This is a genomic window from Treponema sp. (assembly GCF_045641405.1).
In the GTDB taxonomy this organism is placed as follows: Bacteria; Spirochaetota; Spirochaetia; order Treponematales; family Treponemataceae; genus Treponema_D.
Window position 1 is genome coordinate 1 of the sequence record NZ_JAZUGX010000039.1, and the last position, 99,246, is coordinate 99,246.

Below are 99,246 nucleotides of genomic sequence, written 5' to 3' on the forward strand. Positions count from 1 at the left end.
GGGCGCACCCAGCAGGCTTTCCCTGGTTCCCTGCGGGAGCTATCTTTTCTTCTTAGTTCGCATTAACTAAGACTGGTCTTGCAAACATACTACAGCTATAAAAAGATAGCGGAGCAGGGGTTCAGGGGAAACTGCGACTTGCAACCCACTCTGAATCTGAGGGTGAAGCCCTCTGCTTTTCTTGTGGAAAGGGCGCACCCAGCAGGCTTTCCCTGGTTCCCTGCGGGAGCTATCTTTTTATATTTATTATATTTTGCAAGACCATGCTTTACATTCAGCAAGAACTTCTATTGACGATGCTTGCTGGAAGCATGATCCTGATGGCATTGTCATCCTGACCACAGGTATTGTTTACGATCATTTCCACGGCACGAGCGCCCATGTTTTTTTTCTGAACATTCATTGTCGTAAGCGGTGGATCTGTATATTCCGCAACTTCAATATTATCCATTCCGATTACCGCAACTGTATCAGGCACAGAAATTTTTCTTTTATTCAAAACTGAAAGAACACCAACTGCAACCTCATCAGAACCGCAAACAATTGCCCTTGGATATTTTCCGCCTTCAGGAATTTTTTCCATTGCCCTTGCACCACCCGGCATGGTGAAAGCTTCACAAAAGAAAAATTCTGCAGGATCTGATTTCAAATCATGGAGTGAAAGAATCTGACGAACTCCTTCAACGCGTTCATCATTCTGCCCTATGTAGATTATATCCTTGTAACCCTCGCGGTATAGGTATTCAGTTGCCTTGCTGGCTGTTTCACGGCGATCAAACATCACGCTACTTAGTCCTTCGTATTGCCATTCAACACAGACAATCTTATTCAGCCTTTTTTTTATTCTCTCGATTATTTTTTTATCATCCTCGATTTTGATGGCCTGATCCACAGCGACAAGAATGAGACCTCCAATTTCTTCTTCGTGAATAAGCGTGTTGAAAAGAACTGGATCACGAAGATCCTCAAAGAAGCGGATGAAGCTTATGTGATGATTGTGTTCATGAGCTGCTGTATGTATTCCACTTATGATTTCAGCATAGTATGGACGAAGAAAAACATCGGCGTTGCAAAGTATGACACCTATTTTATTTGATGCAAAAGCAACATCTCCCTGCTGAAGGGCCTGTGCTGCCTTGTTTGGTCTGTATCCAAGTTTTTCTATTGCATCAAGAATGCGCTGTCTTGTTTCTGGAGCTACCGATCTGTCGGAATTTCCGCTGATGACATAGCTTACCATGCTTCGTGTAACACCAGCTTCTCTTGCAACATCATTCTGCGTAACTTTGGACTTCATATTTTCCCCAATCAAAATCAGTCAAAATTTAGAAAAACATTTTATATGGTCAGAAGTTTAACATATAGAGCTTAAAAAAACAAATCGTGTTGATAAAATGTTGATGACTTGTAAATACGGATTAGAAAATAAAAAAACCGCTGCAAGAAAGTCTCACAGCGGCCTTTGATCTTTGTAAAGAAACTATCAGTCGATTGCAGACATATCTGCAACATCCTTTTCGTAGTCGATTCCTGCAATGTCGAAACCGTTGATTGCAAGGAAGTCGTGGCGGATAGCATCCATGTCAACAAGTTCGTTTACATTTTCTTCTGTAACCTGTGGCATGATCTTGTCTACTTCTGCCTGAACAGCAGGATCCATTTCCCAGTCGTCCATGCGGATTCTTCCGTCTGCATCAAGAGCAACATTCTTGTCTGCTGTGTAAAGACGTTCTGCAAAAAGGCGTTCCATCTGTTCGATACAGCCTTCGTGTGTTCCCTTAGCCTTCATGATCTTGAAGAGCACGCCGATGTACTGACAGATGATTGGGATAACAGAAGAAGAACGAGTGATGAGTGCCTTGTTTACAGAAACATAAGCAGCTCCACCGTTTGCCTTGAGGGCAGCATCGATGTTCTTTGCACGAGCTTCAAGATCCTTCTTTGCAGCACCGATTGTTCCGTCGCGGTAGATTGGATGAGAAAGTGAAGGTCCAATGTATGAGTAAGCAACTGTGCGACATCCTTCTGCAAGAACACCTGCTTCTGAAAGCTGCTTGATCCAGCGTTCCCAGTCTTCACCACCCATAACCTTTACTGTGTTAGGAATGTCATCGCCTTCTGCTGGCTGTGCTTCCATGTGACCGATCTTTCCTGTCATCATGTCGAGTGAAGGACCACCGTAAACCTTGTCTACAGGCTTGATTACAGACTTGTAGAGAACCTTTGTATCTGGGTCTGTGCGAACAGGGCTTGCAAGAGAGTAAACAACCAGGTCAAACTTTGTTCCCCACTTCTTTACTTCTTCGATAACTGTTGCACGGCATTCATCACTGAAAGCATCTGCGTTGAAAGTTACAGACTTAAGTCCGTCTGCAGCAGCTGCGCGGTCAAATGCCTTGTTGTTGTACCAACCTGGTGTTCCACCCTTTGTCTGTGTTGCTTCTTTTTCAAAAGAAACACCGATTGTATCTGCGCCATATTCAAAGGCAGCACTGATTCTTGAAGCAAGACCATAACCTGTAGAACAACCGAGAACAAGAACTGTCTTAGGTGCATAACCACCTTCCTTTGCAGTCTTTGTTCCACGCTTAGCCTTCTGAGACTTTACATAATTAATCTGATTTTCTGTTTCCTTTGCACATCCTGCTGGGTGAGCGTTGATACAGATATTCGAACGGATCATTGGTTTGATAACAGCCATTTCATTCTCCTAAAAAATAGATTCTAATTATTATATCAAGTTTATTCAAAATGACAAAATGTTTCAATATGTCAAACTAAAATCCAGACATAAATAAAAAAGGTGCCCTCTATAAGGACACCTCAAAAAAAAACTACATCTAACTATCTATAGATATCACCGTTAAAAAGCAGGATATCATCATATATGCTACGAAATACATTTACTTCCTCCAAATCATACCCCACATTACAAGGTATATACATTCTCTCATTACCTTCACAAACCGTTGCTGCATACTTCTCTGAATATTCAATTTCTTCATCGGTAAAGGCCGTTCCATCAATTTTAGAATATGTCCAAACAGCATCTTGAAAAAGGGATCCCATTTTGGCTTCCAGAACTGCCGAAGTTTCGCACAAAACCTTCATTGGCTCATCTGAGAAATAATCAACATACTTTTCTTTAATGCTATCATTAAAGGTATAGGCCCTCTTTATATCACTTAATTCAGAAATCTTTACATATTGCAATGATTCATCATCAGTAATCTTGGTGTAACCATCCAACTGACTATAAATGCCTTCTAGATACCTAACCCTATAAACTTCACTTTCAAAGAGATCGTATTTTTTCCAATATCTATTGATATACTTATTGCCATCTACATACTGGAAATGCCTAGACTCCTCAGGTGTAAAGTCCGATTTGTCTTCCTTGTAGCCTATTTCTTCTGATTCAGAGATAATGGTACCATCACCATTTATAGTAACATGATACACAGTTGTAGAAATCATGTTCAAATAAAACAAAGGTTCTCCTGGAAAGCCAAGAGTTACTTGACCTTCAAACTCATACGTATCCTTCCACTTGCCAAGCACATACCTGAAGTTTTCTGAAGAGAGTGGTTCTTCTTTTATAACCTCGGATCTTCCCTTTAGAGAATGGTTGCGCATCGGCTCAAGTTCATCGTCATTGTCAATTCTGTACCCCCACCTTTTTCCTTCATTGTCCGTATAGAAATAAACGATGTAAGGATCAACAAATCCCTTAGTATATCCTTTCCCATTGTTTTTATAGTCAGAAGGATCTTCAACATAAAGATTGCGGATAGAATCAAGTTCATCTTTGTTCATTCTGAAGTGGCTGTACCAGGCACCTGTTTCCCAATTGTCACCCCTTGCAAAATCAAAGACAACATTATAATCCACATTCTTGTTAAGACTTGGAGCCTTAGTAATTGATACAGTACCATTTTCGTCGGCGGTAAATTCTATTCCACTCGTAACATATACCTCTCCGAGACCCGTAGTTGGTGTCACCTTTATTTCATCATATCCATTAGGACGCACCTCTGTTCTGAACATGGTAACTTTATCAATGGTTTCCACTTCTTCCATAACAGAGATTGTAATTTCCTTTCCAGGTTCAACATAAGGGAAGTAGAAATCAGGTATTACTGTATCCTGATAAACGTTTTCACCATTTATCCTAATGTAAAGGAAACTTGCCATACAATCTCTATCTTCATAATAAAGCCTCTCATAAGGTGTTCCATCAGGATTAACTATATGGAGCATAATTCCAAGTTCACAAGGCTCCTGTACAATTTTAATTGTTTTAGGGATGATATTTATCTTTATCTGAGTGCTGTCGCTATAAGGAACATTGTTCTTCATTGCAATGACAGTAACGTCACTATAGTAATCTTCTTCAATATTCGTTGCATCATACACAGCTTCATGGTCAGTTGATTCAAGAACAACGCCATCAACAATCCATTTGTAACTGTCAAAGCCCTTTGTTGCCTTCAGGTAATAAAGGGATCCATCTCTTGTAACGGAAATCTTAACGTCTTCTTCCTCAGGCATGGTGACAGTAATATCTGCATTGTTAGGCTTGTTGAAATTACTAAGATAAGCTGTCTTAACAGTACTAAGACCGTTTTCAATATGAATTACTTCAGAATATGTATTCAAGACAATTGTCTTCTCAATATCTGCATAGAAAATAAAGTTGATGAAGTAATATCCGCTTGGCAAAGAGTTTTCATATTTCAAACCAAGGTAACCTCTTGGAGCAACCTGGAAATCCTTTTCCATGTCAAAGACATTTGTAAAGTCTTCCATAGATTTGCCATTTAAATCAGAAATCTCTGCAACAACCTGCTGAACAACATTGTTAACAGCGTAGTACATAGTATAACTAAGATTGCCGGATCCAGTATTGTCGTACTCTGACTGATACAAAACAAAATGGAGCGAATTGTTTCCAGAAACAATTGTTTTGGAAGTCGAGCCAGTGTAAACAGTATTTCCTTTTGATGCGATGAAAGTGAAAGTCCAGGAACCGCGCTTATCAATGGCAACCTTGTCACCAGTGAGTTTTTCAATGGAAGTCCATGACCTGATCTGTTTTTCTTCACCACCCTGGAAGCTTCCCTTGAGGGCAAAATACGTAAAATCTTCAAAATCGATGTTGGTGAGGGCAGTTCTTGTTTCAGCATCACCATCTTTTTCAAGAGTTATGCTTGCATAACTTGGTTCCTCTACACCTACATACACTGTTTCTACAGAAGGCGAACAGGACATAATGAAAGTTGCAAGACAAGACAACGCAACAGCCTTAATACATTTTTTAATTTCAAACATAGCTTAAATTACACTCCTTAATTTAAATATATTCCTTATACGTATTGTTGACAATACAAAATAAGACCCATTGCAAAAGTAACCCAGCCAAGGTAAATTTGTTTACATATATATGAACAGAGCAAAAACCATCTACGCAACAATTTATTTAATCTGCCTCATGGCTTTTACAGGATGCGCCTCAAAACTTTTGGTAAAACCTTTGGAAAACAACTGTGCCCAAATCAGTCTTGAACTGGAACTAGGGAAAATCCTTGAAAACACATTGGACACCGCTATGTCCGGACTAAATGAAATTGAGGGCACCAGGACACAGAACGAAATATTTGACCTTCCTTCAATAAAAAAATCAATTGAAAATGCCGGCTACAAAAATGTTGAAATATCATCGCCAGAAAGAACAAGACTCAACCTTTCTTTTGCAGGTAAATTTGATTTCATTGAAAGTGATACAGACAAAACGACTTTAATAGTTACACCGGAAGCCATGCAGAAATTTTCAAATTCTCTGGGAGAAGAATTCAAAAGCATCATGGACCTTTTTATGGCACCAGTACTTTCAGATGAAAACATGAGCAATGAAGAATATGCAGAACTGGTTGCAGTTGTTTACGGACAGCCCCTTGCAGAAGAAATGCTTAAAAGCAAAATGGAATTTTCCATTGCATCACCAAAGGGAAAAACAAAGGCCTACAAGATTCCTCTCGTAGACCTTCTTACACTTTCAGAAGAAAAAATTTTTACTTCCGAATAGAAGAGTTTGCGGCGGAAAGAATTTCCATGTTCACTTCAGAATATGGAAGTCTACTTTTTCTGCACAGCTCGCTTACACTTTTATATTCTGGGTAGATTCTTTCACTGCCATCAATTTCTACAATCTTGCATTCAGCAGAACCGAACTTTGTTTCCACAGTAATCTGACGGCGCTTTAATTTTGTCCGCTCCATTTCCTGCCTTCTGATTCCAATTGTACTTGTATGTCTGAAAATTATTTCTTCAAGCTTTATCCTTTCGCTTTCATTACAGACAACATAGAGAATGTATGCAGGTCTGTTTTTTTTCATTACGCATGGAACATAGTGGACATCGAGAGCTCCATTGGACATAAGTTCTTCCATTGTAAAAGCAAGCTGCTCACCGCTACAGTCATCGATGTTGGATTCAAGCTTTACAATCGTATCACTGAGGGGTGTCGTTTTTTCTTCTACAAGCATTGCACGCAGAAAGTTTGGTCTTTCGTAAGTTCTCTTTCCTGCCCCATAACCTGTTTTAAGCACCTTCAGTTTAGAAGGAAGACTGAAGTCCGTTGCAACCGCAGCAAGCAACGCAGCTCCAGTCGGAGTTACAAATTCCCCGTGGTCCTTTCCCATCTCCAGAGGAAGCCCTGCCTTTTCAACAATTGCCGCAACTGCAGGTACAGGAACTGGAAGGATTCCATGGGCACATCTGATGGTTCCGCATCCTTCGTAGATTGAATTTACATAGACCTTGCTGATGTTTAGATTGTCGAAACATACGGCAAAAGAAATTATATCAACGATTGAATCAACTGCGCCGACCTCATGAAAATGAACCTGATCGATTGTCGTGCCATGAGCCTTCGCCTCTGCTTCCGCAACAATATTGAAAATCTTCGAAGCAATTTTCTTTGCATTGTCCGTCATTTTTGTGCCATCGATTATCTTAAGAACGTCTGCAAGATTCCTGTGTTCATGATGATGGTGATGTACATGTTCCTCGTGATCGTGATGATGTTCTTCATGATGCTCGTGGTGATCATGGTGATGCTGCTCATGTTCATGCCCAAAAAGATATTCCATGTCATGGTCATGGTTTTCAATATCAAGGATTACGTTAAAGTCACAGCAGTCGATTCCTGTTTTCTTTACCCGCGTAATTTCCACCTTGAATCCAGAAGCTGGCACCGTGGCAAGCACAGTCTTCAGTACTTCTTCATCAGCTCCAAGGTCAAGGAGAGAAGCAACGGCCATATCTCCGCTGATTCCGCTTGAACATTCAAAATATAGTGACCTGGTTTCATTTTCATTCATTGTCATTTTACGCTTCCTTTTACTGCAAGTCTGTTGATCTGTGTCGCAATGTAGGCGGCACCATAACCGTTGTCTATGTTCACCACGCTTATTCCGTTGGCGCAGGAATTTATCATTGTAAGCAAGGCACTAAGCCCTTCAAAACTTGCACCGTAGCCAACACTTGTAGGGACTGCAATGACAGGCACGCTGCACAATCCGCCGATTACACTTGCAAGGGCACCTTCCATTCCAGCTATGGCAACAACGCAGTTGACCTTTCCAAGAACGTCGGTCTTGCTGAGGATTCTATGGATCCCGCTTACGCCTACATCGTAGACGCGCTCAACTTTTGTACCAAAGAATTCAGCGGCAACAGCACATTCTTCCGCAACCTTTATGTCCGCAGTTCCAGCTGTGCATACGGCTATGCTTCCAATCAGAGGTTCAGGCTTATCTGCAAGACGAATGATCCTTGAAACATTGTCATATGCAGCATTGGGGTACATGGCTTTTATGAGTTCCGCCTGATGCTCCGACGCACGGGTTGCCATTACACTACCGTTCTGCTCGTAAAGTTTTTTAAAAATCTTGCAGAGGAAATCGTCTTCCTTTCCCTGCGCAAAGATAACTTCTGCAAAACCAGTACGTTCCTTTCGGCTAAGGTCAGGCTTGGCAAAATTCATTTCAGTGTATATTTCATCGCTCATAATCATCTCCGTAAATTCAGTTCATGCTGCCAGACTTAAAGCCCTTGAGATCCACAGTAATGAAATCAAACCCTTGGCGTCTAAAAAAGTCAGAGATTTCATCCTTAAGCCTTGCGATTTCAATTATATCAGTTTCAGAAACTTCAATCCTTGCTATGCTCTTTGCACTTTTACTTTCATGGACACGAACCCTGTACTGTCTGAACCCTTTTTCTGCAAGGTACTTTTCACAGACTTCAACCTGACGAAGGAGTCTGGGAGTAAGTTTTGCGCCCGTCTCAAACCGAGTGGCAAGGCACGCAAAGCTTCCCCTGTCCCAACCTTTTATTCCAAGTTCCCTTGAAAGGATCCTGATTTCTTCTTTTGTAAATTTCAATTCCTTAAGGGGACTTTCGATGGTCAGCTCTTCAAGGGCTTTCATGCCGGGCCTGTATTCCTTTGTGTCGTCAAAGTTTGTTCCGTCTACAACATGACAGAAACCTAGGGATGTTGCCTGATTTTTCAATTTTGCAAAAAGTGATTTCTTGCATATGTAGCATCTGTCCTTTGGATTGTTCTCAAAGTTTTTGATGGCAAACTGATCGAATTCCACCACATGCAGTCCGATTCCCTTTGAAGCGCAGTAAGCCTTACATTCCTCAAGTTCCTTCTGCGTAAAGGTTGCAGTTGAAGCCGTGAAGGCTGCGGATTTATTTCCGAGCACGCAGAATGCAACTTCCATCAAAAACATGGAATCCACACCGCCAGAAAATGCAACCGCAACACTGCCCGCATCCATAAGCCATTGTTTTAATGAATTGAATTTTTCTTCAAGATGACTGTTCATTACTGCCATGGTCATTTCCTTTCCGTAAGGCTCAATGGAAGTTCAAGTCCATTGGCTTCAAGCAGATTCCTGTCGCGTAAAACTTCATCAGGAGTTCCGTCTGCAACGATTTTTCCGTCACACAATACAATAACGCGGTTGCAGGTATCCCAGATGAAATCCAGATCATGGCTTGTGATTATCTTAAGATGGTCAAAGCCATTAAGTATGTTGATGAGGTTCCTTCTGTTCCTTGGGTCAAGTGAAGCACTTGGTTCATCCATCAAAATGATGTCGATGTTCATGCTGAGGATCGTCGCAATGGAAGCAAGTTTTTTTTCACCGCCAGAAAGCTCATGGCTGTATTTATTTTTAAGATGGGTGATACCAACCTTTTCAAGGGAAGAGGCAACGCGGTTTTCAACTTCAGCTTTTCCAAGACCGTAGTTCACAGGACCAAAAGCAACGTCCTGTTCAACTGTTGTCATGAAAAGCTGGTTGTCCGCTTCCTGAAATACAAAGCCGATTTTTTCACGAACTTTGGAAAGTGTATTTTTTTCAAGGGGAATTTCTTCCACACGGATAGAACCTTCAAATCCAAGATCAAGACCAATCAAAAGTTTTAAAAGAGTTGATTTTCCGGCACCGTTTGCACCAATGATTCCTATTGAATCTTTTTCACGGGCATTGAGAGTAATTCTATCAAGAACTTTCTTATTCTCTCCGTAGGCAAAGGAAAGATCATTTATATCAATGTGAATGTGACTCATTAAAATGCCCCCATAAGTTTTTCAAACATCCTTCCTATAAATTCAAAAGCAGGAAAAAACCTCAGGATTATTATTATACCAGTCCATGACAAAAGAAACATTATGTCCCTAAAACCAAAACTATGTTTTTCAGAAAAAAAATATTCCATTGAGAAACCGCGAAGGTTCATAGCTTCATAGATTTCCTGAGCGCGATCAAAAGATCTTAGGATTATTCCTCCAGTCAAAGAGCCCCACGCCTTAAAATGAATTCCTTTCTGTCCCGGCGCCCTAAGACTGTAGGCCTGAAATGTTCTTCTGACTTCCTCAAGAAAAACATTTATGTATCTAAAAGCAAGCATCAGCTGAATCACCATCACTGACGGAACTCCAACTATAGCAATGGAAGAGCATATTTCATTCATGGAAGTAGTGGCAACAAGAATATAGATTGCAAAAACCGTGAGCACGCCTTTAACAATAAGGGACGCTGAATAAATCATCCCCCGTGTAATCGGCAGGTCAAAATTCAAAAACTTGAATTCAAAAACCGGAGTTCTGTCAAAGAAAGGATTGAGGAGAGCCATTATAAGAATAACCGGAAGAAAGAACAAAAAATTCCCAATGACTTTTTTGAAGCTGAGGGAAGATGAAATCAAAATAAAGACAGGGTAAATGGCCATCAGAAGAAGGGATGAAAATTGCATAGGCCTAAAACTTACGGTCATTGTAAGGAAGAGAAAAGTTACTGCTATTTTAACCAATGGATTCAAACGAGATAAATAGGAATCAACCTTCTGTCCCTTTTCAAGGCCATTGATACCATTTATCGCCCTGTCTATTCTATTCAATTTTTACTCAACTTTTTTTATTCTTATTGCGAACAATCATGGCAACACCTGCTGTAAATGCAAACACAATCAGACTTCCAAGAAGACCTGATGCACTTTTACCCGCAGCAGTTTCTTCCTTTCCAAGATTGTAGTCAGGCATTACGGAAGTCATATCCTGAATGTCAGCGGCCTTTTTAAGGACTAAACTTTCTGATTCAAGTTCAGATGTTCCTGCAATTTTTTCCATACTCCATTCAAGCCCATCAGGATGTTCGGAAGCAAGGAGAGAAATTCCTCCGCCCATAACCGCAGAACAAATTGCAAGAACTACCAATACAGAAGCAAGTGTCATGCGAGTTTTTTTTGAAGAATTTACTCCCCACAATAGTTCACTGCGGGTTTCGTAGATAAAACAAAGGACTGCACCTGTAATAAGCCCTTCAACAGCACCTATGGCTAAATGAATTGGCTGCATAGCTGCCACGAAAAATTTAAAGGGAAGTTCTGAGATTCCTGAAATCAAAGTTTCCAATGTTACACTGAAAGCACCCATCTGAAGAGTAAGGACACAGGCGATGATGCTTGCCGCCATAATTCTTGCCTTTGAAACTCTGGTTGAAATCATAGGTTTCCAAATAATAAAACTGCCCACAAAGCATCCATAGAAAGCCATGTTCCACACATTACAGCCCAAGGCAAGAAGACCGCCATCCGCAAAAAACAAAGCCTGTATTAACAGAACACTTATCATTGAAATAAAACCGCACCAGGGCCCAAGCAGTACACTCAATAGCATGCCACCGCAAAGATGTCCGCTTGATCCCGTCCCAGGAATAGTAAAGTTAAGCATCTGGGCTGCAAAAACAAAAGCACTCATTACGCCCATTAAGGGAATCTTTTTTGCAACTGATTCCTCTGGAGCCTGGGTATTCTCATTGTGGATTTTTCGGATGGAAACTCCTGCAGCTGCTGCCGAAAGCACAAACATTGTTCCAGCCACAGCAGGATTGATCAAAGCATCTGACATGTGCATTTTATTATCTCCTAATCTTCCATTATTATATCACATAGGGAAGTTTTATTTTATTCCTCCCAATTTCATGTAACATAAATTTATTAGTGCAATTGAACAAGTTTTGCAAAGACACTACTATCTTCTCATGTTCAGAAATATCATTGCCTTCATTAAAAAGGAAACGGTTTTAAGTGCAGCCTGGATTCTTGCACTCATTTCCGCATTCCTCGTTCCACCTTCAAAAGAATATTTGTCTTACATAGACTTCAATACCCTTTTTCTGCTTTTCTGCCTTATGGCTGTCATGGCATCCTTTAAGAAGCTCGGGGCATTTGAAAGCTGCTCGAAATTTCTTCTTGGAAAATTTAAGAGTAAATCGGGCATTCTTTCAGTTCTTGTTTTCATGCCGTTCTTCTTCAGCATGGTGATTACAAATGACGTTGCACTCATAGTTTTTGTTCCGCTTGCAATCATCACCCTTAGAATGTGCGGTCTTGAAAACCTTGTGCTCTTTACAGTCGTACTTCAGACTCTAGCCGCAAACCTTGGCAGCATGAGTTTACCTATGGGCAATCCACAGAATCTTTATCTTTATTCCATTTCAGGAATCAATATCGCAGGATTCATTTCAACAATGATTCCATACACGGCTGCAAGCTTCATTCTTCTTTTAATGAGCATTTTTATATTCCAGCTGAAGAACAAGGCGACAGCAGAATTGCAACCTGAAATAAAACCAGATGAAGATGATAAAAACAAAAGCTCCAAGGGGATTTGGATCGCAACAGTTGTGTGCTTTATACTCTGTCTTCTTTGCGTCGGAAAATTATTCCCTGCATGGATTCTTTTTCCTGTAATTTTCATTGCATATCTTATTGCAGACAGGAAAATCCTCAAGAATGTAGATTATTCCCTGCTGTTTACTTTCATCGGATTTTTCATTTTTACGGGAAACATAAAGAACATGGATGCAGCCAGAGAAGTCATCGCCACTGCAATCACAGGCCATGAAGTTGGATTCAGCATTGCAGCAAGCCAGGTGATATCAAATGTTCCGGCTGCCCTTTTGCTTTCATGTTTTACCGATAACTTCAAGGCACTTTTGATCGGAACAAATCTTGGAGGCCTTGGAACCCTGATTGCTTCAATGGCAAGCTTGATTTCCTTCAAGCAGATTGCAAAAAACTACCACGACAAGCGCGGAAAATATTTTATCCAGTTTACAGTGATGAATCTTGTGTTCCTTGCTCTTCTATTTGGCTTTCATCTGATTCTTGCCTAAGGTCGCATGGCTCGCAAAGAGCGTCCGATTCTTTTATTTCCTCTTCCAGCGGTATGAACCATACGTTCATGTCGCATGGCTTTTCAACGCCTTCAATTCTGCTTCCGCCTGAATACTGCCAGAAAGTAAACCTGTAAGGCGACGTCGGCTTTTTTGAATATTGGGCAAACCACATTTCATATTTATTCAGGATCTCAGGAGTAAAGACAAAGAACTTCCACATCAAATTTGCATATAGCATTGTCTTGAATCCCGCTTTTTCGATTTCATCAAAAAACAGTTCCGTATTTCGGCAAAAAACTTCTTCTGCAACTTCATCAGTTCGTGCTTCATCATAAAAGACAAATTCAGGATCATAGACGACCGGCAGATCAAGCATGTCAGGTGTAAGATTGTCTATTACGATTTTTGCTTCTTCCAAAGCTTCCTCGTCATTTATTGCCTGGCTGTAAACATACACGCCGATTTTAAAACCTGCATTTTTTGCATCTTCATAGTAGCGGTCAAAATTTTCATCCTTCACAAGATTTCCGCTTTCATATCCGTAGCGTCTGTAGGCAAGCCGAAGTATGACAAACTCGTAGCCGTTTTCCTTCAGCAGGTCAAAATCAACTTCCCCCTGATGGCGAGAAATATCCACACCGTTTACAACACGATATGGAGCACCTTTTTTTGTGTAATAGAATTCGCCTTTCTTTTTAAGCCATTTGGTATCAAAGGTATTTTTTGCAACATCAGGATGAGGATGAACATGCTGTCTTTCTATCTGTCGGTTGTAGATTTTAAGACAGTCTTTTTCAGGACACGAATTACAGGAGAAAAACAGAATGGAAAAAATAACTGCAGCCAAAGCCGATATAACTTTCATACATAAAGTATAGCATGAAAATTACAACCGAGGTATTTCCTTTTTCAAGATTTTTTCATAAACCGCATTATAATTTATGCATAACATAAATTATGACAGGGAAGTTTTTCATGAAGACACTACGCCTTTTTGTTATCGCATTCATAGCTTTTATATTTTTCTCATGCAACGGACTTAATCTGGAAAGCAACCGTGGTTCCATTGCCTTCCAGTTACCTTATAACGAATCACAGACAAGAGAACCCACAGCTCATACCTCACAGAATCTTGCTTATATCATTTCTATCTATGATCAAAACAATATGGAAATAGATAGAAAAGGTGGAAATTCTGGGGATACAGTTACCTTTGAGAACATCATTGAAGGACACTACATCGTTCGTTGCAATTGTTTTTTGAGAATAGATAACAGAGATATTCTTTACGCACATGCAGAAAAAACTGCGGAAGTAAAAGCTGGAGAAAGATCATCTGTTACACTCTATCTTCAACTGACGCATGAAAATATTCCTCCAACCGAACCTAAGCAGGAGGAGAACGTTCCGGATTACATAAAGAAATTTGAAGGAGCAGAAACCGTTGCCTGCACAACCTGGGATGAACTTGCAGATACGATAAATACTCTGGGAGAAAGCCAATCAATCGTATGTTCACTTTCAGGAACATATGATGCAACAAGTCAAATAATCATTAAATTCGGACATAAGGTTCTCCTTACTGCATCAGCTGACACTACAATTAACACCAACTGTACAAGCGGAGATCTATTTTTCATTAAAAATGGAGTTCTTATTGTTGCAGGAACAAAGGATGCAAACATTACTTTCACAGGTGAAATGCCTAATTCAATTTTCAATGTAAACGACTCCGATGCGGAACTGACAGTAATAGACAATGTAGATTTCGAGAATTTCACTTGTACTAATAAAGATGCAGGTGGTGCCGTCTACGTAGCACAAGGTGTATGCAGCATAAACGGAGGTGTTACTTTCACAAACTGCAAGGCAACAAAATCTAATGGCGGTGCAATCAATGCAGTTGGTGGTCAGTTGTATGTTACCGGAGAAACTTTAGAAAATCCTGTAATCTTCAATAACTGCAGTGCAAATAAAGATGGTGGTGCAATATACATAAATGTATCAGAACATAAAGATGGGTATTTTATGCAATTATCAGACATTATTTTTGGCTCTGAAGAAGGTAAAGAAAACATCTGCGGTACTGATTACTACAGCCGTGACATATACATTAATTCCATCGATACAGTTCCTGTCTACTTAACTGGAAACTTTAGGTCTATAGACAATAAAGTTGAAATATTCGCCGCCAGCTACTTCATTCTTGGCTCTGAAACAGAAACAACTGCTGACCTAAATATTACTTTTGATTCAAACTTCTTTGATGAGGCAATTAGTAACGATATGCAAATTATTTTTACAGATGATACATGCGATGAGGATTTACTTAACCACATCAAAGTAAGGTCTCTCAGTTCCCCTGACTGGAAAAGAATTGATGAGAATGGATATGTAATCACCGACTAAAAGTTACAGCGTTAAAAAAAAGGGGATGCCCAACAAGTATGATTTACGGTGGTTGAGCTAGTCGAAACCACCACTAATAGCGTAGCTGTCATTTCGACAAGCTCAATGAGCGCTACGCTGCATACTTTGGGGACATCCCCTTTTTTATTTCAGCCAATCAACAATGCAATTATATTCCATTGTAGTGGCTTCTAATCTTGTCAAGAACATAGTCCTTGAATTCCCCAAGAGCAAATGTTCTCTGTGGAATCTTTGAGCTGAAGCGGAAGCGGCATGTAACTGTGTTTTCTGCCTTTTCCTTTTCGCCTACAACAAGGATGTATGGTGTGCGGTGTGCAACAGAAATATCCTTGATCTTGTTCTTCATGTTCTCGTCTTCAAGATATGCGTTTACCTTGATTCCAGCTGCCTTAAGTTCTTCATAAACCTTCTGTGCATAGTCGTTGAAGTCTGGGCTTACCGGAACAACTGCAACCTGTTCAAAACAGAGCCATGCTGGGAATACACCTGCATAGTTTTCAATAAGGATACCCATGAAGCGTTCAAGGGAACCGAGAACTGCACGGTGGAGCATTACCGGATGGTGCTTCTGGTTGTCGGCACCGATGTACTGTGCGTTCAATCTTTCTGCTGAAGGAAGCTGGTAGTCAAGCTGGATTGTACCGCACTGCCACTGGCGGCCGAGGGCATCGATCAATGTGAATTCAAGCTTTGGACCGTAGAAGGCACCTTCACCAGGCTGGATTTCATAATCCATTCCGCTTGCCTTACATGCTGCTGCAAGTTTTGCTTCCGCCTGCTGCCATGTTTCAATTGTACCAACATGGTCTTCTGGCATTGTAGAAAGCTTAACAAGAAGGTTCTTGTCGAATCCAAAGTCCTTGTATACATCAAGCAAAAGCTTGCAGAACTTTGTTACTTCGCTTTCAATCTGTTCTTCCGTACAGATGATATGTGCATCATCCTGAACGAATCCACGCACGCGCATGATTCCGTGGAGTGTTCCGCTTGGTTCGTTGCGAACACAGTGTCCGAATTCTGCGATGCGCATTGGAAGATCTTTGTATGAACGTGAGCGGCTGTTGAAGATTTCAAGATGGCCAGGACAGTTCATAGGCTTGATTGCAAACTGCTTCTTTTCTGATTCAGTCGTGAACATGTTCTTCTGGTAGTGTGACCAGTGACCTGATTTTTCCCAGAGAACCTTTGGCATAACTGCAGGAGTATTTACTTCAAGGTAGCCGTCCTTTACGATCTTTTCGCGCATGTAGTCCTGAAGTGTTACATACATTGACCATCCGTTTGGATGCCAGAATACCTGGCCTGGATCTTCCGGTTCAAGGTGGAAGAGGTCGAGGGCTGTACCAAGCTTTCTGTGGTCGCGCTTTTCTGCTTCCTCAAGCATTGTGAGGTAGTCCTTGAGATCATTTGGCTTGTAGAAACAAACTGCGTAAACGCGTGTGAGCATTGTCTTTGTGTTGTCTCCACGCCAGTATGCACCTGCAACAGACATGAGCTTGAAAGCCTGCTGGTTGATTTCCTTTGTGCTTTCAACGTGTGGACCGCGGCAAAGGTCAAGGTAGCCGTCCTGTTCGTATGTTGAAATTGCCTCGCCATCAGGAAGATCATTGATGAGTTCAATCTTGTATGGCTGATCCTTGAAAAGTTCAAGTGCATCTGCCTTTGAAACTTCCTTGCGTACAAATTCGTGGTTGCCTGCAAGGATCTTGCGCATTTCCTTTTCTACTGCAGGAAAATCAGCTTCGGTGAATTTAGTGTCCGTTGGAAAATCAAAGTCATAGTAGAATCCGTTATCGATAGCAGGACCGATAGCGATCTTTGTTCCAGGGAAAAGCCTGAGTACAGCTTCTGCCATTACGTGGGCACAGCTGTGGCGTACTGTCTGCAATTTTTCATCAACTGCCATAAAATCACCTTCTGTTTTGAATGAATTTAAAATAGTAGGAATAGAATAATGCTTTTTGAGAATAAATTCAATTTATGACCATGGGGACAGACCCCTATGATCCCATTTAAGAAGTCTGTTGTTTTTTAGCCAACGGATTTGTTCGCGCCTACGGCACTCACGGTTTTGTCACGCGGATTTGAAAAACCTGACGGTTTTTCTGTTTTGTGTTTAAGAAACCAAGTGTGGATGACTGTAGGGACAGGAAACTATGGTTCGACCTCATGGACCTTTAGTATTTATCAATATTTTATAACCATATATTCTTTGTATGTTCCATCTAAAGAAGTCATATATTGACCATTTCCATCCTTAGTTGGCATTGTTGAAATACTGTCAGGGAAAACAACAAAAGTATACTTTGAATCCATATCGCCAACCGATGTAAATGTTCCATTGTTTTTTACAAACAAAGTGATTGACTCTGCTTCTGGCCAAGAACTCAATTTGATGTTTAATTTATTAGAAGAAAGTTCAATTCCATCAACATTAATTTCCGGATCACCACAAGATTCATTTGCAACATAAATTCCAATATCTGTTGTAACAGTTCCGCTCAGTGTAAGATTCGTATCCTCAGATCCCTTTGCTAGGTAAATGTCACCATATCCGCTGTTCTGGGTACTTTCATTTCCAGAGAATGTACAACTTTCAATGGTAGCTGTTCTTTCAGACATGACATGGATAGCACCATATGTTGAGGAAATACTACTAAAAGCACATCCTGTCAATTTTACGTCGTTAGCAAGAATTGCACCACAGGAAATATTTGTAAACACAGCATTATAGACAACAATATTTCCTTCTAATCCATACATATAATTCAATATGCAATCATTAACACTGTCTGTGAAAACAATTTTTTTATCAGAAGAAGATTCATTAATGTTTAGTGTAATTCCTGAACTGATTAATAAATATGCTTCTTTATCACCTCTGATTACCCTAAGATTATCTACCACCGATTTAATTGTGATATTCTTTGTTATTGGAAGTGCTCTTTTAAATTCCAAATCATAAGTCTGATTATCGGAGTTATAATCACCTTTAAGATATATGGTTCCATTTTCAGGAACGTTTACTATTGCAATGGTAAAATCATCAGGTGTTAAACACGGATTTTCTTTTGAAAGCCCAACAGTTAAATCAGGAACAACAGGTTCTTCAATCTGCTGATTTTTAACAACATAAAGATTTACAGTTGTTTCTATATTTCTTAGATTCAGACAGAGTGCAGGTGACTTTAAACTGATACAGAGTTCTTTCACCAGATACTATTACATCCTGGGGGGCGCCTGAACCACCAACAGCCATTGATTCTCCACGTGTCTGAACGTCCTGAGTCTGAGTTCTTTCTGCCGAAAATTTACTGCTGTCCGTTACTGTTTCAGTCCATCCGTTGGTAAAGACAACTTCTGCAGAAAGGAAATTCTTAAAGTTGCCGTTTACATAAGACATCATTTCATCTTCATTGGAAAATTCAGTTTTTCCTGTATATCTGATTGAACTTCGATTTACATCTATTTTATCAGGGCGGTTATATGACAGCACAAGATTTACAGGAATGACCTCACCGCCCTTTACTTCGGCACTGGCAGAACCTGCGGCAATTCCATCTCCCCCAGCATAGCAGATCCCTTTTACCACATAAGAGCCTTCCTGCAGCTCAGAAAAAGTTACGGATGAACCTTCAGTTGCAGACTTGGAATCAATGAAAGCTCCAGAAGATGAATAAAGAGAAATTATATAATTTATGTTTTCAAAACTGTTGACCGTCTGTCCATCCTCAACAATCTTTCTCGATGATGATGGAAGAGATACCTGAACTGCTCCAACTGGATTCTTAAGATTCAGCTGGGAACACGAGAAAATAAAAAATGCAGCGACTGTAAAAAACAAGTTTCTAAATATCTTCATAAATTCACTCCGAAGAAAACTCTAATGCATTCCAAGTCTTTTATCTATATTCACATTGAAATAATCGATTCCGTTACCAAAGCCTTGAACTGGGCTGAAACACGGGCGGCAACTTCTTTTACTTCTTCATGATTCAATGGTTGGTTTGTAATTCCTGCAGCCATATTTGTTATGCAGGAAATTCCACAAATTTTCATTCCCATATGACGGGCAACAATAGCTTCCACGGCAGTGCTCATACCCACAGCATCTGCACCAAGAGTTCTTGCCATCCTGATTTCAGCAGGAGTTTCATAGGCAGGACCTGTAAACTGAAGATAAACACCTTCCTTTAGATCAACATCAAGCTTTCTTGCAGCCTTCTTTATCTTATCACGAAGCTCTTCGGTATAGACTGTAGTCATGTCTGGAAATCTTGTTCCAAGTTCCTCAATGTTTTCACCAATAAGAGGAGAAGGAACAAAGGCGGAAATATGATCATTAAGAAGCATTAGTGTTCCAGGTTTATAGCTCAAGTTGACCCCACCCGCAGCATTTGTAAGGAAAAGGATTTCAGCACCCATCATTTTCATGAGACGGGAAGGAAGTACAACATCGCTCATGGCATAGCCTTCGTAATAGTGAACGCGTCCCTGCATGATTACAACAGGAACTTCGCCCACATGGCAGAATACAAAGCGTCCCTTATGTCCTGCCACAGTTGAAACAGGGAAACCTTCTATATCGTGATAGTCGATTTCACCTTCAACCTTAAATCCATCAGCATAATCACCAAGGCCACTGCCAAGAATCAAGGCAACCTTTGGCTTAAAGGGAATTTTATTTTTGATGCTTTCATAGCAGGCTGTCAATTTTTCATATACGGGATTCATTATTTTACTCCTGTTGCTTTTTGTATCATTTGTTTCTATTCAAGTTTAAGAATCAATTCAAGAATGCGTCTTGCGCTTGTCTTGACTTCTTCCATTGTTACTCTTCCGTCATCAAGGACTGCAAGAACCTGATCTGGATAACCGCATGCCATCTTAAGGTCATTGCCTGCCTTGATTTCACGCCACTGTTCCGCGCGTGTCCACCAGTCAGTCATTACAACACCCTTGTATCCCCATTCCTTGCGAAGAATGTTTGTAAGGAGATCTTTATTCTCGCTTGTGTGCCAGCCGTTGACTCCGTTGTAGCTGCTCATGATTGACCATGGGTCAGAGTTTTTAATCATGTATTCAAAAGATTTAAGGTAGATTTCGCGTGCTGCTCTTTCAGAAACAATGGAATCGCTGTGCTTGCGGTTTGTCTCCTTGTTGTTGAATGCAAAATGCTTTGGTGTCGCGGCAATTCCCTGGGACTGAATGCCCTTTACTGCCGCGCTTGCCATATGACCTGCCACAAGAGGATCTTCACTGTAATATTCAAAATTGCGTCCACAAAGAGGACTGCGGTGAATGTTCATTCCTGGTGCAAGATAAACTCCACAGTTGTTTTCCTTTACTTCCTTTGCAACTGCCTGTCCAATCTTTTCAACGGCTTCTTCGTTCCATGTGCATGCAAGGATTGTTGCGCATGGCCATGCTGTGGTGTACTGCTCGATGAAAGGCATGATGCGGATTCCGGCTGGACCATCTGCTGTCATTACATTTGGAATGTCATAGTCAAAGTTGTTTCCGATGCCGAATGTATTTGCAATGCCGGTATTGCTCTGACCGCCAAGAAGCCAAACGAGATCTTCCTTTGAAAGCTGGTCCATGAATTCTTCCATGGGAATTTTCCCGTCGGCGACGTCAGCAAGATGCTTGGTAGGATTCTTAAGACGCTTGACAAGACTTCCGTGAGGCTTTGCACGAACGCTTGGAATGTCACCTTCCAGAACTTCTGGATGATTGAATACTTCCGTACGTTCAATTTTTTCATAATCAGAAGTTTCCAAAGCCTTGTATGTTCCGTCTGCAAGAAGGCGTTTTGTAAGCTTGCGCGGCTTAAGCTGTTCCGTAAGCTGCTCCGTTACCTTTGTCTCCGTGACAACAAAAGGAATTTCCGTTTCCTTTACGCTGCGGATTGAATTTCCGTAGAAGAATTTGTATTCCCCCTTCTCAAGAATCCATGCGGACTTTGTTACGGCTCCTTCATCGTCATAGGAGGCCATATCCTTCTTTGCAACATCAATAGTCACAAAGCAGGATTCACCAGCCTTGAGTTCCTTTGTCTTTGCAAATCCAACAAGGACTTTGCTTGCCTTTGTAAGCTTGCCTTCAGGCTGTCCACAGTAAAGCTGAACAACTTCCTTTCCCGCAACGCCACCAGTATTCTTTACGCGGAATGTGAATACGATCCTGTCGTCCGCATCATTCTGACCAGCAAGGACGATGTCAAAAGTTGTATATGAAAGACCATAGCCAAATGGATATACAACGCAGTCCTTCTTTCCTGGAATTGTCTCAAAATACCTGTAGCCGACAAAGATGTCCTCGATGTATTCAACGGCGTCTGCCTTTTCGTGGAATGTTTCTGTTGAAGGATAATCTTCAAGACGCTTTGCAAAGGTGTCTACAAGTTTTCCGCTTGGACATTTTTCACCAAGGACGATTTCCGCTGCTGCAACGGCTCCTTCCATTCCGCCCTGTCCAATGAAAAGAACAGAGGAAATTTTTTTGTTGTCGGCAAACCAGCTTGTGTCAACGATTCCGCCTACATTGAGAAGGACGATGACATTTGCAAAATTTTTCTCTGCCTGAGCAACCAGGGCTTCTTCATCTGCAGTAAGATAGAAATCCCCCTTTGGGAAAATTTCCTTTGACATGGCACGGAATCCGTCCTCACCTCCCCATACATCAGGCTCAACATTTTCCATATGAAGTTCTTTACCAGGAATGTTGCAGGCACGATCCCAGCCTTCGCCAGAATATCTGTTGATGGTGACGATTGCAGTGTCTGCGAAATTTGCAGCCTCCTTTACCTGTGCATCAGAAAGAACTGCCTCAGGTGTCATGCCTGGTTCACGACCAATGGCACGCAATGGTTTAAGGTGATCCTGATAGAAATTATGAAGTCCGTCATAAAGGTCTGCACCACATTTTTTCTTGAAGGCATCATAAAGGCTTGTGCAGTATGCGCAGTAAACGTCTCCGCTGCCACCGCCTCCTTTGACATATTCTTCGCTTGCTTTTCCAAGGAGAACGAATTTTCTATCCTTCAGCGGAAGCAGATTCTTCTCGTTCTTGAGAAGCACGATGCCTTCTGCGGCTGTATTCTTTGAAAGGGCAACATGCTCTGGGCTGCCCGAAACTCTCATTCCATCTTCACCAAGTGGCTTTGCTGGTGTAAAAAAATGTCTTGTCCATCTCATATTTAAACCTCGCTAAAAAAAAGGGACTGCAAAAAGCAATCCCTCATATTATATACCGAAAATTCAATTTTCACATAAATCTTTTAATCAACATTGACCCGTTTTATATGACCACGACGCGTGCGATGCACGCTACCGAGTTTTCTGACGAAAACTCGCAGGTTGCCTAGTCAACGTTCACGCGTTTTATATGACCTCCAAGAGATTGCAATCTCTCTACCAGATGCTCGTAGCCACGCTCAATCTGATAGACGTTGCTAATGCGGCTTGTTCCACGGGCTGCCATGGCTGCAATAACCATTGCCATACCTGCACGAACATCGGGAGAAACAAGATGGTCTCCGTGGAGAGAACTTGGTCCCGTAACGACTGCTCGATGAGGATCACAGAGAGTGATTCTTGCACCCATGCTTATGAGCTTGTCCACAAAGAACATTCGGCTTTCAAACATCTTTTCAAAAATCAAAACGGTTCCTTCAACCTGAGTTGCAATGACCGTCATTATGGAAGTCAAATCAGGCGGGAATCCTGGCCACGGACTGTCATCGATTTTTGGAATCATTCCACCGAGATCCGTGTTGACCTTGAGATCCTGGTTTTCTGAGACTGTAAGTGTATCTCCTTCAATGTCCCATCTGATTCCAAGCTTGCTGTATGCTATGCGCAAAGGCCTCATATCCTTTTCCTTTACGCCAGTAATTGTGATTGAACCGTGAGTTGCGGCTGCAAGACCTATGTAGGAACCGATTTCCATGAAGTCAGGTCCAATCGTAAAGTCACATCCGCCAAGCTTTCCAACGCCTTCAATCTGAAGGATGTTTGATCCAACCCCAGAAATCTTTGCTCCCATCTGATTGAGCATGTTGCAAAGATCCTGAACATGAGGTTCACTTGCAGCATTGGTGATTTCCGTATGACCTTCAGCAAGAACCGCTGCCATGACGGCATTTTCAGTTGCAGTTACTGAAGTCTCATCAAGGAAGATTTCAGCCCCCTTAAGCTTGTTTGAAGTGAATTCAAATTTACGGTCAGCTGAAACACGTGCTCCCAGTTCTTCCAAAGCAAGAAAGTGCGTATCCAGACGACGACGACCGATAACATCACCACCAGGAGGAGGCATGATTGCTTTACCCGTACGGGCAACAAGAGGACCTGCAAAAAGAATCGATGCACGGATCTTCTTGCTGAGTTCCGCAGGAATATCACTGCGTGTAATATTGACAGCATCTATCTTCCATGCATTGGCCTCCAGTTTTTCAACCTTTGCACCGAATGCCTCAAGAATCTTGAGCATCACACCTGTATCTTCAATTTCAGGAACATTCCTTAAAATTACGCTTTGATCAGTAAGCAAAGCAGCGGCAATACAAGGAAGAGCTGCATTCTTGTTTCCGCTTGCCTTGATGGTTCCCTTTATCGGAAAACCACCTTCGATTTCATATTCGTACATGTAATTATTATAGAAGAAAAACCTATTATTCTCAATGCGGCGGAAATTCTACTATGCTCCCATCACAGCCTTTGCAAGCTGGTCTGCACAGCTTGTATTTTTTGCCCCGCAAAGATTTCCTGCAAGTTTTGCAGAGATTTCTTCTGCTTTCATACCTTCGCAAAGTTTAGAAACAGCCTTTAGATTTCCGTTGCATCCACCCTCAAAGCTGATGTTGTGGATTCTGTTTTCCTCATCCCTTTCAAATGTGATTGTCTTTGCACATGTTCCGATTGTCTTGTAAGTAATCTTTTCCATAATGTTTTCCCTTTACCTGTTGGTTTATTTTATGTTGATATATATCGGCAGGCATCGCTAAAATGTATTTTTAGAGATGCCCATATATTTTATCCATTGAATGAAGCCCGACACAAGCGTGAAGAGCAATTCTTACAGCACAAATCAGTCTACCCAAGGGTCGCTAATACCTTCAATGCGCTGGCCAATTTTTGGACAGATGATTTCAGTTGCGTTCACATCGACCTTAGTTGCATCCAAAATCAGCTGACCGATTTCGTCGCATTTGATTCTTCCGCCACAAGGATTCTTTACGCTGTCGATTTTTCCCTTAACTTCCGCATCGATGTTGGTGCAGTATTCAAAGCTAAGGTCGGTCTTGTTGAATGTGCAGTTTACAAGCTTAAGTCCGTCTATGTAACAGAATCCCTGGTTGCTTTCAATCTGGCAGTTTACAAAAGTAAGGTTCTTAGAATTCCATCCGATGTATTCACCGATGATTATGGAATCATAGACAACGACATTCTCGCAGTTCCAGAAGGAATCCTTGCTTACAAGCTTTGAATTGCGGACTTCTATGTTTTTTCCGCCATCAAAAAAGTAATTGCCCTCAAGATTGAAATTTTCACACTTCATGTTGCTTGAATTCATGGCAAAATAATCGCCCTTTGCAGTTACATTCTTAAGCTCAATTCCATCACAAGTCCACAAGGTTTCCTGGGCGTTCAGAAATTCAACATTCTCAAGCTTTACATTCTTACAGCGCCTGAATTCTTTTGGAGCATCAATCTGAACATTCTTCATGGAAATGTCATTGGTATACCAGATGCCGGATTTTCCAAGCTCGTAAAAGCGGGTGTCTTCTACGCGGACATTGCTTGAATACCAGAGAGGATATTTGTATTTAAAGGAAACATTTTTTACTTCTGAATCTTTGGACTGCTTGAGGGGTGATTCTCCAGGACCGTCAAAGGTTGAATCTGAAACCTTTACTCCCTTTGCATCAAACAGTGCTCTTTCCTGAGTGAATGATTTATTCTTGATTTCCATATTCTTTTCCCAAAATGAATTCCGCTCATCCTTTTACAAAGGATTTTAACCTTGCAAGGGCATCCTGAACAATAGCTCGTGAAGTTGCAAGGTTTATTCTAACAAAATTTTCTCCACCTTTTCCGTAATGGGTTCCGTCATTGATGAACAAACCTGTCTTTGCACGGAGTTTTTCACTGAAGTCACTGCCATTCATTCCACTTGCTGAAACATCTACCCACATGAGGTAGGTTGCATCGGATTTTATGGCCTTCAGCTCTGGAATTTCTTTTTTTATGAAATCTTCTGCAAGCCTTCTGTTTTCCCACACATAGTCTCTGAGTTCTTCAAGCCAAGGTTCACTTTTCGTATATGCTGCAACCGCAGACTGAACGGCAAACGCATTTGGCTCGCCGCATTCATCGGTGTTCAGCTGACGCCATACTTTATGCCTGAGGTTTTCATTTGGAACAACAACGGCAGAAGTTGAAAGCCCCGCAATATTGAAGGTTTTTGTTGGAGCCACAGCCATTACGCAATTGTTCCTGCAGGTTTCGTTTACGCTTGCAAAAGGAACATAGTGCTTTTCAGGTTCCGTTATGTCACAGTGGATTTCATCGCTAAAAACTACCACATTATACTTGGCACAAAGCTCGCCGATTTTGGCAAGAGTTTCCTTTGGCCAGATTTTTCCAACAGGATTCTGCGGATTGCACAAAATCATCATGGATGTCTGTCTGTCGCTGAGTTTATCTTCCAGATCTTTAAAATCGATTTCGTAATTTTCACCGTCATACTTCAACTGGCACTGAACAGGATTCCTTCCGTTGTTTACGATTGAATTGAAGAAGATGTTGTAAGTTGGCGTCAAGAGAAGGACATTTTCTCCTGGTGTCGTAAGTTTTCGAACGGAACTTGAAACTGCAGGAACAACGCCTGTAGAAAAAATCAGCCATTCCTTTTTGATTTCAAAGTCATAGCGTTTTTTCCACCAGCCGATGTAGGCATTGCGCCATTCATCATTTATATCTGCATAGCCCAGGGCTCCAAGATCTGCCCTTTCAAGAATTGCGGATTTAATTTCAGGTGCCGTGTCAAAATCCATGTCGGCAACCCAAAGGGGAATTTCATTTTCTGCGACATCCCATTTTATGGAATTGGTTTTTCTTCTGTCGGGAACAATGTCAAAATTATATTTCATTGCCTTAAATATACTAAAAAAAACCGAATATTTCCTACCCTTAACATAGGTTTATATTTCAATGGGGACAGACCCCGGGCGAAAGCATTGATTTCCTAGATGCCGATTACTGACTTAACTTTCGCCCCAAGAATTGCTCAGGCAATTCTTGAACAACGGGGACAGACCCATTGTATTTATAGGAAGTCACTAATTGAAAACATTAAAAAAATCGGTGTAATATAGTAGAAACAAACTCAAAAGGAGCTAAATAATGAAGAAAATCGCAGCTATCGTACTTGCTGTTTCGGCAGCATTTGCACTTGCAGGCTGTTCTAAGGCAGCATCAAAGAAGAACTTCATCCTTGCAACAGGTGGAACTTCTGGAACTTACTACCCATTCGGTGGTGCAATCGCAAACATCTGGAACACAAAGATTGAAGGAATGAACGTTACAGCACAGTCAACAGGTGCTTCAGCAGAAAACCTCCGCCTCATCAGCGCAGGAGATGCAGAGTTCGCTACAGTTCAGAACGATGTTATGGATTACGCATACAACGGAACAGACATGTTCGCAGGCAAGGCACTTCCAAACCTCGCAACCCTTGGAACAATGTATCCAGAAGTTGTTCAGATTGCAGCTTCAAAATCAAGCGGAATCAAGACAATCTACGACCTTAAGGGAAAGCGCGTTTCAGTAGGAGATGCAGGTTCTGGTGTTGAATTCAACGCAAAGCAGATTCTCGAAGGCTACGGACTTTCATTCGACGACATCAAGAAGTCAAACCTTTCTTTCAAGGAATCAGGTGAAGGACTCCAGAACGGAACTTTGGATGCATGTTTCATCACAGCAGGTGTTCCAAACGCAGCTCTTCAGGAACTTGCATTCACAAACGGTCTTGTCCTCATTCCTGTAAACGGTGCAGAAGCTGATGCAATCTGCGCAAAGTATGGATTCTACACAAAGACTACAATTCCTGGCGGAACATACAAGGGAACTGATGAAGATACAGAAGCACTTTCAATCAAGTGCACAATCGCAGTCAACGCAAACCTTGATGAAGACACAGTCTATAAGATGACAAAGGTTCTCTTTGAAAACCTTGAAGAACTTGGAAACGCACACGCAAAGGGAAAGGAAGTTACAGCTGCAAAGGCAGTTACAGGATGCTCTGTTCCATTCCACCCAGGCGCAAAGAAGTACTTCGAAGAAATCGGACTCGTTAAATAATCAGGAATTAGGAATTAAGAATTAGGAATTGGAAGAAAGAGGAAACTTTTCTTCTGATTCCTAATTATTTACAGCAATGAAGACAAAGGCATTTTTGATTTCAGTCATTTTCTTTTTAGCAGTGGCGTTTGTTTTCATCATTCCTCTTTTTCCTGTTCTTTCAATTTCAAACAGAAAGAATCCTTCAGAAAAAATTTATTTTATAGATGGAGCCCAAGGCTTTGTCGTTTCCTACACCCATTCGGTAAACAAAGGCAGAGTCCATGACTACTACAGGGCAGAAGGCAAGAACCTGATTCTGTACAGGACCGATTTTGTAAGCTACGGTGCAGGTATGCCTGAAATAGAAGAAACTCCAGGTGCAGTTTTTTATCAGGCAGACGAAACCTATACCATGGAATACGAAAGGAAAGTTGGAACAAGCTTTCTTCTTTCAGTCGGTGTAATTGCTGAACATTCCGTTACAGTCGCCAATAATGAATATTTTCTGAAAGATTTTTTTACTCCAAAGACAAGTCTTGTTTTTGAATGTATAAAAATTCCAGCAATCGAATTGCTGCGTCGTCATCACCAAATAGTTAGATGACAAAATATTTCTGTGTACAATTACAAGGAGGCCAATTTGAACAACAAAGAAAAAAACAACCAGACAGACGATCAGTTTGAAAATCAGATGGAAAGCCTGGGTCCTACTTCCAACGAGACAGAACTTAAGGAAATGATGAAGAATCTGGATCGCGAGCAGGCATATCGAGAGCACACCTGTTGGAGACAGTACATCACAGTCATTGTTTCCATCGCTTTTGTTATTTTCCAGTTATACTCAAGTCTTTCAGGCATGGTAACGGCACAGGTTCTCCGCGCTACCCACCTTGCTTTTGTACAGATGCTTGCATTCCTTCTTTTCCCTGCAACAAAGAAACTTTCCCGCAACCATCTTCCTTGGTACGATATCGTCCTTGCATTGATAGGGGCTGCATGCTGGTTCTACATCGTGGTAAATTTCCAGGAGCTTGCACGCCGTACAGGTGCCTTTACATTCCTTGACATCTTTGTTGCCTGCGTTGGAATTCTTGTACTTGCAGAAAGCTGCCGTCGCATCGTAGGACTTCCAATCCTCATAATCGCCAGCTGCTTTATTTTATATGCACTCTTCGGACGCTACATGCCAGGATTCCTTAACCACCGCGGTTACACAATCAAACGAGTTGCGGCACATCTTTTCTACAACACGGAAGGAATCATGGGTGTTCCAATAGGAGCATGTTCTACTTTTATCTTCCTTTTTATCCTCTTTGGTGCACTTCTTGAAAAAACAGGAATCGGACAGTTCTTCATCGACATATGTAATGCAATTGCCGGTGGTGCCTCTGGAGGTCCTGCAAAGGTTGCGGTTCTTACAAGCGCCCTTCTTGGAACAGTAAGCGGATCTTCAGTTTCAAACACAGTAGGAAGCGGAAGCTTTACTATTCCAATGATGAAGAAACTTGGTTACAAGAGTGAATTTGCAGGAGCCGTAGAAGCCGCAGCATCAACTGGAGGACAGCTTATGCCTCCAATCATGGGTGCCGCAGCATTCCTCATGGCAGAAAGCCTTGGCATGCCTTACATCAAGATCGTTAAGGCCGCAATCATTCCAGCACTCCTTTACTTTACAGGAATCTTCATCACAGTACATCTTGAAGCACACAAGCTTGGGCTCAAGGGACTTCCTCGCGAACAGCTTCCAAAGTTCCTTCCATTGTTTCTCCGTAAAGGCTACATGATTCTTCCTCTTGCTGTAATCGTTGTTTTCCTTTGCATGGGACGAACAGCCGTATACGCTGCCTTCATGGGAATCGCTTCCTGTCTTGCCATTGGACTAATCACTTCCTTCGTTGACGTGGCACAGGGTCGCAAGCCTACCTTCAACGCCAACGATATTGTTGAAGTAATGTGTGCCGCAGCAAGAAACATCATCAGCGTTGCAATTGCCTGTGCCATGGCAGGAATCATCATCGGTGTTGTTACCCTTACTGGAATCGGACTTAAATTTGGCGCAGGACTCATCTCCATTTCCCAGGGAATTGCAATCATCACTCTTTTGCTTACAATGGTTTCTTCGATCATCCTGGGCATGGGAGCACCGACAACTGCAAACTACCTCATCACGTCAACAATTACTGCAGGTGCAATCATCCAGCTTGGATACGAACCAATCGCAGCCCACATGTTTGCATTCTACTTTGGCATCATAGCAGACGTTACACCTCCAGTTGCCCTTGCAGCTCTTGCAGGTGCCGCCATCGCAAAGGGAAAGCCAATGAAGACGGCCTTGAACGCAACAAAGCTTGCCATCGGTGCCTTCATCATTCCGTACATTTTTGTATTCAATCCTGCGATGCTCATGATCAACACAGATTTTATGGGCGTTCTTTCAATCAGCATGTCTGCAATCATCGGTATGTTCGGCATAAGTGCTGCTCTTGAAGGCTATGTCTGCAGAAGAGAATCAATTGTAGAAAGGATATTGTTTGCAGCCGCAGGTTTCTGCTGTGTAATGCCTGGATTCACAACTGACGGAATCGGTTTCATCGTCATGGGATCCCTCATCGCATACCAGATCATCAGAAACAGAGCTGAAAAAGCTAAGGCTTAATGAACTGATGAAACCAAACAGATCCTGAAACAAATTCAGAATGATGAAAAAAATCCCCGAGACATGCAAAATGCCTTGGGGATTTCTGTTTTGATACGGACCTTACTGTTTGAATTCCGAGCAGATCCTCTCCAATGCTGTTTTCAATATTTTTCTTGGTGTAGCGCAGTTTATTCTCTGGAACTTTTCTCCTTCAGCACCGAACATTGTTCCATTATCAAGCCATACTTTTGCTTCCTGCAAGATGCGACGGTTGATTTCTTCATCAGTCAAATCAAAGCTGCCAAAATCCAGCCAAAGAAGATATGTACCTTCAGGAACCACTACCTTGATTTTCGGAACGTTTTTTTCTATGTAATCGCGGACAAAAACAATATTGTCCCAGATGTATTTTTTTGCTTCGTCAAACCATTCTCCACCTTCTGTATAGGCAGCAGTTGCCGCAACGATTCCCATAAGAGAAGGTTCGTCATAACCTGTCTTATCAATTTCTTTCTGAAACGATTTCCTCAATGTCGGATTTGCAACAAATATGTTTGAAAACTGAAGGCCAGCAAGATTGAAACTTTTGCTTGGCGATGTACAGATTATGGAATTATTCAATGCTTCCTTTGAAAGGTTGCCGTAAACCGTATGACGGCTATCTCCAAAGACAATGTCCGAATGTATTTCATCGCTTACAACAAGGACCTTATGCTTAAGGCAGATTTCCGAAATCTTTTTCAACTCTTCTATTTTCCAAACCCTGCCTCCAGGATTATGCGGAGAACACAAAATGAAAATCTTAACCCCTTCCGAAATTATCTTATTTTCAAAATCTTCAAAATCGATTTCATAGTGACCGTCAGCATAAACCAGAGAATTGTTTACAACTTTTCTTCCAAGGTTTTTGATTGTATTGAAAAACGGATAATAGACTGGTTTCTGTACAAGAACGGATTCACCTTCCTTTGAGAATGCCTTGATTGCTGTAGCAATGGCAAAAACTACGCCAGGTGTGTTTACAATCCATTCGCTTTCAACAGTGAAATCATGACGGTCTTTAAACCACTTCTTTATGGCAGAATAATATCTTTCGTCAGGTCTTGAATAACCGTATATTCCATGAAGTGCCTTTTTAGACAACACTTCCTGAATGCAGGGTGCAGTAGGAAAATCCATGTCGGCAACCCAAAGGCTCAGTGCATCCTCAGGTTTTCCGCGAGCTTTTGCAAGGTCATATTTTATTGCGTTTGTATTTTTTCTATCTGTAATTTCATCAAAATCAAATTTCATGCTTTCCTCCTGGCTTTTCAGTTAAGGCTACGTTCGGAAATTGTGTTGCTATACTGAATGCGGTGGTTGAGCCTGTCGAAACTACCGCATGTTTAGTTTGGACTGCTTGATTTCGACAAGCTCAATCGGCGCAGCAACACTTTCTACGGACATAGTCTTAGTTAAAGGCCTGTTCAAGATCTGCTATAAGGTCATCCACATTTTCAATTCCTACAGATAGACGCAAAGTCGCAGGTGTAATTCCGTTTTTAAGCCGAAGTTCTTCCGGCACATCTGCATGGGTCTGTGTAGTCGGATAGGTAATTAATGTTTCCACACCACCAAGGCTTTCCGCATACTGAATCAACTTAACCGAACCAAGAATCTTTTTTGCAAGAGCTTCATCCACCACATTGAAGGTTACCATTGCACCAAATCCTCGGGACTGCTTTTTCATGATTTCATATCCCGGATGTTCCTTAAGGCCAGGATAGATTACTTTTGTTATAGCTTTCTGTTCCAGGAGCCATCCAACAATCTTTGATGCATTTTTCTGAGCAGCCTCCATTCTTACAGCTAAAGTTTTAATTCCGCGAAGAACAAGCCAGCAGTCAAATGGCGCAAGTCCAGCTCCAGTTGTCTTTATAAGGAATCTGAGTTTTTCCTGAATGTCAGATCTGTTTGTAACTATGAAACCTGCAAGGGTATCGTTGTGACCGGCAAGATATTTTGTTCCGCTGTGAATCACAACATCTGCACCAAGGTTCAAAGGATTCTGAAAATATGGCGACAGGAATGTATTGTCTACAATCAGAAGAATTCCATGGCGTCTTGTAATTTCCGCAAGAGCCTGTATGTCCGCAACATTCATCATGGGATTTGTGGGAGTCTCAATGTAAACGGCCTTTGTGTTTGGTTTTATAAGTGATTCAACATCATCCGTGCTGCAGTTGGCACGGGTAAATTCCACGCCGTTCTTTGCAGTGACATGATCAAAAAGACGGATGGCACCACCATAAAGGTCCGAATCGATTATAAGATGATCGCCAGGCTTAAAGATTTCAAAAAGAAGGGAAATGGCAGCCATTCCAGTACTCAAGGCAAAGGCATCGATACCGCCTTCAAGCTGGGCAACAATTTTTTCTAACTGTGCCCTTGTTGGATTCTGCAGGCGGGAATAATCAAACCCTGTACTCTGTCCCACCGCAGGATGTGCATATGTTGCTGTCTGGTAAATCGGAAAACTTACAGCCCCATAATGAAGGCTTTTACATTCACCTTCCGCATTTTCTATTTTTTCTTCCAGATGAAGACATTTTGTTTCAATACTAACACTCATACCACGCTCCTGACAAAATCTTTATTTCATACCCGACTGTTTTAAGAATCCTTTTCAGTAACTGAATTTCTAAAAATTCTGTTTCCCCTTTCTTATTTCCCAAAAAGGATTTAAATTATTTTGTGGCTTTCCTTACCCATTTAAAACTCAGCCAGTCGATGTCAGCCTTGTTCTGGAAAATTACGCTCAATGCATGGAAAACCGCATCCTGATTTTTTGTGTGATTGACTTTATTGGCCGAAGAAAATCAGCCTAGCAGAGACGACAACAGAGGCACATGACACCATTGCGGAAATTTTCTCGAACAAGCTTTTCAAAGTAAAAAACCATCTCATGCCTCCTTTGTAAATATATTCCTATCTAAGTAATAGGTATTATACAGTTATAATTTTATTCTCCCACTATGTCAATAGGTTTATAAAAAAAATAAAGGCAGCAATGAAAAAACATTACTGCCTTAAAAGAAAATATTTTTCTGAACTGCCTTACTTAAACAGCTCAGTGGCGGTAGCAAGCTGGTTCCTGATGTCGATGTGCTGAGGGCAAGCCATTTCGCATTTGCCGCACTTGATGCACTTTTCAGAACGCTGCTTTCCAAGGTTGTCTACATTCCACTGAAGATGAACCTTTGCAGAAGACACATTGTTGAAAAGCTTGTACAGGTTAAGGCACTTGAAGGTTCCAGGAATTCCAATATCAACAGGACAAACCTTTGTACAGTAGTTGCAGTCCGTACAAGGAACAAGAGGAACCTTAAGAAGCTCTTCCTGAGCTTTTTCAATTACCTTTTTCTGCCCGTCATCAAAATGCTTGAAGTCCTTCATGTATGAAAGGTTGTCTTCCACCTGCTGCAGTGTGCTCATTCCGCTCAAGACTGTAATGATTCCTTCAAGATCAGCACAGAATCTTACTGCCCAGGAAGCAACAGAATTTTCAGGTTCTGCATCCTTGAAAACCTTTACGACATTTTCTGGTGGAGTTGCAAGGAATCCGCCTTTTACAGGTTCCATGACGATTACAGGCTTACCGTGAGCGCGGCAGATCTCATAGCACCTGCGGGAAGCAATGTCCTTGTTTTCCCAGTCAGCATAGTTTATCTGAAGCTGAACGAATTCTGCTTCAGGATGCTTTGTAAGGATATCTTCCAGTTCTTCTGGTCCGCCGTGGAAAGAAAAACCTACATGCTTTATTTTGCCTGCGGTCTTCTGTTCAAAAGCCCAATTCCACAAATCATATTCTTCATAAAAATGTGTGCGCTGTGGTCCAAGGTTATGAAGAAGATAGTAGTCAAAATAATCCGTTCCAAGCTGCTTCAATGAAGTTTCAAACTGCTTGTAGCAATCTTCCTTTGAATTGCAGTTGAGCCATGCAGAAAGTTTTGTTGCAAGCTGAAATGATTCGCGTGGGTAGCGTTCAACAAGAGCCTGCCTTGTTGCATCTTCGCTTCCGCCATAACAGAATGCAGTGTCAAAATATGTAAAGCCAGCCTTCATGTAAAGGTCAACCATCTTCTTTGTTTCCTCAACATCGATCTTTCCATCTTTCTGAGGAAGCCTCATCATGCCAAATCCGAGTTTCTTAATTTCTTCTCCAAGAAATGCCATTCTATTCTCCAATTGTTTTTGTGTGTTACTTACAGTATGAAACAAATTGACTTAAGTAACAAATAATTTTTTGATATTAAATGCGCCAGTTGATATAATTGAAACCATGAAAGGAATGATTCTTGAAGGCGGTGCAATGCGCGGAATGTTTACCTGCGGCATCACCGATGTTTTTATGGAAAACGGAATTGACTTCGATGGCATTATCGGAGTAAGCGCTGGTGCAACTTTTGGATGCAACTATAAGTCAAAACAACCTGGAAGAGCCATAAGGTACAATACAAATTACAGCCGCGACAGCCACTATGGAACTTTCCGCAACCTCTTACGGAACGGCGATCTTTACGATGCAAAATTCTGCTACGAGGACATCCCCTTCAAGCTAGATCTTTTTGATGTTAAAACCTACGCGGAAAATCCATTGAGGTTTTATGTTGTGGTTTCCGACCTTGAATCTGGCAAACCAATCGTCCACGAAATTCCATATGGCAACACAGAAGATCTTCTGTGGATGAGGGCAAGCGCCAGCCTTCCCTTGGTTTCAACTCCAGTTGTAATCGACGGCAAAAGATATCTTGACGGCGGAATCACAAGTTCAATTCCATTAAAGCAGTTCATGGAAATGGGCTATGACAAGAACATCGTAATCCTTACCCGCACAAGGGAATATGTAAAAAAACCATCCTCATTTGCAATGCTGATGAAGTTCATCCTAAGGAAATATCCAAAGCTTGTTGAAGCTATGACACGCCGCCACATCATGTACGACGAGGAAAAACAATTTGTCTTTGAACAGGAAAAACTTGGCAACTGCTATGTAATCGCTCCTGAAGTTGATGTTGGAATCAGCAGAACTGAACATGATCCAAATGAACTCCGCAGGGTTTACGAAATGGGAAGACAAGCAGGACTCAAGCATCTTGAAGCCGTAAAGGAATACCTTAAATAATTTCTTTCTGATATACTTTTTCCCATGATTAAAGAGATTTCAATTCAGATCAGTCCAGACCAGGAAAAAGATTCAGAATTTATTAAGACAAAAATTTTCAGCGAACTCAAAAAGAATTCCATTTCATTTAAGCCCTCTGAAGTTGAAACTGTATTCGTAAAAAAATCCATCGATGCCCGCCATAAGAACGTAAAGCTTTTCATGCGTTACAAGGTTTACATCGGAGAAAAACCAGGGGAAGAATTTACAAAGCTCCCGGAATGGAAAAATGCGGATGGAAAGAAATCTGTCATCATCGTAGGTTCGGGACCTGCAGGCCTCTTTGGTGCCTTCAAGCTTCTTGAATACGGAATCAAGCCAGTCATCGTTGAACGCGGAAGCGACACAAGCACAAGAAAACGCGACATTGCTGCCATAAGTACAAAAGGAACTGTTGACGGAAATTCCAACTACTGCTTTGGCGAGGGTGGGGCTGGAACTTTTTCCGACGGAAAGCTTTACACAAGAAGCAACAAACGCGGCGACATTTCAAGCGTCCTTAAAATCTTTGCAAACTTTGGAGCAGACAAAAAAATCCTTACGGATGCACATCCCCACATCGGAACTGACAGACTTCCAGCTATCATTAATTCCATGAGGGAATTCATAATTTCCAAAGGCGGAGAATTTCACTTTGACACAAAATGCATTGACCTCATAAAAGAAGGAAATGCAGTTCTTGGAATCAGAACGGAAAACACAAAGACAAAGGAAGCAAAAGAATTCCGCGGTGATGCAGTTGTTCTTGCAACCGGCCACAGTGCTCCAGACATTTACAAAATGATTGCAAAAATCTCACCTGAATCTCTGGAAGCAAAAACCTTTGCAGTAGGTGTCCGCGCAGAGCATCCACGCACACTCATAGATGCCATCCGCTTTCACGGAAAACCAGACGCTTCTTTGGGAGCCGCCGAATACAGGTTTACGACCCAGCAGAAGGACCGAGGTGTCTACAGCTTCTGCATGTGCCCAGGTGGATTTGTAGTTCCAAGCCAGAGCGGACCAGACCAGATAGTAGTAAACGGCATGTCTGCAAGCGGAAGAAACAGCCGCTGGAGCAATGCCGCCGTTGTAGTTGAAACAAGACCAGAAGACATTCCAGGCGAATACGCAAAACGGGCCAAGGAACTTGGATGCCCTGCCCTTGCGGGACTTTTGTGGCGAGACCATCTGGAAAAGCTTGCCGCAGACAATGGAAAAGGACAGAAGGCTCCGGCCCAGAGAATCCGCGACTTTGTAGACGGCAAGGAAAGCACAGACCTTCCCGAAACCAGCTACACGCCTGGAATAGTTTCAAGCCGCCTTGACCAATGGATTCCAAGGCAGATTTCTGAACGCCTTGCCATGTGCTTTAAATACATAAACCGCGATACAATGAAGGGATTCATTTGCGACGATGGACTATTAATTGCATTGGAGACAAGAACTTCAACTCCAGTCCGAATTGCCCGCAATAAGGAAAACTTTGAATGTGTTGGTCTTGGAAACCTTTACCCTTGTGGAGAAGGTTCAGGCTATTCAGGCGGAATCGTAAGCAGCGCCATGGACGGCGAAAATGCCTGCGTAAAGATCGCTGAAAAGTTCGGCTTCTAAGTCATGTCCGAAAAGATAATCCTTGCAGGCGCATCAAGCGTAATTGGCCACGAAAAAATCATTGAGGCTTTCTCTTCCATAGGAATGGAAGCAACTTTTATAGAAGCACCCTTTGTAAAAAAATATTTTAAGGACATTTCCAACAAATTTAACTACACGGAAATTCTTCCGCCAGATGCCATTGCAATTCCACTGTCCGAATACTGGATAAGCCAGTGCATAAAGACAAGGCAGTGCGCCATAAGCGAAAAAGCCCTTAAGGCAAGCAGATCAAAAAAATATCTTTATGAAATTCTTTCAGTCAATGGAAACAAGGTTCCAGAAATTTTTGACTGCATTGCCGATGCCCGCAATTTCATTTTGAACACCAATGGAAAAGTAATCGTAAAACCAGAAGGGCTTTTCAGCGGCTATGCGGTAAAAACTGTAGGCAAAGAAAACCTGAATGATATTGAGCAGCTTGTCCTTAAGGCAAGTGATGTTCACAACAACGCCATAAAGCTTTTTGAAATTAAAAGCAAGGGAGCTCTTGTTACTGAACTGATCTCAGGTGACGAATACAGTGCAGACCTTTTTTTCTGCAAAGGCAAGCTTACCCTTGTCCGCCTTAGCAAAAAAGTTGTGGTGGAAATTCACGGCACGCCTTGTACGGTGATATGCCAGCTGGTACCCTGCAGCGAAAGTTTTTTTGAGCAGATGAGCAAGTGGTGTAATGTGCTTTTTGACGACGGCGATATTTCTTTTGTGCAGTTTGATTTCATCGAGCGAAGCTGTGGCGGAGCGGACGGCGCGGGATGTCTTGTTCCCATAGATTTTGCGTGCCGTGTAGGTGGCGGCATGGCTGAACTTTTTGGTGAATGTGACTCCAATGTGTATGCCGACGCCGTTGTGGGCAAGCAATACCAGGTGCGGGCAAGCAATGGGTACCTTACCCAGTTAAACTATGTTCCAACAAAAAGCGGAATAATAGAAAGGGACGACTACAACCTTGCGGAAGGAAAGCAGTTCATCTACAAGCACAAGGGAGACTTTGTCCCAGAATCTCCTTCAAGCGTTGCAAGCAGAATTGCGGTGGTAATAAAAGAAGCTCCCCTTGCAACCGTCAAGGATGCAGAAGAGCTTCTCATTGGTGAAGGAAGAATCAGGTTCTGGAAGAAGAAATAATTCTTTTCCAAACTTCATTTCAGAATATTTTCAAAACTTTCTTTTTTGCAGAGAGCCGTAACATAAGGACGGCCAAGAAGAATGTTTGTCACTCCGTAGCTCTGGGCTTTTTCAAAATCAGCATTTGTTCTTATTCCGCCGTCAACCCAGATTTCACCGCAGCTGTTTCCTATTTCATCTGCATGAGCGGCAAGGAATTCTGCAACGCTTCCAGTCCGCGTTGGAACACGACCGCCGTGATTCGACACAAAAGCAACATCAGGTTTAAGTTCACGGACAAGTTCCAAATCTTCATCTGTAAAAATTCCCTTTATGACAAACGGAATATTTTTAGTGCCCAGAAATCTCTGAACCTCACGAAGATTTTCTGCAGTCTTTTTTTCCAGGTGGGCTGCATTGCGCATTGTTGCAATATTAAATGCATCAATATCGATTCCGCTGTATTCGGAAATTTCTTCAGCCCATTCCATTCTTTCAAAAACCTTTTTATTTTCATAAGGCTTTATGAAAACGGCAGCTTTCTTTCCGACAGACTTTACGGCCTCAATTCCCCAAAGCAGTTTGCAGTCTGGAGTTCCATCTCCTATGGAAATGGCGGTATTGCTTTCTGCACAGGCCTTCATCATGTCAAAGTAATACTGCTTTTCATCAGCATAACCCATATTCTGTTCCGCACCCGTCATTGGAGCAAGTCTTAAGATTGCTTTGTTGTCAGCAAATGGACCCGATGGAATTTTCTTCCATTCATCACAGTTTAGGATAAAATTTCTGTTGCTGTCTTCTCCGCCCATTCCAGGCAACTGACCGATGCAACCGCGGCCAAGGCACACAGGGCAAAAACGGCATTTATATTCTGACATAATAAACCTCTAAATATTATCAAAGATGAAAATGTTACGGCATTTTGATTAAAAAAAACAAATGCTTTCATCCATCAACTTAAAGTTCCGATTACAGTTTCATCACTTGAAGATGACGACGACCAGGTCTTTTTCTTGCTTGAGTAATCATCTCCATCATCATAGAAGTCATTCTTGCTTTCAGATTTTTTTGATGCTGTTGTCTTTGTTGATTTTTTCTTTGGCAGAACAAGGAATCCAAAAATGCTTCCACAGATTCCACCAATCATCTCTATAAGGACACCACAAGTTTTCTGCATTATGTCAGTTCCCTCTGCCCCCTTAGTATTTCTGAAAATTTCAAAGGCAAGAAAAAAAACAAAAACCAGAAGACATGAAAGGGGTATTCTTTTTTTTGTAAGTTCTGTCAGGGAAACAAGAACTGCCATCATAAAGATTATGCATCCTGCTCCAGTCAAAGGAACTGTTGAAATGCATGCCGTAAGGACTCCGGAAATCATTGTTGAAATAAACATCATGAGTCCCAGCATTACGCTTCCATAACGTTCTTCAAGAATCTGTCCCAGTAGTAGAATTGCAATCAGGTTTGCAAAGAGCATTTCCCAGCCGGCATTTCCAAAAATATAGAAAAACAGACCTGCAAAGTCAGCTGGAGACTTAAAATTGAATGGAACCACGGCTTGCTTTGAGCCATGGCATATCAAAATGGAGGAAAACATTTTCCCCTTGAAGGCAAATGTATCAAGAAGAAACAACACAAGGGAAACAATGACGAAAGTTACTGTTACCGGAAAATCAAATGTCAATTTAGGTGAACTTTTTTTAGCCATGGCTCTATTTTAATATTGAAGAAGAAACACTGCAAGGAAATTCAAGAAATCAACCTTTCAATGATTTTTTTTACTTCATCATAGTGATCAAACAGATCCCTGTACGATCTGAATCCTACATTAAGTTTTTCGTTTAAACTCCAATCATCCAATTCTCTTTCCAGTTTCTTACCGTTAAATGCTATTACTGAAAAATCGCACAACCACATTTCGTCTTTCCGTTTCACGGTAGAAAGCGTCATGTCAAATTCAGAGCCATCCTTCATGTTGAAATGATATTTGTAATATCTCTCATAGCTCTGATAGGAACCTGTTTTTTCAAAAGAAACAATGCAATCATATTTCCGAAAATCCTCTTCAAATTCCTTTTGCGTAACACGAAGTTTAGACCTGTCAAGTTCAGCAACAGTGAAATCAACATTGCTAAAATTTCCGTCAACCTGATTGTCCGAAAGAATTTTATCCTGAATAAGATCATAGTTCTCTATTACACCTTCAAGTTTTTTTATCTTCTTGTTACAAAGCTTGCCAAGATCTGCAAAACTCAATCCATCGTTCTCTTCAGATTCTCCGACGCTGATTTCATGATTCCCCAAAGCCTTTAATTTCCCATGCATTGACGGACTCAATTTATGTACGATCAGGAAACGGCCACCAGTCAAATAGATCTCATAGTCATTGCTTGCAGCTCCGTCGCCATCATCATCCTGATCATATGTAATTACGAATTCTTCTATCTCAGGGATTTTTGAAAGCTTCTCATAAGCATCGCTTGTTGTTTCAAAGGAAAATGCCACTAGGGAAAAAAGCAGAACCAACAGAACAAATGCAATCGACTGAATCCAAACAACCCAAACGGACAGCACAACAGATTTTTTTGATTTTTTTCCGACAATTATGGCAACAATGGACATGACCAGAGCAACGATCCCAAGCAAAAAACCAACGCCCATTAATATTTCTTGATAATGAAAACCAGATAAATAAACAGGGCATATCAAAGGTGCCCAATACATGACGATTCCAGCTACAAACAGAACGAACGAAAATTCACTGAGTTTTGAACGCGATTTTATTTCAATATTTTGCTTTATATTTATATCTTTCATTGAGCTTAATTCTATACCGTAAGAATTGGTGCTTGCAAGAATTTTATTGAACATCTCCCGCAACAGGTCTATAATTATACTGTAGAAACTTTAATAGGACTAAAGTAATTGAACTTCAATGCTGTATACGAGAAGTTATTATCTTCTCTTAGCGCCTGCTACAACATCAATGTCTGCAATGATGCAGATTTTCTCAAAGTGCGATGCGATTATTTTGAACACGCAGAAAATTTTATTGTTTCCAGAAAAGCAAATCTTTGGTCCGCCGATTCTGAAGAATTCATGTACATCTTCAATGTTCCAACCCTTACAAAAGAAATCTTTTTATCTTCAATTCAATATGTTGAATCAGACTGGAACAACCACGCCCACATTGGCCCAGGACACATGTACACTTACATCACTCCCCTTTTCATATGCGAAAATGCTGAAAAGGATGCCGTAAAACTTCTGAAAAAATACCGAAAATATAAAAGCTACAGATTCAGTTTCTGGGGATGGTCGGAATTCCACACGGCTCTTGTAGATTGTTCTAATGAAAAAATCATCACCAACAGAAGCGGAAAATGCGTAAGAAAATCACTTGGAAGAATAATTCATAATTCATAATTAAGAATTGTAAATTATGAATTGTTTTTTGGAGGTAATATATGAACACATTATTGCTGCTTGTTATCTGTGTTGCAGTTCTTGCATGCGGATACCTCTTCTACGGAAGATGGCTTTGCAAACAGTGGGGTGTAGGAGAAGGTGACAAGCCTACTCCAGCACATGAACTTGAAGACGGTGTAGACTATGTTCCAGCTAAGGCTCCTGTTCTCATGGGACACCACTTCTCATCTATTGCAGGTGCAGGTCCAATCACAGGTCCTATCGGTGCTGCAATTTTCGGTTGGGTTCCAGTGACTCTCTGGATTCTCGTCGGCGGAATTTTCTTTGGCGGCGTACATGACTTTGGTGCCCTTTACGCATCTATCCGTCACAAGGGACAGTCTATCGGTGAAATCATCAACGCAAACATGAGCAAGAGAGCAAAGAAGCTTTTCGTAACTTTCTCTTACCTTACACTCATCCTCGTTGTTGCAGCTTTCGCATCAATCGTTGCAGGAACATTCAAGGCAACTTTCAAGGACGGCGTTCTTGATGTAGCAGCTTCCGCATCAAATGCTTCTGTTGCAATGGTTTCCCTCATGTTCATCGTTGTTGCAATCATCTTCGGATTCGCAGTTTACCGTCGCGGTGCTTCAATGCTCGTTTCAACAATCCTTGGTGTTGTAGCAATCGTTGCTTGTATGGCAATCGGTATGAACTGGCATCCGATCTACCTTAGTGGAACAACATGGATGATCATCATCGGCATCTACATCACAATCGCTTCCATTACTCCAGTATGGATCCTTCTCCAGCCTCGTGACTACCTTTCTTCATTCCTTCTTTATGCAATGCTTTTTGTTGCATTCGTTGGAGTTGTAGGTGCTCATCCAAATATTGATCCAGCAAGCTTCCCAGCATTTGCTTCGGCTCCTGGAAAACCAATCTTCCCTATCCTCTTTACAACTGTTGCCTGTGGTGCTATCTCTGGATTCCACTCACTTGTTTCTTCAGGAACAACTTCAAAGCAGCTGGACAAGGAAAAGGACGCAAAGCCTATCGCTTACGGTGGAATGCTTCTTGAATGTGTTCTTGCAGTACTTACACTCTGTGCTATCGCTTATGCCCGCCAGACAGGACACACAAAGGGTGCAACAGATATTTTTGCAGGCGGAATTTCTGCAATGTGTGCAAAGATTCCTGGATGTGCAGGTCTTGAAAACATCCTCTACACACTGCTCGTTCTTACATACTCTGCATTCTGTCTTACATCCCTTGATACAGCAACTCGTCTTGCCCGCTTCATGTTCCAGGAATTCTGGCTTGAACCAGGACAGACAACAAAGGACATCACCAGTGGCTGGAAGAAAGTTATGGTCAACCCAATTTTCGCAACAGTTCTTACTGTAGTGCTTGGTGTTGCCCTTGGTCTCACAGGCTGGCAGAAAATCTGGGGACTCTTCGGTGCTTCAAACCAGCTCCTCGCAGGTATCGGTCTCCTTGCAGTTGCAACATGGCTTGGAAACATTGGAAAGAACAACAAGATGTTCCTTGCTCCAATGGCATTTATGATTGTTGTTACAATTTCTTCACTTGCAATCACATTGATTGGACAGGTCAAGGTTATTGCAGCAGGTGGTGCAGACTGGGGTCCATATGCTCAGGTTATCCTTGCAGCATTCATGATCGTTCTTTCTGTAATCCTCGTAATTGAAGGCGTTACAACACTTGCAAAGAAAAAGGCAAATGCATAATTTGATCCTTTAGCATGAAAAAGCCCCTGGAGCAATCCAGGGGCTTTTCTTTTACTAAACTTCCACCAGCTTCTTCTTGTTCCACTCTTTCTGAAGATTTGTGGCATCTTTGATCGTAAGGAACTTTGCAAACATTGGATTCATCATGGTGAAAATTTGCGACAAGGTAATTTTTTCATCACTTGTAAATGAACCCAGAACATAGTCGGCAACATTTCCGTTGGCAGGCTTTCCAACACCGATGCGGATTCTCCAGAAATCTGGTGTTCCAAAAGTTTCCTTTGTTGAACGAAGTCCGTTGTGACCGCCAAGACCTCCAGACCATTTAAGGCCTACAGTACCCAAAGGAAGTTCAATCTCATCGTGAACGACAAGTACATCGCTTGCAGGGATCTTGAAAAATCGTGCAGCTTCACCAATTGCCTGACCGCTCAAATTCATGTAGGTCATTGGCTTCATGAAATAGATTTTCTTTGGCGCGCAGTCGGGAATCGGAAGAGTTCCGTTGTCCCTTTCCTTGATGAGCCCGGCATCCTTGAGCCAGGTTGCAAAAACATCATAGTCAACGCAGCAGAAATCCGCCTTGTATTTTGACTGCCATGAAATCTTATCTGCAAAAGGCAATGCAGCTTCAAAAAGCCATCCCGCATTGTGCCTTGTATCTTCGTATTCCTTTCCGTAATTTCCCAAAAAAGCAACTAACTGAATCATGGTAACAGTTTAATGATTACAAATGGAAATTTCAATTTTCCAGCGTTGATGGGTCTCTTCTTTTGATTTACAATGGATTCCGTATACGGAGCTAAAAAATGAAAAAGCATTTACTATTCATCCTTGCCACTTCACTTGCATTGATCAGCTGCAGCAAAAATAAAGAACCTCAAAATTATCTTGGCACTGAAGGTTGGCTTCAGAATGAAATTGAACCACCACAGGAAACTCCCGTTGAGCCTTCTTATTACTATGTAAATACTTTGGACGGCGTTAATGTCCGTGACATTCCTGGTGGAAACAAAATCGCAAGGCTTCCCTTCGATGAAAAAGTCAGGTTCCTTGAAAATGGAAAATATGAAGAAATTGACGGCTACCATAAGAACTGGATAAAAATCCGTACTGATGCAGGGGCTGAAGGATATGTCTACGGAGCATATCTTTCTGAGACCATTGAAGACGCACAGAAATTCCGCCGCAACGAGCAGCTTGAAAAGGGATGGGAATGGCTTGAGCATTACGAGGATATCTTCAGAAAAAATGGAGTTAACATCGACACATCACCATACAACATCGGTAATAACGAAGAACTTTATCATCTTTATCCGGACCAGGAAAACAGCATTGAATTCCTGTTCTACAGCACCTTCGATCAGGAAAAGGGGATTCCAGGAAATTTCCTTTACATGGTACAGCTTTACAATGATGATGAATACTATCCGGACTTTTTGCCCTTTAAGATTGGAGATCCAGTTGAAGAAGTCTACAGATATTTTGGACCGCAAAACGCAACATACTTTTCAGATGGCATATGGTGGTCAGATAATGCTTCAACCAGGATGAAGGTAGAAACCGAAAACGACCGCATAGTAAAAGTCATCATCACAAAAACGGGATGGTAAAATCCTTTCAACAGCCTGACATCCTCCCGAACTGAAGAAAATGTAGAAGTGTTTTTTTTTCGAATCTGAACAGCATAAAAAATACTTTAAAAAAAATAATACAAGACGCAGCATGAAAATCAGCGCAGTCGGAGTTCCGCTCAAACTGCGACTTGAATGCAAAGCATTCACCGGAGCAGGCTTGAACGGGTTTCCGACAGAAGCTGATTTTTATTTTACTACTAAAGCTTTATTTCTTTTTCAACAGCCTGATGCTGTTCAATATTGTAAGAAGGCACACGCCTACATCACCGAAGATTGCAAGCCACATGTTCACAAAACCGCATGCACACAACCCAAGAATCGCAACCTTTACCGCAATGCTGAACCCAATATTCTGTTTAACGTTAACCATGGTCTTCTTTGCAAGCTTAACCGCAAGGGCAACATTCTCGATGTTGTCATCCATGATCACAATGTCGGCCGCCTCTATTGCGGAATCACTTCCCATGGCACCCATGGCGATTCCAACATCGCTTCTTGTAAGAACTGGTGCATCGTTGATTCCGTCTCCAACAAAGACAACAGTTCCGCCGGAATTATTTTTCATGAGACTTTCAATTTCTTCAACCTTGTTCTGAGGAAGAAGTTCAGCACGCACTTCATCAATGCCGATGGAAGAAGCAATGGCCTGGGCGTTGTTCCTTGTGTCGCCTGTAAGCATGACAGCCTTTGAGATTCCGGCTTTGTGAAGCTTTTCAATTGCAGCCTTTGCATTTTCCTTTACAACATCGCTGATGATAATTCTTCCAGCAAACACACCGTCAATTGCAGCATATACAACTGAACCTGCGACATCACTTGCAGTCTCGGACTTTTCATCAAAGCCCAGGACCTTTTCAAGGAGCATAAGTTTTTTGTTCCCCGCAAGAACTTTTTTTCCGTCGACAACGCACTTGATTCCGTGCCCGCTGATTTCTTCCGCTTCTTCAACGGTAAGTTTTCCGCAGTTTTCGCAAGCGTGGTAATTTCTCAACGACCTGGATACTGGATGGTCGCTGTAGTATTCAGCATGGGTCACAAGGGCGGCAAGTTCTTCCTTTGAAAGACTGCAGCCTTCGGCAACTTCCACATCAGTAACTTCATAGACACCCTTGGTCAAAGTTCCAGTCTTGTCAAAGGCAACAGTGTCTGCGCGTGACAGAAGCTCAAGATAGCTTGAACCTTTTACAAGGATTCCGTCTTTTCCTGCACGTCCGATTCCAGCAAAGAAACTTAACGGAACCGAAATAACAAGAGCACAAGGACAAGAGACAACAAGCATTTCGCAGGCACGGTAAAGCCATGTTTTAAAGTGCTCGTCCCACCCAAGAATCGTAGGCGGAACCACTGCAACAGCAACGGCAAGGATACAGACAATTGGCGTGTAGACCTTTGCAAACCGCGTGATGAATTTTTCGCTTGATGCTTTTTTCTCCTGGGCATTTTCAATAAGGTCAAGAATTTTTGAGACCGTGCTTTCGCCGAATTCCTTTGTGACCTTGATTTCAACCACTGCCCTTGTGTTTACAAAGCCGCTAAGGATTTCATCGCCTTCATTTATTTCACGGGGAACGCTTTCACCAGTGAGGGCACTCGTATCAACCATAGTCGAGCCCTTTGAAATTATTCCGTCGAGAGGAACAAGTTCGCCAGGCTTTACGATGATGGTCTCACCGACTTCAACATCATCGGCATCAATTACAGCTTCCTTTCCGTCGCGGATCACACAGGCGGTATCAGGGCGAATGTCAAGAAGTTCTGCAATGGTGTCCTTTGTTTTGTCAGAGGCCTTGTCTTCAAGATATTCCCCAAGCTGAAACAGAATCATTACGGCACAGGCTTCCATGGTCTCACCGATTACGACAGCCCCGATTGTAGCTACAGCCATTAAGAAAGATTCACTGAAGCACTTTCCCTTTGAAAGACCTTCTACAGCTTCGCGGATTACAGGAAGACCGCAAATAATGTAGGAACCAAAATAAAGGGCAAGAAAAACTCCGCGAATCATCTGGGCATTGTCGCCGGCAGACGGTGCAAAAATTTTCTCAACTATGATTCCAGCCGCAAACAAAACTGCGGAAAGAATTATTTTCTTAAGCGACATTTCTTCGCCATGTTCATGTTCTTCGTGTTCATGTTCGTGATCGTGTTCACAGCAACAGCAACTCATATCTAATCTCCTAAATGCTCAATTCCAATATTGAGGATTATTTTTACGTGTTCATCAGACGGATAGTAGACCGCTGATTTTCCTTCCTTTCTAAACTTAACAAGACCGCTGGATTTTAAGATCCTAAGCTGCTGACTTATGGCAGGCTGGGTCATGTCGAGGGCTTCCGAGATTTCCGTAACATTCATTTCCTTTTCAAGGAGCGCATACAGAATCTTTATTCTTGTCGAATCCCCAAAAACCTTGAACAGTTCCGCAAGATTCACAAGCATTTCTTCATTCTCTTGATTTATCATATCATTATATAAGCATATACTTATATGTTATGTCAAGTGTTTTTCTATTCTTTCTTGTGTTATAGTTTAGGATATGAACAAAGGATATACGGACGGAATAATTCTTGATATAGACGGAACCATCTGGAACACAACCGGAATAGTTGCCGTTGCATGGAACAAGGCAATAGATATGTCTGGATTTGACGCAAAGAAAGTCAATGCACAGATGCTTCAACAGGAATTCGGAAAGACAATGGATGTCATAGCCCAGGATCTGTGGCCAAATTTAAGCAAGGTCGATCAGGAAAAACTTTTGTCCTATTGCTGTACCGAAGAACAGATTGCAATCAAGAACAACACCATCGACATCACCTACCCAGGAGTTGTGGAAACCATCAAGGAACTTTCAACGATGCAGAACCTTTTCATCGTAAGCAACTGCCAGGACGGATACATCGAGTTAACCATGGAAAAAACCGGCATAGCAAAATACATAAAGGATTTTGAGTGTTTTGGAAGAACTGGAAAAGCAAAGGCAGAAAACATCCAGATACTCTGCTCAAGGAACAACATTACGGCTCCACTTTATGTCGGCGACACCCAAGGCGACTGTGATTCCTGCAGACAAGCCGAAGTTCCTTTCATTTGGGCAAGCTACGGATTTGGAAAGGCAGACAAATATTTTGACAAGATAGACAGATTCGAAGACCTGATAAAAATTGTAACTTCAATCAATAAATAACTTTTACGGGAGGATACTGATGCTTTACATCTTTGATATGGGTGGCGTTGTTACAACAACAGCAAACCTGAAACAGAAACTCTGCGAAGTTTTAAATACGGACGAAGAAACCCTAAAAAAATACGGACTCGACACAGACCTTACACTGGACCGCTCACTTCTTTTTTCAATGTGCTCCAATGGCGAAATAGACACAAAAGAATTCTGGGAAATCTTTTCCAAGAGGAGCGGAATTCCTGTAAAGACAGACTGGTTCCACTGGCTGTTCCATCCAGTATTGAACGAAAAGACCGTAAAGATCATCAAGGCATTAAAGGAAGCGGGCAACCGTGTAATCTGCGGAACAAATACCATCAGTGCCCACTACCATAATCACCTTGAACGCGGCGACTATTCCTACTTTGACCAGACTTACACATCGTGCTTCATGGGCGTTTCAAAACCTGATCCTGATTTCTGGAAGATTATCATGACGGCGGAAAACGTTCAGCCTAAGGACTGCGTATTCATCGATGACAAAAAGATGAACTGTGATGCAGCAGCAGCCCTAGGAATCCACGCCATCCATTTTTCTACGGCCGATGCATTGGCACAGACTCTTGGAATCATGGTGAACTGAGGGGAATGCATAAAGATGAGATTATAAGCGGCGGATTGAAAACACTTTAACTGTCTTGTAAATTTCATCGTTTTCTAATAGACTTCAATCATTATGAAAGCAATTATTACAGTAGTTGGTGGTGACAAGGTCGGAATCATTGCAAAGGTATCAGCATACCTTGCAAGCCGCTCTATCAACATCGTTGATATTACACAGACAATTCTTAGCGGAAACTTCGTCATGATGATGATGGTTGACTTTGACAATGCAAACATTGACATTGATACAGCCAGAAAGGAATTGACGGAAGAAGCAAAATCTCTTGGCGTTGAAGTAAACCTTATGAACGAAAAGGTTTTTACTGAAATGCACAGAATCTAATTTCCTTTTGATTCAAAAGAAAAGCGGCCCTTTTATGGACCGCTTTTTGTTTTTAAAACCTATTCTTCATTCCATTTTTTTCCGTAATACTTATTTCTGTATTCCTTAGGCGTCATGTTGACAAATTTCTTGAAGGTTGCAATGAAATGAGAATGGGAACTGAAATTAAGGGAAATGCTGATGTCGATATACGACTTGTCTGAGAAACGAAGGAGACTCTTTGATTCCTCGACCTTTTCGCGGAGAATGTAGTTCTTTATAGTTTCACCTGTTTCCTTCTTGAACAAAGTTGAAAGATAGGAAGGAGTAAGCCCCGCAAAGTCTGCAATCTCATCCTCGTAGAACTGGTTGTAGATGTTTTCATGGATGTACTTCTTTGCAAGCTTTATCTGTGGACTTGTCTCTGCATTGCGGATGTTCTTCATCCTGTTGGTAAAATCAAAAATCATTTCCTTATGCAGCTGTGTGATGCTTTCTTCAACAGCACATTTATCTACATTGCGGATGTAAAGGTCACTTAGAGTATAGGCTGTCTCAAATGGCATTCCTGCTTCTGCACAATAGCGGGTAACAAGGGCAACGGTTACAACAAAATGATATCTCAGGTTATTTACAGGCTTGTTGGAAAGCTGCCCAAGACCTTCTTTTGTATCAAGAGGAGTCATCAGTTTTTTGACTGTCTCAAGGTCTCCTTTCTTTACGGCTGAATAGAAATTGACTTCATCTTCATAACGGGCATGATAGATGTTGTTTTCAGTCTGAAAATAAAGGGCCTCGTGTAAATCCTTGTCTTTATCCATAAATGATATTATAGCACACAAATTTGCAAAAAAATGGGATAATTCTTAAAAAAAAAATAGTTGAGCATCCCATGGTGGAATAAAATTAAAATCGAGAATGATAAATTTATCTGGAGGAAATATGGGATTTTCAAGAAAATCGATCTTGGCATTTGCTCTTTCTGCAGCGGCGGCATTCAGCCTTAACGCACAGAACATGGCTGGCTATGACCTTAAGTTTGAAGACAACTTCGACGGAAAAAAACTCGATGAAAGCAAGTGGAACTACGAGCTCCATGAACCAGGCTGGGTTAACAGTGAGCTCCAGTCTTACATCAAATCAGACAAGAACATTTACGTTAAGAATGGAAACCTTGTCATCCAGCCAATCAAGGAAGAAACAAAAAGCGAAAACAAATTCACATCAGGAAGAATCAACACACAGCACAAGTTTGACTTCAAGTACGGTCTTGCAGAAGCTCGCCTCAAGGTTCCAAAGGGAAAGGGATTCCTCCCTGCTTTCTGGATGATGCCGACAGACGAAAGCAAATACGGTTCATGGCCAAAATGCGGTGAAATCGACATCATGGAAGTTCTTGGAGACAAGGTAAACAAGACTTACGGAACACTTCACTTTGGTGAACCACACACAATGGCACAGAAGGAATATCTCCTCAAGAAAGGAAACTTTGCTGACGAATTCCATACATTCGCCTGTGAATGGGAACCAGGACTCATCAAGTTCTATGTGGACGGAGTTGAATTCGCAAAGTTTGACGACTGGTTCACAAAGAAGCTTTATGACGACGAAGAACCATACCCTGCACCATACAACCAGCCATTCTACCTGATCCTCAATGTTGCAGTAGGTGGAAACTGGCCTGGATATCCAGACGCAAACACAAAGTTCGGCGAAAACGCACAGATGGTTGTTGACTATGTTCGCGTTTACCAGAAGAAGAGCTACAACGAAAATGTTACAAGACAGGAAGAAGTTGTTGAAGTCCGCGCTCCTGGTGCAGACGGAAACTACATCCGCAACGGTGGGTTCAATCCAGAAAACCTTAAGGACAACAAGGAATGGAAGTTCATGACTCAGCAGGGTGGATCTGGAGATGCTGCAATCGCAGGAAACACACTTACAGTAAAAACAACAAAGCCAGGTACAATCGACTACTCAATCCAGCTTGTTCAGGCAGACATTCCTCTCGAAAGAGGATATCAGTATGAATTCTCATTCGACGCATGGTCAACAAAGAACAGAAAGATGAAGGCAAAGCTTTGCGCTCCAGACAGAGGATGGAAGAACTACTTTGGCGATGTAAACGTTGAACTTACACCAAACAAGAAGCACTATTCATACAAGTTCTCAATGGACGACAAGACAGATCCAAACGCAAGACTTGACTTCAACATGGGAGCAACACCTTCAACAGATCCAATCAACATTGCAAACGTTAAGCTCGTAAAGCTTGGCAAGGCAAAGATCGTAAAGAAGTCTGACATGAAGAAGGACAAGTTTGACCTTATCTACAACGGAGATTTTTCATTCAGTGCAAAGCAGTGGGAATTCTACAAGTACGACACAAATTCCTGTGACCTTACAGTTGATCAGGAAAAGCAGGCTGCACAGATTACAATCAGGGACACAAAAGATGTTGACTGGAAGATTCAGCTCATGCAGAAGAAGATTCCACTCATGAAGGGAAAGAAATACCGCCTGACTTTTGATGCCTGGTCAACAATTCCAAGAATGATGAAGTATGCATGTCAGAGAGACGGCGCACTTTGGAAGCAGAGACACGGTTCAGAAGACTGGACAGCATACAACGAAGCTCCTACATGCGAACTTACAACAAGCAAGCAGACATTCACACAGGACTTCGAAATGGCTTACGATGATGACAGCGATGTAATCCTTACATTCTCTCTCGGAACAATCGACAAGAACATCACAAAGGAACACGATGTATTCATCGACAATGTAAAACTTGTTGAAATCAAATAAGTTGAACTAAGAATCTCGAAAATCTAGTTAAAACCTTAGGCCGTCTTGGAAACCCCAGGGCGGCCTTTTTTATGGGGAAAGTATAATACGCATAGTCAAGATTTTGACAGATCTTCTACAATATTCCTAAGATGTGCAATTTCTGTTTGCGTAAGATGAGATACATCAAGATACGTTTTTTCCTGGAGTCCAAGTATATAATCTGTAGAGACTGAAAAAAACACAGAAATCTTAACGAGCATTTCTATCGACGGCATAATATTGTCATTTTCCCAATTGGAAACACTTTGCTTTGTGACACCTAATACTTCCGCAAGCTGAACCTGATTGAGATTTCTTGACAGCCTCAATTCTTTTATCCTGCTTGAAAATTTTATTTCTCCACCGTCAATCATATCTAGACAAGTATATAAATATTCATTGACCGGTAAAAAATACTTTAGTAAAATATTGCAATACTTATTTTAAACAGGGAGATATCTATCATGAAAAAAATGATTTACAAGTTTATTGCTGCTGTGCTTGTTGCTGCAGCATTTGGTTTTACAAGCTGTTCGGGAGGCGGTGGAAGCGGAGACTCTGGCAATGGAAGCGGCGCAGCCTTCGCACTTTCAAAATATGAAGGTAATACTCCCGATGTTACAGTCTCTAAATCCAACGACACTTACATCATAAGAAACACCAATAATACTCAGGCAGACAATGCTTCTTTTGTTCTTTCAAATGCAAAAACAGGTCCTCTATATATCTTCTTTAAGATAAAAGCCATAGGCTCAAATAAACGAGTAGGAATGAAAGTTCGCACCAATCAAGAAAATCCGGCCACTCTCAAGTCTTTCAGCTCCTACATCGGAAAGCTCGACTTGGATGTAACTACAACGGAAAAAGAACATAAAATGCTTTTCTATATTGATGATGCTGACCACAGAGAAGGAATCGAACTCTTAGTTAAAATTCCTGAAGATTCAGAAATTCAGATTTCGTTCACAAAAATTGAAGGAAATTATGGACCTTACTATACCCAGATACATTACAGTATTTGGGCTCAAAAAGACTGGCTTGAAAATGAAGGATATCTTTTTGGTGAATTCTTAGACGAGAACACGATAGAATATACTTTCAATATATCACCTGAAAAAAAGGCAGCTTGGGAAGCCTGGAAAATTTCTTCAAGATATGTATGGACACCAAATACGACTGGTACATACAATATTTCTTTTGACTTTTCATTTGATGGAAGCAACAGTCGTGGACTTGACTGTGAAATTGAAGAGAATTGGGGCAACATGATTAAATTCGGTCCGTATTATGCTGCATCAACAAGCCATAATATCCCTATAGATATTAACGATTCTCCAGAAAAAGAACGTGTTATCAGATTCTGCATACCTAAAGAACTCCTCGACAACAACGAACATAAATTGAGAATTTCAAATATGAGCATCACAAAGCAATAACACATGGTCCACTGATCAGCCGTCTTGGAACCCCCAGGACGGCCTTTTTTTATGAAAGTCCTAAAACCTTTATCAAAGCTTTCTGCAGTACACTTGAAAAATTTATTCCTGCTTTTTCAGCCTGTTCACAGTGATACATAAAGGGCATCTTCAGCCATAAAAATTGCAGGATATGAATATCTAGACATATAGCACCTCCTTACGGCGCAACTAAATCAATAACTCCCATGGCGTGGATATAAATTTCCTGATAGCCTTCCCTGTTGTAGGTTTCATTATAATTCCATTTGTAATACCAACTACCTTCCCTTTTATTTGATGTACACCAGACAGCTTTTAGAGGAGAAGAAGAATTTGCATACATCTTCCAGTCCGTTCCAGGATTGCCCCTTTTAACAGGAACATAATCGTCTCCAAAAGAACAGACATGGGCATATTGCTTATCATATCGTGGAATACCGGTCCAATAAGGCTGTTGTATCTTTGCCACATCTTTTCCAAAACTATTAAAAGCTGGACTCATTACCGTACATTTATTCAGAACTTCTCCAAATTCTTCAATTCCAGGGGCATACCATTTGACATAGCTGTTGCTGTTTTTTTCAACTAGATACTTCCATATCGTATGATATCCTTCGTGATAATATGTCACGTGCGTATAATAGCTACTCATGATATAGTTATACCATTCCAACCCGCTGCCATGCTGGTACTCCCTATTCTCATTTTCACTTACAATCCAGCCCTTATAATATTTTCCGAATCTATTATCTGATGTATCCGGCTTCTGGTCACCGCCCCAGCAGTAGCCAGTCGTCTCATCCAGAGCCCAAACTTTGACATTTCGGTTGCTGCTATCCTTTGAAAGGATGACACCCACAGCTGTTTTGCCAGACGGCTTGTGATTATAATCACACCAATATCTATCCGAATAAAGAATCATACCTTCAGAAGGTGAAGTTGCAACAGTAGCTTCGTAAGTGTCTGAATTACCAGAATAATCGTAATCTGTAATAGTAACCTTATATGACAATGGAGACATCAATGTTCCATCAATTTTATATTGATCAGAGCTTGTCGCAAATTTCTGATTCTTGATCATGGAATATGAATAATTAGGAGATGGATTAGACACTTTAATTTTAGCAATATTCGAAGCATAAGACTGAACTGCGGACAATGTTGACTTACCAAGTACTCTTTCATCCACGAATTCTTTATCACTGTAATAGGAAACATTTCCACAAAAATCCGTTATTTCGAAGGAATGGGCGTATCCATTGCCATTAATAAGATTATTTACTGTAAGTTCATATTCTGTCTTTTGTTGCTGAACAAAAGATTCTTCCAATTCTGATCTAGTAGGATCCGTCATGTTTCTTGAATGAACAACAATCTTTTCAATATCATAATTAGGATTTTTGCAATACAAGACTGCTTTATTGGCCCAATTTCTTTCTGTAGAGGAAACCGTTATGTTTTTAGGCGGAGTCACATCATGGACAAAATAATAGTCCTTTGCCTCGCTTGACCTTTCATTCTTGTCATAGCATACAAAACTGATTTTATAGAAACCTTCCGGTAACAAATTACCACTATTGAATTCACTTATATCAATGCATACGCCATCCGTAACTTCACCGTCAACAATCTTACCAACCCTAGCATTGGAGCCTGTAAGCACAAGAGAATCTACTTTACCTTCTACAACTGGAACGGTTGCTTTATTTTCGACCTGAGGATAATACTTAGAGCCTGTAGTTCTATAGATTTTCCATTCCAGTTTAGAAGGACCAGAGCCACCATCAGAAAACATGCCCCTTACCCACAGCTTGCAATTTTTTGCATTGTTGTTCTTGAGAACATCCGTTGTTGTAAATTCCGCAGTTGAACTTTTAAGTTCAACCGAATCATTTTTGCTTCCATCATCTTTTGTCAGGAAGACCTTGAACATTTCGCTTCCTATAGAAACAAATTCCGGAGGATTCTTATCAGTCTGGCTGTTTGTATAATATGACCAGGAATGATCGTCCTGGAGACATATAGGTGAATCATTATCTGCATTTCTATAGAACATTTCCTTTCGAATAATTACAAAGATGTCGGCGGACACAGGTGGAGGATTGTCTGTATTTGCATTGATTCTAAGAACGCTTGAATCGTTCTCGTCAAAATAAGGAGCATCATAGTGTCTGAGATAGTTTACAGATTCATCGGTTCTTTTTGTGATTATTATGTTTTTAAAATGAATTTCACCGTTTGAATCTTTGTAGCCATAACACCTTCCGTTGCGTTTTTCATCCCTTAAAAGTTCATAACCATTTGCCTTCAAAGCAGGCACTTCATCTACTTCATCGTAATAGATTGAGCTATGGTCCATTGATTTTGTAAACATGACATCAATGCGCCTGTCACGGTAAACACCATCAGAATCGTAAACAGGAGAATGAGTTGCGGCAACAGGACGGGAAACACATTTAGCCTTTATTATCAGACCGTTTGTAGGAGTAAGCACCTGGACTCTTGTATTGGGAGAAGAAATGTCATCAAATTTTAAGATGGAAGGAATCTCTGAATCTGAATAAACATGCCTTGTAATCTTGTTTTCAACAGTCCATTTTACAAAACACTTTTTTGAATCTCTGCTTTCCGTACAAATAACAGGTATGAATTCCGTCACCTTGCACGAATAATCTCCCACCGGTGAAACGCCACCGTCTTCATTGGAAAAATTGATTGTAACACCAGGCTGATTTGCAGCAGTTACTATTGCATTCAATTCATTTTTTAGAGAAGAGCCCTGCAAGAAATTTTCACAGGAAATCAAAAACAACATGGTAAGGGAGCATTCAAATCCCAACAATAACTTTTTAAACATAACAAAATCCCTCTATTCTTTATTTAAACAATAGCCAGAAAATACAGAAAAAATCAATATTCAATTTTTTTTTAATTTCCAGCATATATGAAAAAAGTCAGACATCCATCCTGTTTTTCACTTTCTTCTATAGTTATTAAGTCTCATTTGAAAAATTCTCCGTTTACTATTATCATATATTGTTATGAAAGCACACACATTTAAAGGTGGAATTCATCCTGAGGAAATGAAGGAACTGAGCAACCAGTGTCCCATCACTGCTGCCTTTCCTAAGTCCAAGACGGTAACAATTCCTATCACCATGGGAGGCGCTCCAAACGAACCTCTCGTCAAAGTCGGTGACCTTGTGGCAAAAGGACAGAAAATTGCCGCAAGCGACAAATTCATGTCGGCTCCTGTACACGCATCCATTGCAGGAAAAGTCAAGAAAATCGCAAACTGCCTTGTTACAGGCAACATGTCCGTTCCATGCATCGTAATTGAAAGCGATGACAGCGATAGGACAGAATTCATGCCGCCACTCGATCCGTTCACATGCACCCATGAAGAAGCACTTGAACGCATCAAGGAAGCAGGCATCGTAGGTATGGGTGGAGCATCCTTCCCTACCCATGTCAAATTGAATCCTCCAGAGAACAAGGAAATCGAGTACGTTCTTGTAAACGCCGCCGAATGTGAACCTTACCTTACATGCGACGAACGCACAATGCAGGAAACTCCAGAAAAGCTTATCGACGGCCTTGCAATCATATTGCAGACTGTCGGTGCTTACGGAATCATTGCCCTCGAAGACAATAAAGCATACATCAAGCCAATGCTGGACAAAGTCATCAACGAAAAAGGTTACGGCGATGACATGAAGGTAATGCTTGTTAAGACAAAGTTTCCTCAGGGATCTGAAAAATTCATCGTGTCAGCTTGCCTTGGAGTTGAAATTCCGTCTGGAAAACTGCCAGCAGATGCAGGATGCATCATCAGCAATGTTGGAACAGTTTGTGCAATCAGCAATGCATTCCGTCTTGGCATGCCTCTCATTGAACGCGCGCTTACAATTTCAGGCGGTGCAGTAACAAAGCCATGCAACCTTAAGGTTCCTGTAGGTACATTGGTTTCCGACCTTATGGGAGAAGACGCTCAGTTTACACTCAAGGAAGGCGAAACTGCAAAGATCATTTCTGGCGGTCCTATGATGGGATTCGCAATGCCTTCAGCAGACTTCCCTGTTGCAAAGGGTACAAGCGGAATCACTTTCCTTACAGCAAGGGAAACTTACCTTGTGGACGAAGATCCTTGCATCAGCTGCGGCGCATGCATCAACACATGTGCAATGAGGCTTTCTCCTGCCCTCATGGTACGCGAACTCAAGGCAGACAATGTGGCAAAGGCAAAGCGCTACGGCCTCATGGACTGCATTGAATGCGGTTGCTGCGCCTATGTATGTCCTGCAAATGTTCGCCTCGTTCAGAGAATCAGAATGGGCAAGGCTATCGTTCGCGAACAGATGGCTGCAGAACGCGCAAAGGCTGCCGCAAACGGAGGTGCAAAATGAGCGAAAACAAAATCTACCTTTCTTCAAGCCCTCACTTTACAGAAGGACTTTCAACACAGAAAGTGATGCTTATGGTCATCATCTCAATGCTTCCTGAATGCATTGCAGGTGTAATGTTCTTTGGTGCCGCTGCCCTTGTACGCATCCTTGTTTCAGTTGCAGCATGCGTTGCTTTTGAAGGACTCTATCAGAAAATCACAAAGCAGAAGATCCGCATAGCCAACCTTTCGGCTGTAGTTTCGGGAATTCTTCTTGCACTCGTAATTCCATCAACAACACCTGTTTGGATGGTTGTTCTTGGAGCACTTGTTGCCATGGTTGTTGCAAAGGGACTTTTCGGCGGAATCGGATCAAACGTATTCAACCCAGCCCTCACAGGCCGCGCATTCATGTTCATCAGTTTCCCTGCTGCCATGGGTGCCTGCTGGTTCAATCCGGAAATCGACGCAGTGTCAGGTGCTACAATCCTGAGCCAGATCAAGAACGGCGCAGTTACGGCAACACCTGACCTTTACATGCAGTACTTCCTTGGAAACAGGGCAGGATGTATCGGAGAAACTTCAATTCTTCTCATCCTCATTTCTTTCCTTTTCCTTTTTGCAACACACATCATCGACTGGCGCGCTCCAGTTGCCATGGTTGCAACGACAGCAATCTGTACACTTGTTTCAGGCGGAGACGTTCTCCTTGCACTTTTGACAGGTGGACTTTTGTTCGGAGCAACATTCATGGTAACAGACTATGCAACTTCCCCTCTTACAGGCTATGGAAGACTCGTATTTGGATTTGGATGTGGTCTCATCACATTCCTCATCAGAAAGCTTGGTGGATATCCTGAAGGAGTTATGTTCAGCATCCTCATCATGAACTGCTTTACTTCATTCCTCAACAACCTTACACGCAGAATGTACGGCTACGGAAAGAAAGGAAACAGAAGACCTGCCCCTGCAAACAAGGTTCAGGAATTTGATGTTGCAAACGCAGTTGAACGCAAGGAGGAATCTAAATGAGCAATAAAAATTCTTCACTTGAAATGATCAAGCTTGGTCTTGTTCTTGCACTCTTTGCAGCAGCAAGCTGTACTGTTCTTGCTCTTGTAAACAATGTAACTTCAGTAAAGATTGCCGCAAACAAAATCGCAAAGGCAAACCAGGCAATGAAGGTTGTAATGGCAGATGCAGACGGTTTTGAACCTGTTGAAAACTTTGCACAGAGCACAAACTCTTCAATCAAAATCCAGAGCCTATATGCCGCAAAGAAAGACGGTGCTACAGTCGGTGCAGTTGCACAGATCAACGGACCAACCTATGACCGCGGAACTGTAATGGTCGGCATGAAGACTGACGGAACAATTACAGGCGTTCAGTTCCTTGAACTTTCAGATTCACCTGGATTCGGTCTTAAGGCAAACGACCCAACATTCAAGCTTCCAAACGGAAAGACATTCTACAGCCAGTTTGAAGGCGTAAATGCAAAGGGCGGACTTAAGGCTGGCGAAAACTTTGACGCAATTTCAGGTGCAACAATCACTTCTGTTGGAGCAGCAGCTTTGATCGAAGAAGGAACAAAATCAATGTTCAAGCTTTTTGAAGGAGGCGCAAACTAATGAACAAGCAGCTTTCAATTTTTACAAACGGATTCCTTAGGGAAAATCCACTTCTTGTTTTGAACATCGGTCTCTGTTCTTCACTTGGTGTCACAACAAGCATTTTCAACGGACTTGGAATGGGCATGAGCATGACATTCGTTCTCTTGATGAGCGAAATCGTAATCTCAATTTTCAGAAAGGGAATTCCTTCTGCAATCCGCCTTCCAATCTTCATCATCATCATCGCGGCCTTTACCACAATCGTTCAGCTGGTTCTTCAGGCTTATGTAGAATCCCTTTACGACGCACTGGGAGTTTTCCTTCCACTCATCGTTGTAAACTGCATAATCATGGGACGCGTAGAAGCTTTTGCTTCAAAGAACAACACTGGCAACGCAATCCTTGATGCACTTGGAATGGGAATCGGATATACAATGGTAATGTTCCTCATTTCCTTTGCCAGAGAATTCCTTGGCGGCGGTACATTACTTGCTGGAACTGCACTTAAGATTGAAGTAATTCCTGAAGCATACAGAATCGGAATCCTCAACTCTGCCCCAGGCGGATTCATGGTATTCGGTTTCCTTGGCGCTCTGGTTCAGTTCTTCAAGAACAAAAAGAAGGAGGCAAACTAATGGAACTTCTTAAGCTCTTCATTAAATCAGCAATCGTAGACAATGTTGTATTCATCCAGTACCTTGCCATCTGTCCTTTCATCGGTATGACTTCAGAGACAGGAAAGGCTGCGGGAATGGGTCTTGCAACAAGCTTCGTCATTCTCCTTGCAACAGCAGTTACTTGGCCTCTTTACCAGTTTGTAATGGTTCCTCTTGGACTTCAGTTCCTTCAGACACTGTTCTTCATTCTTGTAATCGCCTCTTTGGTTCAGCTTGTAGAATTCTATTTGAAGAAATCTGCACCTGGACTTTACTCAAGCATGGGCGTTTACCTTGCATTGATCACAACAAACTGTGCAGTTCTCGGCGTAACGATCAACTGCATCGGAAAGGACTTCAACTACATCCAGAGCATCATCTACGCTCTTGGAGCTGCAGCAGGATTCCTCCTTTCAATGGTAATCATGTCTGGCGTTAGAAACAGAATGAAGATCGCAAACATTCCTGCCGCATTCCAGGGAACACCAATCCTTTATGTAGCTGCAGGCTTGCTTTCACTCGCATTCATGGGATTCAAGGGGTTGTTATAATGAATACAGTTATCTTTACAATTATCGTAGCCCTTGTAATCGGCTTCCTTCTTGGAGTTCTTCTTGGGCTGTTCAAGAAAATCTTTGCAGTAGAAGTAGATCCAAAAGTTGCAGAAATCCGCGAAGTGCTTTCAGGCGGAAACTGCGGTGGATGTGGATATGCCGGATGCGATGCCTTTGCCGCAGCTGTTGCCCGCGGTGAAGCTCCTGTTACTGGATGTGTTGCAGGTGGTGCTTCCTGTGCAGAAGCAATTTCCAAGATCATGGGTGTAGAAGGCGGTGCCGCAGTAAAAAAGGCAGCACTCCTCCTCTGCCAGGGATCAAAGGAATGTGCAAAAGACAAGGGTATCTACAATGGTGTTAAAACCTGTAAGGCAGCAAATCTTGCCGTTAACGGTACAAAATCGTGTGCTTTTGGTTGTATCGGATTCGGTGACTGTGAAGCAGCCTGTCCTTTCGGCGCAATCACCATGGGTGAAGACGGACTTCCAAAGGTAAACAAGGAAAAGTGCGTTGGCTGCGGAAAGTGCGTTAAGGCCTGTCCAAAGCGTCTCTTTACACTGCAGGATGTTTCAGTCAAGGGACCTGTTGCATTGTGCTCTTGCCACAACGACAACAAGCCTCAGATCACAAAGGACTGTTCTGTAGGATGTTTCAAGTGCGGTATCTGTGCAAAGAAATGTCCTCAGGGTGCAATCGATGTTTCAAGCGGAATTCCAAAGGTTGACTACACAAAGTGTGATTCCTGCGGTACCTGCGTAACATCTTGTCCAAAGAAGGTTCTTAAATTTGTCCAGGAAATAATGTAGTGTATTGTCGGGTCAACCCCGACAATGACATAGGCTTTAAAACACAAAAGGCTGCTTAAGCGGAGCATTCATTGTTCTCCTTAGGCAGCCTTTCTTTTAGATGAGATGCTTTCATTCATCCCAGTCGATATCTTCTTTTGCCTCGCTTGCACGGCTGGAAGCTGTTGCAACTCCCTTTGAAGTATTTGCTTTTGCACCAGCAACAACTCTATTTGTAATCTTTGATTTCTTGATTCCAACAGACGGAGTCATTGCAGCATCAACAAGATCATCAACTGTACTTCTCTGATTGGCTTTGATTTTGACTTCCTTTCCGTTTTCATCAGCAAGAATAAGAACTGTATTTAAGCCTGTATTGATTACGTTCTCAGACGAAACTGTCTTTCCTTCTGAAAGTTCAGTCCACTTGTCAGAGCCTGTCTGGACAGTTGCTTTTCCTATCACTGACTTTACAGTATATCTTTCAGCAAAAAGAAATCCTGAAGAAAGAAGGGCCGCTACAATAATTAAAAATCTTCCCATATAAAACTCCTCGTCAATTAAAAGTATCTTAATATTTTTTCTTTTGATGGAATTTCAAAATCTACATCAGATTCTGGAATACTTATAGGCTTATACATCTTCCAGGCTTCTTTCAATGGAATAAGTTTAGCATCATTAGGGTACTTTTTCCATTCTCTAAATCCTGTAGACTTAGAAAGAGCATAACTGTCCTGGCAGAGCGTAATTTCAACAGGAATCCAAACCTTGCCATCCTGAATTATGTACATTCCGTCAGCCACCTTGCCTGCTTCCGAAACTGCGTAGCCTGAATCATATGCCATGTAGATATGGCCAGGAACAGTAATGAATGCTGTCTCTACACCTAAAGCTTCAAGAAGAGAACAATTGAGAATTGTAAGGTCGTCACAGTCTCCACCATGATAAAGGATTGTCTGATATGGGAACTGAAGAAAGTCGATGGAACTTGAACCGCTGTTATCAGTAAAGGCAGATGTAGGATCAACAACATAGTTTAGTCCATAGGCCTTTAGGGCAGCAAACATTGCCCTTGCATACAGCTCGTTTCTGTTTCTTGCAGTAAAGTCAACCCTGTCCCTAAGAAGAATCCTTACGATGTTTGCAAACTTATTTGCGGCTGCGTCCTTACCGCTGACAAAAGCTGCGGCGCGTTCATCTTCATCCCAAGACATGTTGTTTCTTCCAAGAGTCTGGAGTTCAACATTTTGAACGAATTCCTTGCTGCTTCCGATGGAAGAATAGCTTACGATGATCTTTGCCCCAGAAGGAGATGGCAGAATCTGGTTAAGGATACTTTCATTAAGGAATGCCGTAACATCGGCTTCAAAATCCTGACCCATTTCTACTAAATCATAATGGGCGACAACATGAGGTGTTGCCATGAATTTTTCTATAAAGATGGAAATATCAACATCAGTAATATTGTTCTTTTCGGTATTCTTGAAAACAACTTTTCCAAAAGGGATGTCATTGTACTGGCTGTAGAAAACAGGGAACAACGGATCAAAGGAATAATACTGAGGCTTGATTCTACTGGTCCCCATGATGCCCCTTGAAAAGTTGTACCTGAATACAAGGCCTGCATCCATTGTGGAAAGAAACGGGTCTGGAGAATAATTGAACTTCCTGTAACCTACATAGGCACCAATAGAAATCGATGGAGAAAAATTAAAGTATCCATTCAATTTAGCGCCATAAAGAATTCCCGATGCGCTAGGAAAAGCGTTTTCCTTGCTTTCTGGTACCGACCAGATTCCTGCAAGACCAATAAGGCTCATACTGAATCTGTCTATTGGAGCAAACTCATATCCTACGCCAAGAGATCCAGTGGTATAGTTGAAATTCTTGACGCCGTTTGCCTTGAGAATTCCATAACCTGCATCTGCAGAAAACAGAATGCTATCCCGCTGTCTGACGGTAATCGGAGAGAATTCAAATCCAGCTTCTGCATTCAGGGAAGAATCCATTTCGGAATCAAGAGGGAAATAATACCCACCCTGGAATTTAAAACTTACATCAGCCCATGCAGAGAAGAACGCCAGAGAGAAGGACAATAAACAAACTAATTTTTTCATATTTTTGATCCTTCGCCTAGAATGACTTGCACTTCTCTACACCCTTCTTAGCAGTCTTGTTTTCAGGGTCTTTGGCAAGAACTCTTTCAAACTGAGCTCTGGCAGCATTGTAGTTCTTTTCAAGGAGATAGACATTGGCAAGATTGTTCATGGCCTGAATTGAATTTGACTTTGCAAATTCGTTCTTTGCTTCTGAATAACGGCCAACCCTTACAAGAGCCATACCGATTTTGTTTGGATCTCCAGACTTTCTTGCATTGACGATAACACCTTCGATTTCTGTATTTATGTACTCATCGACTGAAGCAACCGCCGCCTTTTCAATCTGGCTCTGAGAAGGTCTTGTAAAGATTCCTGTAGATCCCGTATAGACTGAAGGAGAATAAACTTCCCAAAGAGAATGTGTGTCATAGAATTCAAGGAGGGCTTCCTTGTCGGAAAGGATTTTCTTGATCGTGTTGAAGGCGTCTTTCCTTGCTCTTGTAAATCCCTTTGGAAGGCTCTTTACGGAAATACCAAAGTAAACTTTTTCCGAATCTATGATGAGACCCGAAGTATCGGTAAAGTTGTTGCCCGCACCAGTTGGTTTAATTCCCATATCAACGAGGACAATCATGTCGTCATCAAGAGGAATGTATCCAGTTCCAACGCCTACACTTTCAAGACAGCTGGCAAGAAGAATTCCAATTTCATCAAGGTCTCCACCCATCATGTTCATTGTCTGAAGAGGATACTTGATGCTGTCAACAGTCATCTGCCTATGGTATTCTTCGTATGGAGAAGATTCATCTTTTTCAATACTGATTTTTGAAAGCCTTACAGCTTCCGACATATGTGCCGCAATAACCAGGTTTCTATTGATACCAGTCTTAAAATTATTTCTTGCAAATCCGGCAACATACTTTGCAAATTCCTGGATTTCTGGAGTGTCAGGAGAGATGAACGATGCCATGGCGGCAGGATCAGCCCACATGAAGGCATTTCTATTGTAGACATCAAGAACGACACTGTGCACGCTTTCTTTTTTTGAACCAAGGAAATTATATTCGATTACAACTTCGCCAAGAATCTTTCCGTCTTCAGTGAACCTAAGGATTTCCTGGCTGAAATCAGCAAGGAGAGGAACCTGAACAGTTTTGTATTTTCTGAGCTTAGGAATTACCGCCGACTTATATGTAGAAGCAGTATATTTTCCAGCCCTGAAAGAAACATGCACATCGGTAACATCCGCACCTTCTGTATTGCGAATTGTAAGAGTTCCAATCGGAAAGTTTCTGTAGGCACTCATGTAAATTGGGAAGGCTGCATCAGTCTGTTCCAGAGAAACGCTAAATCCACCAGAAGATTTTTTTCCAGTGGAAAAGTTTATCTTTGTTCCAATTCCAGCAAACATACCCTTCAGCAGAGGATCGTTGTCGGAGATATTGAAGGAATTGTAACCACCAACTGCATTTACAGTAACCGTAGGATTGAAGCGGAAGCCTACTTCTCCATATCCCCTGTAATACATGTCGCTGGCATTCTTAGTCTCACCATTGAGTTTTGTAGAAAAGCTATAGATTCCATAACTACCGCCAACACCAAGATAGAGACGGCTTAAAGGATAGAAATAGGCACCAAGCCCAAGGCCGCCACCATAGATATTCAAAGATTCAGACACACCTTCTGGTTTAACAGTAGAAAACAAACCTTCAACACCGGCAGTCATAAAACCAAACAGATCCAAATCTCCCTGAACGATTCCCATGAAGCCAGTTTCATAATTTTCAGAAGGCATGACCAAACCAGGAGTAACACGTAAAGAAACGTCAACCGCAAAAGCAGAACAGCTCACAAAAACAGACAAAGCCAATGCAAAAACTTTTTTCATAAACCCTTCCATAAACTTTTAGAACTTATAAATTTTCCATATTATAACAAGAAAAAACAAACTTTGTCTCAAAATATCGTCCATTTTAATTTTAAAATAAAAATATTTTACAAACAGCCATTTACCCTTTAAATACACGTAAACCTTTCATATAATGAATGCATTACAATAAAGTCGGAGTATCATATGTTTAACAAAACGAAATTCATTCTTTTCACCAGTCTATCTGCATTCCTTTTCTTTAGCTGTTCCAACTTCCTGGAAGGGGCAAAATTAAAGGAAGAAGTTGAAAACAAGATTGCCTATGCAAATTCTTCAGCAGTGGAAATCCAGATCAAATCTGAATCAGGAACAGGTACAGTAAGTCCCAATCAGAATGTCTATAAGAAACAGAGCGATGCAATAGACCTTAGGTTTGACCCAAATAAAGAATATGTTTTCTTAGGCTGGCAGGCTTATCAGAACGGAACGCCTGTAAACGCCATTGAATTTGATGATCCAAACGCATTGGAAACCGTAGCACGCATCAAAAGCATTTCAAGCGGATTGATGATTGTTCCAAAGTGTGCAAGCCGACCTACAGTTGCTGAAACAAACCCTTCTTCGACTTCAATTTCTACAGCTACCATTCATGTAATCTTTGATCAGGAAATGGATATCAATTCTTTCAGGTTCAAGGACAACGAAATTCCAGACTCGGCAACCCCTCTTTACGATGAAAACAACACCATTTATGCCTATGAAAACAACGCAGGAAGACATTACAAAAACATCAGCATAATTTCAGGTGGAAGCACAAACAGAAATTCACATTATGGAATTCCTATCCTTGACTACAGCGGAAAGACATTGATGATTCCTGTCAATATCGAAAATGTTCCTACAGTGTCATTTGGAACCGTAACTGTAACAATTGGAAAAAACGCCTGTGCAAAAACATCCGCCAATTCCACAATGGTAAGCAGCTACAGTTTTTCATTTAAATATGTAGAAGGAGCAGACACAGGAAAGCCAACGATTGAGACTTTTGCTGCATACTATCCTGAAAGCAACGACGAACTAATAGAATACACCGACGATTATAAAAGCTCCACGACCCTCTATTCACGCAAAAACGTACTCTCTTCAATTTCGATATCATGCAAGGCAAAAGACGACTATGGCGTTGCAGGAATCAAGGTGACAGAGCAATTGATTAGGACACCATCATCTGAAAATCTCATGGGTGATATTACAACCTACATAATTACAGATGGTTATACAACTGAAGAAAATACAAAAACATGGACTTCCCACACCTTTAGCTTGCAGGGCAAAGATGATGGACTCATTAAACTTTCATTTGCAGTCATAGATTCTGCAGGAAATGAAACTCCATGGAGTGCATCATATTTAGTCATAACCGACTACAAAACAGACTTTTCATACTGTAAGATATACAACATTGACAATTCCCTTAATATGTTATCCACAGACATGTCTGCCAAGAAAAACATAGAATACATAAACGAATCCCTTAGGGAAATCCATGTAGAAATAGGAGAACTAATTTTACGCACTGCTAATAAGGGTACCCCTAGTTCTCCTAATTATCCTAGAGAAGAATGTCTTTTCAGAAATCCAGAGGACTACAAAGACATGCACATCATGGCTGGCACCGATATAAACAACTTGAAGAGATATGAACTTGAGTTTGAAAAGAAAGAGTTTAATGGGTATGGCTTTGATCTCCTTACATTCAAGACAAAAATCGATCCACTAAGCAAGTACAAAGATACGATAATCCAGCTTGTCGTAACAGAAAAAGACGGATCCAAAAAGTCACTTACCCACGCCATACCAAAAGCATCTCCATCTCCTATTATGCATGAAAAAGCTAGTTATAGTACCCAGTATGTTTCCGTAAACTATGTAAAATTCCTCTATGACGAAAACAAACCTTCTATCGACACTGAAGCCTTTTATGGAACAGGCACGGCTTCTTTGTATTCTCAGATGTACTCTGGAAAGGAATCTGAACTTAGATTTTCCTCAAGTGATTACACTTCATCCAATGCAACCGACAATAAACTTTTTGACCTAGCGCGTTTACAGAATTGCCGAAAAGCAATCTTTAAATATGGGTCTATATATAACTACAACAACGCATCGTTCAATCTCTTTCCTATGTCTGTATATATATATGAATGTCAAGAATTTACTGCAAATACTGGGTATCATTTCCTTGCTGGCTATGTATCCTACGATGACAGATATTCATTTAGGGTTGAGACTCCAGAAACCTGCTCAAGCTTAGAGGCGTTAAATCCTGGTTTTAAGTATGTGTTTACAAATTCTACTACATACAAAGATGACTATTGCAAAAAATACCAAGTCACAATCCCTCAAAACAATGACACCTATGAATACTACTTTGAAGTTTGGGAATGCAATGGAGCCGATTCTGTAGAAAACAGAATCATATACAATGAATCTTCAACGATAACCATCGACTGGGATTATTTCCTGACCCCATATTTTTACCTAAAGGGAATAAAATTTGCTTTCTATGAACACAATAAAAAAACAAACGCAAATAGAAAATACGTAAGCGCCTACATAAACCTGAAGGACACCCTTAATAGCCCTCCACAGTTGTCCAATGAATCTCCCGTCATCCTCTGCGAAGATGTAAAGTCTATAACGATAAATTATGAGCCTGATTGTTTTGAAGACGAAATTTACTCTACCCTAGAAACAGAGTCCGTTAAATACTATTACATCAAGTTAGATTCAAACATATGGCCTGATGCCATAACCGACCCTTCAACAAACATAGCGTTAAGTGGAAAAGAAATTCCTTGTTCAGACATAAGGACAATAAGCAAGGACACACTTGGCTCTGGAACAAGAAAATCATATAGTGGTATATATTACTACTGTTATAACTTCCCTAAATTCTCCATAAACGAATTGGACGATGGACAATATATACTTGCAGCCAATGGCAAAGACACAAAGGGATACGAACGGGAGGTCATAGGAATCGGAGCCTTCTCACTGCTCACAATTCCAAATAATGCAACTAAATTTAACAATGGCAAAATTTTAATTTCTAAAGCCGAAGTAGATGCGATCATCAAAAATCACTATCCTTCACAAAGCTTTAATACAGAAATGTACTATACTGTAGAAACTCTCAACCACACCACAAACAAATGGACCGCGGGAAGCAAAAATAAAGTTACGCCAATCAATGGAAATTACGTTATCGACTACAGCAGCATCAAGCCTAGTTCGTCTTCTACAAATCATTGGATAAGGCTTAACCTTTATTTAAAAACGGATGATGTGTATGATCAACACTTATTCCGATTTGTACCAAAATACTTCAGCACCTGTGACAATGGCGGCAACAGCGCAACCTGCAAGCTTAAGAGGTTTGAAAACATAACTGAAGTTACATGTCTAAATTCTTCCGACAAGCCATGCATGGTACAGGTGTTTGAAAGCAACACCAACTATGGAAGCGACTATAATTCATGGAAGCTTAAGGCAAATGTTCTTGAAACAGTTTCCCTTAAAGAAGGAAGCAACTGGGTATACATTAATGATGTTGAATCAACAAAAAAATACTGCATCACCCAGATAATCTACGCCGACGGTGAAGAATACTACACCTCTGTAAGAAGAGCAAATTAAAATAATCAATACAAAATAAGGCTGTCCAACGATGCATGGTTGAAGTGTTGAAGTGCATCTCCATTGCTGGACAGCCTTTTTTATTTCCGCTGAAAGAACAACATCAGCAGCAAAGACTAAAGGCGTAGACAAAGTAGGCGCACATCATGAAAGCCCCGGAAAATCGGTTCAGTACATTTTTCCTGTTGAACATTACTAGAAGCAAAAGCAGAACTGATGCTCCAATACATACAAGGCTGTCCATTCTAAAGGCCGCGCTATAAGGAACAGGTCTGACTATTGAAGTAATTCCACCTATGAAAAGCATGTTGTAGATGTTGCTTCCAACAATATTTCCTACGGCAAGGTCGTGGTGTTTTTTTATGGCAGCCGTAACGGAAGTTGCAAGTTCTGGCAGGGAGGTTCCAAAGGCAACAACGGTAAGGCCTATGATTCTCTGGGATATTCCGATTTCTTCCGCAATACGGCTTGCACCTTTCACCACCATGTCGCTTCCGACTATTACCAGTGCAAGTCCTGCAACAGAAATAAGGATCAGCAGGGGCCAGCTTATTTTATTTTCATAGGGAACAAGGCCTTCTTCCTCCGATTTGGTCTTTCTTGCAAGCCTGAAAAGATATATGAGGTAGAGACCAAACAATGCAAGGAGGATGATTCCGTCTGCACGGGTAAACATTCCGTCAACAATCTTTTTCTCGCCGGTAAACAGATTGATTCCAAGCCCAAGGAAAGAAAATGCAATTGCCGTAAAAATCATGATGGGCATTTCATATTTTACTGTTGATTTCGAAACGGCAAGTGGAGTCAGCACTGCAGTAAAGCCCAGGATGAGCATGATGTTCAGAATATTGGTGCCGACAATATTCCCCAAGGCAAGTTCTTCATTTCCCTTTAAGGCAGCAAACAAACTTACGGCGGTTTCCGGAATGCTTGTTCCCATGGCGACTATTGTCAGCGCTATGAAAAGCTGTGAGACTCCAAGTTTTTTTGCAATTCGTGAACTGCCTTCTACAAAAATATCGGCACCCTTTACCAGCATGCCAAACCCAACTATCAAAAACAAAAGCGGAACTATAACTTCAACGAATAATTTCATCCTTTCTCCTGAAATCGTTGCATTAATGAAACTGCAACATTTTTTTTGAGGTTCAATTTTAGATTTTAATTTGATTTGAAAAGGCGGAAAGCAGTTCCGGATTTATATGACTGAACTTTTTAAAAGAAGAGACCTTAGATATTTGTTTCGGAAAATATTTTCAGCGGAAGTGTTTCTTTCGGTCCTTAAAATTACGGCCGCACGATTACAAAGAATTTTTGCCCCGTCAATGAACAGCGGCGAAAAAACATGCAGATTCCTTGGCAGGGAAACGGAATTTCCTGAATATACATCCACCGTTGCAGAGGATCCCATGTTTTCAAAGATTACGGCAGAGTCATTCCCATAACTATCTGTTCCGGTAAAATCATTAACCCCGGCGGCAATGAGAAGAACAAAAACTGAACATAAAATTTTCCAGCACCGAACCATACCTTTAAAGATAGAAATTTTATTCCAAAAAGAAAAGGAATTCGCATTTTTTTGGCTTTTTTTTAGGGAAATCATAAGGATATTCAGTTTGTTTATTGTAAAAATCACTTAAAATTTGCTTTATTAACCGCCAGACAAATTAAATTGTAAATCACTTATTCTGTGATATAATGCATAGTAGGAAATTCCGTATACTGCGGATTTTATTATAATTCTAACATTGAAATAGGCTTAAATTATGAAGAAAAGAACAGGTATTGTAGTTCCACTTTCAGCACTTTATACAAAGGATTGCCCTTCCTGCGGTGATTTTCTTGCCCTCAAGGATCTGGCGGAATTCTGCGAAAAAGCAGGATTTTCAATCGTTCAGCTTTTGCCTGTAAACGATACGGGAACCCAGTCTTCACCATATTCCGGACTTTCGGCATTTGCACTTCATCCACTTTTCATCAGAATAAATGCCCTTCCTGAATTTACAGCTGCAATGAAGGGAAACAAGGCATTTGCAAGTGCATACAAGGCTTTTGAAAAAGAATTCGGCTACAAGAAAAGGTTCGACTACGATGCAATCCTTGGAGAAAAGACAAAACTTCTCCATCTTCTTTTCAATTATATAGAAAAGAAAAACTCAAAGGATGAAGCGGAAGCAGACAAGCTGAACAAGGAGCTTGCAAAATTTGTCCGCGCAAACCAATGGGTAATCCCTTATGCAGTTTTCAAGAACATCAAGGACGAAAACATGCAGGCTTCATGGAAAAGCTGGGATCCATCGATTCAGAAGCTAAGCTACGACCAGATAAAGCTTAAGTGGCAGAACAAGGCAAAAAAATCAAGCCACAACTTCTTTGTCTGGTGTCAGCTTCGCGCATCAGAACAGTTCAAGGAAGGTGCAGAAAGCCTCCGTGCAAAAAAGATCATCCTCAAAGGCGACATCCCTATCCTTATGAACGAAGACAGCGTTGACTGCTGGACATACCCTGAATTCTTCAGGCAGGAACTCCGTGCAGGTTCTCCTCCAGACGGCGGAAACCCAATGGGACAGAACTGGGGATTCCCAACCTACGACTGGGACCGTCTTGAAGCAGACGAGTTCACCTGGTGGAAGGACAGAATCAAGACAAGCGCACAGTACTACGATGCATTCCGCATTGACCACATCCTCGGCTTCTTTAGAATCTGGGCGGCTGCGGAAAACGAAACTACAGCATATCTTGGACACACAATTCCTTATGCAGACTTTACACGCAAGACCTTGAACGAACTTGGCTTTGACGACGACAGAATCAAATGGATATCTGAACCTCACATCCCAACCAATGTAATCGAAAACATTACCTGGAATCACGACGAGGCAACTGCTGTCCTTGAAAAAGTTTGTGACCGCGTTAAGACAGAAGAACTCTGGACTTTCAAAAAGGAAATTGACGGCGACAAGGAAATTTATGCAATGAATTTCTTTGAGGATGAAAACAAAAACAATGCCGTTAAAAATGCCCTTGCAGAAAAATGGCGCGACCGTTCCCTCATCCAGATAAAGAAAGACCGCTTCATAAAAGTCTATGCCTTTGAAAATTCAACTGCATGGAAAACACTTTCCCAGGAAGAACAGGAAAAACTAAAGAAGCTCTTTGATGAGATTGAAGTAAAAGAAAACAAATTGTGGGGAAAGCAGGCAACAACAACTTTGTCTGCAATCGTCCACGCAAGCGACATGATTCCTTGCGCAGAGGATCTTGGAGTAAACCTTGCGGTAATGCCTGAAGTCCTTAAGAAACTTGATATTCTTTCACTCAAGGTAATCCGCTGGACCCGTGAATGGGAAAAACCAGGACAGCCATACATTCCTTTTGCAGACTACCCTGAACTCAGCGTTGCAACAACTTCGGTTCACGACAGCTCGACCTTACGCCAGTGGTGGAATCAAGAAAAGGACAGCGTATGGGCTTTTATGAATTCTATTCAGTGCGAGAACAAACCTGATGGAAATTCAGCCTTTACTCCTGAGATTGCAGAATTCATTTTGAATTCCCTTGCTTCATGCAAAAGCGCCCTTCTCATCAACCCGTTGCAGGATTACCTTTTCCTTGAACACAGTTTCTATCTTGAAAACGAGGACGACGAAAGAATCAATATTCCTGGCAGCGTAAACACCTTCAACTGGACTTATAGAATTCCTGTAACAATTGAAGAAATGTCGGAAAACAAAGGACTTATCAACAAAATAAAAACCATAGTAGAAACACACGACGGGAAGGAGGAAGAATAGAATGAAAATCTCCATCAACGAATTTCACATCAACAGAAAACTAAGACAGGAATGCAATTTTGACCAGACACTTTTTGCATCTTCCGGCAACGCAATATTTGCAGACTTTAAGGCAGTTCAGAAATTTCAGACTTTGCTGAACGAAGTTTTTGAAAAACGAGGACAGAACGAAAACAAGGTTTCTGCAGGCAACCTTAATGCCATGGGACTCATCGACGAAATCTTCCATCATGTCTGCATGCTTTTCCGCAGAGACAAGGCTCCTGATGCTTTTAAAAACATTCTTTCTGATTTGGACAGAAGCCTCGGAATTGAAGAGATGGACAAGCTTCTTCTTGAATTTATGGAAGAATTTCCACCAGCCCCTGTCTACCAGGGATTTACAACTTCCGAAAAATTCCTTGAAGAAACCTGCTGGGACGAAGGTGCTCAGAGAGAAAGAAGCAACCGTGAACAGGTTCTTGAAGAAATGATTCTCCTTCACCTTGCAAATGAAAATCCGGCCTTCCATCCTTTTGCAATTCTCTTTGACGACGAAAAACTTAAGACTAACAAGAACTACATGAAATCATGGATTCAGATCAAGGCATTCTTTGAGACTCAGCCTGTATTCGGTCCAAAGAACAACACCCTCATCAACATGCTCAAGGAACCGGTAATTGCTTCTCCTACTTCACTCAAGGGGCAGTTGGACTATATCCGAACCTACTGGACAACAGTCCTCGGTGAATGGATCCTCCGTCTTCTTGAAGGCATCGATACAATCACAGAAGAAGAAAAGGCAGCATGGCACCCGACAAACGGCGGCGAAGTTTCCATGGATGCCTACAATTTTGACGACAACGATTTGATGAAGGAATACGAAAGGTTCAGTCCAGACCGTGAATGGATGCCAAAGGTTATCCTCATGGCAAAGACCGTTCTCGTCTGGCTCTATCAGCTTTCAAAAAAATACGACAGGGACATTACCCGCCTTGATCAGATTCCGGATGAAGAACTTGATGCACTCCGCGACGCAGGCTTTACAGGACTCTGGCTCATCGGTCTTTGGGAACGCTCAAACGCCTCAAAGAGAATCAAGCAGATAAACGGAAATCCAGAAGCTGCTTCTTCTGCATATTCACTTTTGAACTATGAAATCGCAGGAAACCTTGGCGGATGGCCTGCATTGGAAAACCTTCGCTGGCGTTGCTGGCAGAGGGGAATCCGACTTGCTTCCGACATGGTTCCAAACCATACGGGTATGGATGGCGACTGGGTAACAGAACATCCAGACTACTTCATTACGACAAAGGACTGTCCAAGTCCAAGCTATACATTCAATGGAGAAAACTTAAGCCACGATGGACGCGTAAGCATTTACCTTGAAGACCACTACTACAGCAAAAACGACTGTGCGGTCTGCTTCAAGCGTGTGGACAACTTTACAGGAGACGTTACTTACATCTACCACGGCAACGACGGTACAGGAATGCCATGGAACGATACTGCTCAGATCGACTACCTTAACCCTGTCGCCCGCGAAGCCGTAATGCAGCAGATTCTTAATGTAGCAAGAAACTTCCCGATCATCCGTTTTGACGCAGCAATGGTTCTTGCAAAGAAACACATCAGGCGCCTCTGGTATCCACAGCCAGGACACGGTGGAGACATCTACAGCCGCAGCCGCTATGCCCTTTCAAACGATGAATTTGAAAACCGCATTCCAAACGAATTCTGGCGCGAAGTTGTTGACCGCTGTGCCCAGGAAATTCCTGACACCCTTTTGCTTGCGGAAGCTTTCTGGATGATGGAAGGTTACTTTACAAGAACCTTGGGAATGCACCGCGTTTACAACTCAGCCTTCATGAACATGCTCAAGAAGGAAGAAAACCAGAAGTACCGCGACACAGTAAAGAATACAATCAAGTTTGACCCACAGATCCTCAAGCGTTATGTAAACTTCATGAACAATCCTGACGAAGAAACAGCAGTCGCCCAGTTTGGACGCGGAGACAAATACTTTGGTGTCTGTACCTTGATGATTACAATGCCTGGTCTTCCTATGTTCGGCCACGGACAGCTTGAAGGCTACGAAGAAAAATACGGAATGGAATACACCCGCGCATACAAAGATGAACAGGTTGATGAAGGTTTGATGAATGGACACCGTGCGCTCATCTTCCCAATCATGCACAAGCGCTATCTTTTTGCACAGGTAGAAAACTTCCTCTTCTACGATGTATGGAACAACGGAAGCGTTAATGAAAATGTCTTTGCCTATTCAAACTTTGTTGGTGATGAAGGAACAATCGTTTTCTACAACAACAAGTATGACTGTGCCCAGGGCTGGATCAAGCAGTCTTGTGAATACGCAGTAAAAACCGGAAGCGGCGACGACGACAAGAAAATGGTGACCCGCAGCCTTGGAGAAGGTCTTGGTCTTACTTACGGCTACAACCATTATGTTGTTCTTCACGAGCAAAGATCAGACCTCTGGTTTGTCCGCAAGGCAGATGATCTTATAAACAACGGAATGTTCGTAATGCTCAAGGGATTTGAAGCCCAGGTATTTACAGATGTTCGCCAGGTTGTTGATGATGTCGAAGGAAAGTACGCAAAGCTCTGCGAACTTCTTAACGGAGCCGGCGTAGAAGACCTTGAAATTGCATGGCAGGAATACCGATATAAGGAACTTTATGCAGAATTGGAAAAATTCCTTTCCGTTGAATTCCTTACAGGCATCCACGATATATTTGCTCCTGCTGAATCAAATGCAAATACAGCAAAATCTGCAAAGGCGTCAAAGAAAAAGATTGATGTAAAGGCAATTCTTAAAGCATCGGAAAAAGCCGCCCTTGCCTACTACGAGATGGAAGCAAAATTCATGCTCCAGGCTGAACAGGAAAAACTTGCCGCCGCAGAACTGGAAGCAGCATCAAAGAAGAAGATCACTGCAAAACGTAAGCCAGCAAAATCAAAAGTTGCGGAGCTTACACCTGCAAAGAAATTCGCCGCCTTCATCAAGCAGGTTGAATACCTCCAGAAGGTGTACGAATCAGCACAGAAGACTTCCGGCAAGAAAAACGCAGTCAAGGCTACACTTGAAAACGACATCTACCGCGGATATGAGTCAAACAGATACTGTGCAGAAATCCTTGTTTCATTTGCCGCTGTCTCAAACGCAAGCGCTGACAATCTCATGAAATGGGGATTCAACAGAAAGCTTTCTGATCTAATCGCAAAAGCACCATTTGCTGAAAGAGACAGGGAAATGAGAAACGTATTCAGCCGTATTTTCCTCTGCTCAAAGATAAGCAAGATGAACTTAAGCGCATCTGAATTCGTAAAATCTGCATACGAAGCCGCAAAACTTATTGCAGAAAGCAAAGATGCACCGCTTCTCTGTGGGGCAAATGAATTTGACGGAATCGTATGGTTCAACAAGGAAAAGATGGAATCAACATTGTGGTATGCACTCACCGTAAATGCAATGCTTACTTCCAGAATTCTCCGTGACCAGATCTATGAGCTCTACAGGATTCTTAACGCAACGAAAGATAAGGCTGAATACAAATGTCAGCTCTTTACCGACGCATTGAAGCCTGTTGAAAAAAAGCGCAAGTCTCCTGCAAAGAAAACTGCAGTAAAAGCTGCTGTAAAAAAGACTGTAGAAAAGAAAGAAACTGTAAAGAAAGCCGCAGTTCCAAAAAAGACCGTAGCTGAAAAAGACACAAAGACAGCTTCTAAAAAAGCTTCTGCGGAAAAAAAGCCTGTCGCAACTAAAAAGACTGCAACAGGGAAAAGCACCGCCAAGATTGAAAAGAAAGCGACGGTAAAGAAGACCGAACCTGCAAAAAAGGTAGTCAAGACTGAAAAGAAAACCACAGTCGAAAAGAAGACTACGGTTAAAAAGTCTGCAGCAAAAAAAGCTGAAACTTCAAAAAAGGCATCTGCATCAAAAACAGAACCTAAGAAATCTACAGCTCCAAAGAAAAAAACTGCAGAAAAGAAATCAGCCGTAAAGAAACCTGTGGCAGAAAAGAAGGTCACAACAGTCAAGAAGGCTGCTGAAAAAAAGACTGCGGTAAAGAAAACTGCAGCAAAAAAAGCAGAAGCTCCTAAAAAGACAACTGCAAAGAAAAAATAATCGATAAAAAAACAGGCTGCCAGCATCTACTTTGCCGACAGCCTGTTTCCTTTTTAAACAATCCATGTTAGAACATTCTTCTTAGATTTAAAGAATTCAGAATTGAAATCAAAGACTCCTTATCGCCTGGTGCAAGACAGGTCTTGTTCAGTTCGACTGGAGCAAAAGCCTTTGCGATGGAAACATCTTTGCCAGGACATTCCCCAAGATTATGCATAAGGAATTTTTCATCAATGGCAGGATCATCACGGGCAACAAGAACAACCGCACCATCTCCGTCTTCAACGATATCTGCACGTTTTTTTGCGGCGGCATAGGCTGCTGATGTATCACGGTCTGCATATAGCTTATACTTTACAAAAAGCTCCTTGCAGGCATTGTTTGTGTCTTCCTCGGAAACAGTCGCAGGGAAAACAAAGCTTCTTATCATCAATGAATTGGCCTTAAAGACCTGTTCAAGGCGTTCTATGTTTGACGGGCTTGCAGGGTCCGCAGGCAATCTTTCTGCAAGTGGAACAACACTGTCGGTCACCATGCAGTTTCCAGAACCATCCTGAGTAAGTGTTGGAGTAGACGGCACAATGAAACCGTTTACTGGCAAGGCAAATCTCCATCCATAGAGACCAGAAATAAGGTTGCCGTAATTACCTGCCGAAAAAGCATAGTAAATGTCGCCGTTCACGATTTTCTTAAGACGACTGAATGCAAAGGTGTAGAAAAAAGCCTGTGGCAAAAGACGGCCGATGTTTGCCGTGTTTGCGACTGTAAGATGGTATTTTTCCACAAGGTCACGGTCGGCAAAAATTCCGCGCACCAGATTGCGGCAATCTTCAATGGTTCCGTCAACCTCAACAGGATAAAGATTTCCTCCATTCCAGACAAAATCACTTTCATCCATTCCACGGAGACTTCCCTTTGGAGTAAGAAGCACAGACTTAAGCAGCTTTTTATCCTTCATCGCCTTTGACATGCAGGCTCCAAGTTCTCCCGTAGTTGCATCAAGAAGAATTGCCTTTTCACCATCAAGCTGAAGAATCGTCTCAAGTGCTGCCGTAAGATACGAAACGCCATAATCCTTAAAGGTTCCTGTCGCACCGTTATGAAGCTCCAGAAGAAAAAGATTGTCATCCAACTGCCTGAATACAGGATCCTTTTCAAAGGCTCGTGTCGCAATCGTTTCACAAATTATAGGACTGAATTCATCATTGACCATCGCAGATGTAAGTGCACCTGCAAGCGATGAGAAAGATGTATTTTCATCTGCATAAAGAATCCAGCGGCGTAGGTCCATCATATCATACGGAACATACAATCCGCCGTCGGAAGGCATGCAATCGAGCACAGCCTTCTTGAACCCCGCTACATTTTCAGTATTGCGAGTACTGTAGAATTTCATTGATCTAATCCCCTCTCTAGTACCAAAGAAAACTTATTTCTTATGACGACGGTCAAGTTCGTTGTATACGTCCTGCCATGTAACGCCTTCCTTGTACATAAGGACACTTACAAAGTAAAGAAGATCGGCAGCTTCCCAGATGACTTCATCCTTTCCTTCTGCCTCACAGATTTCTTCTGCTTCTTCTTCTACCTTTTCGCGAACACGCTTGTCATTAAGAGTTGCCGTGTAGCTTCCTGGGCGAGGATTTGCAAAGCGCTCTGAAATTGTTGCATAGAGGCGTTCCATTGAACTTCTTTCGTCAGGCTCTGCACCAAAGCAGGTAAAGCTTCCTGTGTGGCATGCACCGCCATGAGGAATAACTGTAGCAAGGATTGTATCCCTGTCGCAGTCTACGCGCATCTTTACAACTTCAAGGAAATGACCGCTTGTTTCACCCTTTGTCCAAAGTACATTTCTTGTACGGCTAAAGAATGTAAGCTTGCCAGTATCAAAGGTCTTTGCAACTGCTTCCTTGTTTGAAAATCCCATCATGAGAACTTCACCGTTTACACTCTGAGCAATTACAGGAACCATTCCGTTTGTCTTTTCCCAGTCAAGGCAAGCCATGAAGCTGTCCTTGAGAGAAACTGCACCAGTGTAGAGGGCCATTCCAAGCTGAACATCACATCCAAGCTTTTCAAGTTCCGCAATCTGTTCAAGACTGTTTACTCCGCCTGCAGCTACAACACGACACTTTACTGCTGCCCTAAGCTGGCGGCACATGTCCATGTCTGTCCCCTGCATGCAGCCTTCCTTTTCAACGCATGTAAAAAGAAGTTCAGAAGCATATTTTTCAGCTTCCTTTGCGCCTTCAATAAGGGAAATGTTTGCTGTTTCTGTCCAACCCTTGAGGGCAATCTTTCCATTGATTGCATCAACAGAAATGATTACGCGCTGCTTGCCAACGGCTGCAACCAGTTCTTCAAGGAAAGCAACATTAAGGATAGGATCGCTTTCTGTCTTGCGGTCTGCATTCCAGGCTGCAGAACCAACGATAACCTTTTCTGCACCAAGGGAAATCAATTCCTTTGCTTTCTTTACATCGCGGATTCCACCGCCAACGCGAACATTTCCTTTTCTAAGGAGGGACTTTAAAAGTTCAGTATTTGGTGTATTGCCTTTTGCATCTGTATTTCTCAATGCCTGGTCAAGGTCGATAATTGCAACTTCGCCATATTTGTTGAAGTCGTTGATCAAAGCATCAGCATCATCACGCTGAAGAACAAGATCCTTGCCATTTTTCAACTGGACAACATGTCCGTCTTTCATATCAATTGAAGCTATTACCATAAGTTTAATTTTATCTAAAATTTCCGTTCTTTACAACAAATGCTCCTATTTACACTGTCGCTCACTATTAAAATACAGAAATTTACAATATACTGTGCACTATGCTAAAAAAAGTGGGAATTGCAGTCTGCTCAAAATTTTCTTCTTCTGGATATCTGCTGGGCTACATAGGCCGCGTATTTAAGACTTCATTCTTTTTTATCACAAAAGAAAAATCAGCAAGAAAAATCCTGATAATGCAGCTGCTCTTTACTTTCATCGAAGCACTTCCCATCATTTCCATGCTGTCCGCCGCCCTTGGTTCTGCCCTTTATCTTGTAGGATATCAGTTCCTTCTCTCATTCGGTCAGGAAAGCCTCATCTACAAAGTTCTTGTAATAACCATAGTCCAGGAAATAGGACCTCTTCTGGTTGCCTTTGTGGTCACAGCCCGTTCAGCAACAGCCATCGCAACCGAAATAGGAGGAATGGTGATAAGCCATCAGATAGAAAGCTATATTTCATTCGGTGTCGATCCCATCAGCTATCTTGTCGCACCAAGATTCATCGGTGTAACAGCTTCTGTCTTTTTTCTTAATCTTTATTTCTGCCTATGCGGAACCTTCGGACCTTTTTTTGTTTCCCTCATCGTAAATCCAGTAACGGCTTCCGACTATCTTGCGGGAATTTTAAAGAGCTTTGACCTCATCACCATTGGAGTATCAATTCTCAAAAGCATAGTCTTTGGAATGATAATTTCCATTGCATCAACATATTTCGGATTTAACGTTCAGCGTGCTTCAACGGAAGTTCCTGTTGCGGGCATTGCTTCCGTTACAAAATCATTCATGAACATCATCATTGCGGATGTTCTGATAATCCTGATGGTACTTCTGAGGTAATCGATGGCACTTTTTGATATTGCTGATGTTGAATTCCATTCCCAGATAGGAGTGCCGATCATAAAAGGCGCATCCTTTACCATAGAAAAAGGCACCACAGTTCAGTTTGAAGGAAAGTCTGGCAGCGGAAAATCCACACTGATGAAAATAGCGGCAGGAATTGTTGTTCCTACAAAAGGAACCATCAGATTTGAAGGAAGGGATGTTCATGCAATGAATGAAAGAAGAACACGGGCTTTCAGAAAAAGAGCTTCATTCATCTTTCAAGATTCAGCCTTATGGGCAAACCAGAACATAATGCAGAACCTTATGCTTCCATTGCAGATCCATAATCCAGAAATGACGATGGATCAAAAAATCAAGACAATCAAGGAAATCTGCAGCCTTCTAAACTATGAGCGAAGCCTTGAACTTAGGCCTGCGGATCTTTCTATGGGAGAACAAAAAAAAATTGCATTTGCCCGTGCACTTGTACTAAAACCGGAAATTCTTTTTCTTGATGAAGTTACGGAATCCCTTGATGTAAAGGCAGTAGGTATAGTAATGAAGCTTCTTCATGATTTTATAGATGAAGGCAAAACTATCATTTACATAAGTCATAATCCGTCTTTCGTAAAAGAATTTCCTGCAAGAAAGATTATTCTAAAAGAAGGAATCATAGATGAAATTCAAGATTAAATATGCAGATCAGATTGTCGGACTCTTTTCACTCATTGGTCTTGTTGGACTCATCGTTCTGATTTTCTCCATTGGAATGACACAGAAATGGTTCCAAAAGAAAAACACCTATTACACCATGATAGACAACTCAAGTGGAATTGCGGTAGGGAAGGATTTAACCTACAAGGGATTTTCAATCGGAAAAATAAAATCAATTTCACTTGAAGGATCTCAGGTCAGAGTGAACTATTACATCCTGAAAGATTACGATGAATATATCCGCCAGTATTCTCTAGTTGAATTTGCATCAAGCCCATTCGGTTCTTCCTTTGTTTTCCACCCAGGAAATGGCAGTGGAATAATTGAAAGCGGAAGTGAGATTTTCAGAACAGATTCAGCAACAGGAACTGATTACATCGCAAAAGGACTCATCACCATTGATGGCTCTTCTGATTCAATCGCCGTAATTTTGAACAAGGTAACAACACTCGTAGACAACATAAACATCCTTCTGGGACAGGTCAATGAGGCCTTTGCAGGAACAGATCGAACAGAAATAGGAAAGATAATAAAGAACATAGACAATGTTCTTGGTGATGTGGATGGCATTCTTTCCGGAACTGGTGGAAGCGACATCAATAAAACTCTTGCAGAAATAAATGATCTTCTTGCAACCATAAACAGCGAAGGCATTCCTGCTTTGCTGGGAAAAGAAAATTCAAAAGAAATAGCAGGAATAATTTCAAACCTTGAATCCCTTACAGGCGACGCTTCCCATCTTGTTGCAAATCTTGATCCTCAGGTTTCAGATCTTCTTGTTCAGGTAAACCAGGCGGTAATACAAATGCGTGATGTTCTGAGTGGAGTTAAAAACATAGGCTTCATCAAAAAAGGTGTTGAAGAACATTCTGGAGCAAACACATCTACAGTTCAGTTAAGAAGTACGGAGTTCTAAAATGAAATTAACTAAGGCAGCAGCAATATTTATTTTTTCAATTCTCGCACTTCCCTGCTTTGCAAAAAAACAGACAAGACCTATGAAATACAGCAATGTTTCGGAAGCCGCATCAGCCCTTTATGAAAGTGCAAACACAGAAATCGCTTCCTCAAAATACATTCTTGCAGACACCCACCTTGCGGAAGCCTACACGCAGGCAGTTTCCGTAGACAACAGGGAGCTTCTATGCAAGATTTCACTTTCAAAAGCCGTTCTTTGCTATTACACTGGCACGGACTATTCTACAGACCTTGCAAAAGCAATGGACTATGCAAGCACTTCAGACCAAAAGGATTTTCTTCTTTCCGTATGCACACTTTACGATGCAGACCTAAAGGGAACAAATGCAGATCTTGAAGCCGTAAACGCAACAGAAAAAAGGATTGCAAAAAATCCTTATTACCTTGCCTACCTTTACAGAATAAAGGGAAACTATTATGCAGGCAGAAAGGACTATGCCACTGCAGAAAAATTCTATTTGCGCTCAGCAGATATCCACACAAAGGAATGTTATCTTGCAGAAATCGGTCTTGACTGGTACCAGATTGCAAGAATGAGGTCTTTGAACGGAAATAAAATGGAAGCACTTGAGGCCTTGGAGACAGCAATAAAATACGACAGGGATGCAGAGAATACAGCTGCCCTTGGAAGCGATTATTTTGCAAAGGCTCTGGTACTGACAAAAGGAAATGCAACAGAAGCTGATAAAGCTCAGGCAAAGGAAAATGCAACATGGGCAAAGGAAATCTTTACTGCAGGCGGATACACTTCCATGTCAGAAAGATGCACCCAGTTCCTAAAGTCTATTGACCAATAACATGCAAATTCGTTAACCTTATACAATCAATGGTTAACAAAAAACCTTCTACAAAATCACAGATACTCCAGATTTTAAGAACAGCCTCCTCTCCGATTAACGGCGATACCTTGGCAAATGAAACGGGCGTTTCCCGTGTTGCCGTATGGAAGGCAGTCCAGTCCCTTCAGCTTTCAGGATATAAAATTGATTCTGCAAGAAACGGATATCAGCTTTCGGAAGATCTTGCCGACAGTCTTTACCCATGGGAATTCGGCATGATTGAATCTTCCTTTTCTCATTTTGCGGAAACCGACTCTACCATGATTCAGGGGCGTATTGCTGCAGAAGAATGCAAAAACGGAGAACTAAAAGTAATCACTGCTGACATTCAGAACAAGGGACAGGGACACGCAGACCACAAATGGACTACAACAAGGGGAAGCCTTGCCTGCACCATAGTTTCAAAGGAATCAATTTCACTTGCGGAAAGCCACAGGTTTGTCATGGCATGCCAGATAGCGACAGCAAAAGCGCTTCAGGAAACAAGCGGGCGAAAGATTTTCGTACGATGGCCAAACGACATATGGACAGAGAAAGGCAAGGCAGGTGGAATTCTTGATGACTTGAGTTCCACAGGCTCCTTTACCAACTGGATAAATCTTGGACTTGGATTGAATCTTTCAGTTAAGCCTAAACTAAGCGGAACGGATTTCATTTTTGACGGGGATAAAAAGGTTTTGCGAAAAGACATCCTTAAGAAAATCATAGAAAATCTTAAGGCAGAAATAAAATCGGCAAAAGAATTCACCAGCGACCTTGAAAAGCAATGGAACCTTTTCTGTCCAGACGTAGGCAAAAGCTTTAAGGTGAAGGATTCAGAAAAAACTTACCTTTTCAAGGGAATCAATTCCTACGGATGGGCTGTAACAGAATGCAACGGTCAGGAAAAATCGTTTCCACCATGCACCATAAATTTCATAAAATCAGGAGAAAAACTAAATGAACTCAAAATTTAAAGGACTTGTTCTCAGTGCACTTTTTGCAGCATTGATTTCTGCTGGCAGTTTCCTCATCATACCTCTTCCAGGTGGAATTCCAATCGTACTTCAGGACATGATGTCAATGTTGAGCGGACTTATTCTTGGACCTGTCTACGGAGCAACTGCAGTTGCAGTTTTCCTTCTTCTCGGTTCAATGGGGCTTCCAGTATTTTCTGGGAAGGCAGGATTCCACATCCTTACATCCCATCCAACCTGCGGCTTCCTTTACGGATATTTTCTTGCAGCTTTGGTAAGCGGACTTTTCCTTCATATTCTGCTCAACAAAAACAAAGAACATTCAAACCTAAAGCAGTACATCCTGATTTCAATCGCAGCACTGATTGCAACCATAATCTGCTTTACCATGGGAATCATCGGATTCACACACATCACCCACAAGACCGTTACTGAAAGCATTCCACTTGTTGTTCTTCCTTTCATTCCGGGAAATACAATCAAGCTGATCCTTATGGTTCCACTCACAAAGAAATTCAGAAAGACAGTTCAGCTATAAAATGAAAGCAATAGAAATAAAAGAAGTAACAAAAACTTTTCCCGACAAAACGACTGCGCTGGAAAACATCAGTTTTGCAATTGATGAAGGAGACTTTGCCGTAATTGCAGGTTCCAACGGATCAGGCAAAAGCGTCCTCATGTCATTGATTGCAAAGCTGGATTCGCCTACAGAAGGAACAATCGAAACAAGTTCTCAGGCTGGCCTTGTTTTCCAGGATGCAGACGCACAGATTCTTGGAGAAACCTGCGAAGAAGACGTTGCCTTCGGTGCAAAGAATTCAGGATATAAAAAAGAAGCACTAAAAGAAAAAATCGTTCAGTCTCTGGAAGCAACTGGATTGCTTTACAAAAAATCCGCTGCCGCAAGAACCATGTCTGGCGGAGAAAAAAGAAGGCTTGCAGTTTCAGGCATACTTGCCATGGACAGAAGCATTTTCATTTTTGACGAGCCTTTTGCAAACCTTGACTGGCCCGGAATCAAGAAAACCTGTGGAATTTTAAAGCAGCTTAAAGACGAAGGCAAAACAGTCCTTGTCCTTACCCATGAACTTGAAAAAATCCTGGCCCTCGCAGACAGGTTCATCGTCCTTGACAAGGGTAAAATTCGTTTTGATGGAAATCCAACAAACGGATTAAAGCTTGATCTTGAGCAGTGGAGCATCAGAAATCCACTTAAAGACGGAATGAAACTGGAAGACCTTCTATGGCTGTAGCATTATTCTCATACAAAAACAGAACATCAATTCTGCACAGGATTCCGTCCCTTATAAAAATCCTCATAATGTTTTCATTCTGCATTTTCTGCTTTAAGGAGACAACTTACGAGCAAATCAAGCTGCCAGGCTGTCTTGCCTTTTCATTGCTGCTGTTTTTCCTTGCCCGCGGCAACTGGACTACCATAAAGTCTTTGCCTTATGTATTTGTCCTTGGGGCTTTTGTCACTGTTTTAAGGATGTTCAATTTCTTTCCAGAATTTTCATTCAACAAAGAAGGTTTTATCTGGGGAATCCTTTACACCGCACGGCTTTTTATTACGGCTTTTGCCTGTCAGGTGATTTTCGAAACCACCTCCAGCTCACAGATCCAGGACAGCCTTGAACAGATTGAAAACGCCTTTGCAAAAGTGATTCCACCTGTAAAAAAAATGCACGGTGCATTGCTCATCTCACTTGCCATTAATTTCATCCCTTTGGTATTCGAAACATGGGACAAAGTTCACCTTGCATCAATGGCACGAGGTCCTAAAAAGAGGAACCTTATTTCGGCCACAAACATTCTGCTTTCGGAACTGGAAGCACTTTTATCATGCCTTATATTCAAGGCTGAAACAAAACGAAAAGCAATTCTGAACAGAGGAAACTATGATTAACGAGATTAAAGAAAAGATCATCAAAGAAAACTACAGGATAACAAAGGAAGAAGCCCTTGCACTTTTTGAGCAGCCACTTGAAGAACTTGCAAAGGCCGCCAACGAATTAAGGCTTGCATGTGCTCCAAAAACAACAAGCGTATGTTCCATCATAAGTGCACGTCAGGGAAAATGCGGAGAAAACTGCAAGTACTGCGCACAGAGTGCCCACTGGAAAACCAGCTGCACCAGTCACCCAATGATAAAACCTGAAGACGCAATTCCACAGTGCAAGAAAGCAATTGAAAACAAAGTTTCACGCCTTTCACTTGTCACAAGCGGTGTTGGACTCAAAGGTCAGGAGTTCGATCAGGCACTTGAATGCTACAAGGAAATCTTAAAGACTACAAACGGAAAACTTTTGCTTTGCGCTTCCCACGGAATCATTTCCTACGAACAGATGGTTCAGCTTAAGGAAGCGGGTGTCGTAAGATACCATCACAATGTTGAAACAAGCAAAAACTATTTTTCCAAAATCTGCACGACACATACCTACGAAGACAGAATCGAAACCATCAGGAATGCAAAAAAAGCAGGACTTGAAATCTGTTCAGGCGGAATCATCGGCATGGGAGAAACCATCGAAGACAGAATTGACCTTGCCATGACAATCCGCGATCTTGAAGTTCAGTCTGTACCTGTAAACATCCTGAACCCGATTCCAGGAACACCCCTTGAAAACATCGAAAAGATTTCAAAGGAAGAAGCATTGAAGACCATCGCAGTATTCCGCTTCATAATGCCGTCACAGTTCATCCGTTGTGCAGCAGGAAGAAAATCCCTTGGCGAAAACGGACGCGATGCATTCCTTAGCGGTGCAAATGCCCTCATCAGCGGAGACTTTCTTACAGTAGAAGGAAGCACAAACAAGGAAGACCTTGAAATGCTTGAAGAGCTTGGTCTTGGAATAGAAGAGTTCTAACGGGAAAAATCCAACCACAAAAAATGGCAGACGCATTCATAATAAACGGACTGAGGACTTTCATAGGTCTAAAGAACAAGTCATACAAAAACATTCCAGCAGAAGACCTTGCGGCAGAAGTTTTAAAGGCATTGAACCATAAAAACATCGCACAGGGAATAGCACCAGAAATGGTAATAGCAGGAAACTGCACAAACGGAGGCGGAAACCTTGCACGGCTTGCCCTTCTCAAGGCAGGACTTGGTGACGACATTCCGGGAATCACAATCGATGCCCAGTGTGCGTCAGGTCTTGAAAGCATAATGACGGGATACGCCCGAATCAAATCCGGCCTCAATTCCATAGTGATTTGCGGAGGGGCAGAAAGTGCTTCAACCTGCTGCGTGCGTTCATACAACAAAAACCACCCGAACCATGACCCGAGCAAAGCAGACAATTCCTATGTTTCCGCCCAGTTCATTCCGGAAACCTTCTGCGAAGATTCAATGATAATGAGCGCAGACGAAACATGCAGAAAGCATGGATTTACATCAGACGATTTAATTTTTTCCGCTGTTGAAAGCCACGAGAAGGCTGCAAAATCCGTGGAACTGATCAAGTCTCTTGCGCTTCCGGTTTTTGGCCTTGAAAAAGATGAAGGAATAAGAAATTCAATTTCCAAAAAATTCATTGAAAGACTTGCGCCTGTTCTTCCAGACGGAATCATAAACGCCGCCACCAGCTGCCTTTTCAACGACGGTGCGGCATTTGTTACGGTTGCTGATGAAACTACTGCAAAAAAATCCAGAAGCCCGGTTTTTAAAATCCGCCATGCAGTCACAGTGGGAGGCCCGCGGTTTTTGAGTCCTGAAAGCATGATCATTGCAATGGAAAAGCTCATTGAAAAATCTGAAGTCAATGAAAACGAAATCGACAGAATAGATTACAACCAGGCCTTCGCTTGCCTTGACTTTCTGTACAAAAAAAGATTTTCCAAGCCGTCAAATGCCTTTGGAGGCGCCCTTGCTTACGGCCATCCATACGGAGCGTCCGGTGCCATAGTGGTCCTTCACCTGATGAAAGCCCTTGAACATTTTGACGAGCACTACGGAATAGCGGCGGTTCCTGCTGCAGGCGGAATTGCAAGTGCCATTCTTCTTGAGAGGATGAAATGAAACATCTGCACCTGATTCATCAGGACAAGCCTGAACTTCAGCTGAAGGAATTTACATCGAGCCTTGGTTCATGCATTCCAATCATCGCACCACGGAAGCTTGACGATTCAATCCTAGGGGCCGTGGAAATTCCAAAGGAAGCAGATTTTGCAGTCGCCTCATCAGGCACGACAGGAAAACCAAAATTATATTTCAGGACAAAAAGAAGCTGGACTGATTTTTTTCCGGAACAGGATGAACTTTTTTCAATCAATTCAAGCTCAAGAATTTTCATCCACGGAAGTCTTGCATTCACCGGCAACCTGAACATTGCCTACGAAGCAGTGGAAGCTGAAGCATTCCTGCATTGCGCATCTTCATTCCGCGCCGAAGTCTGGGCAGAAGAAATCCTAAAGAACAGAATCGACACCATCTACCTGATTCCGGACAAACTTCTGCACCTTGTCCGCCATGGAAGCAAGTTTGAAAACATCAGGACAATAATCTGCGGCTCACAGTTCATAAGCGAAAAACTTTTTGAAATGACCCGCTTTTGCTTTCCCAATGCAAAGATAATTCTCTACTACGGTTCTTCTGAAGTAAATTATGTGTCCTACAACGTGCTGAATGAAAAACCTGATCACGAAAACTGTGTAGGAAAAATATTCGATTCCATAATGGTAAAATTTTCACCGGAAGGAAACATCCTTGTGGACTCGCCTTTTTCCGTCTGCGGAATTTCAGGTTACTATGACACAAAGGACAAAGGTTATCTGAAAGACGGACTTCTGTATCTTAACGGCCGCTCCGACGACCAGCTGAACATTCTTGGTGAAAAAATAAATGCCTGTGAAATCAAAAAGCGGCTGCTTCAATTTTCCAGTATCGAAGAATGTGAAATCAGTGTTGAAGAAAAAAACTCAAAGAAATTTGTTGTGGCTCACATATCAGGAAAAGATCTACCATCATCTCTGCCCAATTCAGTTTTTGACGGAATCTCTCCCGTTTTCATTCCTCAAAAATACATCCATTATGAAAAACTCCCAAGAAACGAAAGCGGGAAAATATGTTTGAGATAGACTTTAAAACTGTGTCCTTCCGCGGAAGCTGCGAGCCAAAGTAAGGCGGTCGGCATATTCAAGGTCGCCGCCAACAGGAAGACCTGAAGCAAGACGGGTGACGATTACACCGCTGTCAGCAAGAATGCGCTGAATATACAGGGCCGTTGTATCTCCTTCAACAGTCGGATTTGTCGCAAGGATCACTTCCTTTACAGCTCCTTCCTTGACGCGATCCACAAGGGAACTTATGCGGAGCTTATCTGGAGTCATTCCTTCGAGGGGAGAAATAACGCCACCGAGGACATGAAAAAGCCCGTGGAATTCGTGGCTGCTTTCAATAGTCGCAGCATCCTGGGGCTGTTCAACAACACAGATGACGCTGCGGTCACGGGTAACATCAGAGCAGATTGGACAAGGATCTTCTTCCGTCCATGCCCCGCAAACGGAACAGGGCTTAATCTTTTCCTGCAGGGTTTTAATCTGTTCTGCAAACCTGGACATGAAAAAACTGTCTGCCTTTAAAAGACTGTTGGCAATACGGGCTGCAGATTTTTTTCCGATGCCTGGAAGGTGAGAAAAGCTTTCTGTAAGTTCGTCGAGTGCGTTCATCGTAAAATCACCCTATGGATCAAAGCCCTGGGATATTCATTCCACCGAGCATAGGACCAAGTTCCGCCTTCATCTTGTCTTGCATGGCTTCTACTGCGGCGTGATGTGCTGCAAGAATAAGATCCTGAAGCATAGGAACATCGCGGTTGTCTACGCAGATCGGATCAAGCTTGATGTCCACCATTTCAAATTTTCCGTTGACTGTAACATTAACCATATTGCCGCCAGAAGAACCTGTTGCCCTGAGCGCACCAAGTTTTTCCTGAGCTTCCTTAAGCTGGTTCTGAAGACCGCCAAGATTTTTCATCATATCAAATGGATTCATAATATTTTCCTTGCATTAGTAATCTATGGATTGTCACGGCATTTCATGCCCCGCAATGACAGAAAACAATTTTCTCGTCTTTTCTTGTTTAATCTGAAAAACATGTAAACTGTTGATGAACACGGAATCAGGGTTCTTCATTGCGAAGACTTTGGGCGTGCGAGTGAAACGAGTCAAATACCATGTACGCCCATCCGTCGGAGCAGATGAAGGTTCCTGATGGGAGTGTTCATCAACACTACTACACAATGCTTTTTCTTGATTATACTAGCCCTGTTGTTTCATCAATGCCCATCATGATGTTTAGGCACTGAACTGCAGCACCTGACGCACCCTTTCCAAGGTTATCAAGTCTTGTTGTAATACAGATGCGCTCGTCATTTCCGTAAACAAAAACTTCCATCATGTTTGTATTGGCAAGAGTATTGGCTGGAATGAATGGTTCTGCAAGAGTTCCTTCACCCATAAAAGACGGAACCTTTACAAAGTTGCAGCCTTCATAATGCTTTGCAAACATTTCCCAAACATCCTTTGCCGAAACTTTTTTTGCAAGAAGTCTTGTATGGAGTCCGATTGTTACTGTCATCCCCTGGAAATAATCGCACACATAAGGATTGAAAACAGGTTCGAATTCAAGGCCCGGAATAAGCTTCATTTCAGGAAGATGCTTATGTGCCTGTGTAAGGGCGTAAAGTCTTGGAGAATCAAGTTCCACATTGCGTCCTTCCGCTTCGTAAACTGCAATGGCCTTTTTACCTGCCCCAGAATATCCTGAAACCGCATTGGCACAGACTGGATAATCCTTTGGAAGAATTCCGCTCTTTACAAGTGGATATGCAATGGCATTGAAACCGCTGGCATAGCAGCCAGGATTTGCAACACGGTTTGAAGTCTGGATCTTTTCACGGAAACTTTTGTCCAGTTCTGGAAATCCGTATGCCCATGCAGGATTTACGCGATGTGCTGTTGAAGCATCGATGATTCTTGTCTTTGGATTTGTGCAGAGGCTTACGGCTTCGATTGAAGCAGCATCTGGAAGACAAAGGAATGTATAGTCGGAAGCATTGATGCACTTTGCACGCTCGTTGCTGTCCTTGCGCTTTTCTTCGTCGATTTCGATTATTTCAAGGTCGGATCTTTTTGCAAAGCGTTCAAAAATCTTAAGGCCTGTTGTTCCTTCTTTTCCATCGATAAATACTTTTACAGACATATTTTACTCCTATTCTCTTTTTCTATCATTGAACTCCAAGAAGAGATCCTCTGAACACATCGCACAGCACCTCAACTTCCTTTGGAAGGGCAGCCTTTTCCTCGTCAACCTTCTTTTCAAGGATTTTGATATCAAGTGAAATCTGTCTTCCGTAGACTTCTGAAAGATAGGCGGTGATCTTTTCTACCTCAGATAAAAGCTGAACCTGAACAAATTTGTTTTCGGCATAGACTGTCATTCTGTCTCCATCCAGGTGCCAGTTGTCGGTCTCTGACAGGCTGTTGGAAATCATTACATCCTCAACAGAAAAATCACTGATGATTGCTTCACGAACCTTTCCAACGTCCTTTGAGTCAACAATTTTCAGCGCCGCATTTTTTTCAGGCTGAACCTCCTGAACGGCAGGCTTTGCAATTTCCACTGGTCTTGGGGTTTCCATTGCTGAATTGTTTACAGGCGGTTCAGCTCCGCCATTAAGAAAAGGGTCGATTTCCTCTTCGGATGCATTTGAGCCGTAATCGTTTTCTTCTGATGCTTCTTCCGTAAGGGCACTGAAAGTTGGCAATCCATTTACAGGACGAGCCGGTGCTGAAGTCTGAACTGGAGTTTCTGACCTTCTTTCTGTCTGCACCTGCTGAACTGGCTGAACTGATGGCTGTCCGGTTCCACCTGCAACTGCCTGGAGCTTTCTTGGACCTGCCGCATTCATAAGGACAGGCTTTACTGCATCAACAGCCTTCTTTACTTCCTGTGCCGAAACATAATCCTTGAGCCAGCACATTCTAGAAAGCGCAAGTTCAAATTCATAGCGTGGACTTAAAGAATATCTTATATCACGGTAAAGCTGCATGAAAATGCTCAAAGCACGTTCAACCTGAATCGTAGACCAGGCATTAATCACATCTGCCGAATACCTTTCTGCACTCTGACCGAGCAAAGCTTCCTTTTTGATTCCACTCTTGATGAAAAGAATTGAGCGAAGGTAATCGGTACAGTTTGAAATGAGCTGTTCTATGCTTACACCGTTCTGAAGATATTCATCAAACTTGAGGAGAACATTGGTACTGTCTCCTTTTACGCAGAGACCAAAAAGCTCGTTGAGCCTGTCGATTCCAACAAGTCCAAGTTTGTCGCGGATTTTTTCGTAGGTAATTTCATCGCCGCTGAATGCCGCAACCTGATCAAAAAGAGTATAGCTGTCGCGCATTGAACCGCCTGCTTCACGGGCAATCCAATAGAGGGCTTCATCCTGAGCCTTGATTCCAAGTTCTGCGGCAGCCTGTGCAAGCTGTTCCTTAACTTTTTCAACGGGAACAAGGCGATAGTTGAACTGCTGACACCTTGATTTGATGGTAGCAGGAACTTTCTGAAGTTCTGTAGTAGCAAAAATAAAAACTACATGTGGAGGCGGCTCCTCAATGGTCTTAAGCAAAGCATTGAAGGCGTTGTTTGAAAGCATATGGACTTCGTCGATGATGTAGATTTTGTAGCGGCAGGTCTGAGGAGGGAAAAGAACTTCATCTTTAATCTGGCGCACGCCATCTACGGAATTGTTTGAGGCTCCGTCTATTTCAATAACATCAAGAGCTGAACCTGCTGTAATTTCACGGCAGGCATCACATTCACCGCACGGAGTCGCTGTTGGACCTTTCTGGCAGTTGAGGGCTTTTGCAAGAATACGGGCAGTAGAAGTCTTTCCGCATCCTCTTGGGCCTGAAAACAGATATGCATTGGCGATTTTGCCTGACTGAATTGAATTCTTTAATGTTTCTGCAACAAATTCCTGACCGACAAGAGCTGAAAAACTCTGGGGGCGTCTTCTTGTCGCTGTTACTTCATATGCCATAGGGATATAGAATACACCAAAAACGCCCTTTTCTCAATGCTATTTAATCTTGCTCTTAGCCTTTTCCTTCAGTTCGTAGATATAGCGCTTGATTTTCTGAGTGGCCGTCTTTTCAAATTCATCGATTTTTTCTATTTTACCGATGTGGGAAGACTTGTTTACGCGTGTATTCACAAAGAACTGAATTTCTCCAAGAATTGCTTCCTTATGCCAGGCAAGATCGCGGCTTACCTTCTGAACATTGTTTTCGATTCTGTCCCTAAGGCTACGCTGCTTTGCTTCTTCCTCAAGTTTTTCTTCATCAACCTTGACGAGGGCAACAAGACCGCCATCCCCTTCAACAACCAGAGATTCATTTACAAAAGGATTCTGATTAAGGATGAACTCAATGTCTTCAGGATAGATGTTCTCCCCGCTTGGACCAAGGATCATGTTCTTGTTGCGGCCTTTCAGACTAAGGCGGACAAGACCTTTTTTCTTTGCAATCAAACCAAGATCACCTGTCTTGAAATAGCCAGGACCTGCACTGTCTTCTTCAGTAGTGAAAACCGATTTTGTAAGTTCCGGATCGCGGTAATAGCCCTTCATGATGTTTGGTCCCTTGGCAACAACTTCACCGACCTTTGTTTTTGGATCAGGATTGTTGATTACAAGTTCAACGCCTTCCATAACAGGACCTACAGTTCCCGGGAATGTGATTTTTGTTCCGCTGCCTGCAAGCAAAGGAGAAGTTTCCGTAAGTCCATAGCCGATGGCATAAGGGAAATTTGCTTCCTTGAGGAATTTTTCTACCTTAGGATCAACTTTTGCACCGCCAATTCCAAAGAATACAAGGTGACCGCCAAAAGTCTTCTTGAGTTTTTTTCCTGCAGCCCTGTTCAGCATTTTCCTGAAAGGAGCAATTCTATACAGAACATAAAGAATTTTGTTTGACTGGAACGTAGGAAGAACCTTGTTCTTGTAGATTTTTTCCATTACAAGGGGAACTGAAAGAACGATTGTAGGCTCAACTTTTTCAAAGGCAGGAAGAAGAGCACTGACGACAGGAGGCTTTCCAAGATAGTAGACACAGGCGCCGTTCAGAAGCATCATTACAAATCCAATGGTAAATTCATAGACATGGCTCAATGGAAGAAATGAAAGGGCACGGTCAATTTTGTTTACACGATGAACGCTCTGGCACTGAACCGATGTCCACACGATGTTCTTGTGAGACAGTTCAACTCCTTTGGATCTTCCAGTAGTTCCGCTTGTATAAATTATGCTTGCAGTTGCATCTTCATCAATTTCAACAGGTACAAGAGCCTTCTTTATTTCAGAAGCGTGATGGCGGACAAAGTGATCAGCTTTTTCATAAGCTTCTTCATCACCTCTGATAAGGGAATAGTCCTCAAGTTTAATGATGGTTTTTGGAAGATTATCTCCAAGACACTCTATTTTTTTATAGAGCTTTTCTTCCACAAACATGGCATCAACGCCGCAGTGGGCAAGGATGCTTTCCACTTCCGCAACGGAAAAATCCGGCAAAAGAGGAACCGCTATCATTCCACGGTTAACGATGGCAAAATATGCAATACCCCATTCAGGACGGCCGGTGCCCAAAATCACTATCTTGGATTCTTTTTTTAAGCCAATCTGCTCAAGAACATAAGAAAGGGCTTCGCTTTTTTCTTTAACCTGACCATAGGACACAGGGTATTCACCGACAAGAGCAAGGGCAGGCCTGTCGTAGAATTTTTTTACGGAATTGGCAAGCAAAGCAGGGAAAGTATACTGTTTAAGGTCTTCTATTGTTTCCATGAATAATTCTACTTATAACCGAATATATATTATTAGTATAACCCAATATGTCGATACTTACCAATAAAAATTGTATAATCGTCTTCATGAATTATGTTGAACAGGACTTGCCAAAGGCAGGTGATACAGTTTTAGTTGGACTTTCAGGTGGAGTTGATTCAACCCTTACAGCCTTCATGCTCAAGAACATGGGATGCAAAGTAATAGGTGTAACCATGAGTCTTTGGGATGGAACCGTCATAGAAAAAAACAAGGACAGCAACAAAGTAAAAATGAAGGAAGCCTGCTACGGACCTGGTGAAGAAGAAAACATCGAAGAGTGTACTGAATTCTGCAAGGCAAACGGAATCGAATATCATGTAGTGGATGTAAAGGCTGAATACAAGGAAAAGGTTCTTGAGTATTTTAAAAGCGAATATAGAAACGGACGCACTCCAAATCCATGCATCATGTGCAACAGAAACATAAAATTCGGAGCCATGCTTGAAGCTATTGATAAACTTGGAATTCATTATGATTACTTCTGTACGGGACACTATGCAAAAATCGTCCGCCCAGAAGAAGGAATTTTTGGGACAGACCAACGCCCATTTATGATAAGTGGAGCAACAGACGTTTCAAAGGATCAGACCTACTTCCTTTACCGCGTGCCATCAGATACCCTTGCAAAGGTAAGGTTCCCATTGGCAACAAAGACAAAGGCAGAAGTTTTTGAACTTGCAAAGAGCGCAAACCTAAAGGCAGCCGACAGGGAAGAAAGCCAGGACTTTGTAGGCGAAGAATACCGCGATGCACTTTTTTCAGACAAGCCTAGCATTCCAGGCGACATCATAGATCTGGACGGTCATATACTTGGAAGACACAGGGGAATAGAACACTACACCATCGGACAGAGGCGCGGACTTGGAGTTGCCGCAAGCTATCCTGTTTATGTCCATTCAATCGATGTAAAGAACAATCTTGTAGTCCTTGCAAAAAATGAAGAGCTCAATTCAAAGGGACTAATTGCAGACGACTTTGTTTGGCCTGCAGGAATTGAACCAAAGGAAGAAGTTGAAACGCTCGTAAAGATTCGTCTTGCTTCCCGTCCTGTTCCATGCAGAATAACAAAATACATCCCTGATGCAGAAGACAAAACAGAATACAAGGGACAGCCATGGAAAATCATCTTTGATGAAGAACAGCGTGCAGTAGCCCCTGGTCAGTCAGCTGTCCTTTATAAGGATGGAGTAATCATAGGCGGCGGAATCATTTCAAAGGTAATCAAATAAAGCAATGACACTGCAGAAACTTTACAGCTACACAAGGCAGTGCATCCAGCAGTTTGATTTGATTGACGAAGGAGACAGAATCCTTGTTGGAATTTCAGGAGGCAAGGATTCCCTTACCCTGCTCTATGCCCTTGCAGGCTTGAGAAAATTTTTCCCAAATAAATTTGAAATTGTTGCAGCAACGGCGGACCTTGGTTTTGGAGAATTTGATCTATCGGAAATACAGAAACTCTGTAACGAGCTTGAAGTTGAATACCACATCATAAAGACAGACATTGCACTGATACTGAAGGAAAAAGTTCAGAAGGGATCCTATTGCGCCATGTGTGCAAAACTCCGCAAGGGAGCCATAAACAATTTTGCAAAGAAAATAGGATGCAACAAGGTAGCCTACGCCCATCATCAGGACGACATGATTGAAACCATGATGCTTTCATTGATCTACGAAGGACAGTTCTACACCTTTGCACCAAAAACCTACTACAAGGAAGCGGACATTACCGTTATCCGCCCCCTAATCAATATTCCTGAAAGCGACATCAAGGGATTCAGAAACAAATACGAATTGCCCTGCGTAAAAAATCCTTGCCCCCACGACGGTACTACAAGAAGACAGTACGCAAAAGAACTCATTGCAAAAATCAACAAGGATAATCCTGGCGTAAAAAAGAAAATGTACAACGCCATCCTAAAAGGAAAAATCTACGAGTGGAATTAACTCAAGTCACAAAATTTCCAACAATTAGTTTGAAATATCCTTAAAAAAATATTTCTTCAAAAATAAAAATCTTTATTAGAAAAAATCCATTTTCTCCCTTATAATATACTTATGTTATAATGGAGGAGATTAACCATGAAATCGGAAAAGAAAATTTCATTAAGCGTTCAAATCGTTCTCGTAAGCATCCTTTCAGTTTTATCAGCTGTAATAATTCTCGGAATTGTTTCTGTAGTCAAAATGAATTCCACATACCGCAGCGACCTAAAGGCTACCTCAGCAGCTCACGTTGAAAAAATGTCGGAACAGGTAAACAATATTTTTACACCTATGGCACTGCTATGTAATAATTCTGCAGCACTGACTGAAGCCAATTACAATGGTGATGACATGCTAAAGAACTTCACCACATTCTTGAAAAATTCAGAAAACATTTTCGACATCTATTATGCTTCTGACATTTCCATCAGAGACACTGCCAATGGTGGACTCTTTGTAAGTGCCGACGGTTGGGATCCTGATCCAGATTGGAACCCAGTAACAAGAGACTGGTACATCAGCGCAAAAAACAATCGTGGCAAATGCATTTTTACAGATCCATACATTGATGCCCAGACAGGAAACATCTGCTTTACACTTTCAAAAGCAATCGTCGTAAACAACAAATTCATGGGAGTTCTTGCCATCGACAGTTTCGTTGACGGACTTAACGACAAACTCCAGAATCAGAAACTTACAGAAAACAGCGTTGTTTATCTTGTAGATGCAAAGGGGAAATACATCACCAATGAAGACGGTACAAAAGTCATGGAAGCAAATTTCTTTGACGACTCTGACTTCGACGAAGTTGCAAAGATGGACATCGCAAGCATTCTTAACGGGGAAACTCAGGTTTTCATTTCTTCAAAAAAATATTACGGCGTTACTTCTGTTGCCGGAACAAACTGGTTCATCGTATGTGAAGGAAACCTTAGCGAACTTTCAAACATCCTTCTGAGCTACATCAAGTTCATCGTAATCATCATGATTATCCTAATCGTTGGATTCGGAACAGTTGCACTTCTTATTTCTGGAAACATCTCAAAGGCATTTAAGACTTTGTCTAAAGGATGTCAGAGTTTCTCTCGCGGAGATTTCACAGAAAGGTTCAAGAACTACAATTCAGAAGAAGCAAATCTTCTTTCTTCAGGCTTCAATGAACTTGCAGAGAACATGACAAAACTCGTTTCAGGAATCAAGGAATCAGCAACCAATGTTCAGAAAGTCTCTGAAAATGTTTGGAATACAACAGAACAGATTAATTCAACAGTAGAAAAAGTAAACCTTTCCGTTGACTCGATGAACAAGAGCATCGTTTCCGAGAACAATGCAATAGAAAACATTTCACAGGTAGTTTCCCTCATCGTTTCAGAAACAAACAGTCTCAACGAATCCATCCACAAGCAGGGCAACATTCTTTCAAAATCTGCAACAGCAGTTCAGGATATGGCACAGAATGTCATTACTACTGCAAACAAAACAAATGCTGCAACAGAATCCATCAGAAAACTTGTTGATGTCTCTCAGGAAAACAGAACTCAGCTCACAACTTCAACAAATGAAATTCAGCAGGTTAAGGAAGCTTCAAAACAGCTTCTTGCAATCAACGATGTAATTTCAGCAGTTGCCGCACAGACTAACCTTCTTGCCATGAATGCCGCCATCGAAGCAGCCCACGCAGGTGAAGCTGGCAAGGGATTTGCAGTTGTTGCAGGTGAAATCAGAAAACTTGCAGAAACCACTGCAAATCAGGCAAACAGTTCAAAGGAATCCATCAGTTCCATCAGCGCAAAGATTGATGAAATTACAGAATCTTCCGTAAACATCACAAACTCTTTCGGTGCCACAATCGAACAGATCATGAGTGTTTCAGACACAATTGAAGACCTTAAGAACAAGGCAGAAGAACAGGGACAGCAGGCCCATGAAATCCTTACTTCCCTCAAGGATATTGATGATATTTCCCACAATGTTAAGACCAATGCAGAAAAAATCAGCAGCAGTACAGACCAGGCCTTTACACTTTGTTCCGGCATTAAAGAATCCAGTACCAGCGTAAAGGAATGCCTTGCAAGCTGCAATTCTGCCGTTGAAACTCTGGACTGCAACTCAAGGAAACTCAGTGAAATTTCAATTGAAGCAAAAAGTAATTCAAGAAACCTCATTGATTCCGTAAGCGTATTCAAGGTTAACAAGTAATAAGTCTAAAGATAAAAAATCATAACCACCCCTCAAAGGGGTGGTTTGCACTGTGGCTATAAGCCAAGTGTCTCAAACATGCGTCTCAAGGCGCTTGCTTTCACTAACGTTCAAGCCTACCGTAGTTTGACACCCGCAGGGGCATGAAGCCCCGTT

82 protein-coding genes are annotated in these 99,246 nt (G+C 41.8%); 40 read left to right on the forward strand and 42 right to left on the reverse strand.

Going from position 1 to position 99,246, the window contains the following annotated elements:
- Window positions 1-274: 274 nt before the first annotated feature.
- From ACKI39_RS05660 to ACKI39_RS05670, 3 genes are all read right to left on the reverse strand, one after another.
- A complete protein-coding gene (locus tag ACKI39_RS05660; protein ID WP_407398496.1) occupies window positions 275-1,297 on the reverse strand; it encodes a LacI family DNA-binding transcriptional regulator in 1,023 nt (340 codons plus the stop codon).
- A 186-nt stretch (window positions 1,298-1,483) separates the two neighbouring features.
- Complete coding sequence (gene fabV / locus ACKI39_RS05665; RefSeq protein ID WP_318689947.1) at window positions 1,484-2,701, reverse strand: enoyl-ACP reductase FabV; 1,218 nt, start codon at window positions 2,699-2,701, stop codon at window positions 1,484-1,486.
- A 143-nt stretch (window positions 2,702-2,844) separates the two neighbouring features.
- Window positions 2,845-5,331: a hypothetical protein gene (locus ACKI39_RS05670; protein WP_407398498.1), complete on the reverse strand. Its 2,487-nt coding sequence runs from the start codon at window positions 5,329-5,331 to the stop codon at window positions 2,845-2,847.
- 112 nt (window positions 5,332-5,443) lie between these two features.
- On the opposite strand from ACKI39_RS05670, the gene ACKI39_RS05675 reads away from it, so the two are divergent.
- The gene (locus ACKI39_RS05675) at window positions 5,444-6,085 is read left to right on the forward strand and encodes a hypothetical protein (protein ID WP_407398500.1); all 642 of its coding nucleotides are present in this window, start codon (window positions 5,444-5,446) and stop codon (window positions 6,083-6,085) included.
- Here the strand turns inward: ACKI39_RS05675 and larC are convergent.
- The 6 genes from larC to ACKI39_RS05705 are packed head-to-tail and all read right to left on the reverse strand — an operon-like array spanning window position 6,072 to window position 11,485.
- Window positions 6,072-7,388 (reverse strand): nickel pincer cofactor biosynthesis protein LarC, encoded by a 1,317-nt coding sequence (larC, locus tag ACKI39_RS05680; RefSeq protein WP_407398502.1) that lies wholly within the window; start codon window positions 7,386-7,388, stop codon window positions 6,072-6,074. The genes ACKI39_RS05675 and larC overlap by 14 nt on opposite strands.
- Window positions 7,385-8,071 carry a nickel pincer cofactor biosynthesis protein LarB gene (gene larB, locus ACKI39_RS05685; RefSeq protein ID WP_407398504.1) on the reverse strand — a complete coding sequence of 229 codons (687 nt, stop codon included), beginning with the start codon at window positions 8,069-8,071 and terminating at the stop codon, window positions 7,385-7,387. Before larB ends, larC begins: the two co-directional genes overlap by 4 nt.
- A gap of 16 nt (window positions 8,072-8,087) precedes the next feature.
- Complete coding sequence (larE, locus tag ACKI39_RS05690; protein ID WP_407398506.1) at window positions 8,088-8,906, reverse strand: ATP-dependent sacrificial sulfur transferase LarE; 819 nt, start codon at window positions 8,904-8,906, stop codon at window positions 8,088-8,090.
- Between the two features lie 2 nt (window positions 8,907-8,908).
- Window positions 8,909-9,646: an energy-coupling factor ABC transporter ATP-binding protein gene (locus ACKI39_RS05695; RefSeq protein WP_407398508.1), complete on the reverse strand. Its 738-nt coding sequence runs from the start codon at window positions 9,644-9,646 to the stop codon at window positions 8,909-8,911.
- Entirely contained in the window at window positions 9,646-10,476 is an 831-nt protein-coding gene (cbiQ, locus tag ACKI39_RS05700; protein WP_407398510.1) for a cobalt ECF transporter T component CbiQ, read from the reverse strand. The genes ACKI39_RS05695 and cbiQ overlap by 1 nt, the downstream gene beginning before the upstream one ends.
- A gap of 7 nt (window positions 10,477-10,483) precedes the next feature.
- Window positions 10,484-11,485 carry an energy-coupling factor ABC transporter permease gene (locus tag ACKI39_RS05705; protein ID WP_407398512.1) on the reverse strand — a complete coding sequence of 334 codons (1,002 nt, stop codon included), beginning with the start codon at window positions 11,483-11,485 and terminating at the stop codon, window positions 10,484-10,486.
- A 133-nt stretch (window positions 11,486-11,618) separates the two neighbouring features.
- Between ACKI39_RS05705 and ACKI39_RS05710 the strand changes: the two genes are divergently transcribed.
- Complete coding sequence (locus ACKI39_RS05710; RefSeq protein WP_407398514.1) at window positions 11,619-12,755, forward strand: SLC13 family permease; 1,137 nt, start codon at window positions 11,619-11,621, stop codon at window positions 12,753-12,755.
- Here the strand turns inward: ACKI39_RS05710 and ACKI39_RS05715 are convergent.
- Window positions 12,694-13,623: a GH25 family lysozyme gene (locus ACKI39_RS05715; protein ID WP_407398516.1), complete on the reverse strand. Its 930-nt coding sequence runs from the start codon at window positions 13,621-13,623 to the stop codon at window positions 12,694-12,696. The genes ACKI39_RS05710 and ACKI39_RS05715 overlap by 62 nt on opposite strands.
- 110 nt (window positions 13,624-13,733) lie before the next feature.
- Between ACKI39_RS05715 and ACKI39_RS05720 the strand changes: the two genes are divergently transcribed.
- On the forward strand, window positions 13,734-15,167 hold the full coding sequence (locus ACKI39_RS05720) for a hypothetical protein (protein WP_407398518.1): 1,434 nt from the start codon (window positions 13,734-13,736) through the stop codon (window positions 15,165-15,167).
- Between the two features lie 169 nt (window positions 15,168-15,336).
- On the opposite strand, the gene thrS is transcribed toward ACKI39_RS05720, so the two are convergent.
- The 9 genes from thrS to ACKI39_RS05765 all read right to left on the reverse strand — a co-directional run bounded on the left by thrS (window position 15,337) and on the right by ACKI39_RS05765 (window position 26,343).
- Window positions 15,337-17,094 (reverse strand): threonine--tRNA ligase, encoded by a 1,758-nt coding sequence (thrS, locus tag ACKI39_RS05725; RefSeq protein ID WP_407398520.1) that lies wholly within the window; start codon window positions 17,092-17,094, stop codon window positions 15,337-15,339.
- A gap of 281 nt (window positions 17,095-17,375) precedes the next feature.
- A complete protein-coding gene (locus tag ACKI39_RS05730; RefSeq protein ID WP_407398522.1) occupies window positions 17,376-18,401 on the reverse strand; it encodes a hypothetical protein in 1,026 nt (341 codons plus the stop codon).
- Window positions 18,313-19,050 (reverse strand): hypothetical protein, encoded by a 738-nt coding sequence (locus ACKI39_RS05735; protein WP_407398524.1) that lies wholly within the window; start codon window positions 19,048-19,050, stop codon window positions 18,313-18,315. The genes ACKI39_RS05730 and ACKI39_RS05735 overlap by 89 nt, the downstream gene beginning before the upstream one ends.
- 50 nt (window positions 19,051-19,100) lie before the next feature.
- Window positions 19,101-19,922, reverse strand: coding sequence for a purine-nucleoside phosphorylase (locus ACKI39_RS05740; RefSeq protein ID WP_407398526.1), 822 nt, complete (start codon window positions 19,920-19,922; stop codon window positions 19,101-19,103).
- A 35-nt stretch (window positions 19,923-19,957) separates the two neighbouring features.
- A complete protein-coding gene (locus ACKI39_RS05745; protein ID WP_407398528.1) occupies window positions 19,958-22,387 on the reverse strand; it encodes a glycoside hydrolase family 3 protein in 2,430 nt (809 codons plus the stop codon).
- Between the two features lie 166 nt (window positions 22,388-22,553).
- A complete protein-coding gene (gene murA / locus ACKI39_RS05750) occupies window positions 22,554-23,837 on the reverse strand; it encodes a UDP-N-acetylglucosamine 1-carboxyvinyltransferase (RefSeq protein ID WP_407398530.1) in 1,284 nt (427 codons plus the stop codon).
- A gap of 51 nt (window positions 23,838-23,888) precedes the next feature.
- Window positions 23,889-24,134 (reverse strand): TIGR03905 family TSCPD domain-containing protein, encoded by a 246-nt coding sequence (locus tag ACKI39_RS05755; protein ID WP_407398532.1) that lies wholly within the window; start codon window positions 24,132-24,134, stop codon window positions 23,889-23,891.
- 144 nt (window positions 24,135-24,278) lie between these two features.
- Window positions 24,279-25,163 carry a DUF3737 family protein gene (locus tag ACKI39_RS05760; RefSeq protein ID WP_407398534.1) on the reverse strand — a complete coding sequence of 295 codons (885 nt, stop codon included), beginning with the start codon at window positions 25,161-25,163 and terminating at the stop codon, window positions 24,279-24,281.
- 25 nt (window positions 25,164-25,188) lie between these two features.
- Window positions 25,189-26,343, reverse strand: a complete 1,155-nt coding sequence (locus ACKI39_RS05765; RefSeq protein WP_407398536.1) for a MalY/PatB family protein — start codon at window positions 26,341-26,343, stop codon at window positions 25,189-25,191.
- A gap of 253 nt (window positions 26,344-26,596) precedes the next feature.
- Here ACKI39_RS05765 and ACKI39_RS05770 point away from each other — a divergent pair, with 253 nt between their 5' ends.
- From ACKI39_RS05770 to ACKI39_RS05780, 3 genes are all read left to right on the forward strand, one after another.
- Complete coding sequence (locus ACKI39_RS05770) at window positions 26,597-27,553, forward strand: TAXI family TRAP transporter solute-binding subunit (RefSeq protein WP_407398538.1); 957 nt, start codon at window positions 26,597-26,599, stop codon at window positions 27,551-27,553.
- A gap of 76 nt (window positions 27,554-27,629) precedes the next feature.
- Window positions 27,630-28,139, forward strand: coding sequence for a DUF1850 domain-containing protein (locus ACKI39_RS05775; protein WP_407398540.1), 510 nt, complete (start codon window positions 27,630-27,632; stop codon window positions 28,137-28,139).
- Window positions 28,140-28,175: 36 nt separating this feature from the next.
- Entirely contained in the window at window positions 28,176-30,191 is a 2,016-nt protein-coding gene (locus ACKI39_RS05780; protein ID WP_407398542.1) for a TRAP transporter permease, read from the forward strand.
- 102 nt (window positions 30,192-30,293) lie between these two features.
- On the opposite strand, the gene ACKI39_RS05785 is transcribed toward ACKI39_RS05780, so the two are convergent.
- The 3 genes from ACKI39_RS05785 to ACKI39_RS05795 form a co-directional block, all read right to left on the reverse strand.
- Window positions 30,294-31,466: a MalY/PatB family protein gene (locus tag ACKI39_RS05785; RefSeq protein ID WP_407398544.1), complete on the reverse strand. Its 1,173-nt coding sequence runs from the start codon at window positions 31,464-31,466 to the stop codon at window positions 30,294-30,296.
- A 157-nt stretch (window positions 31,467-31,623) separates the two neighbouring features.
- Window positions 31,624-32,784, reverse strand: a complete 1,161-nt coding sequence (locus tag ACKI39_RS05790; protein WP_407398546.1) for a trans-sulfuration enzyme family protein — start codon at window positions 32,782-32,784, stop codon at window positions 31,624-31,626.
- Window positions 32,785-33,269: 485 nt separating this feature from the next.
- Complete coding sequence (locus ACKI39_RS05795; RefSeq protein ID WP_407398548.1) at window positions 33,270-34,388, reverse strand: aldo/keto reductase; 1,119 nt, start codon at window positions 34,386-34,388, stop codon at window positions 33,270-33,272.
- Window positions 34,389-34,494: 106 nt separating this feature from the next.
- Here ACKI39_RS05795 and ACKI39_RS05800 point away from each other — a divergent pair, with 106 nt between their 5' ends.
- The 3 genes from ACKI39_RS05800 to ACKI39_RS05810 are packed head-to-tail and all read left to right on the forward strand — an operon-like array spanning window position 34,495 to window position 38,133.
- A complete protein-coding gene (locus tag ACKI39_RS05800) occupies window positions 34,495-35,337 on the forward strand; it encodes a patatin-like phospholipase family protein (RefSeq protein ID WP_407398550.1) in 843 nt (280 codons plus the stop codon).
- Window positions 35,338-35,361: 24 nt separating this feature from the next.
- Window positions 35,362-36,969, forward strand: a complete 1,608-nt coding sequence (locus ACKI39_RS05805) for an NAD(P)/FAD-dependent oxidoreductase (RefSeq protein ID WP_407398552.1) — start codon at window positions 35,362-35,364, stop codon at window positions 36,967-36,969.
- A gap of 3 nt (window positions 36,970-36,972) precedes the next feature.
- Window positions 36,973-38,133: a hypothetical protein gene (locus tag ACKI39_RS05810; RefSeq protein WP_407398554.1), complete on the forward strand. Its 1,161-nt coding sequence runs from the start codon at window positions 36,973-36,975 to the stop codon at window positions 38,131-38,133.
- A 14-nt stretch (window positions 38,134-38,147) separates the two neighbouring features.
- Here ACKI39_RS05810 and ACKI39_RS05815 read toward each other — a convergent pair whose 3' ends face one another.
- From ACKI39_RS05815 to ACKI39_RS05825, 3 genes are all read right to left on the reverse strand, one after another.
- Window positions 38,148-38,993 carry an alpha-hydroxy-acid oxidizing protein gene (locus ACKI39_RS05815; protein ID WP_407398556.1) on the reverse strand — a complete coding sequence of 282 codons (846 nt, stop codon included), beginning with the start codon at window positions 38,991-38,993 and terminating at the stop codon, window positions 38,148-38,150.
- 74 nt (window positions 38,994-39,067) lie between these two features.
- Window positions 39,068-39,823: a rhomboid family intramembrane serine protease gene (locus ACKI39_RS05820; protein ID WP_407398558.1), complete on the reverse strand. Its 756-nt coding sequence runs from the start codon at window positions 39,821-39,823 to the stop codon at window positions 39,068-39,070.
- Between the two features lie 41 nt (window positions 39,824-39,864).
- Window positions 39,865-40,776, reverse strand: a complete 912-nt coding sequence (locus ACKI39_RS05825) for a hypothetical protein (protein ID WP_407398560.1) — start codon at window positions 40,774-40,776, stop codon at window positions 39,865-39,867.
- Between the two features lie 264 nt (window positions 40,777-41,040).
- Here ACKI39_RS05825 and ACKI39_RS05830 point away from each other — a divergent pair, with 264 nt between their 5' ends.
- Both ACKI39_RS05830 and ACKI39_RS05835 read left to right on the forward strand, forming a co-directional pair.
- A complete protein-coding gene (locus tag ACKI39_RS05830; RefSeq protein ID WP_407398562.1) occupies window positions 41,041-41,541 on the forward strand; it encodes a DUF8052 family protein in 501 nt (166 codons plus the stop codon).
- A 41-nt stretch (window positions 41,542-41,582) separates the two neighbouring features.
- Window positions 41,583-43,277: a carbon starvation CstA family protein gene (locus tag ACKI39_RS05835; protein WP_407398564.1), complete on the forward strand. Its 1,695-nt coding sequence runs from the start codon at window positions 41,583-41,585 to the stop codon at window positions 43,275-43,277.
- Between the two features lie 54 nt (window positions 43,278-43,331).
- Here ACKI39_RS05835 and pth read toward each other — a convergent pair whose 3' ends face one another.
- Window positions 43,332-43,988, reverse strand: coding sequence for an aminoacyl-tRNA hydrolase (pth, locus tag ACKI39_RS05840; protein ID WP_407398566.1), 657 nt, complete (start codon window positions 43,986-43,988; stop codon window positions 43,332-43,334).
- A 98-nt stretch (window positions 43,989-44,086) separates the two neighbouring features.
- On the opposite strand from pth, the gene ACKI39_RS05845 reads away from it, so the two are divergent.
- Window positions 44,087-44,890, forward strand: a complete 804-nt coding sequence (locus tag ACKI39_RS05845) for an SH3 domain-containing protein (RefSeq protein WP_407398568.1) — start codon at window positions 44,087-44,089, stop codon at window positions 44,888-44,890.
- A 229-nt stretch (window positions 44,891-45,119) separates the two neighbouring features.
- Here ACKI39_RS05845 and ACKI39_RS05850 read toward each other — a convergent pair whose 3' ends face one another.
- Window positions 45,120-47,081 carry a heavy metal translocating P-type ATPase gene (locus tag ACKI39_RS05850; RefSeq protein WP_407398570.1) on the reverse strand — a complete coding sequence of 654 codons (1,962 nt, stop codon included), beginning with the start codon at window positions 47,079-47,081 and terminating at the stop codon, window positions 45,120-45,122.
- A gap of 2 nt (window positions 47,082-47,083) precedes the next feature.
- On the reverse strand, window positions 47,084-47,377 hold the full coding sequence (locus tag ACKI39_RS05855; protein ID WP_407398572.1) for an ArsR/SmtB family transcription factor: 294 nt from the start codon (window positions 47,375-47,377) through the stop codon (window positions 47,084-47,086).
- 73 nt (window positions 47,378-47,450) lie between these two features.
- Here ACKI39_RS05855 and ACKI39_RS05860 point away from each other — a divergent pair, with 73 nt between their 5' ends.
- The 3 genes from ACKI39_RS05860 to ACKI39_RS05870 all read left to right on the forward strand — a co-directional run bounded on the left by ACKI39_RS05860 (window position 47,451) and on the right by ACKI39_RS05870 (window position 49,083).
- Window positions 47,451-48,101: an HAD family hydrolase gene (locus tag ACKI39_RS05860; protein ID WP_407398574.1), complete on the forward strand. Its 651-nt coding sequence runs from the start codon at window positions 47,451-47,453 to the stop codon at window positions 48,099-48,101.
- Window positions 48,102-48,120: 19 nt separating this feature from the next.
- The gene (locus tag ACKI39_RS05865) at window positions 48,121-48,720 is read left to right on the forward strand and encodes an HAD family hydrolase (protein WP_407398576.1); all 600 of its coding nucleotides are present in this window, start codon (window positions 48,121-48,123) and stop codon (window positions 48,718-48,720) included.
- A gap of 93 nt (window positions 48,721-48,813) precedes the next feature.
- Entirely contained in the window at window positions 48,814-49,083 is a 270-nt protein-coding gene (locus tag ACKI39_RS05870) for an ACT domain-containing protein (RefSeq protein ID WP_407398578.1), read from the forward strand.
- A gap of 59 nt (window positions 49,084-49,142) precedes the next feature.
- Here ACKI39_RS05870 and ACKI39_RS05875 read toward each other — a convergent pair whose 3' ends face one another.
- Entirely contained in the window at window positions 49,143-49,883 is a 741-nt protein-coding gene (locus tag ACKI39_RS05875; protein ID WP_407398580.1) for a helix-turn-helix domain-containing protein, read from the reverse strand.
- A gap of 121 nt (window positions 49,884-50,004) precedes the next feature.
- Between ACKI39_RS05875 and ACKI39_RS05880 the strand changes: the two genes are divergently transcribed.
- Window positions 50,005-51,870, forward strand: coding sequence for a carbohydrate binding domain-containing protein (locus tag ACKI39_RS05880; RefSeq protein WP_407398582.1), 1,866 nt, complete (start codon window positions 50,005-50,007; stop codon window positions 51,868-51,870).
- A 95-nt stretch (window positions 51,871-51,965) separates the two neighbouring features.
- Here ACKI39_RS05880 and ACKI39_RS05885 read toward each other — a convergent pair whose 3' ends face one another.
- A complete protein-coding gene (locus tag ACKI39_RS05885) occupies window positions 51,966-52,265 on the reverse strand; it encodes a helix-turn-helix transcriptional regulator (protein ID WP_407398584.1) in 300 nt (99 codons plus the stop codon).
- A gap of 90 nt (window positions 52,266-52,355) precedes the next feature.
- Between ACKI39_RS05885 and ACKI39_RS05890 the strand changes: the two genes are divergently transcribed.
- On the forward strand, window positions 52,356-53,327 hold the full coding sequence (locus ACKI39_RS05890) for a hypothetical protein (RefSeq protein WP_407398586.1): 972 nt from the start codon (window positions 52,356-52,358) through the stop codon (window positions 53,325-53,327).
- Between the two features lie 199 nt (window positions 53,328-53,526).
- Here the strand turns inward: ACKI39_RS05890 and ACKI39_RS05895 are convergent, their stop codons facing one another.
- On the reverse strand, window positions 53,527-56,205 hold the full coding sequence (locus ACKI39_RS05895; protein ID WP_407398588.1) for a hypothetical protein: 2,679 nt from the start codon (window positions 56,203-56,205) through the stop codon (window positions 53,527-53,529).
- Window positions 56,206-56,389: 184 nt separating this feature from the next.
- Here ACKI39_RS05895 and rsxC point away from each other — a divergent pair, with 184 nt between their 5' ends.
- From rsxC to ACKI39_RS05925, 6 genes are read left to right on the forward strand one after another with little or no spacing between them, the layout of a single operon-like run.
- The gene (gene rsxC / locus ACKI39_RS05900; RefSeq protein ID WP_407398590.1) at window positions 56,390-57,754 is read left to right on the forward strand and encodes an electron transport complex subunit RsxC; all 1,365 of its coding nucleotides are present in this window, start codon (window positions 56,390-56,392) and stop codon (window positions 57,752-57,754) included.
- A complete protein-coding gene (locus ACKI39_RS05905; RefSeq protein WP_407398592.1) occupies window positions 57,751-58,764 on the forward strand; it encodes an RnfABCDGE type electron transport complex subunit D in 1,014 nt (337 codons plus the stop codon). Before rsxC ends, ACKI39_RS05905 begins: the two co-directional genes overlap by 4 nt.
- Window positions 58,761-59,360, forward strand: a complete 600-nt coding sequence (locus ACKI39_RS05910; RefSeq protein ID WP_407398594.1) for an RnfABCDGE type electron transport complex subunit G — start codon at window positions 58,761-58,763, stop codon at window positions 59,358-59,360. Before ACKI39_RS05905 ends, ACKI39_RS05910 begins: the two co-directional genes overlap by 4 nt.
- Window positions 59,360-59,977 (forward strand): electron transport complex subunit RsxE, encoded by a 618-nt coding sequence (gene rsxE, locus ACKI39_RS05915; RefSeq protein ID WP_318689990.1) that lies wholly within the window; start codon window positions 59,360-59,362, stop codon window positions 59,975-59,977. The genes ACKI39_RS05910 and rsxE overlap by 1 nt, the downstream gene beginning before the upstream one ends.
- Window positions 59,977-60,549: an electron transport complex protein RnfA gene (locus ACKI39_RS05920; RefSeq protein ID WP_407398596.1), complete on the forward strand. Its 573-nt coding sequence runs from the start codon at window positions 59,977-59,979 to the stop codon at window positions 60,547-60,549. The genes rsxE and ACKI39_RS05920 overlap by 1 nt, the downstream gene beginning before the upstream one ends.
- Window positions 60,549-61,358 carry an RnfABCDGE type electron transport complex subunit B gene (locus ACKI39_RS05925; protein ID WP_407398598.1) on the forward strand — a complete coding sequence of 270 codons (810 nt, stop codon included), beginning with the start codon at window positions 60,549-60,551 and terminating at the stop codon, window positions 61,356-61,358. The genes ACKI39_RS05920 and ACKI39_RS05925 overlap by 1 nt, the downstream gene beginning before the upstream one ends.
- A gap of 111 nt (window positions 61,359-61,469) precedes the next feature.
- Here the strand turns inward: ACKI39_RS05925 and ACKI39_RS05930 are convergent, their stop codons facing one another.
- The 3 genes from ACKI39_RS05930 to ACKI39_RS05940 are packed head-to-tail and all read right to left on the reverse strand — an operon-like array spanning window position 61,470 to window position 65,324.
- A complete protein-coding gene (locus ACKI39_RS05930) occupies window positions 61,470-61,880 on the reverse strand; it encodes a hypothetical protein (protein WP_407398600.1) in 411 nt (136 codons plus the stop codon).
- A gap of 17 nt (window positions 61,881-61,897) precedes the next feature.
- Window positions 61,898-63,454, reverse strand: coding sequence for a hypothetical protein (locus ACKI39_RS05935; protein ID WP_407398602.1), 1,557 nt, complete (start codon window positions 63,452-63,454; stop codon window positions 61,898-61,900).
- A gap of 16 nt (window positions 63,455-63,470) precedes the next feature.
- A complete protein-coding gene (locus ACKI39_RS05940) occupies window positions 63,471-65,324 on the reverse strand; it encodes a tetratricopeptide repeat protein (RefSeq protein ID WP_407398604.1) in 1,854 nt (617 codons plus the stop codon).
- A 186-nt stretch (window positions 65,325-65,510) separates the two neighbouring features.
- Here ACKI39_RS05940 and ACKI39_RS05945 point away from each other — a divergent pair, with 186 nt between their 5' ends.
- A complete protein-coding gene (locus tag ACKI39_RS05945) occupies window positions 65,511-69,005 on the forward strand; it encodes a hypothetical protein (RefSeq protein ID WP_407398606.1) in 3,495 nt (1,164 codons plus the stop codon).
- Between the two features lie 103 nt (window positions 69,006-69,108).
- Here the strand turns inward: ACKI39_RS05945 and ACKI39_RS05950 are convergent, their stop codons facing one another.
- Window positions 69,109-70,101, reverse strand: coding sequence for a calcium/sodium antiporter (locus ACKI39_RS05950; protein WP_407398608.1), 993 nt, complete (start codon window positions 70,099-70,101; stop codon window positions 69,109-69,111).
- 670 nt (window positions 70,102-70,771) lie between these two features.
- Between ACKI39_RS05950 and ACKI39_RS05955 the strand changes: the two genes are divergently transcribed.
- Window positions 70,772-72,799 carry a 4-alpha-glucanotransferase gene (locus tag ACKI39_RS05955; protein WP_407398610.1) on the forward strand — a complete coding sequence of 676 codons (2,028 nt, stop codon included), beginning with the start codon at window positions 70,772-70,774 and terminating at the stop codon, window positions 72,797-72,799.
- A gap of 1 nt (window position 72,800) precedes the next feature.
- Complete coding sequence (locus tag ACKI39_RS05960; RefSeq protein WP_407398612.1) at window positions 72,801-76,928, forward strand: alpha-amylase family glycosyl hydrolase; 4,128 nt, start codon at window positions 72,801-72,803, stop codon at window positions 76,926-76,928.
- Between the two features lie 67 nt (window positions 76,929-76,995).
- On the opposite strand, the gene ACKI39_RS05965 is transcribed toward ACKI39_RS05960, so the two are convergent.
- Entirely contained in the window at window positions 76,996-78,324 is a 1,329-nt protein-coding gene (locus tag ACKI39_RS05965; RefSeq protein ID WP_407398614.1) for a pyridoxal-phosphate dependent enzyme, read from the reverse strand.
- Window positions 78,325-78,357: 33 nt separating this feature from the next.
- Complete coding sequence (gene hisIE, locus ACKI39_RS05970) at window positions 78,358-79,656, reverse strand: bifunctional phosphoribosyl-AMP cyclohydrolase/phosphoribosyl-ATP diphosphatase HisIE (protein ID WP_407398616.1); 1,299 nt, start codon at window positions 79,654-79,656, stop codon at window positions 78,358-78,360.
- Window positions 79,657-79,757: 101 nt separating this feature from the next.
- On the opposite strand from hisIE, the gene ACKI39_RS05975 reads away from it, so the two are divergent.
- Genes ACKI39_RS05975 through ACKI39_RS06025 form a run of 11 tightly spaced genes read left to right on the forward strand, consistent with a single transcriptional unit; the run spans window position 79,758 to window position 89,091 of the window.
- Window positions 79,758-80,537: an ABC transporter permease gene (locus ACKI39_RS05975; protein ID WP_407398618.1), complete on the forward strand. Its 780-nt coding sequence runs from the start codon at window positions 79,758-79,760 to the stop codon at window positions 80,535-80,537.
- Window positions 80,538-80,540: 3 nt separating this feature from the next.
- Window positions 80,541-81,215, forward strand: a complete 675-nt coding sequence (locus ACKI39_RS05980; RefSeq protein WP_407398620.1) for an ATP-binding cassette domain-containing protein — start codon at window positions 80,541-80,543, stop codon at window positions 81,213-81,215.
- Window positions 81,199-82,152, forward strand: coding sequence for an MlaD family protein (locus ACKI39_RS05985; RefSeq protein WP_407398622.1), 954 nt, complete (start codon window positions 81,199-81,201; stop codon window positions 82,150-82,152). Before ACKI39_RS05980 ends, ACKI39_RS05985 begins: the two co-directional genes overlap by 17 nt.
- 1 nt (window position 82,153) lies before the next feature.
- A complete protein-coding gene (locus ACKI39_RS05990) occupies window positions 82,154-83,011 on the forward strand; it encodes a tetratricopeptide repeat protein (protein WP_407398624.1) in 858 nt (285 codons plus the stop codon).
- Window positions 83,012-83,040: 29 nt separating this feature from the next.
- Entirely contained in the window at window positions 83,041-84,009 is a 969-nt protein-coding gene (locus ACKI39_RS05995; RefSeq protein ID WP_407398626.1) for a biotin--[acetyl-CoA-carboxylase] ligase, read from the forward strand.
- Window positions 83,993-84,547, forward strand: a complete 555-nt coding sequence (locus ACKI39_RS06000) for a biotin transporter BioY (RefSeq protein ID WP_407398628.1) — start codon at window positions 83,993-83,995, stop codon at window positions 84,545-84,547. The genes ACKI39_RS05995 and ACKI39_RS06000 overlap by 17 nt, the downstream gene beginning before the upstream one ends.
- A gap of 1 nt (window position 84,548) precedes the next feature.
- A complete protein-coding gene (locus tag ACKI39_RS06005; protein ID WP_407398630.1) occupies window positions 84,549-85,262 on the forward strand; it encodes an energy-coupling factor ABC transporter ATP-binding protein in 714 nt (237 codons plus the stop codon).
- Window positions 85,253-85,918 (forward strand): CbiQ family ECF transporter T component, encoded by a 666-nt coding sequence (locus ACKI39_RS06010; protein ID WP_407398632.1) that lies wholly within the window; start codon window positions 85,253-85,255, stop codon window positions 85,916-85,918. The genes ACKI39_RS06005 and ACKI39_RS06010 overlap by 10 nt, the downstream gene beginning before the upstream one ends.
- Complete coding sequence (gene bioB / locus ACKI39_RS06015; protein ID WP_407398633.1) at window positions 85,911-86,879, forward strand: biotin synthase BioB; 969 nt, start codon at window positions 85,911-85,913, stop codon at window positions 86,877-86,879. Before ACKI39_RS06010 ends, bioB begins: the two co-directional genes overlap by 8 nt.
- 23 nt (window positions 86,880-86,902) lie before the next feature.
- Window positions 86,903-88,033 carry a thiolase family protein gene (locus tag ACKI39_RS06020; RefSeq protein WP_407398635.1) on the forward strand — a complete coding sequence of 377 codons (1,131 nt, stop codon included), beginning with the start codon at window positions 86,903-86,905 and terminating at the stop codon, window positions 88,031-88,033.
- Window positions 88,030-89,091 (forward strand): AMP-binding protein, encoded by a 1,062-nt coding sequence (locus tag ACKI39_RS06025; RefSeq protein ID WP_407398637.1) that lies wholly within the window; start codon window positions 88,030-88,032, stop codon window positions 89,089-89,091. The genes ACKI39_RS06020 and ACKI39_RS06025 overlap by 4 nt, the downstream gene beginning before the upstream one ends.
- A gap of 3 nt (window positions 89,092-89,094) precedes the next feature.
- Here ACKI39_RS06025 and recR read toward each other — a convergent pair whose 3' ends face one another.
- The 5 genes from recR to ACKI39_RS06050 all read right to left on the reverse strand — a co-directional run bounded on the left by recR (window position 89,095) and on the right by ACKI39_RS06050 (window position 94,863).
- A complete protein-coding gene (gene recR, locus ACKI39_RS06030; protein ID WP_407398639.1) occupies window positions 89,095-89,682 on the reverse strand; it encodes a recombination mediator RecR in 588 nt (195 codons plus the stop codon).
- Between the two features lie 19 nt (window positions 89,683-89,701).
- The gene (locus tag ACKI39_RS06035; RefSeq protein ID WP_407398641.1) at window positions 89,702-90,007 is read right to left on the reverse strand and encodes a YbaB/EbfC family nucleoid-associated protein; all 306 of its coding nucleotides are present in this window, start codon (window positions 90,005-90,007) and stop codon (window positions 89,702-89,704) included.
- Window positions 90,008-90,269: 262 nt separating this feature from the next.
- Window positions 90,270-91,217, reverse strand: a complete 948-nt coding sequence (gene argC / locus ACKI39_RS06040; RefSeq protein ID WP_407398643.1) for an N-acetyl-gamma-glutamyl-phosphate reductase — start codon at window positions 91,215-91,217, stop codon at window positions 90,270-90,272.
- 25 nt (window positions 91,218-91,242) lie between these two features.
- Entirely contained in the window at window positions 91,243-93,063 is a 1,821-nt protein-coding gene (gene dnaX, locus ACKI39_RS06045; protein WP_407398645.1) for a DNA polymerase III subunit gamma/tau, read from the reverse strand.
- 39 nt (window positions 93,064-93,102) lie between these two features.
- Entirely contained in the window at window positions 93,103-94,863 is a 1,761-nt protein-coding gene (locus ACKI39_RS06050; RefSeq protein ID WP_407398647.1) for an AMP-binding protein, read from the reverse strand.
- A gap of 86 nt (window positions 94,864-94,949) precedes the next feature.
- Here ACKI39_RS06050 and mnmA point away from each other — a divergent pair, with 86 nt between their 5' ends.
- The 3 genes from mnmA to ACKI39_RS06065 all read left to right on the forward strand — a co-directional run bounded on the left by mnmA (window position 94,950) and on the right by ACKI39_RS06065 (window position 99,090).
- Window positions 94,950-96,134, forward strand: coding sequence for a tRNA 2-thiouridine(34) synthase MnmA (gene mnmA, locus ACKI39_RS06055; protein ID WP_407398649.1), 1,185 nt, complete (start codon window positions 94,950-94,952; stop codon window positions 96,132-96,134).
- Between the two features lie 4 nt (window positions 96,135-96,138).
- On the forward strand, window positions 96,139-96,852 hold the full coding sequence (locus ACKI39_RS06060) for a tRNA lysidine(34) synthetase (RefSeq protein ID WP_407398651.1): 714 nt from the start codon (window positions 96,139-96,141) through the stop codon (window positions 96,850-96,852).
- Between the two features lie 135 nt (window positions 96,853-96,987).
- Window positions 96,988-99,090, forward strand: a complete 2,103-nt coding sequence (locus tag ACKI39_RS06065) for a methyl-accepting chemotaxis protein (RefSeq protein ID WP_407398653.1) — start codon at window positions 96,988-96,990, stop codon at window positions 99,088-99,090.
- The last annotated feature ends 156 nt before the right edge of the window (window positions 99,091-99,246 follow it).

Excerpts from the sequence above, each read along its gene's own strand:
- ACKI39_RS06065 (WP_407398653.1), top strand. The coding sequence starts at position 96,988 with ATGAAATCGGAAAAGAAAATTTCATTAAGCGTTCAAATCGTTCTCGTA.
- ACKI39_RS05715 (WP_407398516.1), bottom strand. The coding sequence starts at position 13,623 with ATGAAAGTTATATCGGCTTTGGCTGCAGTTATTTTTTCCATTCTGTTT.
- ACKI39_RS05805 (WP_407398552.1), top strand. The coding sequence starts at position 35,362 with ATGATTAAAGAGATTTCAATTCAGATCAGTCCAGACCAGGAAAAAGAT.
- ACKI39_RS05980 (WP_407398620.1), top strand. The coding sequence starts at position 80,541 with ATGGCACTTTTTGATATTGCTGATGTTGAATTCCATTCCCAGATAGGA.
- ACKI39_RS05810 (WP_407398554.1), top strand. The coding sequence starts at position 36,973 with ATGTCCGAAAAGATAATCCTTGCAGGCGCATCAAGCGTAATTGGCCAC.
- ACKI39_RS05755 (WP_407398532.1), bottom strand. The coding sequence starts at position 24,134 with ATGGAAAAGATTACTTACAAGACAATCGGAACATGTGCAAAGACAATC.
- larE (WP_407398506.1), bottom strand. The coding sequence starts at position 8,906 with ATGGCAGTAATGAACAGTCATCTTGAAGAAAAATTCAATTCATTAAAA.
- ACKI39_RS06050 (WP_407398647.1), bottom strand. The coding sequence starts at position 94,863 with ATGGAAACAATAGAAGACCTTAAACAGTATACTTTCCCTGCTTTGCTT.
- bioB (WP_407398633.1), top strand. The coding sequence starts at position 85,911 with ATGATTAACGAGATTAAAGAAAAGATCATCAAAGAAAACTACAGGATA.
- ACKI39_RS05935 (WP_407398602.1), bottom strand. The coding sequence starts at position 63,454 with ATGAAAAAATTAGTTTGTTTATTGTCCTTCTCTCTGGCGTTCTTCTCT.
- dnaX (WP_407398645.1), bottom strand. The coding sequence starts at position 93,063 with ATGGCATATGAAGTAACAGCGACAAGAAGACGCCCCCAGAGTTTTTCA.
- ACKI39_RS05880 (WP_407398582.1), top strand. The coding sequence starts at position 50,005 with ATGGGATTTTCAAGAAAATCGATCTTGGCATTTGCTCTTTCTGCAGCG.
- ACKI39_RS05800 (WP_407398550.1), top strand. The coding sequence starts at position 34,495 with ATGAAAGGAATGATTCTTGAAGGCGGTGCAATGCGCGGAATGTTTACC.
- larC (WP_407398502.1), bottom strand. The coding sequence starts at position 7,388 with ATGACAATGAATGAAAATGAAACCAGGTCACTATATTTTGAATGTTCA.
- ACKI39_RS05820 (WP_407398558.1), bottom strand. The coding sequence starts at position 39,823 with ATGGCTAAAAAAAGTTCACCTAAATTGACATTTGATTTTCCGGTAACA.
- ACKI39_RS05850 (WP_407398570.1), bottom strand. The coding sequence starts at position 47,081 with ATGAGTTGCTGTTGCTGTGAACACGATCACGAACATGAACACGAAGAA.
- recR (WP_407398639.1), bottom strand. The coding sequence starts at position 89,682 with ATGAACGCACTCGACGAACTTACAGAAAGCTTTTCTCACCTTCCAGGC.
- ACKI39_RS05865 (WP_407398576.1), top strand. The coding sequence starts at position 48,121 with ATGCTTTACATCTTTGATATGGGTGGCGTTGTTACAACAACAGCAAAC.
- ACKI39_RS05890 (WP_407398586.1), top strand. The coding sequence starts at position 52,356 with ATGAAAAAAATGATTTACAAGTTTATTGCTGCTGTGCTTGTTGCTGCA.
- ACKI39_RS05720 (WP_407398518.1), top strand. The coding sequence starts at position 13,734 with ATGAAGACACTACGCCTTTTTGTTATCGCATTCATAGCTTTTATATTT.
- ACKI39_RS05975 (WP_407398618.1), top strand. The coding sequence starts at position 79,758 with ATGCTAAAAAAAGTGGGAATTGCAGTCTGCTCAAAATTTTCTTCTTCT.
- ACKI39_RS06010 (WP_407398632.1), top strand. The coding sequence starts at position 85,253 with ATGGCTGTAGCATTATTCTCATACAAAAACAGAACATCAATTCTGCAC.
- ACKI39_RS05705 (WP_407398512.1), bottom strand. The coding sequence starts at position 11,485 with ATGTCAGATGCTTTGATCAATCCTGCTGTGGCTGGAACAATGTTTGTG.
- fabV (WP_318689947.1), bottom strand. The coding sequence starts at position 2,701 with ATGGCTGTTATCAAACCAATGATCCGTTCGAATATCTGTATCAACGCT.
- ACKI39_RS05775 (WP_407398540.1), top strand. The coding sequence starts at position 27,630 with ATGAAGACAAAGGCATTTTTGATTTCAGTCATTTTCTTTTTAGCAGTG.
- ACKI39_RS05945 (WP_407398606.1), top strand. The coding sequence starts at position 65,511 with ATGTTTAACAAAACGAAATTCATTCTTTTCACCAGTCTATCTGCATTC.
- ACKI39_RS06035 (WP_407398641.1), bottom strand. The coding sequence starts at position 90,007 with ATGAATCCATTTGATATGATGAAAAATCTTGGCGGTCTTCAGAACCAG.
- ACKI39_RS05925 (WP_407398598.1), top strand. The coding sequence starts at position 60,549 with ATGAATACAGTTATCTTTACAATTATCGTAGCCCTTGTAATCGGCTTC.
- ACKI39_RS05870 (WP_407398578.1), top strand. The coding sequence starts at position 48,814 with ATGAAAGCAATTATTACAGTAGTTGGTGGTGACAAGGTCGGAATCATT.
- ACKI39_RS05845 (WP_407398568.1), top strand. The coding sequence starts at position 44,087 with ATGAAAAAGCATTTACTATTCATCCTTGCCACTTCACTTGCATTGATC.
- hisIE (WP_407398616.1), bottom strand. The coding sequence starts at position 79,656 with ATGGTAATAGCTTCAATTGATATGAAAGACGGACATGTTGTCCAGTTG.
- ACKI39_RS05990 (WP_407398624.1), top strand. The coding sequence starts at position 82,154 with ATGAAATTAACTAAGGCAGCAGCAATATTTATTTTTTCAATTCTCGCA.
- ACKI39_RS05995 (WP_407398626.1), top strand. The coding sequence starts at position 83,041 with ATGGTTAACAAAAAACCTTCTACAAAATCACAGATACTCCAGATTTTA.
- ACKI39_RS05875 (WP_407398580.1), bottom strand. The coding sequence starts at position 49,883 with ATGGATAAAGACAAGGATTTACACGAGGCCCTTTATTTTCAGACTGAA.
- ACKI39_RS05895 (WP_407398588.1), bottom strand. The coding sequence starts at position 56,205 with ATGTTTAAAAAGTTATTGTTGGGATTTGAATGCTCCCTTACCATGTTG.
- ACKI39_RS05835 (WP_407398564.1), top strand. The coding sequence starts at position 41,583 with ATGAACACATTATTGCTGCTTGTTATCTGTGTTGCAGTTCTTGCATGC.
- ACKI39_RS05770 (WP_407398538.1), top strand. The coding sequence starts at position 26,597 with ATGAAGAAAATCGCAGCTATCGTACTTGCTGTTTCGGCAGCATTTGCA.
- ACKI39_RS05920 (WP_407398596.1), top strand. The coding sequence starts at position 59,977 with ATGGAACTTCTTAAGCTCTTCATTAAATCAGCAATCGTAGACAATGTT.
- pth (WP_407398566.1), bottom strand. The coding sequence starts at position 43,988 with ATGATTCAGTTAGTTGCTTTTTTGGGAAATTACGGAAAGGAATACGAA.
- ACKI39_RS05960 (WP_407398612.1), top strand. The coding sequence starts at position 72,801 with ATGAAAATCTCCATCAACGAATTTCACATCAACAGAAAACTAAGACAG.
- rsxE (WP_318689990.1), top strand. The coding sequence starts at position 59,360 with ATGAACAAGCAGCTTTCAATTTTTACAAACGGATTCCTTAGGGAAAAT.
- ACKI39_RS05955 (WP_407398610.1), top strand. The coding sequence starts at position 70,772 with ATGAAGAAAAGAACAGGTATTGTAGTTCCACTTTCAGCACTTTATACA.
- ACKI39_RS05985 (WP_407398622.1), top strand. The coding sequence starts at position 81,199 with ATGAAATTCAAGATTAAATATGCAGATCAGATTGTCGGACTCTTTTCA.
- rsxC (WP_407398590.1), top strand. The coding sequence starts at position 56,390 with ATGAAAGCACACACATTTAAAGGTGGAATTCATCCTGAGGAAATGAAG.
- ACKI39_RS05910 (WP_407398594.1), top strand. The coding sequence starts at position 58,761 with ATGAGCAATAAAAATTCTTCACTTGAAATGATCAAGCTTGGTCTTGTT.
- ACKI39_RS06020 (WP_407398635.1), top strand. The coding sequence starts at position 86,903 with ATGGCAGACGCATTCATAATAAACGGACTGAGGACTTTCATAGGTCTA.
- ACKI39_RS05795 (WP_407398548.1), bottom strand. The coding sequence starts at position 34,388 with ATGGCATTTCTTGGAGAAGAAATTAAGAAACTCGGATTTGGCATGATG.
- ACKI39_RS05710 (WP_407398514.1), top strand. The coding sequence starts at position 11,619 with ATGTTCAGAAATATCATTGCCTTCATTAAAAAGGAAACGGTTTTAAGT.
- thrS (WP_407398520.1), bottom strand. The coding sequence starts at position 17,094 with ATGGCAGTTGATGAAAAATTGCAGACAGTACGCCACAGCTGTGCCCAC.
- ACKI39_RS05950 (WP_407398608.1), bottom strand. The coding sequence starts at position 70,101 with ATGAAATTATTCGTTGAAGTTATAGTTCCGCTTTTGTTTTTGATAGTT.
- ACKI39_RS05855 (WP_407398572.1), bottom strand. The coding sequence starts at position 47,377 with ATGATAAATCAAGAGAATGAAGAAATGCTTGTGAATCTTGCGGAACTG.
- ACKI39_RS05885 (WP_407398584.1), bottom strand. The coding sequence starts at position 52,265 with ATGATTGACGGTGGAGAAATAAAATTTTCAAGCAGGATAAAAGAATTG.
- ACKI39_RS05760 (WP_407398534.1), bottom strand. The coding sequence starts at position 25,163 with ATGGAAATCAAGAATAAATCATTCACTCAGGAAAGAGCACTGTTTGAT.
- ACKI39_RS05735 (WP_407398524.1), bottom strand. The coding sequence starts at position 19,050 with ATGAAGATATTTAGAAACTTGTTTTTTACAGTCGCTGCATTTTTTATT.
- ACKI39_RS05695 (WP_407398508.1), bottom strand. The coding sequence starts at position 9,646 with ATGAGTCACATTCACATTGATATAAATGATCTTTCCTTTGCCTACGGA.
- ACKI39_RS05670 (WP_407398498.1), bottom strand. The coding sequence starts at position 5,331 with ATGTTTGAAATTAAAAAATGTATTAAGGCTGTTGCGTTGTCTTGTCTT.
- ACKI39_RS05860 (WP_407398574.1), top strand. The coding sequence starts at position 47,451 with ATGAACAAAGGATATACGGACGGAATAATTCTTGATATAGACGGAACC.
- ACKI39_RS05675 (WP_407398500.1), top strand. The coding sequence starts at position 5,444 with ATGAACAGAGCAAAAACCATCTACGCAACAATTTATTTAATCTGCCTC.
- ACKI39_RS06025 (WP_407398637.1), top strand. The coding sequence starts at position 88,030 with ATGAAACATCTGCACCTGATTCATCAGGACAAGCCTGAACTTCAGCTG.
- ACKI39_RS05765 (WP_407398536.1), bottom strand. The coding sequence starts at position 26,343 with ATGAAATATAATTTTGACATTGTTCCCGACAGAAGAAAAACCAATTCC.
- ACKI39_RS05815 (WP_407398556.1), bottom strand. The coding sequence starts at position 38,993 with ATGTCAGAATATAAATGCCGTTTTTGCCCTGTGTGCCTTGGCCGCGGT.
- ACKI39_RS06000 (WP_407398628.1), top strand. The coding sequence starts at position 83,993 with ATGAACTCAAAATTTAAAGGACTTGTTCTCAGTGCACTTTTTGCAGCA.
- ACKI39_RS06005 (WP_407398630.1), top strand. The coding sequence starts at position 84,549 with ATGAAAGCAATAGAAATAAAAGAAGTAACAAAAACTTTTCCCGACAAA.
- ACKI39_RS06060 (WP_407398651.1), top strand. The coding sequence starts at position 96,139 with ATGACACTGCAGAAACTTTACAGCTACACAAGGCAGTGCATCCAGCAG.
- ACKI39_RS05825 (WP_407398560.1), bottom strand. The coding sequence starts at position 40,776 with ATGGGCGTTGGTTTTTTGCTTGGGATCGTTGCTCTGGTCATGTCCATT.
- ACKI39_RS05930 (WP_407398600.1), bottom strand. The coding sequence starts at position 61,880 with ATGGGAAGATTTTTAATTATTGTAGCGGCCCTTCTTTCTTCAGGATTT.
- ACKI39_RS05790 (WP_407398546.1), bottom strand. The coding sequence starts at position 32,784 with ATGAGTGTTAGTATTGAAACAAAATGTCTTCATCTGGAAGAAAAAATA.
- argC (WP_407398643.1), bottom strand. The coding sequence starts at position 91,217 with ATGTCTGTAAAAGTATTTATCGATGGAAAAGAAGGAACAACAGGCCTT.
- ACKI39_RS05745 (WP_407398528.1), bottom strand. The coding sequence starts at position 22,387 with ATGAGATGGACAAGACATTTTTTTACACCAGCAAAGCCACTTGGTGAA.
- larB (WP_407398504.1), bottom strand. The coding sequence starts at position 8,071 with ATGAGCGATGAAATATACACTGAAATGAATTTTGCCAAGCCTGACCTT.
- ACKI39_RS05965 (WP_407398614.1), bottom strand. The coding sequence starts at position 78,324 with ATGAAATTCTACAGTACTCGCAATACTGAAAATGTAGCGGGGTTCAAG.
- ACKI39_RS05905 (WP_407398592.1), top strand. The coding sequence starts at position 57,751 with ATGAGCGAAAACAAAATCTACCTTTCTTCAAGCCCTCACTTTACAGAA.
- ACKI39_RS05660 (WP_407398496.1), bottom strand. The coding sequence starts at position 1,297 with ATGAAGTCCAAAGTTACGCAGAATGATGTTGCAAGAGAAGCTGGTGTT.
- murA (WP_407398530.1), bottom strand. The coding sequence starts at position 23,837 with ATGTACGAATATGAAATCGAAGGTGGTTTTCCGATAAAGGGAACCATC.
- ACKI39_RS05785 (WP_407398544.1), bottom strand. The coding sequence starts at position 31,466 with ATGAAATTTGATTTTGATGAAATTACAGATAGAAAAAATACAAACGCA.
- mnmA (WP_407398649.1), top strand. The coding sequence starts at position 94,950 with ATGAATTATGTTGAACAGGACTTGCCAAAGGCAGGTGATACAGTTTTA.
- ACKI39_RS05740 (WP_407398526.1), bottom strand. The coding sequence starts at position 19,922 with ATGAATCCCGTATATGAAAAATTGACAGCCTGCTATGAAAGCATCAAA.
- ACKI39_RS05940 (WP_407398604.1), bottom strand. The coding sequence starts at position 65,324 with ATGAAAAAAGTTTTTGCATTGGCTTTGTCTGTTTTTGTGAGCTGTTCT.